At 58.0% G+C, this 115,343-nt stretch carries 102 protein-coding genes and 3 pseudogenes (1 of these 105 running past the window's edge); 51 read left to right on the top strand and 54 right to left on the bottom strand.

The window, feature by feature from the left end:
* A protein-coding gene (locus tag Q1A91_RS19580; RefSeq protein ID WP_299881695.1) for a sugar phosphorylase crosses the window boundary here: on the top strand, positions 1-1,593 show its 3' portion. It extends 159 nt beyond the left edge of the window; 1,593 of the gene's 1,752 nt are visible here — the last part of the coding sequence; its start codon lies beyond the left edge, outside the window; the stop codon is at positions 1,591-1,593.
* On the opposite strand, the gene Q1A91_RS19575 is transcribed toward Q1A91_RS19580, so the two are convergent.
* The 6 genes from Q1A91_RS19575 to Q1A91_RS19550 all read right to left on the bottom strand — a co-directional run bounded on the left by Q1A91_RS19575 (position 1,590) and on the right by Q1A91_RS19550 (position 7,770).
* On the bottom strand, positions 1,590-2,810 hold the full coding sequence (locus Q1A91_RS19575; RefSeq protein WP_299881692.1) for a glycosyl transferase: 1,221 nt from the start codon (positions 2,808-2,810) through the stop codon (positions 1,590-1,592). The genes Q1A91_RS19580 and Q1A91_RS19575 overlap by 4 nt on opposite strands.
* Positions 2,803-3,600: a mannosyl-3-phosphoglycerate phosphatase gene (locus Q1A91_RS19570; protein ID WP_299881689.1), complete on the bottom strand. Its 798-nt coding sequence runs from the start codon at positions 3,598-3,600 to the stop codon at positions 2,803-2,805. The genes Q1A91_RS19575 and Q1A91_RS19570 overlap by 8 nt, the downstream gene beginning before the upstream one ends.
* Before the next feature lie 73 nt (positions 3,601-3,673).
* Positions 3,674-4,117, bottom strand: coding sequence for an RbsD/FucU domain-containing protein (locus tag Q1A91_RS19565; protein WP_299881687.1), 444 nt, complete (start codon positions 4,115-4,117; stop codon positions 3,674-3,676).
* A 62-nt stretch (positions 4,118-4,179) separates the two neighbouring features.
* Positions 4,180-5,220, bottom strand: a complete 1,041-nt coding sequence (locus Q1A91_RS19560; protein WP_299881685.1) for a substrate-binding domain-containing protein — start codon at positions 5,218-5,220, stop codon at positions 4,180-4,182.
* Between the two features lie 25 nt (positions 5,221-5,245).
* Positions 5,246-6,256, bottom strand: coding sequence for an ABC transporter permease (locus Q1A91_RS19555; protein WP_299881682.1), 1,011 nt, complete (start codon positions 6,254-6,256; stop codon positions 5,246-5,248).
* Positions 6,253-7,770, bottom strand: a complete 1,518-nt coding sequence (locus tag Q1A91_RS19550; protein ID WP_299881679.1) for a sugar ABC transporter ATP-binding protein — start codon at positions 7,768-7,770, stop codon at positions 6,253-6,255. Before Q1A91_RS19550 ends, Q1A91_RS19555 begins: the two co-directional genes overlap by 4 nt.
* A gap of 128 nt (positions 7,771-7,898) precedes the next feature.
* Here Q1A91_RS19550 and mtnK point away from each other — a divergent pair, with 128 nt between their 5' ends.
* From mtnK to Q1A91_RS19465, 17 genes are all read left to right on the top strand, one after another.
* Positions 7,899-9,158, top strand: coding sequence for an S-methyl-5-thioribose kinase (gene mtnK, locus Q1A91_RS19545; protein WP_299881676.1), 1,260 nt, complete (start codon positions 7,899-7,901; stop codon positions 9,156-9,158).
* Positions 9,155-10,258 (top strand): S-methyl-5-thioribose-1-phosphate isomerase, encoded by a 1,104-nt coding sequence (gene mtnA, locus Q1A91_RS19540; protein WP_299881673.1) that lies wholly within the window; start codon positions 9,155-9,157, stop codon positions 10,256-10,258. Before mtnK ends, mtnA begins: the two co-directional genes overlap by 4 nt.
* A gap of 7 nt (positions 10,259-10,265) precedes the next feature.
* Positions 10,266-11,261: a sugar-binding transcriptional regulator gene (locus tag Q1A91_RS19535; protein ID WP_299881670.1), complete on the top strand. Its 996-nt coding sequence runs from the start codon at positions 10,266-10,268 to the stop codon at positions 11,259-11,261.
* Positions 11,262-11,398: 137 nt separating this feature from the next.
* Complete coding sequence (locus tag Q1A91_RS19530; protein WP_299881667.1) at positions 11,399-12,013, top strand: helix-turn-helix domain-containing protein; 615 nt, start codon at positions 11,399-11,401, stop codon at positions 12,011-12,013.
* A gap of 74 nt (positions 12,014-12,087) precedes the next feature.
* A complete protein-coding gene (locus tag Q1A91_RS19525; protein WP_299881945.1) occupies positions 12,088-13,116 on the top strand; it encodes a cupin in 1,029 nt (342 codons plus the stop codon).
* A 168-nt stretch (positions 13,117-13,284) separates the two neighbouring features.
* On the top strand, positions 13,285-14,607 hold the full coding sequence (locus tag Q1A91_RS19520) for a mechanosensitive ion channel domain-containing protein (RefSeq protein ID WP_299881662.1): 1,323 nt from the start codon (positions 13,285-13,287) through the stop codon (positions 14,605-14,607).
* Positions 14,604-15,320: a hypothetical protein gene (locus tag Q1A91_RS19515; protein ID WP_299881659.1), complete on the top strand. Its 717-nt coding sequence runs from the start codon at positions 14,604-14,606 to the stop codon at positions 15,318-15,320. Before Q1A91_RS19520 ends, Q1A91_RS19515 begins: the two co-directional genes overlap by 4 nt.
* 189 nt (positions 15,321-15,509) lie before the next feature.
* The gene (gene rsfS, locus Q1A91_RS19510; RefSeq protein WP_299881943.1) at positions 15,510-15,878 is read left to right on the top strand and encodes a ribosome silencing factor; all 369 of its coding nucleotides are present in this window, start codon (positions 15,510-15,512) and stop codon (positions 15,876-15,878) included.
* Positions 15,879-15,899: 21 nt separating this feature from the next.
* Positions 15,900-16,370, top strand: coding sequence for a 23S rRNA (pseudouridine(1915)-N(3))-methyltransferase RlmH (gene rlmH / locus Q1A91_RS19505; RefSeq protein WP_299881656.1), 471 nt, complete (start codon positions 15,900-15,902; stop codon positions 16,368-16,370).
* 312 nt (positions 16,371-16,682) lie between these two features.
* Complete coding sequence (locus Q1A91_RS19500) at positions 16,683-18,110, top strand: hypothetical protein (RefSeq protein ID WP_299881653.1); 1,428 nt, start codon at positions 16,683-16,685, stop codon at positions 18,108-18,110.
* Positions 18,111-18,155: 45 nt separating this feature from the next.
* Positions 18,156-18,395, top strand: coding sequence for a hypothetical protein (locus Q1A91_RS19495; RefSeq protein WP_299881650.1), 240 nt, complete (start codon positions 18,156-18,158; stop codon positions 18,393-18,395).
* Positions 18,396-18,451: 56 nt separating this feature from the next.
* Complete coding sequence (locus Q1A91_RS19490; RefSeq protein WP_299881647.1) at positions 18,452-19,405, top strand: hypothetical protein; 954 nt, start codon at positions 18,452-18,454, stop codon at positions 19,403-19,405.
* A gap of 29 nt (positions 19,406-19,434) precedes the next feature.
* A complete protein-coding gene (locus Q1A91_RS19485) occupies positions 19,435-25,896 on the top strand; it encodes an ATP-binding protein (RefSeq protein ID WP_299881644.1) in 6,462 nt (2,153 codons plus the stop codon).
* 222 nt (positions 25,897-26,118) lie between these two features.
* Positions 26,119-27,492, top strand: a complete 1,374-nt coding sequence (locus Q1A91_RS19480) for an aspartate aminotransferase family protein (RefSeq protein ID WP_299881641.1) — start codon at positions 26,119-26,121, stop codon at positions 27,490-27,492.
* The gene (locus Q1A91_RS19475; RefSeq protein WP_299881637.1) at positions 27,489-28,670 is read left to right on the top strand and encodes a M24 family metallopeptidase; all 1,182 of its coding nucleotides are present in this window, start codon (positions 27,489-27,491) and stop codon (positions 28,668-28,670) included. Before Q1A91_RS19480 ends, Q1A91_RS19475 begins: the two co-directional genes overlap by 4 nt.
* Positions 28,671-28,674: 4 nt before the next feature.
* Positions 28,675-29,823 (top strand): acetylornithine deacetylase, encoded by a 1,149-nt coding sequence (argE, locus tag Q1A91_RS19470; protein ID WP_299881634.1) that lies wholly within the window; start codon positions 28,675-28,677, stop codon positions 29,821-29,823.
* 198 nt (positions 29,824-30,021) lie between these two features.
* Positions 30,022-30,402: a carboxymuconolactone decarboxylase family protein gene (locus Q1A91_RS19465; RefSeq protein WP_299881631.1), complete on the top strand. Its 381-nt coding sequence runs from the start codon at positions 30,022-30,024 to the stop codon at positions 30,400-30,402.
* A gap of 81 nt (positions 30,403-30,483) precedes the next feature.
* Here the strand turns inward: Q1A91_RS19465 and Q1A91_RS19460 are convergent, their stop codons facing one another.
* Genes Q1A91_RS19460 through Q1A91_RS19430 form a run of 7 tightly spaced genes read right to left on the bottom strand, consistent with a single transcriptional unit; the run spans position 30,484 to position 36,519 of the window.
* Complete coding sequence (locus Q1A91_RS19460) at positions 30,484-31,509, bottom strand: branched-chain amino acid ABC transporter permease (protein ID WP_299881628.1); 1,026 nt, start codon at positions 31,507-31,509, stop codon at positions 30,484-30,486.
* The gene (locus Q1A91_RS19455) at positions 31,506-32,402 is read right to left on the bottom strand and encodes a branched-chain amino acid ABC transporter permease (RefSeq protein WP_299881625.1); all 897 of its coding nucleotides are present in this window, start codon (positions 32,400-32,402) and stop codon (positions 31,506-31,508) included. The genes Q1A91_RS19460 and Q1A91_RS19455 overlap by 4 nt, the downstream gene beginning before the upstream one ends.
* Position 32,403: 1 nt before the next feature.
* Positions 32,404-33,108 carry an ABC transporter ATP-binding protein gene (locus Q1A91_RS19450; RefSeq protein ID WP_299881622.1) on the bottom strand — a complete coding sequence of 235 codons (705 nt, stop codon included), beginning with the start codon at positions 33,106-33,108 and terminating at the stop codon, positions 32,404-32,406.
* 42 nt (positions 33,109-33,150) lie between these two features.
* Positions 33,151-34,302, bottom strand: coding sequence for an ABC transporter substrate-binding protein (locus Q1A91_RS19445; protein WP_299881619.1), 1,152 nt, complete (start codon positions 34,300-34,302; stop codon positions 33,151-33,153).
* A 30-nt stretch (positions 34,303-34,332) separates the two neighbouring features.
* Entirely contained in the window at positions 34,333-35,043 is a 711-nt protein-coding gene (locus Q1A91_RS19440) for an ABC transporter ATP-binding protein (protein ID WP_299881616.1), read from the bottom strand.
* A gap of 34 nt (positions 35,044-35,077) precedes the next feature.
* Positions 35,078-35,719, bottom strand: coding sequence for an isochorismatase family cysteine hydrolase (locus tag Q1A91_RS19435; RefSeq protein WP_299881613.1), 642 nt, complete (start codon positions 35,717-35,719; stop codon positions 35,078-35,080).
* On the bottom strand, positions 35,716-36,519 hold the full coding sequence (locus tag Q1A91_RS19430) for an N-formylglutamate amidohydrolase (protein ID WP_299881610.1): 804 nt from the start codon (positions 36,517-36,519) through the stop codon (positions 35,716-35,718). Before Q1A91_RS19430 ends, Q1A91_RS19435 begins: the two co-directional genes overlap by 4 nt.
* Before the next feature lie 123 nt (positions 36,520-36,642).
* Between Q1A91_RS19430 and Q1A91_RS19425 the strand changes: the two genes are divergently transcribed.
* From Q1A91_RS19425 to Q1A91_RS19405, 5 genes are read left to right on the top strand one after another with little or no spacing between them, the layout of a single operon-like run.
* Positions 36,643-37,491: a MurR/RpiR family transcriptional regulator gene (locus tag Q1A91_RS19425; protein ID WP_299881607.1), complete on the top strand. Its 849-nt coding sequence runs from the start codon at positions 36,643-36,645 to the stop codon at positions 37,489-37,491.
* The gene (locus tag Q1A91_RS19420) at positions 37,488-38,795 is read left to right on the top strand and encodes a glutamine synthetase family protein (RefSeq protein WP_299881604.1); all 1,308 of its coding nucleotides are present in this window, start codon (positions 37,488-37,490) and stop codon (positions 38,793-38,795) included. Before Q1A91_RS19425 ends, Q1A91_RS19420 begins: the two co-directional genes overlap by 4 nt.
* Before the next feature lie 9 nt (positions 38,796-38,804).
* A complete protein-coding gene (locus tag Q1A91_RS19415) occupies positions 38,805-39,590 on the top strand; it encodes a carbon-nitrogen hydrolase family protein (protein WP_299881603.1) in 786 nt (261 codons plus the stop codon).
* On the top strand, positions 39,587-41,236 hold the full coding sequence (locus tag Q1A91_RS19410) for an NAD(P)/FAD-dependent oxidoreductase (protein WP_299881600.1): 1,650 nt from the start codon (positions 39,587-39,589) through the stop codon (positions 41,234-41,236). The genes Q1A91_RS19415 and Q1A91_RS19410 overlap by 4 nt, the downstream gene beginning before the upstream one ends.
* 45 nt (positions 41,237-41,281) lie before the next feature.
* Complete coding sequence (locus tag Q1A91_RS19405) at positions 41,282-42,220, top strand: acetamidase/formamidase family protein (RefSeq protein ID WP_299881597.1); 939 nt, start codon at positions 41,282-41,284, stop codon at positions 42,218-42,220.
* A 58-nt stretch (positions 42,221-42,278) separates the two neighbouring features.
* Here Q1A91_RS19405 and Q1A91_RS19400 read toward each other — a convergent pair whose 3' ends face one another.
* From Q1A91_RS19400 to Q1A91_RS19385, 4 genes are all read right to left on the bottom strand, one after another.
* Positions 42,279-43,607, bottom strand: coding sequence for a TRAP transporter large permease (locus Q1A91_RS19400; RefSeq protein WP_299881594.1), 1,329 nt, complete (start codon positions 43,605-43,607; stop codon positions 42,279-42,281).
* 11 nt (positions 43,608-43,618) lie between these two features.
* Positions 43,619-44,131 carry a TRAP transporter small permease gene (locus Q1A91_RS19395; RefSeq protein WP_299881591.1) on the bottom strand — a complete coding sequence of 171 codons (513 nt, stop codon included), beginning with the start codon at positions 44,129-44,131 and terminating at the stop codon, positions 43,619-43,621.
* Between the two features lie 108 nt (positions 44,132-44,239).
* Positions 44,240-45,388 carry a TRAP transporter substrate-binding protein gene (locus tag Q1A91_RS19390; RefSeq protein ID WP_299881588.1) on the bottom strand — a complete coding sequence of 383 codons (1,149 nt, stop codon included), beginning with the start codon at positions 45,386-45,388 and terminating at the stop codon, positions 44,240-44,242.
* 22 nt (positions 45,389-45,410) lie between these two features.
* A complete protein-coding gene (locus tag Q1A91_RS19385) occupies positions 45,411-45,596 on the bottom strand; it encodes a hypothetical protein (RefSeq protein ID WP_299881585.1) in 186 nt (61 codons plus the stop codon).
* A 181-nt stretch (positions 45,597-45,777) separates the two neighbouring features.
* On the opposite strand from Q1A91_RS19385, the gene Q1A91_RS19380 reads away from it, so the two are divergent.
* From Q1A91_RS19380 to Q1A91_RS19370, 3 genes are all read left to right on the top strand, one after another.
* Positions 45,778-46,803: a LacI family DNA-binding transcriptional regulator gene (locus Q1A91_RS19380; RefSeq protein ID WP_299881582.1), complete on the top strand. Its 1,026-nt coding sequence runs from the start codon at positions 45,778-45,780 to the stop codon at positions 46,801-46,803.
* Between the two features lie 219 nt (positions 46,804-47,022).
* Entirely contained in the window at positions 47,023-48,135 is a 1,113-nt protein-coding gene (locus Q1A91_RS19375) for a 2Fe-2S iron-sulfur cluster-binding protein (protein WP_299881579.1), read from the top strand.
* On the top strand, positions 48,132-50,381 hold the full coding sequence (locus tag Q1A91_RS19370; protein ID WP_299881577.1) for a mechanosensitive ion channel family protein: 2,250 nt from the start codon (positions 48,132-48,134) through the stop codon (positions 50,379-50,381). Before Q1A91_RS19375 ends, Q1A91_RS19370 begins: the two co-directional genes overlap by 4 nt.
* A 67-nt stretch (positions 50,382-50,448) precedes the next feature.
* Here Q1A91_RS19370 and Q1A91_RS19365 read toward each other — a convergent pair whose 3' ends face one another.
* The 5 genes from Q1A91_RS19365 to Q1A91_RS19345 all read right to left on the bottom strand — a co-directional run bounded on the left by Q1A91_RS19365 (position 50,449) and on the right by Q1A91_RS19345 (position 54,222).
* Positions 50,449-50,970 (bottom strand): GNAT family N-acetyltransferase, encoded by a 522-nt coding sequence (locus Q1A91_RS19365; RefSeq protein WP_299881574.1) that lies wholly within the window; start codon positions 50,968-50,970, stop codon positions 50,449-50,451.
* A 17-nt stretch (positions 50,971-50,987) separates the two neighbouring features.
* Entirely contained in the window at positions 50,988-51,596 is a 609-nt protein-coding gene (locus Q1A91_RS19360) for an EamA family transporter (RefSeq protein WP_299881572.1), read from the bottom strand.
* A gap of 5 nt (positions 51,597-51,601) precedes the next feature.
* Positions 51,602-51,844, bottom strand: coding sequence for a hypothetical protein (locus tag Q1A91_RS19355; protein WP_299881569.1), 243 nt, complete (start codon positions 51,842-51,844; stop codon positions 51,602-51,604).
* Positions 51,845-52,130: 286 nt separating this feature from the next.
* Positions 52,131-53,312 carry a HAMP domain-containing sensor histidine kinase gene (locus Q1A91_RS19350; RefSeq protein ID WP_299881566.1) on the bottom strand — a complete coding sequence of 394 codons (1,182 nt, stop codon included), beginning with the start codon at positions 53,310-53,312 and terminating at the stop codon, positions 52,131-52,133.
* A gap of 1 nt (position 53,313) precedes the next feature.
* Positions 53,314-54,222: a response regulator transcription factor gene (locus tag Q1A91_RS19345; protein WP_299881563.1), complete on the bottom strand. Its 909-nt coding sequence runs from the start codon at positions 54,220-54,222 to the stop codon at positions 53,314-53,316.
* A gap of 406 nt (positions 54,223-54,628) precedes the next feature.
* On the opposite strand from Q1A91_RS19345, the gene Q1A91_RS19340 reads away from it, so the two are divergent.
* Positions 54,629-55,393 (top strand): ATP-binding protein, encoded by a 765-nt coding sequence (locus tag Q1A91_RS19340; RefSeq protein ID WP_299881560.1) that lies wholly within the window; start codon positions 54,629-54,631, stop codon positions 55,391-55,393.
* A gap of 34 nt (positions 55,394-55,427) precedes the next feature.
* On the opposite strand, the gene Q1A91_RS19335 is transcribed toward Q1A91_RS19340, so the two are convergent.
* From Q1A91_RS19335 to Q1A91_RS19320, 4 genes are all read right to left on the bottom strand, one after another.
* Entirely contained in the window at positions 55,428-57,056 is a 1,629-nt protein-coding gene (locus Q1A91_RS19335) for a Na/Pi symporter (protein WP_299881558.1), read from the bottom strand.
* 48 nt (positions 57,057-57,104) lie between these two features.
* A complete protein-coding gene (locus Q1A91_RS19330) occupies positions 57,105-58,724 on the bottom strand; it encodes a SpoIIE family protein phosphatase (protein ID WP_299881555.1) in 1,620 nt (539 codons plus the stop codon).
* 283 nt (positions 58,725-59,007) lie between these two features.
* Positions 59,008-59,985 (bottom strand): transporter substrate-binding domain-containing protein, encoded by a 978-nt coding sequence (locus tag Q1A91_RS19325; RefSeq protein ID WP_299881552.1) that lies wholly within the window; start codon positions 59,983-59,985, stop codon positions 59,008-59,010.
* On the bottom strand, positions 59,922-60,815 hold the full coding sequence (locus Q1A91_RS19320; RefSeq protein ID WP_299881549.1) for an ABC transporter substrate-binding protein: 894 nt from the start codon (positions 60,813-60,815) through the stop codon (positions 59,922-59,924). The genes Q1A91_RS19325 and Q1A91_RS19320 overlap by 64 nt, the downstream gene beginning before the upstream one ends.
* Positions 60,816-61,159: 344 nt before the next feature.
* Between Q1A91_RS19320 and Q1A91_RS19315 the strand changes: the two genes are divergently transcribed.
* The gene (locus Q1A91_RS19315) at positions 61,160-61,444 is read left to right on the top strand and encodes a hypothetical protein (protein WP_299881546.1); all 285 of its coding nucleotides are present in this window, start codon (positions 61,160-61,162) and stop codon (positions 61,442-61,444) included.
* On the opposite strand, the gene Q1A91_RS19310 is transcribed toward Q1A91_RS19315, so the two are convergent.
* The 5 genes and pseudogenes from Q1A91_RS19310 to Q1A91_RS19290 all read right to left on the bottom strand — a co-directional run bounded on the left by Q1A91_RS19310 (position 61,441) and on the right by Q1A91_RS19290 (position 65,205).
* Complete coding sequence (locus Q1A91_RS19310; protein ID WP_299881543.1) at positions 61,441-61,854, bottom strand: cytochrome c; 414 nt, start codon at positions 61,852-61,854, stop codon at positions 61,441-61,443. The genes Q1A91_RS19315 and Q1A91_RS19310 overlap by 4 nt on opposite strands.
* A gap of 8 nt (positions 61,855-61,862) precedes the next feature.
* A complete protein-coding gene (locus Q1A91_RS19305; RefSeq protein WP_299881540.1) occupies positions 61,863-63,254 on the bottom strand; it encodes a multicopper oxidase family protein in 1,392 nt (463 codons plus the stop codon).
* A 14-nt stretch (positions 63,255-63,268) separates the two neighbouring features.
* Positions 63,269-63,434, bottom strand: a pseudogene (locus Q1A91_RS19300) (IS30 family transposase); the annotation flags it as partial.
* Positions 63,435-63,533: 99 nt separating this feature from the next.
* The gene (locus Q1A91_RS19295) at positions 63,534-63,716 is read right to left on the bottom strand and encodes a hypothetical protein (protein WP_299881538.1); all 183 of its coding nucleotides are present in this window, start codon (positions 63,714-63,716) and stop codon (positions 63,534-63,536) included.
* A 16-nt stretch (positions 63,717-63,732) separates the two neighbouring features.
* Positions 63,733-65,205, bottom strand: coding sequence for a pyridoxal-5'-phosphate-dependent protein subunit beta (locus tag Q1A91_RS19290; protein ID WP_299881536.1), 1,473 nt, complete (start codon positions 65,203-65,205; stop codon positions 63,733-63,735).
* A 366-nt stretch (positions 65,206-65,571) separates the two neighbouring features.
* Between Q1A91_RS19290 and Q1A91_RS19285 the strand changes: the two genes are divergently transcribed.
* The 3 genes from Q1A91_RS19285 to Q1A91_RS19275 are packed head-to-tail and all read left to right on the top strand — an operon-like array spanning position 65,572 to position 68,327.
* Entirely contained in the window at positions 65,572-66,720 is a 1,149-nt protein-coding gene (locus Q1A91_RS19285; RefSeq protein WP_299881534.1) for an amidohydrolase, read from the top strand.
* Complete coding sequence (locus Q1A91_RS19280) at positions 66,720-67,913, top strand: diaminopropionate ammonia-lyase (protein ID WP_299881532.1); 1,194 nt, start codon at positions 66,720-66,722, stop codon at positions 67,911-67,913. Before Q1A91_RS19285 ends, Q1A91_RS19280 begins: the two co-directional genes overlap by 1 nt.
* 42 nt (positions 67,914-67,955) lie before the next feature.
* Positions 67,956-68,327 (top strand): cupin domain-containing protein, encoded by a 372-nt coding sequence (locus Q1A91_RS19275; protein WP_299881529.1) that lies wholly within the window; start codon positions 67,956-67,958, stop codon positions 68,325-68,327.
* Here Q1A91_RS19275 and Q1A91_RS19270 read toward each other — a convergent pair.
* From Q1A91_RS19270 to Q1A91_RS19250, 5 genes are all read right to left on the bottom strand, one after another.
* Positions 68,324-69,112, bottom strand: coding sequence for an arylmalonate decarboxylase (locus tag Q1A91_RS19270; RefSeq protein WP_299881526.1), 789 nt, complete (start codon positions 69,110-69,112; stop codon positions 68,324-68,326). The two genes, Q1A91_RS19275 and Q1A91_RS19270, sit on opposite strands and share 4 nt — an antisense overlap.
* A gap of 31 nt (positions 69,113-69,143) precedes the next feature.
* The gene (gene ehuA / locus Q1A91_RS19265; RefSeq protein ID WP_299881523.1) at positions 69,144-69,959 is read right to left on the bottom strand and encodes an ectoine/hydroxyectoine ABC transporter ATP-binding protein EhuA; all 816 of its coding nucleotides are present in this window, start codon (positions 69,957-69,959) and stop codon (positions 69,144-69,146) included.
* A gap of 3 nt (positions 69,960-69,962) precedes the next feature.
* Positions 69,963-70,664, bottom strand: coding sequence for an ectoine/hydroxyectoine ABC transporter permease subunit EhuD (ehuD, locus tag Q1A91_RS19260; protein ID WP_299881521.1), 702 nt, complete (start codon positions 70,662-70,664; stop codon positions 69,963-69,965).
* Positions 70,665-70,666: 2 nt separating this feature from the next.
* The gene (ehuC, locus tag Q1A91_RS19255) at positions 70,667-71,332 is read right to left on the bottom strand and encodes an ectoine/hydroxyectoine ABC transporter permease subunit EhuC (RefSeq protein WP_299881518.1); all 666 of its coding nucleotides are present in this window, start codon (positions 71,330-71,332) and stop codon (positions 70,667-70,669) included.
* An 83-nt stretch (positions 71,333-71,415) separates the two neighbouring features.
* Entirely contained in the window at positions 71,416-72,252 is an 837-nt protein-coding gene (locus Q1A91_RS19250) for a transporter substrate-binding domain-containing protein (protein ID WP_299881515.1), read from the bottom strand.
* Positions 72,253-72,509: 257 nt separating this feature from the next.
* On the opposite strand from Q1A91_RS19250, the gene Q1A91_RS19245 reads away from it, so the two are divergent.
* Positions 72,510-72,959 (top strand): Lrp/AsnC family transcriptional regulator, encoded by a 450-nt coding sequence (locus tag Q1A91_RS19245; protein WP_299881512.1) that lies wholly within the window; start codon positions 72,510-72,512, stop codon positions 72,957-72,959.
* Positions 72,960-72,963: 4 nt separating this feature from the next.
* On the opposite strand, the gene Q1A91_RS19240 is transcribed toward Q1A91_RS19245, so the two are convergent.
* Together Q1A91_RS19240 and Q1A91_RS19235 are read right to left on the bottom strand one after the other, a co-directional pair.
* Positions 72,964-74,136, bottom strand: a complete 1,173-nt coding sequence (locus tag Q1A91_RS19240; RefSeq protein WP_299881941.1) for a Xaa-Pro peptidase family protein — start codon at positions 74,134-74,136, stop codon at positions 72,964-72,966.
* A 19-nt stretch (positions 74,137-74,155) separates the two neighbouring features.
* A complete protein-coding gene (locus Q1A91_RS19235) occupies positions 74,156-74,926 on the bottom strand; it encodes a GntR family transcriptional regulator (protein ID WP_299881509.1) in 771 nt (256 codons plus the stop codon).
* A 157-nt stretch (positions 74,927-75,083) separates the two neighbouring features.
* On the opposite strand from Q1A91_RS19235, the gene Q1A91_RS19230 reads away from it, so the two are divergent.
* From Q1A91_RS19230 to Q1A91_RS19190, 9 genes are all read left to right on the top strand, one after another.
* On the top strand, positions 75,084-75,953 hold the full coding sequence (locus Q1A91_RS19230; RefSeq protein WP_299881506.1) for a phytanoyl-CoA dioxygenase family protein: 870 nt from the start codon (positions 75,084-75,086) through the stop codon (positions 75,951-75,953).
* Complete coding sequence (locus Q1A91_RS19225) at positions 75,950-76,720, top strand: Asp/Glu racemase (protein WP_299881503.1); 771 nt, start codon at positions 75,950-75,952, stop codon at positions 76,718-76,720. Before Q1A91_RS19230 ends, Q1A91_RS19225 begins: the two co-directional genes overlap by 4 nt.
* A gap of 12 nt (positions 76,721-76,732) precedes the next feature.
* Positions 76,733-79,165, top strand: coding sequence for an FAD-dependent oxidoreductase (locus Q1A91_RS19220; protein ID WP_299881500.1), 2,433 nt, complete (start codon positions 76,733-76,735; stop codon positions 79,163-79,165).
* Between the two features lie 404 nt (positions 79,166-79,569).
* Complete coding sequence (locus tag Q1A91_RS19215) at positions 79,570-80,430, top strand: fumarylacetoacetate hydrolase family protein (protein WP_299881497.1); 861 nt, start codon at positions 79,570-79,572, stop codon at positions 80,428-80,430.
* A 59-nt stretch (positions 80,431-80,489) separates the two neighbouring features.
* Positions 80,490-81,542, top strand: coding sequence for an AraC family transcriptional regulator (locus Q1A91_RS19210; RefSeq protein WP_299881494.1), 1,053 nt, complete (start codon positions 80,490-80,492; stop codon positions 81,540-81,542).
* 58 nt (positions 81,543-81,600) lie between these two features.
* A complete protein-coding gene (locus Q1A91_RS19205) occupies positions 81,601-82,485 on the top strand; it encodes a hypothetical protein (RefSeq protein ID WP_299881491.1) in 885 nt (294 codons plus the stop codon).
* Positions 82,482-83,534, top strand: a complete 1,053-nt coding sequence (locus Q1A91_RS19200) for an SMP-30/gluconolactonase/LRE family protein (protein WP_299881488.1) — start codon at positions 82,482-82,484, stop codon at positions 83,532-83,534. Before Q1A91_RS19205 ends, Q1A91_RS19200 begins: the two co-directional genes overlap by 4 nt.
* The gene (locus Q1A91_RS19195; RefSeq protein WP_299881485.1) at positions 83,531-84,091 is read left to right on the top strand and encodes a cytochrome b/b6 domain-containing protein; all 561 of its coding nucleotides are present in this window, start codon (positions 83,531-83,533) and stop codon (positions 84,089-84,091) included. Before Q1A91_RS19200 ends, Q1A91_RS19195 begins: the two co-directional genes overlap by 4 nt.
* 79 nt (positions 84,092-84,170) lie before the next feature.
* Entirely contained in the window at positions 84,171-85,037 is an 867-nt protein-coding gene (locus tag Q1A91_RS19190; protein WP_299881483.1) for a bile acid:sodium symporter family protein, read from the top strand.
* Positions 85,038-85,356: 319 nt separating this feature from the next.
* On the opposite strand, the gene Q1A91_RS19185 is transcribed toward Q1A91_RS19190, so the two are convergent.
* Together Q1A91_RS19185 and Q1A91_RS19180 are read right to left on the bottom strand one after the other, a co-directional pair.
* Positions 85,357-85,617 carry a hypothetical protein gene (locus Q1A91_RS19185; RefSeq protein WP_299881479.1) on the bottom strand — a complete coding sequence of 87 codons (261 nt, stop codon included), beginning with the start codon at positions 85,615-85,617 and terminating at the stop codon, positions 85,357-85,359.
* 45 nt (positions 85,618-85,662) lie between these two features.
* Positions 85,663-87,822, bottom strand: coding sequence for a cytochrome P450/oxidoreductase (locus Q1A91_RS19180; protein ID WP_299881476.1), 2,160 nt, complete (start codon positions 87,820-87,822; stop codon positions 85,663-85,665).
* A gap of 89 nt (positions 87,823-87,911) precedes the next feature.
* Between Q1A91_RS19180 and Q1A91_RS19175 the strand changes: the two genes are divergently transcribed.
* The 3 genes from Q1A91_RS19175 to Q1A91_RS19165 all read left to right on the top strand — a co-directional run bounded on the left by Q1A91_RS19175 (position 87,912) and on the right by Q1A91_RS19165 (position 90,772).
* Positions 87,912-88,919, top strand: a complete 1,008-nt coding sequence (locus Q1A91_RS19175; protein ID WP_299881473.1) for a TRAP transporter substrate-binding protein — start codon at positions 87,912-87,914, stop codon at positions 88,917-88,919.
* A gap of 67 nt (positions 88,920-88,986) precedes the next feature.
* Positions 88,987-89,469, top strand: coding sequence for a TRAP transporter small permease (locus tag Q1A91_RS19170; RefSeq protein WP_299881470.1), 483 nt, complete (start codon positions 88,987-88,989; stop codon positions 89,467-89,469).
* On the top strand, positions 89,462-90,772 hold the full coding sequence (locus tag Q1A91_RS19165; protein WP_299881467.1) for a TRAP transporter large permease: 1,311 nt from the start codon (positions 89,462-89,464) through the stop codon (positions 90,770-90,772). Before Q1A91_RS19170 ends, Q1A91_RS19165 begins: the two co-directional genes overlap by 8 nt.
* Here the strand turns inward: Q1A91_RS19165 and Q1A91_RS19160 are convergent.
* Positions 90,769-91,542 (bottom strand): IclR family transcriptional regulator, encoded by a 774-nt coding sequence (locus Q1A91_RS19160; RefSeq protein WP_299881464.1) that lies wholly within the window; start codon positions 91,540-91,542, stop codon positions 90,769-90,771. The two genes, Q1A91_RS19165 and Q1A91_RS19160, sit on opposite strands and share 4 nt — an antisense overlap.
* A gap of 331 nt (positions 91,543-91,873) precedes the next feature.
* Between Q1A91_RS19160 and Q1A91_RS19155 the strand changes: the two genes are divergently transcribed.
* Both Q1A91_RS19155 and Q1A91_RS19150 read left to right on the top strand, forming a co-directional pair.
* On the top strand, positions 91,874-93,055 hold the full coding sequence (locus Q1A91_RS19155; protein WP_299881459.1) for a monodechloroaminopyrrolnitrin synthase PrnB family protein: 1,182 nt from the start codon (positions 91,874-91,876) through the stop codon (positions 93,053-93,055).
* 145 nt (positions 93,056-93,200) lie between these two features.
* A pseudogene (locus Q1A91_RS19150) lies at positions 93,201-93,442 on the top strand (IS110 family transposase); the annotation flags it as partial.
* 205 nt (positions 93,443-93,647) lie between these two features.
* On the opposite strand, the gene Q1A91_RS19145 reads toward Q1A91_RS19150, so the two are convergent.
* The 7 genes from Q1A91_RS19145 to Q1A91_RS19115 are packed head-to-tail and all read right to left on the bottom strand — an operon-like array spanning position 93,648 to position 101,873.
* On the bottom strand, positions 93,648-95,081 hold the full coding sequence (locus tag Q1A91_RS19145; protein WP_299881456.1) for an amidase: 1,434 nt from the start codon (positions 95,079-95,081) through the stop codon (positions 93,648-93,650).
* 14 nt (positions 95,082-95,095) lie between these two features.
* Positions 95,096-96,322, bottom strand: coding sequence for a serine hydrolase (locus tag Q1A91_RS19140; RefSeq protein ID WP_299881453.1), 1,227 nt, complete (start codon positions 96,320-96,322; stop codon positions 95,096-95,098).
* A gap of 25 nt (positions 96,323-96,347) precedes the next feature.
* The gene (locus Q1A91_RS19135; protein WP_299881452.1) at positions 96,348-97,997 is read right to left on the bottom strand and encodes an amidohydrolase; all 1,650 of its coding nucleotides are present in this window, start codon (positions 97,995-97,997) and stop codon (positions 96,348-96,350) included.
* 60 nt (positions 97,998-98,057) lie between these two features.
* Positions 98,058-99,083 (bottom strand): extracellular solute-binding protein, encoded by a 1,026-nt coding sequence (locus tag Q1A91_RS19130; RefSeq protein ID WP_299881449.1) that lies wholly within the window; start codon positions 99,081-99,083, stop codon positions 98,058-98,060.
* 16 nt (positions 99,084-99,099) lie between these two features.
* Positions 99,100-99,909, bottom strand: coding sequence for an ABC transporter permease (locus Q1A91_RS19125; protein WP_299881446.1), 810 nt, complete (start codon positions 99,907-99,909; stop codon positions 99,100-99,102).
* Complete coding sequence (locus Q1A91_RS19120; protein WP_299881443.1) at positions 99,902-100,798, bottom strand: ABC transporter permease; 897 nt, start codon at positions 100,796-100,798, stop codon at positions 99,902-99,904. The genes Q1A91_RS19125 and Q1A91_RS19120 overlap by 8 nt, the downstream gene beginning before the upstream one ends.
* A gap of 4 nt (positions 100,799-100,802) precedes the next feature.
* The gene (locus tag Q1A91_RS19115; RefSeq protein WP_299881939.1) at positions 100,803-101,873 is read right to left on the bottom strand and encodes an ABC transporter ATP-binding protein; all 1,071 of its coding nucleotides are present in this window, start codon (positions 101,871-101,873) and stop codon (positions 100,803-100,805) included.
* 132 nt (positions 101,874-102,005) lie between these two features.
* On the opposite strand from Q1A91_RS19115, the gene Q1A91_RS19110 reads away from it, so the two are divergent.
* Complete coding sequence (locus Q1A91_RS19110) at positions 102,006-102,659, top strand: TetR/AcrR family transcriptional regulator (RefSeq protein ID WP_299881440.1); 654 nt, start codon at positions 102,006-102,008, stop codon at positions 102,657-102,659.
* Between the two features lie 505 nt (positions 102,660-103,164).
* Entirely contained in the window at positions 103,165-104,277 is a 1,113-nt protein-coding gene (locus tag Q1A91_RS19105) for a zinc-binding dehydrogenase (protein ID WP_299881437.1), read from the top strand.
* Between the two features lie 468 nt (positions 104,278-104,745).
* Here the strand turns inward: Q1A91_RS19105 and Q1A91_RS19100 are convergent, their stop codons facing one another.
* The 6 genes from Q1A91_RS19100 to Q1A91_RS19075 all read right to left on the bottom strand — a co-directional run bounded on the left by Q1A91_RS19100 (position 104,746) and on the right by Q1A91_RS19075 (position 112,768).
* Positions 104,746-106,176 (bottom strand): amidase, encoded by a 1,431-nt coding sequence (locus Q1A91_RS19100; protein WP_299881434.1) that lies wholly within the window; start codon positions 106,174-106,176, stop codon positions 104,746-104,748.
* A gap of 18 nt (positions 106,177-106,194) precedes the next feature.
* Complete coding sequence (locus Q1A91_RS19095; RefSeq protein ID WP_299881432.1) at positions 106,195-107,595, bottom strand: amidase; 1,401 nt, start codon at positions 107,593-107,595, stop codon at positions 106,195-106,197.
* A gap of 25 nt (positions 107,596-107,620) precedes the next feature.
* Positions 107,621-109,306: an ABC transporter ATP-binding protein gene (locus Q1A91_RS19090; RefSeq protein WP_299881429.1), complete on the bottom strand. Its 1,686-nt coding sequence runs from the start codon at positions 109,304-109,306 to the stop codon at positions 107,621-107,623.
* Between the two features lie 5 nt (positions 109,307-109,311).
* Positions 109,312-110,190, bottom strand: a complete 879-nt coding sequence (locus Q1A91_RS19085; RefSeq protein WP_299881426.1) for an ABC transporter permease — start codon at positions 110,188-110,190, stop codon at positions 109,312-109,314.
* The gene (locus tag Q1A91_RS19080) at positions 110,187-111,134 is read right to left on the bottom strand and encodes an ABC transporter permease (RefSeq protein ID WP_299881424.1); all 948 of its coding nucleotides are present in this window, start codon (positions 111,132-111,134) and stop codon (positions 110,187-110,189) included. The genes Q1A91_RS19085 and Q1A91_RS19080 overlap by 4 nt, the downstream gene beginning before the upstream one ends.
* 89 nt (positions 111,135-111,223) lie before the next feature.
* Positions 111,224-112,768: an ABC transporter substrate-binding protein gene (locus tag Q1A91_RS19075; protein WP_299881422.1), complete on the bottom strand. Its 1,545-nt coding sequence runs from the start codon at positions 112,766-112,768 to the stop codon at positions 111,224-111,226.
* 135 nt (positions 112,769-112,903) lie between these two features.
* Here Q1A91_RS19075 and Q1A91_RS19070 point away from each other — a divergent pair, with 135 nt between their 5' ends.
* From Q1A91_RS19070 to Q1A91_RS19060, 3 genes and pseudogenes are all read left to right on the top strand, one after another.
* Positions 112,904-113,725 (top strand): helix-turn-helix transcriptional regulator, encoded by an 822-nt coding sequence (locus Q1A91_RS19070; RefSeq protein WP_299881419.1) that lies wholly within the window; start codon positions 112,904-112,906, stop codon positions 113,723-113,725.
* 235 nt (positions 113,726-113,960) lie between these two features.
* Positions 113,961-114,275, top strand: a pseudogene (locus Q1A91_RS19065) (transposase); the annotation flags it as partial.
* A gap of 108 nt (positions 114,276-114,383) precedes the next feature.
* Positions 114,384-114,842 (top strand): hypothetical protein, encoded by a 459-nt coding sequence (locus Q1A91_RS19060; protein ID WP_299881416.1) that lies wholly within the window; start codon positions 114,384-114,386, stop codon positions 114,840-114,842.
* The last annotated feature ends 501 nt before the right edge of the window (positions 114,843-115,343 follow it).

Here is a 115,343-nt window from a genome sequence, read left to right as displayed (position 1 = left end):
GGCAATGCGCTGTGGTCGCAGGACGACGCGCTGCTGATCACCTATGGCAATTCGATCATCGATGGGGTGCACAAGCCCCTCGATCTGCTGAATGACTTTCTGCATCGCTACATGGAAGGGGTGGTCAACGGCGTTCATATCCTGCCGTTCTTCCCCTTCACCTCTGACGATGGATTTGCGGTTGCGGACTTTCGGGTGGTGAACCCGCAGTTGGGCGATTGGCCCGACATCAACCGCATTGCGGGCGAGTTCAAGCTGATGTCTGATCTGGTGCTCAATCACGTCTCAAGCCAGGGCCAGTGGTTCAACGATTACCGTCAGGGAAAAGCGCCCTATGACGGCTACTTTTTCGAAGCCTCTCCTGAGGATGACCTTGATATGGTCGTGCGCCCGCGCACAACGCCGCTCCTGCAACCGGTGGAAACATTGAAAGGCCTGCGCCATGTCTGGTGCACCTTCAGCCATGACCAGATCGACCTTGATTTCAGAAACCCGCAGGTGCTGTTGGAGTTTCTCCGCATCATCCGGCTGCATATGGACAACGGCATTCAGATCATCCGGCTGGATGCCGTGGCCTTTGTCTGGAAGGAGATTGGCACACCCTCGATCCATCTGCCCCAGACCCATGCCATTGTGAAACTGCTGCGCCTGCTGTGTGATTTCGCGGTGGAACCTGTGGTGCTGGTTACCGAAACCAACGTGCCCAAGGCCGAGAACCTCAGCTATTTCGGTCAGCGCGACGAGGCGCATGTGATCTACAACTTCCCCCTGCCGCCCCTCGTGTTGCACGCCATGCTGTCGGGCACGGCCCGGCATTTGGTGAAATGGCAGCGCGCGATGCCGCCGGCACCTTTGGGATGTGCCTACCTGAATTTCACCGCCAGCCATGACGGCATTGGCATGCGTCCCGCAGAGGGGTTGCTGTCAGATCAGGACCAGCAAGACGTCATCGATACGCTCAAGCGGATCGGCGGTCTGGTGTCCATGCGCGCCCTGCCCAATGGAGGGGAGGCGCCTTATGAGCTGAACACGACCTTCTTTGACGCGCTCAGCGAAACACTGGCTGGCCCGGATGATTTACATCTTGAACGCTTCCTGTGTTCGCAAACCATCGTGATGTCGTTGGAGGGCATTCCGGCGTTCTATATCCACTCCATGCTGGCCACATCAAATGACCACGAAAGTGTCGAAAAACGCGGTATGCACCGGGCGATCAACCGTCACCGCTGGAATTACAACGACCTGCGCGATCAGCTTGCACGCCCGGATTCCATCCACGCCCGCGTTTTGGCAGGCCTGCGCAGCCGTCTGGAGACACGCAAAGGGCAGGCAGCGTTCCACCCGAATGCGACCCAATTCACGCTCCATGTCGGGGATGACCGCATCTTTGGCCTGTGGCGGCAAAGCCTTGACCGCCGCCAATCCATCTTTGCCCTTCATAACGTAAGCGCGGAGGAGATCGCGTTGTCCTCAACCGTCCTGAACCTGATCGCTGATGAAGACTGGACGGACCTGCTGACCGGTGAACAGATCGGGGAGGATGATATCCTGCTGGCCCCGTATCAGTGCCGGTGGATCAGCAACGGCGCCTAACCGAATTCCCTCGTATCCGCTGCCGCAGCCTCCTGCATGTCGCGCAGAAAGTCAGGATCCGCGGCATGTACGCGGTTCCACGTTGGAATGAACGGCGTCTCATGCGGGTTTTCCAGAAACGTCTGCCCTGCGCGCATGATGTTCTCTGCAAAGAGCTCGATCGAGGCTTCCTCACTATGCCGGTCCAGCACCAGCCCGTTCATCTGGGCATCGGAATGATACGCCTCCAGCAGATCAAGCGCACAGCGATAGTACGTTGCTTTCAGTGTTCGGAAAACGTTGTTGGTAAAGACCGTGCCGTCCGCAGCCAGCTTGCGGAAGATCGCCTTGCAGATGTCGGTGGACATGCGGTTCAGACCCGTCTCGGCATCTTGCGGGCTGAGCGACTGGTGTTTGTGGTCATAGGCGTCCGCGATTTCAACCTGACACACCGCCTTGGGCGCCAGATTGCGCCAGGCTTCTGACAATACACCAATCTCAAGCCCCCAGTCCGAGGGGATGCGCAGGTCTGGCAGGATGTTGGTGCGCATGGCGAATTCACCCGAAAGCGGATAGCGAAAGCTGCGCAGGTAATCGAGGTAATCCCTGTCCCCGACCACGCGTTTCAGCGCGATCAGCAAAGGGCTGACCAGCAGGCGGGTCACCCGGCCGTTCAGCTTGTTGGTCCCAATGCGCGCGTAGTAGCCCTTGGCGACCTGATAGGGAAACGTGGGGTTGGCCACCGGGTAGATCAGCCGCGCCAGCAATTCGTTTGTGTAGGTCAGGATATCGCAATCATGGATCGCCATGACATCGCTGTCCTGACAACTGAGCATATATCCGATGGAGGTCCAGACGTTCTTGCCTTTTCCCTGTTCCGATGGAGCCAGCCCCATGGCCTGAAGACGCGCTTCCAGCGTCTGCATGCGCGGGCTGTCGTTCCAGATCACCACATGGTTTTGGTTCAGCCCTTCGAAGAACTGGCAGGCATGACGAAACTGATCCGCATCGGCACGATCCAGCCCGACAATGATGCGGTGCAGATAGGTGACTTTGGACAGTTCTGCCAAAATTCGTGGCATCGCCTCGGTTTCCAACTCCGAATAGAGACACGGCAGGATGAGCGAAGCCTTGCGATTGGCCGTAAAGGTCTCCAGCTCTGCCGTGATGTCCGCAAGCGACCGTGTGCGGAGGTTGTGCAGGGTCGCGATGCTGCCGTTTTGGTGAAAATCAACCATCTTCCTGTGACCCCATGATTTGTTCAATAAGTGCGAGCACCGCTGTGTTCCAACCCGCAGGCCCCGGCGCATCTGTACGCCGAATGCGCCCCGCGTCCTCACCCGCAAGGCGCGGCAGGGGCGGACGGTGCGGGTTCTTTACGATGACACCAAAATCCGCCGCTTCCAGCATCTCTGTGTCGTTTGGTGCATCACCCAATGCGATGGTGCATGCCGGTTTGTAGTGCGCAATGATCCGGGCCATGCCATCCGCTTTGGTCCGCCCGGAGGACAGGGTGAGAAACCTGCCGCCCTCACTGGCGGCAATGCCCTGTTCTGCCAACAGATGCAGAAAGCGTGCGCGCATTTCGTCATCCCCTGACCAAAGTCCGGGTTCCGAGAAAGCGCGTCGTTTGGCTGAAACTGCGGCATCCTGCGAAAGCCCTGTCGCGGCGCTGACGTCATCCCTCTGCATGTCGCCAAATCCGGAAAAATGCGCGCGCAGGTCGCGGGGCATGTCATCCAGCGCGCGCCTGATGTCTGCATACGTCAGCGCCTTTTCGTCTTGTCCGGTGTTCAAGCCAATCACCCCTCCGCCGTTCTCGACAATGGCGGGCACCCCCTCCAGCCCCATGTCGCGCAGCAAGGGGACCATTTCAGCAGCCGTTTTGCTGCTTGCCAGGATCAAGGGTACGCCCGCCTGCTTCAGCTTCGAGATCGCGGGACGCGCAGGTTCCCAGCCATAGGTTTCGTGATCAAGAAGGGTGCCGTCCAGATCGCTGAACACCAATAGAGAGGCTGTCGATTGCATAGGGTTGAGTGTGATACGCCGCAGGCCTTGCTGCAAGGTGATTGCGTATCTCAACCGGCACACTGCCTTGTTTTCAGGCAATAACGCCTTTGCGCAGGATGAAACATCCGTAAGGCCGTGCTTCATTGCACTGGACCACCGCAAAACTGTGTCCTGCACGTTTGTAGAACGCCTGTCGCTCAAGGCTTGCCAGAATGCCCCCCTCGGGCAGGCGCGGTGTGAGCAGGTCCCAGACTTCCTGATGTGGTTCGCCCATCTCATCAGGGGCGTTGTCGATCTCCATCCGCAGGACGGAATGGGTGTGAAAGGTATCCAGCGGCATCAAGGTGGTGATGATGTCCGCGACCTGAGTTGCCGTGTGGCTGGGGTACTGGATCAGATCGGACACCACACAAGTCGAGGCTGACCACGTCGCAGGATAATTGGCATCCGCGATCACGATCTCATCCCCGTGGCCCATGCGGGCAAGGACAGACAACAGCTCTGGCGTGGTGCGGGGGTCTATTCCGATCAGCATACGGAGGCTCCTTTCCGGCCTTGAAGGCGCGCGCCCAACACAAGGGCGCGCGCCGGTACGTGTCAACGGGGTGGCAAGGTGATCCAGTCCGCCATGGCAACGTCCGCGTGCTGGAACTGCGGCATCTTCGCGCCGAGGTCTTCCATGTTGCGGATGTCCTCATCGTTGAGGAAAGATTGCGTGATCAACGTAGGCGGTACGATCACGGAGGCGCCGGGGTTCTCCCCTGCCAGCATCAAGGCCAGCGCCCGGACGGAGACTTCACCCACCACGGCCGGGTTGGTTGCCACAGTTGCTTTCCACGCGCTTCCAGCCTCGCGCATCAGCGCGATGTCTGCGGTGGAGACGTCAGCCGAGTAGATGCTCAAGTCGCCGCTCATGCCCAGCTCATCCGCAGCGATCTTCACGCCTTTGGCAAACTCGTTGTAGGGGGCAAAGAAGACCGAGATGGTGGGATTGGCCTGCAAAGCCGCACGGGCCTGATTGGCGTTGGAATTCGCGATAGGATTATCCAGCGTGCCGATCCGCGCCGCTTCCGTGATGCCCGCGTTGGCTTCTTTCACTTCTTCCCATGCCACGTGCCGCCGGTCCAGCGGTGCGATACCGGGTACATAGACGTACCCTGCTTCAAAGCTGTCACCGTTGTCCGCAACCGCCTGTTCCAGCGCGAGTTTGCCCAGCAGGTAGTCAGATTGCTCAATCTGCGGGATCGCTTCGTTCTCGACGTTCACGTCGAAGGCCACGACCTTGATGCCCGCGTCCACCGCACGCTGGGCCGCGTCGCGCATGGATTCCGTCAGCCCGTGCTGGATGATGATGCCGTCAACACCCAGCGCAATCGCCTGATCCACCATATCCGCCTGCAAAGCGGCGTCCTGTCGGCTGTCGAGCACCCGCAGGTTCACGCCAAGAGCGGCGGCCTGCGTTTCAACCCCGGACAGGTAAGCCTGAAAGAAGTCACCCGTGGACAGATACCGCACAAGCGCGATGGTCACGTCACCGGGGTTGTCAAACGGGGCAGGGGCGTCCTGTGCGGTGGCTGCACCTGCACCAAGGGCGATGCCCGCCGCACCTGCCAGGGTTAAAAAGTATCGTCTCAGCATGTCGATTCCTCCCAATCGCTGATGGTCAATGCCCCGCGCCCGTGCGGCGTGAGGATAGATAGAATGTGAAAACAAGCGCGGCGACCAGCACCGCGCCTTTGACAAAATCCTGTGTGTAATAGGGGGCGTTCATCATGGTCATGCCTTGCAGCAGGATGCCCACAAAAAGTGCGCCAATGGCGGTGCCAAAGGCGTTGGGCCGTGCCGCACCCAGCACCGCAAAGCCAATCAGGGCTGCCGCCACGCTGTCCAAAAGCAGGTTGTTGCCGCTGGCAATGTCGCCGCGCCCAAGGCGGGCTGCCAGCAGGATGCCCCCGATCGAGGCGGTCACGCCGGAGATCATGTAGGCCGCGATCTTGTAGCGGTTGACCGGTGTCCCGACGAGGCTGGCGGCCCGCGCATTGGACCCGATGGCGTACATCAACCGTCCGTGCCGCGTGAACCCCAGAAACAGCCAGATCACCACGGCAATTACAACGAAGATCACCACCGGCATGGGCAGCAGCCGTTCAATCACAACGTCAAACCGGTGCCGCCCCAGCCACAGGAATGCAGCGGAAAACGTCCCTTCAGCCACCGTGCCGCCGGGCAGGGTCATGCCTGTGGCAATCGAATTGCCCTGCGTCGGGATGCGCTGCACACCAATGAGCAGGAACATCATCCCCAAGGTTGCCAGCAAATCCGGCACCCGGAACTTCACGATCAGTAACCCGTTGATCAGCCCCACAAGCGCGCCCATGCCAAGGCACAGCATCACCGCGACTATCGCGGAATGCTCAAGGATCACCATCGAATAGGCCGACAGCATCAGGGCGGAGGTCGCAACCGCGCCAATCGACAGGTCAAACCCATCCACAACCAGCGTGCAGGTTACGCCCAACGCCAGAATGCCGGTGATTGCCACCGATTGCAGCACGAAAGCAGCCGACAGCGGGCCAAAGAAACCGGGAGCCGCAAGGCTGAAATAGACAACCAAGCCCACAAGCAGGATCAGGAAACCATACCGGACAGAGAAGTTGAGGATCTTGTCGTTCATAGGGATTGCCCTGTGCCTTGCGCGCTGGGGCCGGTGATGTCGGCGACAAGGGCGGTCAGGTCGATGTTGTCATTGATGTGCTCTGCGGCAAGGGCGCCTTCGTTCATCACAATGATGCGGTCCGCGATCTCAAGCGCTTCGTCGATCTCTGCCAGAAACACCAATGTTGCGCGGCCTTCAGCTGTGGCGCGGATGTGCCGCCCGATGTCGCGCCGCGCGCCGATGTCGACACCCTGAAATGGCTCATCCAGCAGCAGGACCTGCGCAGGTTCCAGCAGCCAGCGGGCGATCATCACCTTTTGCTGATTGCCTCCCGACAGGGTGCCGATGCCGTCAGACACGGACTGGCAGACGATCCCAACCTGATCCACCATCGCGTCCGCCCGCCTGCGCTGCTGTCGTTTGCTGAGGAAGGAGCCAAGGCTGAAGCCGCCCAAGAAAGGCAGTGTCATGTTATCCGCAATGTCAAAGGCCGGAACGACAGCATTGGTGCCGCGATCCTTGGGAGACATGAACACGCCCTGCGCCACCGCATCCTCGACAGAGCGGGGCGTATAGCCGTTGCCATTGATACGCATGCTCCCGCCAAGCGGGCGGGCGATGCCAAAGAGGATATCTGCCAGTGCGCTTTTGCCACTGCCCAGCAGTCCCACCAGCGCGACCACTTCGCCGTCACGTGCGGTGAGGGTGATGGGAGCGGCGTTTTCCCGGATGTGCAGGTCGGTGAGTTCCAGCACCGGCGTGGTGCCTTGCTGTTGCTGGATGTCGACCTCGTTCATGCGGTGACCCAGCATCGCTGTAACGGCGGCCTCGAAATCCAGAGGCTCTTCGTCGAACACACCCGAAATCGCACCATCCCGCATCACCACGATACGGTCTGCAATGCGGCGGATGTCGGACATCCGGTGCGAGATATAGAGGATTGCAACGCCCTGCGCCCGTAGCCGGTCTATCAGATCAAAGAGACGGTCCGCCTCGGTTGCGGAAAGGGAGGACGTCGGCTCATCAAGGATCAAAACCTTGGGCGCGCGGGCCATGGCACGGGCAATGGCGATCATCTGGCGATCCGCCACCGACAGATCCGTCACACGGGCGCGCATGTTGACCGTGATGCCCATTTCGGCAGCCACTTTGCTGGCTTCCGCGCGCAGGTGGCGTTCGCGAACAAAGAGGCCATGCCCGCGTTCGACCAGCCGGTCCAGCATCAGGTTGTTCGCCACATCCAGTGCCGGGATCACGCCGTCATCAATGGATTGGTGTACGGTCACAACGCCGTGGCTGATCGCGTCCGCCGCATCTGCGGGATCAAAGGGCTTGCCCGCCAGCGTCATCTGCCCCGCATCAGCCGCATGGTGCCCGCAAATGACCTTCACCAGCGTCGATTTCCCCGCCCCGTTTGCCCCCATCAGCACCGTCACGCTGCCCGGTGCCAGCGTCACATCAATGCCGCGCAGCACGTGGTTCTTTCCGAACGATTTCTGCAAACCGCTGACCTGTAGTGCAGCCTCTGACACCCGATACCTCCCCTTCAGTCTGCCGACGGTAGGCGCGCTTAAATACTTTTGTCAAACAGTTTGACATATGTATATTTTGGCGGTTACCCAAAGAGGGAAGATATCAACCAAAGACCGGAGCGGTGCGGATGAGCGCAGCATTGGAATACGAGGCACTGACAGTAGAGAGCCTGCCAAAACGGCTGTCTGACGTGGCAGCTTTGACATCATCGGTGGGGCCGGACAGCACATTTTGGCAGGTGCAGGAGGTTGGCGATGGCAACCTCAACCTTGTGTTCGTTGTCAGCGGTCCAGAGGGCACTGTCATCGTCAAACAGGCACTGCCCTACGTCCGCCTTGTCGGTGACAGCTGGCCCTTGCCGCTTTACCGTGCGTTTTATGAATACCATGCCCTGACCCGTCAGGCCGCCCGTGCGCCGGGTGCCGTGCCAGAAGTACTCCATTTTGATGAATCCCAAGCGCTGATCGTGATGGAGTTCCTGGCCCCGCATGTGATCCTGCGCCGCAAGCTCATTGCTGGCGAACAGGTCGCGGGTTTGGCTGATTTTCTGGGAAAATTCTGCGCGCAGACCGCTTTTCGTGGATCTGAACTGTCGATGAAAAGCGCGGACAAGAAGGCCGATGTCGCGCTTTTTGCCGGTAACGTCGAAATTCCGGCCATAACCGAGGGGCTGGTGTTCACCGATCCTTACTTTGATGCCGAGATGAACAACCACACCGAAGGCCTTGACCCGGTGGTTGCACAATTGCGCGGGGATGTCGGCCTGAAGGTCCGGGTGCAGCAGGCGCTGCAACGCTTCGCCTCCAACACGCAAACGATGCTGCATGGTGATCTGCATTCCGGCTCCATCATGTCCACACAGGCAGACAGCCGCGTCATTGATCCCGAGTTCGTACAATACGGCCCGATTGGCTTTGACATCGGGATGCTATGCGCGAATTTTCTGATGGCCTATTTCAGCCAGCCTGCCCATCGGGGGGATGATCTGGAGGCCTACCAGGCGTGGATCTTGAGTGTGATTACAGATACCTGCGCGGGTTTTGACGCGGCGTTCCGCGCCCTGTGGAAGAACGAACGCACTGGCATCCTCTATCCTGCGTCGCTGTTTGAGTATCAGGGCCATGACAGCGCCCCGGCCTGCGATGCGATGCTTGCGGAAATCTGGCGCGATGCCTGGACCTTCTGTGGTATCGAGATGCACCGCCGCTGTCTGTCGCTCGCCCATAACGCAGACTTTGAAGAGATCGAAGACATCCCCACACGGGCGCGGCTGGAAGCACGCAATCTGATGATGGGAGCCGCGCTGGTGCATCAGGCTGAAACGCTGTCAGACGTGAGCATGGTCTGTGCGATGGCGCAGGATTTCAATCGAAAGGACATCTTATGAAGATCAACGGCACGCCCTATCGCTCTTTGTGGTGGAACGCTGAACAAGACGTCTTGGAGATCATTGACCAACGCTGGCTGCCCCATGATTTTCGCGTGATCCCGGTGCAGTCCATGCAGGACTTTGCCGATGCGATCTATGAAATGCGGGTGCGTGGCGCGCCTTTGATCGGGGCCACAGCGGCCTACGGCATGGCGCGGGCGATGGCCGAAGATCCCTCAGACGCCAATATGGATGCGGCCTGGACCTTCCTTGAGAAGACCCGCCCAACGGCCATCAACCTGCGCTGGGCGCTTGACCGCTGTCGGACCGCGCTGCGCCCGCTGGCCGAAGCAGACCGCGCCGGAGCGGCACTGACGCTGGCGCATGAGATTGCGGATGAGGACGTGGAGATCAATCGGCAGATCGGCCTGAACGGTCTTGCCTTGATCAAGGAGATTGCCGCCAAAAAACCTGCGGGTGAACCGGTGCGCCTGCTGACCCATTGCAACGCCGGGTGGCTGGCGACTGTCGATTGGGGCACGGCGACCAGCCCGATGTATCACGCCCATGATGCAGGCATTCCGCTGCATGTCTGGGTCGATGAAACCCGGCCGCGCAATCAGGGCGCCCTGACGTCGTGGGAATTGGGCAGCCACGGTGTGGATCACACCTATATCACCGACAACGCAGGTGGGCACCTGATGCAGCACGGCATGGTTGATATGGTCATCACCGGCACCGACCGCACGACGCGGCGCGGCGATGTCTGCAACAAGATCGGCACCTATCTCAAGGCGCTCGCCGCGCACGACAACGGCGTGCCGTTCTATGTCGCCTTGCCGTCTCCAACTGTGGATTGGTCTGTCAGTGACGGCGTGGCCGAGATCCCGATTGAGGAAAGGGACGCGCGCGAAGTTACTCATATTCAAGGGGTTACGGATGCCGGCGGCATCGGCCTTGTGCAGGTCACACCTGACGGAACACCGGGCGGCAATCCCGCGTTTGATGTCACACCCAACCGCTTGGTGACCGGGTTGATCACCGAACGTGGCGTTTGCGACGCGTCCGAGGAAGGGCTTGCCGGGCTGTTCCCGGAGCTTGCGCGCGCGGCAGGATAGGCCGGTCATGCCCGCCAGCCCTCTTGGTAAGGCCCGGTCTGGTCCGGCCGATGTCTCCCGCTTGCCGCCACGGGATGACGCACCCTATGTAGAGGCGGCCTGGCTCTATTATCATGACCGGCTGAACCAGAATGAAATCGCGGAGCGGATGCAGATCAGCCGCGCCTCGGTGGTGAACTACCTCAATGAGGCACGCAGCCGGGGGTGGGTGCGCGTGCATCTGGACAGCGATGTGTTCCGGGGCCATCGTCTTGCGTCGGAGCTTTGTGCTGCATACGGGTTGGCGGATGCGATCGTGGTGCCGGATGATCCGACCGACATGCGCAGCGACACCCGCGTGACCAGCGCTGCGGCTGATTGGCTGCCGAAGCTGTTGGAACCCGGCGACACGCTTGGGGTGTCCTGGGGCGCGACCGTGTACCAGATGGCGCAGCAGGCACCGAATTTCCCAATTGATGACCTGACCGTGATCCAGCTGCTGGGCTCCCGGCCCGCGGCCCTCGGCTTTGCGGCGGAGGCTTGCACCGGCATGCTCGCACAGCGGTTGGGAGGGCAGATCATCAACCTGCATGTGCCCCTGCTGTTGTCAAACAAGGCCCTGCGTGACGCGCTGTGTGCAGAACCCGTGGTGGCCGCGCAGCTTGAGGCGCTGGCAACCTGTAACAAGACCGTTTTCGCTTGCGGGACCTGCGACGCGGACGCCCACATCGTACGGACAGGGATCCTTGATGCGGACAGCATCGCCACCTACCGTGACGCGGGGGCCGCTGGCGTGATCTGCGCGCGCCTGATTGATGGCGCAGGTGCGCCTGTTGTCGCGGCGATTGAAGATCGAATGATCGGCGTGACCCTGGATCAGATGCGGGGCAAGGACATGGCCCTGCTGGTTGCTGCGGGACCGGGGCGGGCCGTCTCTGCCCATGCGGCGATCCGGGGCGGTTTTGTGACCCATCTTGCCACCAGCACCAAGGTGGCAGAGGATTTGCTGAAGATGGCTCAATAGCGCATCCGGTCGTGCGGTGACCGCCTGCTCCCGGCAGTCCTTCGGCACAGTCCATCAGGAAATTCTATTGCATAAACGTAATGCGCTGCGTAAACGTATGAAGCGCCCATCCACTTTGGGCGGCGAGGGGACGCAACATGCGCAGCAACAACGCTCAAACAGATCGGGACGCGCCCGATATTGGACAGAGGTTAAAAACCCTCCGCACGGAACGCGGCCTCTCACTGGCGCGACTGGCAGAGATGACGGGGATCTCCGACGCGACGCTCTCGCGGGTGGAGACGGGAAAATCCCTGACTTCCGCCCATAACCTTTACACGCTGAGCAAGGCGCTCAACGTTGATATCACCGCCTTCTTTGACGAAGACGCCCACCCATTGCGCAGCGGCATACGTTCCATTTCCCGAAAAAGCGCTGAGCAGCCCATCCCGACCGAACATTTCCTGACGCAGGTTTTCGCGGGCGATCTTGCCCACAAACGCATGCACCCTTCGTTGAATACCGTGACAAAGCAGCGCCTTGAGGACGTCGGTGGCTTGTCTGCCCATGCGGGTGAGGAGTTTCTGTTTGTCGTCAGCGGCAGTCTTGTCCTGCACAGCGCGCATTACGCGCCAGTGCTGCTGGAAGCAGGCGATACGATCTATTTTGATGGCTCAATGCCGCATGCCTATCTGGCGCAGGGGGACACCCCGGCCGAGATTTTGGTGATTAACACAATGAACACGCAGACCCAGATGGGGGAAGACCAGTGAACGACCTGACAACCAATCCTGATGCCATCGTGGCAACCGAACTCTATCTGCCAGTGCAGGATCTCAAGACGGAGATGCCGTTCTTTCTCAACCAGCTTGGCTTCCGTCTGGAAGAGATATTCCCAGCCGACGATCCGGCAGTGGCCCTGATCTCCGGCCATGGTGTGCGCATCCGTCTGGATCGGGACGCGGATCTGGAACCCGGCAAACTTCGGCTGCGCTGCGATGGCGCGTCCGGCTTTGCGGGGGGGCAGGATGTGTTGACCTCGCCCAGCGGCAACATCATTGAAATCGTGGAGGCCAACCCGCCCCTTGATATGCCCAAGACGCAGCATTCTTTCATGGTGCGGCACCTGCGCGACAGCGACGCCTGGGTGATCGGACGGGCCGGCATGCGCTATCGCGATCTGATCCCGGATCGGTTGGGCGGGTCAATCATCGCCAGCCATATCCGCATCCCCGATGGCGGCCCTGTCCCGGATATGGTGCATTATCACACCGTCGGATTTCAGTTGATCTTTTGCTACCGGGGCTGGGTCCGGCTGGTCTACGAAGATCAGGGGGCGCCGTTCATTCTCGAAGAAGGCTGCTGTGTGATCCAGCCGCCCCAGATCCGGCACCGCGTTCTGGAAGCCTCTGATAATGTTGAGGTGTTGGAGATCGGCGTGCCAGCTGAACACATCACCACCATCGACCACGAAATGGAGTTGCCCAACGGGACCATGAACCCGGATCGTGACTGGCAAGGGACGAAATTCATCCATCACAAGGTGTCCGAAGCCATCTGGGCACCCTGGCGCATTCCCGGCTGGGAGAGCCGCAACACCGGGATTGCAAAGGCGACCCAGAATGTAGCCGGTGTTCAGGTCGCACGCCCCGCTGAGGTGCGCGATGCCTGGACAAGCCACAACACGGACATCCTGTTCACATTCGTGAAAGAGGGGGAGATGACGCTCGAAGTGACGGGGGAGGAACCATATCGTCTGGTGGCGGGCGATGCCTTCGTTTTGCCGCCGTTCCTGAAAACCCGCTACGTGGACCCCAGCGCTGATTGCGAGTTGATTGAGGTGACGCTACAGGCAGATTTCGAGACGGAGATCTGAGGCATCGCAAGTCGGATGGAGGCCGTTGTCTCAACTGAGAAGGTCGCTTGCTCTCGATAATGCTGGAAACAATTGGTCTATTGTTTCCAAAATCGCAACAAATGCTTCTCACGTGTTTCGGTTGCGCCTTGCGGCTGCTTGAGGCAGTTTTCAACGTAAGGAGTGCTCATGGACGAACCCACGGACCCTTTTGCGGATTTTCTAGTCACTCTTGAGGGGTTGTGGGTCAACGTGATGGGGTTCCTGTCCGGTGTCATCGCGCCGGGCTGGCGTCAAAACCAGCTTTTGATCGTGCTTGGGTTGGCCTTTGTCGCTTGGTGCCTGCACCGCTACTCCGATAACGCTATTCAGAATTACGTGCGTGCCCGCGAAGGCTGGGCCAAATGGCAGCTGCGCCTGATCGTGGTCGCGCGACGCCGGATCGGGTTGATCTGGTTCGCGGTGCTGGCCTGGATCGTCTATGCGGTCATGCAGAACATCACCTGGCCATCACGGTCCTATCTGGTGGGGCTGGGGGCCACGCTTGCCACGGTCTGGGTGGGCGTCGCCTTTGCCGTTCAGATGGTGCACAACCGGCCCTTGCGGCGGATCGTGGCCTGGGGGCTGTGGATCTATGCAACACTTTATTACCTGAACGTTTCCGACGATGTGGCGGCCTTCCTCGATGGGCTGGCGATTGAGCTGGGAGAGTTCCGTCTGTCGGTGCTGACGTTAATCTCAGCGCTGGTGGTGATCGGGGTTCTGGTCACCGTCGCCCGTGCGGCCAGCAAAGCCACCGCCAGCACGATCCGCGCCAATGATGAGATCAGCCCCTCCATGCAGGTGCTGGCGGTGAAGGCTGTGCAACTCGCGCTATATGGATTTGCGTTCTACATGGGCGTGAAAGCCGTCGGCATTGACCTGACCGGGCTTGCGGTTCTGTCCGGTGCGATTGGCGTGGGGCTGGGTTTTGGCTTGCAAAAAGTCGTCTCGAACCTCGTGTCGGGCGTGATCATCCTGCTGGATAAATCGATCAAACCGGGCGATGTGATCTCCCTGGGGGAGACATTCGGCTGGATCCAGACACTGGGTGCGCGTTATGCGTCCGTTGTGACGCGGGACGGCAAAGAATACCTGATCCCGAACGAAGACCTGATCACCGGGCAGGTGGTCAACTGGTCCCATTCAAACGATTTTGTGCGGCTCGATATCTACTTTGGCACCTCATACGGCTGCGATCCGCATGCCGTGCGCAAACTGGCGATTGAGGCCGCCAAAAGCGTGGACCGCGTGCTGAGTTACCGCGCACCGGTGTGTCATATCGTGGGGTTCGGTGACAGCAGCGTTGACTACATCCTGCGGTTCTGGATCAAAGACCCAACCGGCGGACTGACCAACATCCGCGGCAATGTCTATTTGGCACTTTGGGACACCTTTCAGGAAAACAACATCTCCATCCCGTTCCCGCAGCGCGAGGTGCGCATGCTGGGTGATGAGGCGCTTCCGGAGTGAGCACAGGGGGCGTGGTGTTGATCCTGGGCAGCGGACCCAATGCCGTGCAGGCCGCGGCGTGGCCCAAGGCATGGTTCGACCGCATTGTCGTTATCAACAACGCCTGGCGGGTGCGCCCGGATTGGGATGATCTGGTCTTCCCGGAGGATTTTCCGCCTGACAGGCGGCCTGCTGAGAGTGCGCCAAACCAGCGCTTGATCGAAGCGGATGCCTTTGTGCCCGCGCAGAACAGGTTCGGCGGGTTCGTTTTTGCCGGTGCGACGATGGCCTACACAGCATCCTATTGGGCGCTTGATGCTTTGCGGCCCTCGGTTTTGGCATTCTTCGGGTGTGACATGGTGTACCCCAAGTCGGGTGCGACGCATTTCTATGGCACCGGTACCGCAGACCCCTTGCGCCCGGATGTGAGCCTTCGGGATCTTGGGGCCAAATCTGCACGACTTGCGGTAATGGCCGCCCAACAGGGCTGCGTTTGTGTGAACCTCTCGGGCGATCCGTCCTCGTTGCTGTTTGAGCGGGCCGCGCCCTCTGCATTGCGCGCGATTGCCCTGCCGCACGCCCCTTCTGATGCCGTCTTGCGCGCCCGTGAAGAGGCATTGGGATACGCCACGCCAGACGGCCACCATACCAGTTTTGCCGACCGGATCGATGTTGACGCCCTTGATGCGTTGGATCGGTCCTGGCGACAGCTTTTCCGACAAGTCGCAGGCTGACTGCACGTCATTGAGGCAAATCACCTGCGACATAGGGATCAAACCCTTCCATGTCATTGAATTGTCGCCTTTGCGTTGTTAGAGTTAGAGCATTCAAGCGCTGGAGACCCCGGCGCGCAGTCTTAGGAGGACAATGTCCTGTCCATGCACATTGACGCAGCCAGTGCTGCGGACCCACGGGCGACCATGATGCCGGTTGCCAGTGACACTGCCACAAGCGACGCATTGCTTGCGACCGTTCTGCAATCCCTCACCTCTGACAAAGCCGAAGACATCGTGCAGATTGATCTGCGCGGTAAGACGGAGATTGGCGACTATATGGTGATCTGCTCGGGCCGTTCGACCCGTCAGGTTGCTGCGATCTCTGAAAAGCTGGCGCAGACGGTGAAAGATGACTACGGCCTCACCCCCAAAATGGAGGGGAAGGACACCGGTGATTGGGTTCTGATCGACACGGGCGATGTGATTGTCCATGTCTTCCGGCCCGAGGTGCGTGAGTTCTACCAGCTGGAGAAGATGTGGCTGGATGGCGGTGACACCGCTGCGCCGCAGAACTGAACTGCATAGGGCTCAGGCCTGATGCGGGTTCATATCTGCGCGGTCGGGCGCCTGCGCGCAGGGCCCGAGAAAGACCTTATTGATGACTACCTGACCCGGTTTGACCGGACAGGCCGGGGCCTTGGGCTTGGGCCTGCATCCGTGGTTGAGGTCGAAGACCGCAAAGGCGGCGGGATGTCCGCGGAAGCGGATCTGTTGCGCCGTGCGCTGCCCAAAGGCGCAATCATCTGCGCACTGGACGAACGGGGCAAGGTTGAGACATCACCGCAGTTCGCGCAGCGTTTGGCCGATTGGCGCGACGCAGGGCGGGGTGATCTGGCCTTTGTCATTGGCGGCGCGGATGGGATCGACCCTGCGCTGCGCGGGCAGGTGGATCATGCGCTGTCCTTTGGCAAGATGGTCTGGCCTCATATGCTGGTGCGGGTGATGCTGGCCGAACAGCTCTACCGCGCTGCTGCCATCCTGGCCGGGACACCCTACCACCGCGTTTGAATGGCCGACACCTGCGTGCCCAAACGGCTGTGCCGGGCAGGGTGGGACCGCCTCAACCACTCGGGCCCCTTGCGTGCACGGCATGTCACCATGCGCGAGCCGGACCACGCTTCGGCGGTTTCCGAAAGCCAAGATCTGGCACTTCCCTGAGTTGCGGCAAAGGGGGCAAAGCAAAATACTCGACAAATTCCACTAGTTCGCTACTGTGATCGCGCTGGGGTTAAGTCTTTGTTAATTTTATTCCATATCAACCGTTTCTTGGGGGCAAAAAACGTGATTCCATCGCTATCGGTTCGGTTTGCATTCGCTTTTGTGGCATCTTCTTTCGCGGGTGCTGCATATGCCCAGACGGACAGTTGTCCCTGGGAGGATCAGCTTGTGTGTGCCTGTGACAACGCAGGTATCTCGATCTCCGATCCAAAATGGCGCGCCTGTTTCCTTGGGGATGTGAACTACACCAACAGGACACAGATCGACCCGCTTTCTGCCCGGTCCTTTTCTGCGCTGAACTGGCCGGTCAAGATTGGTGAAGATGGCAAGCCGGTTGTTGGTGTGCCGGACCTTGATGCAAAACGGCAAGAGGACTGGACACCGGTCTGGGCGACGTGGAAGAGCACCCGACAGGTTTTCCGGGGCGGTCAACAACCGATTGCCTGGGACGACACCGACGGAGTGGTGCCGCAGGCCTGTCAGGACCTCGACCTTGACGCGGAAAAGGCGAATGTGACCTTCGCCGCCAGCATCCCGTCGGATGTGCCACCGCGTCTGCTGAATGAATACCTGAACCCGGAAGGTTTCGCGCTGATCGACGCGGATGGGGTGCCGGTGCGCTATGATGTGATCTTCAACCGGCAGGCCTATGACTATGTCTCGCAAAATACGTTGTGGGACGCGCGGGCGCTGGAGCAATACATCGAAAAACACGGCAAGCTGAACATGCCCGTGGGTACCTGGAACAAGGGAAAGGAAAACCCGGCGCGTCGGGGTGCGATTGTCCTCAAGACGTCATGGAAGACCCTGTCGGAGACGGATGATCCCACGCTGTTTCACAAACAATGGGCCTATGTCACACCGGTGATCGAAAATGGCCGCCGCACCCATGACTGCCAGCTCAAACCTGTTGGCCTGATTGGCATGCACATCGCCTACAAGACAGCGCAGATGCCCGACTGGGTCTGGGGCACGTTTGAACATATCGATGTCGCGCCGACCTGGACTGAAGTCGGCGCCACGATCTCAAGGAAGTTCCCGTCCGGCAAACCCACACCTGACTGGCTGCTCTATGCCTTGGATTCCGCAGGCGCGCCCGGTGTGAACGTGCCGCCGAAATCGGCGCTCACAGGGACAGCGTCACGGATCGTCAAGTCCTACCCACCGGGCTACTATTTTGGCACCATTGGGGCAGATGGAAGGACAAAAACTCCCTGCGAGGATGGAAATCAGGAGTTCTATTGCATCAACGAACTGATGCAGAAATTCTTCACCGGGTCTGTGTTCAAGAACTATCAACTCATCGGATCACAATGGCGGCAACCAGCGGCAAACTATGGCGGATTGCTTGTGCCGGAGATCCTGGGCAACGCGACGATGGAGACCTATTCACAAGCCACATCCAGTTGCATCAATTGCCACTCACACGCGGGACCTTCCGACCAGCGCGGAAAGCTACGTGTGTACGATTTCATCTTTACCTTCCAACGCGACGTATCGGACGTCTCTGTCCCGACACAGGGGAACTGAACGCACGTTGGGCCCACGCATTCAAAAGCAAGAAAGGAATTTGAATTGCCTGCTGAGAAAAACACCCCCGAGTATTACACAACTATGGCTGTTGCGAAGTTGTTTGAAGATGACGGCATGCGCCAGGATTTCATGAAGGTCTACGGCCAGAGTCAGCCGCAGGCCCAGAAGTTCCTTGAGGACAATCTGGGTATTCCCACTGAAATGGCGTATGAGATCACGATCAAGCCGACCGCTGAAATCAACGCGTTTGTTGGAAAGAACGTTTGTACCTACCTCTGGTAAGCTGCTGACGACGGGCAGGTTGCGCAACGATGATCTGCCCGCAATCCTATCTCACGATGGCCCTTGAGAGGGCTGATCCCGCTTTGGTGTCCAAGGGCACGCAAGAGGCGATGAGCCGCTTTGCGGCAACGCTGCCGGATGCCGCATCGGGTCACATCATTGAGTGCCGTCTGGCAGAGCCCGGTGGTGCTTGTGATTACTCCATGGTGCTCAGCCGGGGCGACGGTGGTTTCGAGGTCTTCCAGCATGGCATCGGTGGTGATCCGTTCTGGATCCAGGCCGAAGCCCTTCTGACAGCAACACAATCCACGCTGGGCGATGCTGGTCTGGTCTGGCTGGAGTTTGACTTTGCTGATGATCGTCCCGCTGCCCCGTGCTTCTTTGTCTCCCACGGCCCTCAATCAGATGCAGATCAGCGTGGATTCGCATTGGGGGCGGCCTTGGCTGAGGTCTTTGTGCTTCCGATCGGGGAGACCCTGCGCCAACTGGCGCTTCAGGTGCCGGTGTCGGTCCGGTTAAAGCAAGCCGGGATCATGGCGGGGCGGGGCGCACGCAGCCTGCGGCTGGTCTTGGATGGCGTAAAGAGCGACACCATCACCACGTTTCTTCAAACGCTCGACTGGCCCGGTGACATGAGTCTTGCAGCCGATCTGCAAAGGATCGCGCACCAGATCGCTCCGCAGGGCACGTGCCGCATCGATCTGGACGTTGGTGAGGGCCTCGCCCCGACATTGGGCATCGAACTTCTGTATTCTGATCTGGCAAAGCCGGATCTGGTTGCCGGTGCGTTGCTCCGCGAAGGGCTGGGCGTTCCCGAAACTGCTGCTGCACTGGTGAAGATGATGCCGCGCCGCACGTTGTTCACCTCGGCTGAGCAGGGCATGCCGCACCGTCTGGACTTCGGGTTGAACCACCTCAAACTCTCGGCGCAGCCAGCGACACAGGTTCTTGAAGCCAAGGCCTATTTCAGTCTGCTTAACTTGCCTGACTTCCAGCAGATTTCTGTCTAGACTGCGTTCAAAGACCCGGGGTGTGATACTTGATCCGTGAAAACAAGAACGCTGCAGCCAAACACGGCCTGTTGACTGTCGAAGGTGGCAATGCAGGAGAGGTGTCGCTGATATGGAGCGCGGCACCGCTTTCCAAGCAGCAGGCAAACCTCAGCACAGCCCGTCTGGCCACGCTGCAAGAGCTTGCGGGTCAGGGTCTGCCCCACGTGCTGGATTTTGTGAACGACGGCGCGGCTGCAAAGGTGGTGATGAAGCGTCCACCCGGCGATGACCTTTCCCGCGCGATTTCAAGGGGTGGTCTGCGGCTTGGGCATTTCCTTGATATCGCGACGCAATTGGCCAAGGCGGTGAAGGCACTGCACAACCGGCGTATTCCGCATGGCCACATCAAGCCTGCATCGGTTTTCTTGGAACCGCGCACCGGCGCGCTGACGTTGGCGCTGCATGCCGATAGTTTCAGTTGCCCGGCAGGACGCCCATCCGACATCACCGGACGGAGCCTTGAGGATATTGCCTATGCCGCGCCTGAGCAAAGCGGGCGGATCGAAACCAAGGCGGACCTGCGTGCGGATCTCTATGCGCTGGGCCTGGTGTATTATGAACTGTTGACCGGAGCGGCCCCCTTCAGCGCGTTCGATGAGATGGAATTGGTGCACCAACACCTCGCCATTCCACCGCGCCCCTTGACCGATAGTCGCGCTGATGTGCCGGAACAGCTTGCAGATCTTGTTCACAAGCTCTTGGAAAAGTCGCCCGACCGCCGCTACCAGACTGCCTTTGGTCTGCTGTCTGATCTCAAAAGATGTGCGGCAGCGTTTGAGGTTGATGGCGAAATTCGACCGTTTGCGCTGGGCTCGCAAGATGCACTTGCGGCGTTCCGGGTGCCGAACCGTCTGTTTGGCCGCGACCGCGAGGTAACGCGTCTGATGAATGCGGCAGAACGTACCTTTGCGGGCGGGGTGGAGAGCATTCTGTTGGCCGGTCGCAGTGGCACGGGCAAGTCGGCCCTCTCCGCGAAGCTGCGGGATGTTCAGAATCGCACGGTGAAGCCGCTGATCATTTCGGGCAAGTATGAAGAGGTTCAAAGCCTTCCCTATCTGGCCATTCTGGAGGCGCTGCGCGAGTTCGTGATGCTGAAAGTCTCCCAAGGGGGCGATGAGCTTGAGCGCTACCGCGAAAGGCTGGTCGAAAACCTTGGCGACAACCTGCACGTCATTGCAGAGTTCCTGCCGGAATTGCGCTTGGTTACCGGCGATCTTGCAGAGAGCGCGCAAGGCGATCCAATGGAGCGCAACCAGCGTTTCCGCATCGCCATTCAGGCCTTCTTTGAAACCATGTCGGATGCCGCCAACCCGGTGATCCTGTTTCTTGATGACCTGCAATGGGCCGAGAGCGCGTCAATTACATTGCTGGAGGATGTTTTCAGGACGGCGCAGCTGTCTCATCTGCTGTTGGTGGGGGCCTATCGCGACAACGCCCATGGGGCGAAGGAAAAGGTCGACCGGTTGGTGCAGGCCTTTGAAGACACCGGATTGAACGCAGAAACGATCCAGATCAGGCCGTTGAAGAGCGCTGACACACTGGAGCTTGTTGCGGCTGCGATGAACCTTGAAGACGCGTCTGACGTGGCTGATCTTGCGCAGGTCCTGCATGGCAAAGCGCAGGGCAATGCGTTCCACCTGCGCAGGCTCCTTCAGGCTTTGTACCAGGAAGGTGCGATCCATTTTGATCAGGATACCGGACGCTGGACCTGGTATATGGACGCGGCAACCCGACAGGTTGTGGACGCTGACATCGCCCTTCTGATGACGGAGCGTATTGAGCTGTTGTCCCCCACAGCGCTTGAGACCATTCGCTATGCAGCCTGTTTCGGCACGACCATCACCCCCGGCACGCTGAAAATCCTGAGCGATCACAGTGAGGCCGAGATCGAAGCGCTGTTGAACGAGGCGCGGGACGAAGGCTTTCTGGAACACGACGGCACCGCCAAGGAGATCTACCGCTTCAGCCACGACATGGTGCGCGATGCGGCCTATCGGCTGACCCCGGAAGCAGAGCGGAAAGAAATCCACTACACCATCGGTTCGTTTCTGCTCAACGACATGGAGGATCTGCACACCGACGAGCGGCTGTTTGCGGCACTCGATCAATTTGATCTGGGGGCTGAGTGTTTACGGGCTCCGCAACTTGGCCGTTTGGTCATTCAGGCCGTGCTGGCTGCTGTCACCCGCGCCAAGTCGCTGGCGGCATATGACGTTGCACATCGCTACCTCACCACCGCCACGGCCATCACTGCGGAGTTTGGAGGTGTCGATTGGGACAGTGAGCCCGAGACCACGACAAAGCTGCGCCGTGAAATGCTGGAAGTCACTTTCTTCGTTTCCGGCTTTGAGACGGCCCGTCCGATATTCGAGGATCTGCTGGAAAATCTCTCCTCCCCTCGCCAAAAGGCGCAGATCTATCAGCTTCTGGTCACGCTCCATACCTACCGATCCGAATACGAAAAAGCGCTGGCATTCGGGACCGAAGGCCTGAAACTACTTGGGGTCAACCTGTCACCGCCATTGCAGCCGAAAATCGGACAGCAACTGGCTCTGACACATGTCGAACTGCGCCGCCACGACGTCTTTGATTTCTCGTCCTTGCCCGAAATGGACAATGAAGCGTCAGAGCAGTTGATGGAAATGTTGATGATCGTATCGACACCGGCCTTCCTGACCAACAAGGATCTCTTTGTTCTGATCTCGCTCAGGATGTTCCGGATCACGTTGCGCGATGGGTTGACCAGCGCCGGGATATTCTCAATCCAGAACTATGCAGTTGTGATGTATATCGCCTTCAAGGCGGTTGACCGCGCCTATCGCATCGGGACCAATCTGTTCCCCTTGCTGGAAAGCCGCGACATCAGCCCTCAGGTCCGGGGGCGGCTGTTCTATACCTACTGTGTCGTAGTGGCATGGCATTTCCGCGACTACGACGCATTGCACGATTTGTTGTCCGAAGGGATCACGCACAGCTGGAAGGCTGTTGATCTGGAGTATGTCGGGTACTTCTACTATGGGCTCTTGAAGTACACGTGGGTCGGCTGCAAACCGCTGTCCGCGCTGACGGCTGAACTGAACGATTTTGACCGCTATCAGAAACGTCTCAAGCACGAAGTCCTCAATGACATCACCGCCGTCTATCGGCGTGCGATAGAGCGGCTGACGGGAGGGGCGGATGACACGCTTTGGTCCCGGCCGGATCGGGTTCTGGAAGAACAGATGGCGGGTGAAGCCGCCGTGGGCAGTTTCCTGACCACCGAAATGCTGCTGACCCACATCTACGGCGACTGGAAGGTGGTGCGTGACCTCTATGGCAAGCTGCTGGCTGAAGAAGGGTTCACCACACTGGGTCCGGAATTTGTCGATTACCATCTGTTGTCTGGGCTTTGCATCACACGGCCATCCAAAGATGCGCTGAACCTGTCGGACCGCCAGCGCAACGCCCGGCTCCGCAAGCACCTCAAAGCCCTGCTGCGCCTGAAGAAGAAATTCCCAACCAATCACAGCTTCCAGTACCAGCTCCTCTTGGGAGAGGAGTTGCGGATGAAGGGAGAGTTGGAAGCCGCGCTCGTCCAGTTCAGCGACGCAGTGCAGAATGCCGAGGATCACGGCATCTGGTCTTATGCCGGGATCGGGAGCGAATGCGCGGCACGCACCGCTGAGGCCATGGCCGATAAGGACCTCCAGATCAACTGGCTTCGGCGCGCCCGGCGCGCATATGACACATGGGGTGCGACATCCAAGTCTGACCTGCTGGTCCGTGAACACCCCGAAGTGCAAGAAGCCGGGGTGCAGGCCGGAGTGGTTGATAAACCAGCCGAGATGGATCTGTCGACCATTGTCAAAACCAGTCAGGCAATCCTTGAGATCACCGACATTGATACGCTTCTCAAACGTCTTCTGGCCATCGCGATAGAAAACGCCGGGGCGAACACCGGACAGTTATTCCTGCGGCGGGACGATGAATATGTGCTGGCAGCGACTGCCGACACCAGCCGGGGGGATGTCAGGGTCAGCCTGGTCAAACCCAACCAGCCCCTGCGTGACCTGTCAGACAGCAACTACCCCAAGGACATCGTCTCAAAGGTGGTGGCGCTCAAGTCGTCCCTCATCCTCAGCGATGCGATCGCAGCACCGGGGCTGGACCGTGACCGCTATGTGGCGCGCACATCTCCGAAGTCGATCTTCACAATGCCAATCATGGGCACAGGTGAAGTGCAGGGTGTCCTGCATCTGGAAAACACCCTGGCCGAGGGGGTGTTCACACCTGCCCGTCAGGAAATTCTGACGACGATCATGACCCTTGCCGCGATCTCCATCGACAACGCGTTGCTCTATGAGCGCCAGAAAGAGGCGTTGGAGCTTGAGAAACGTGCCTCCAGTGAATTGGCACGGGTGAACCAGCTTAAGGATGAATTCCTCGCCAACACCAGCCATGAACTGCGCACCCCTCTGAATGGCATCATCGGCTTGGCAGATGGCATGATCGGTGGCGCGAACGGTCCGCTCTCGGCTGAGGCGCAGGGCACGCTTGATCTGATCGTGTCGTCCGGGCGCCGACTGACCAACCTTGTGAACGACATTCTGGATTTCTCCCAACTGAAAGACGGCCAGATCGAGATTTCTGCCGTGCCACTGGATCTGCGCACAACGATTGATGTGGTCTTTACCCTGATGCAGGCCCATGCGCGTCAGGCAGGCGTGAAGATGGAAAACAACGTGTCGCGGGACGCGCCAAACGTTCTGGCGGATGAGGATCGTCTACAGCAGATCCTGATCAACCTCGTCGACAACGCCGTCAAGTTCGCTCCGGGTGGCCGCATCAATATCGACTGCGAAGCGGGCGAGGGCAGGGTGCGCATTATCGTCTCTGATGATGGGCCCGGCATTTCAGCAGACAACAAGGAACTCATTTTCCGCGGGTTCGAGCAGATCGACGCATCGACACGCCGCGATCAGGGTGGGCTTGGCCTGGGGCTTACAATCTCTCGGCGTCTGGTGGAACTGCATGGCGGAACCCTTGTGGAGACCGGCACACCCGGCAAGGGCGCGCGGTTCACCTTTGACCTGGAGGCCACCAGCCAGAAGCCATCTGAGGCAAGCATGGCTGTCTCTGTCGTTTCGGCAGCGCCGGAGGGGGCGAGCGTCACACCAATTGCCCGTGACGTCGTGCTGCAACCTGTACAGAGCGAAGCGGGCACGCGCGGCGGCAAGGCCCTGTTGGTGGATGACGATCCCGTCAATCTACAGGTCCTGGAAAACTTCATGAGTTTGGAAGGGTTTACGACCCAATCTGCCAGCGATGGCGAAGCCGCGCTCAAAGCGGTGGCGGACGGTTTTGAACCTGATATCGTGCTGCTGGACGTCATGATGCCGCGCATGTCCGGATATGATGTCAGCGTGCGGCTGCGCGAAACCCATTCTGCATCTCGTTTGCCAATCATCATGCTGACGGCCAAGAACCGGCTTGAAGACCTGCGCGCCGGGTTTGCGGCAGGGGCGACGGATTACCTTGCGAAACCGTTCTCTCGTGATGAGCTTTCAGCGCGGATGCACGCGCATCTGTCGCTGACGCGGGTATCAAATGCCTACAAGCGATTTGTCCCTGTGGAGTTCCTCGATTTCCTTAATCGGGAGAGCATTCTGGACATAGATCTGGGGGACAACATCTCGCGGCAGATGACGGTGATGTTCGCGGACATTCGTGGCTTTACCACCATTGCCGAACAGTTGACCCCGCAGGAAACCTTTGAATTCCTGAACGAATACTTCCGCCGGATCGGCCCGATCGTACAGGAAAACAACGGCGTCGTGGCGCAGTTCCTGGGCGACGGCATGATGGCACTTTTCCCAGGCCACCCCAGCGACGCCGCCAAAACCGCCGTGGAAATGCAGCGCGAATTGCGACGGATGAATGTGGATCGCGCGGCGGTTAACCTGCCCCCTATCGGCACCGGCGTGGGGCTGCACACCGGTGATCTGATCATGGGCATTCTGGGCGACAAATACCGGCTGAACGGCAATGTGGTTTCTGACACGGTCAATGCTGCGGCACGGCTGGAATCCCTTACCGCGCAATGTGGCGTATCCATCGCGGCATCAGAGGCAGTGATTGATCAACTCCCCGAAAGTCTCAGAAATGAATGCCGCAGGCTGACGCGGGTGCGCATGGCCGGTAAATCAAACGCGGTGGATGTCTATGAGATTTTTGCCGGTGATATCGTTTCCGACATCCGCATGAAACAGGACACCCGCAAGCAGTTTGAAGGTGCCGGTGATCTGTTCCTCAATGCGAACTTTGCCGAAGCCGCAAAGGTCTTTGACCAACTGTCAGAAGCGCACCCGCGCGATCTGGCTGCGGAATGGATGGGCGCGCGGGCTGGACAGTTGGAATTGAGCGGCGCCAGCCTGACCTGGACAGGATCAGACACGCTGACGCGAAAGTAGGGGTGTTTCGGTCCAGCGGCGTCGGTGGGCAGGTTTTTCCACCTTCTCAAGATTGCAAACATCTCCTAGGCTCAAGTCACCTTGGCAATAAAGGCATTGTGCGCAGCTGCTTGGGTGAGCGGAGCTTCCCGCCCTGAACCTGGTCGAGATAGGCCTTGTTTGCGCGCATATGGCTCCTTTCATGAAACGCTGGTCCGATGGGAGCAGAGCAGGAGGCAGCCAATGCGGCACAATGACAAACTTGAGGAATGGGATCGGGAGAATTTCTTTCACCCCTCCACACATCTGGCCGAATTTGCCCGTGGAAACGTGACGCAGCGCGTCATTACGGGCGGGTCAGGCTGCCACATTCAGGACCGCGACGGCAACAGGATGCTGGATGCCTTTGCCGGGCTTTATTGCGTCAACGTGGGCTATGGCCGGACGGAGATTGCTGACGCCATCGCAGATCAGGCGCGTGAGCTGGCGTATTATCATTCCTACGTGGGGCACGGTACCGAAGCCTCCATCACGCTGGCAAAGATGGTGCTGGACCGCGCGCCTGAGCATATGTCGAAGGTGTACTTCGGCCTGTCCGGGTCAGACGCGAATGAAACCAACATCAAATTGCTTTGGTACTACAACAACATCCTTGGGCGGCCAGAGAAGAAAAAGATCATCTCGCGGCGGCGGGGGTATCACGGGTCCGGCTTGATGACAGGTTCCCTTACGGGGCTTGAGCTGTTTCACCGCAAATTTGATTTGCCGCTGGCGCAGGTTCATCACACGGTTGCGCCCGACTACTTCCGCCGCGCCGATCTGGACCAATCCGAGGCTGAATTCACCGCCCATTGTGTGGCGGAGCTGGAGGCGATGATCGCGCGGGAGGGTGCAGATACGATTGCGGCCTTCATTGGCGAGCCTGTGCTGGGCACCGGCGGGATCGTGCCGCCACCCGACGGCTATTGGCCTGCCATTCAGGCCGTTCTGGACAAATATGACATCCTGTTGATTGCCGATGAAGTGGTGACCGGGTTTGGCCGTCTTGGGTCGATGTTCGGATCAGACCACTACGGTATGACGCCCGACCTGATCACCATCGCCAAAGGGCTGACATCTGCCTATGCGCCGCTGTCCGGGTCTATCGTATCCAAGAAGATGTGGCAGGTGCTGGAACAAGGCACCGATGAAAATGGGCCCATTGGGCACGGGTGGACCTACTCCGCCCATCCGATTGGCGCAGCGGCGGGGGTGGCCAACCTCAACCTGATCGACACGCTTGGTCTGGTCGATAACGCTGGCACCGTTGGCGCGGGGCTTAACGCGAAGATGCGTGCCGCCCTCGCTGATCATCCGCATGTGGGGGATGTACGGGGCGCAGGGATGCTCTGTGCGGTTGAGTTCGTTCAGGACAAATCCGATCGGGTCTTTTACGACCCTGCCGCCAAGATCGGGCCTCAGATAGCGGCGACACTGCTGGAACAGGATCAGATCATCGCGCGGGCGATGCCGCAGGGGGACATCCTGGGGTTTGCACCGCCGTTCTGCCTGTCAGGTCAGGAGGCAGATCTGATCGTCGCAGCCGTGACGCGGGCGGTAAAGGCGGTGCTGGGATGACTGCAAACGTCCCCTTCAGCAGACCGGAATATGACCGCCGCCTCGCCCTTACCCGTGCGGCGATGGCGCGCGCGGGGCTGGACGCGATCCTTGTCACCGATCCATCCAATCAAGCGTGGCTTACGGGCTATGACGGCTGGTCATTCTACGTACATCAAGGCGTGATCGTGACCCTTGAGGGGGAGCCCCTGTGGTGGGGCCGCCATATGGACATGCTTGGTGGGCGGCGGACCTGCTGGATGGATCATGCCAACATCCTTGGCTACGGCGATCACTATGTCCAATCGACTGAAATCCACCCCATGCAGGACCTTGCAAGTGTTCTCAGGACGCGCGGGTTAGAACGGGCCAGAATTGGCGTTGAAATGGAGAACTACTATTACTCGGCCAAAGCTCACGAGGTTTTGCAGACTGACCTGCCACTGGCGCAGTTGAGCGATGCGACGGGTCTGGTGAACTGGCAGCGCCTGATCAAATCGGAGGAGGAGATCGCCTTTATCCGCAAGGCCGCGCGTATCTCGGAGAGCGTGATGCAGGTCGCGCTTGACCGGGCGGCGCCGGGGGTGCGCAAGAACGATCTGGTGGCGGACATCATGCACGCAGGGATCACAGGGGTTGGGGAGGACTGGGGCGATTACCCTGCCATCGTGCCCCTGACGCCCTCCGGCCTTGATGCCACGGCCGCGCATCTGACATGGAATGGCGACAAGATGCGCGCGGAGGAGGCGACGTTCTTTGAACTTTCGGGCTGCTATCGCCGCTACCACGCGCCGCTGTGCCGGACGATCTATCTGGGCACCCCACCGGATGAGATGAAGCGCGCCGAAGCCGCGCAGTTGGAGGGGATCGCCGCCGGGTTGGAGGCCGCGCGGTCAGGCAATCGGACCTGTGATATCGCCAATGCCTTCATGCAGGTGATGGCAAAACACGGCATCGAAAGGAAGGGGCGCATGGGCTACCCCATCGGCCTCAGCTACCCGCCCGACTGGGGCGAACGAACAGCCTCGATCCGCACGGAGGACACAACTGTCCTGCAAGCGGGCATGGTGTTCCATTTCATGCCCGCCCTCTGGATGGACAGCTGGGGGTTGGAAACGACCGAGACGATCCTCATTCAGGCGGATGGCGCGGCCCAGCCCTTGTGCGATCTTCCGCGCAAACTGTTCGTGAAAGGCTGATCCCGTGCTGGGCACCACAAAGGCCATTCTTGCAGATCTGATTGCCTTCCCAACGGTATCCGCCGACAGCAACCTTGAGATGATCGCCTATATCGGCACGCTGTTGAAGCAGTCAGGCGCTCAGGTGCAGCTGTTCAGGGATCCAAGCGGGAAAAAAGCGAACCTCTTTGCCACGCTTGGTCCCCCCTGCGACGGCGGCATAGTCTTTTCGGGGCACAGCGACGTTGTTCCCGTGACCGATCAGGAGTGGACGACCGACCCTTTCTGCATGACGGAACGTGACGGGCGGCTCTATGGACGCGGGTCCTGTGACATGAAGGGGTTCATCGCAGCGACACTGGCCATGGCGCCAAGGTTTGCGGAAGTTGTGCGCGACAGGCCGCTGCATTTTGCATTCACCTATGACGAAGAGGTCGGCTGCATCGGTGCAAGGCAATTGGCGCACTCCTTGGGAGAGATAGGCATCCGTCCCAGCGTCGCCATTGTTGGTGAGCCGACGAATATGCGCATCATCGAAGGGCACAAGGGCTGCTATGAATACACGACCTCGTTTCAGGGTTTGGAGGGGCATGGCTCCAATCCCGATCTCGGCGTAAATGCCGTCGAATATGCAGCGCGCTATGTCACCTATCTGCTTGATCTGAAGGAGCGGTTGCGCGGTATGGCCCCTGCAACCAGCCGGTTTGAACCACCCTGGACCACCATAAACGTTGGGGCCTTGCATGGCGGCACGGTCCACAACGTGATCGCACCCAAGGCACAGGTGGATTGGGAAATGCGCCCGGTGCAGAAGTCAGATGCTGATTTTGTCAAAAGCCATCTTCAGAAGTATTGCTCCGATGTGTTGTTGCCGAAGATGCAGGCAGTCTGCCCCGATGCGCTGATCGAAACGCATGTTGTCGGGGAGGTCGACGGGTTGGTCCCGGTTCTTGAAAACGAAGCACGGCAGATCGTTGCCCGGTTGATTGGCACAAATGACGCGGGCCTTGTGCCCTTTGGGACCGAAGCGGGCATCTTTCAAGACCTCGGGATGGATGTCGTCATTTGCGGCCCCGGCGCGATCGAGCAAGCCCACAAGGCAGATGAATTCGTCGAGATGGATCAGCTCAATCAGTGTCTTGCGATGCTGGGGCGGCTTGCTGACACGCTATAGGCACCTTTAACCGGACGCGCGGGCGATGCACATGCAACGCTGGATGCGTAAGGGAAGTCTCGTTTGACGTGCGACATGGATGGGGCAGGTCGCCGCGGCAAGTGGGCCGCGCATCAATCGCGGGCGGATTACCGTTTGGCGTCTTGGATCAATCGGGATAGGCCCGTTCCGATAGACATGACACTGAAAGGGTAAACCATGAGCACATTCGACGAAGATCTGTTTCTGAAAGGTCTCGAACAGCGCAAGGCCACGCTTGGCGCCGCGTATGTCGAGAAGAACCTTGCAGCCGCTGATGATTTCACCCGACCTTTCCAGGAAGCAATGACAGCATGGTGCTGGGGCTTCGGGTGGGGTGACGATGTGATCGATGCCAAGACCCGCTCGATGATGAACCTGTCGATGATCGGGGCGCTTGGGAAGATGAATGAATGGGAAATCCATTGCCGTGGCGCGATCAAGAACGGGGTCTCGCAAGACGAAATTCGCGCCGTTATCCACGTCATCGGGATTTATTGCGGCGTGCCGCAGGCGCTGGAATGCTTCCGGGTTGCGCGCAAGGTGCTTGAGGAAAGTTAGCGATGCATTGGCTGAGCGATGGTGTCTGACCGGTCAACGGGCGGACCGGTTTCACGCCGCCGCCCGGTAGACCCAAACGCTTCACCTGTTGCGGTAGAACAGCTCTTCGATCTCCCGGTCGCCCATGACGCCAACCGGGCGCAGCGCCATGGTGAGCACGATCACCAGCCCCAGCATCACACCCGACAGGCCCAGCACTTCGGGCAGGTCGATGCCGATCACCGTCGGACCGGTCTCCAGCCAGCGGACGACCTCCAGCCCGAAGGAGATTGCAAAAGTGCCCAGAACAGCGCCGGTCACGGTGCGCATACCGCCGAAAATCAACATCGCAAGGGTGAGGAAGACGTGGTTGAAATAGAACGGCCGCGCCGAAATCGTGCCGAGGAAATAGGCGTAGGCGATGCCTGCCGCCGCAAGGATCAGGCCCGACAGCACCCATGCGATCAGGCGCAGGCGCATCACATGCACGCCCATGGCCGCCGCCCCGGTTTCGTCATCTGCTGATGCGCGCAGCATCACGCCCCAATGGCTTTCGCGAAAGCCGCGCACGATGAACACGACCACCACGGCAAGAACCACGATTGAGGTCAGGGAGAAGACCTGCGGGATGCCAAAGAACGCCTGATTGCCTTTGAAGATGTCCGTCCGGTAGAGGAAGATCGAATGCACGATCACCAGAATGGCCAGTGTCGCAATCGTGGCCCCGGTGCCCGTCATGCGCACGATGAAGATGCCCACCACAAAGGCGATGACTCCGGTGATGGCCAGCGCAACCACTGCTGATGTAACAGGATCCAGTGCAAAGGCGTTCAGCCCCCATGGCGCGTCGGGCAAGGCGATCTGTTTCATCGCCACCGGGGTCACGCAGATCGCAGCGGCATAGGCGCCGATGCCCATGAACGCGCTGTGGCTGAGGTTGGTCAGCCGCGAATTGCCCATGAACACCTGCAAGCCCAGCACGACGATCAGGTTCACAAAGGCGCTGTAGACCAAACGCAGCTGGTAGTTGGAGGCAAAGAAAGTTGCCAGCACACCAATCGCGATGAGGATGGCGGCCAGCATACAGGCTCCGACAACGCCGCGTTTCTGGCTTCGGGTCAGGGTCACAGCTTGTCCCCCTTTTCCTTGGCCGGGCTGAGGATGCCATCGGGCCGCCAGACCAGCACCAGTGCGATGATGCCGAAGACAAAGGCATCCTTCAGCCCGCCGTATTCCTGCGGCAACAGCACCAGCATCGCCACTTCAACCGCGCCCAGAAGGAACCCGCCCAGCACCGCGCCCGGCAGGCTGCCGAAGCCGCCAACCACGCAGGCGACAAAGGCTTTCAGCACCGGGTTGAAGCCGAAGTGCGGGTCAACCGATCCACGCCGCGCCATGATGAAGATGCACGCGAGCCCCGCGAGCAGGCCGGAAATCAGGAAGGCCAGCGCAAAAACCCGGTTGGCGCGGATGCCCGTCAGGCGCACCATCTCGAAATCGAGCGAGGCCGCGCGCATGGCTAGGCCCAGCGTGGTGCGTTGCAGAAACAGGACAAGGCCGATGATCACCACCACGGTTGTGACGGATTCGAAGATCTGCAGGGATGAGATCTGCACCCCGAACACCATGACCGGCGCGTCGAGGAAATAGAGCGATGTCACCGCAATCGGGCGCGGTGAGATGAACAACAGAAACAGGTTTTGCAGCACGATCGAGACGCCAAAGGCGGTGAGCAGCCCGGTTGTGGGGTCGGCGTAACGCACGGGCCTGAACGCCACACGCTCCAGCGCGACCGAGGTCAGGGCGGTGGCAGCGACGGCACCCACGATGATGATCAGCGGATTGGCCGTGACCAGCGCCGCAAAGGCCACCATGGTGTAGCCGCCAACGGCGATGACTTCTCCGTGGGCGAAGTTGACCAGCCCCATGACGGAAAAGACAATCGCCAGCCCCAGCGCCAATAGCGCATACTCCGCGCCGAAAGACAGGGCGTTGATGATCTGTTGTGCGGCATAGTCCATGTCAGCCCAGCCCCGTCAGTTTTGCCATCATGTCTTTGCTTCCGCCCAGCTCTTCCGCTGTGCCTTCTGCCTGAATGCGGCCGTTGTTCAGCAGGTACCCATAGTCCGATATCTGCAGCGCCTGTCGGGCGTTCTGTTCGACCAGAAGGATCGTCATGCCTTCGGCGCGCAACGTCGAGATCATCTGGAAGACCTGCGCCACAATGCGGGGGGCCAGCCCGAGGCTGGGTTCATCCAGCAGCAGGATTTTTGGCTTCGACATCAACGCGCGGGCAATCGCGAGCATCTGTTGCTCCCCGCCCGACAGGGTGCCGCCCGGTTGCGCGCGCCGCTCTCCCAGGATGGGGAAGGTATCAAACCACCGCTCGATGTCGGCTCGTACATTTTCCCGGTCCGCCCGGATACCGCCGCCAATGCGCAGGTTCGCTTCAACGCTGAGATTGCTGAATATCCGCCGCCCCTCCGGAGAGACAGCAATGCCGCGCCCGATGCGGTCCTCGACGGTAACCTTGGCCAGATCCGCGCCCTCAAGTGCGATGGTGCCACTTGCCTGTGCAATCCCGCAGATTGCTGAGATTGTTGAAGTTTTACCGGCCCCGTTGGGTCCAAGCAGCGCCACGCATTGCCCTGTGCCGACGCTAAGGGAAATGCCATGGACCGCCTCGATGGGGCCGTGAAAGACACGTAGGTTCTGGATATCAAGCATGGGGCTAACGGGGCGCGGACCAAAGGACGCGCCCCACGTCGTTTACCAGTCAGACGGCACGTTGTCGGGCACCACGTTGGAGACAAGAACCCGCTTGCCGTCCTTGTACCCAATCACCGGAATTGTGCGCTGTGCGTAGGTCTTGGTGTCCTTGAACGAGATGCTGTCGACCGTCAGCACGGGAATGCTGTCCGCTTCGCGGATGGTTTTCGCGATTGTAGCAGGATCGGTGCTGCCTGATTGCTCAACCGCCCATGCAACGGCCTTGACCGTATCGGCACCAGTCGCCGGGAAGAGGCCGGGCACGTCCACACCAAGGGCCTTGCACTCTGCCATGAAGTTCACCACGGCACTGTCTGCCTGGCTGGGGGCCAAAGTGGCGAAGAACACCTTGTCAAGAATGGACGGATCGTCCGTGCCGATGGCATCCAGTGACGGATCGTCAAACCCGTCCGAGCCAACAACCCAGGCGTCAATGCCTGCACTGCGCAATTGGCGGACCAGCACACCTACGTCCGGCATGATGGAGGAGATATAGACCGCGTCGATCTCTTCGCCCAAGGCGCGCATCTCCGCAATCTGGGGAGACCAATCAGAAGTGCCAAAGCTGAAGTTCAACGTGCTCAGCACCTTGCCACCGCCTGCTTCCATCACTTCACCGAACCAAAGCGGCGTTTTGGCAGACCAGCTGCCGCCTTCATCGGAGGTCAGCAGAACGACATTCCTGGCGCCATTCTCCAAGGCGTAATTCGCCGCTGCGGTTGCGGTAAACGGGTCGGGAGAGACACCGGTAAAGAAGTTATCGACAATGCCTGCGTGCATTTCCACTTGCGTGGACTGCGGCTGGAAAATCGACACGCCATAGCTTTGAGCGATCTGCGCCACCGGGATCATCGTGTCGGAGAACGGTATCGTGCCCAGCATCACCGCACCTTCGTCCAAGAACTTCTGCGCCAGCGAAATCGCGGTCTGTGTGTCTGCACCGGCGTCCTGCACCAGAACCTCGATCATCTTGCCGTTCACGCCGCCGTCGGCATTGATCATCTCTGCCATGCAGCGCGCGCCCTGCCATTCAGCGTAGGGGGCATAGTCACCCGTCATCGGGACGCCAAGGCCAATCTTGATTGTGTCTTCTGCAAAGGCCGGTGTCACCAATGCGGTGCAGGCCAGTGCGGCGAGGATATACTTTTTCATGTTCATCTCCTTGTTGGTGGTCTTATGAATTTACGCTTCGGCGCCTACCTCCTCTCCAAGGTAAGCGCTTATGACTTTCGGGTTTTTGGTGATGTCCTGCGGGCTGCCTTCCGCAATGATGGCCCCCATATCAAGAACGGTGATCCGGTCGCAGAGGGTCATGATGAATTTCAGATCGTGATCAATGACGAACAACGCGCAATCCGCCGCGCGCTGAACCCACTTCAGCGCCCGCCCCAGCGCGTCTGTCTCTTCTTCGTTCATGCCGGCGGCAGGTTCATCCAGCATCAGAACCTTGGGTTTCAACGCCAGCCCCCGCACGATCTCCAACCGCCGCTGATCGCCGTAGGACAAAGCGTTTGCGGGCAGGGTGAGTTTGTCGCGCAGACCAAACTCCTCAATCGCTGCCTCCGGCAGGGCCGTGCCGCTGCCTGCGTAGCGGGCGACATCAATGTTCTGTTCCACGCTCAGGCTGGGAAAGACACGCAGGTTCTGGAATGTCCGTGCGATGCCAAGCCGCGCACGCTGATGGGCGCTTTTGCCGGTCAGGGAGGTGCCGTTCAGCGTCATGGACCCTGACGTGGGCACCAAAAGACCCGAAATCAGGTTAACGAGCGTGGATTTTCCAGCGCCGTTTGGGCCGATCAAACCGCGCACTTCTCCGGCGTCCAACACGAAGGACACGTCGCGGACCGCATGAACGCCGCCAAAGGATTTGCTGACGCCGCTCAGTTCCAGCATGCGCGCCCCTCACGGTTCTGACCGCCCGCGCCCCTCACGTGCTTGCCAGTTCCGCGACAAGCTCTGCGGTGGTGACTTGCCGACAGTATCCCTTGATGGTCTGGATCGAGTGGCTGTGCCGCTCTGGTGTGTAGGTGAGGCAGGCGTCTGTTACCTGTGTCACCAGATACCCCAGGTCGCAGGCGTCCCGAATGGCGCTTTCCACGCATTGATCCGTGATCAGCCCCGATATCACCAGCTGTTTGACACCCAGATTGCGCAGTACGTAATCGATATGGGTCGAGATAAAGACAGAGGAGGAGGATTTGGGCAGCAGGATCTCATCGCCCTCGGGCGCGATCTGGTCGATCACTTTGCCATCCCATGATCCCTTGGGCACGTTGAACCCGGTGATCTTGTAATCCAGCGACCGGTCGCGCCCGTCCAGTGTGAGGCTTTCGATGGTGGTATACATCACCTCCACCTGTGCCGCGCGGCATGCCGTCTGGATGGCTTGCATGTTGCCGATGACGCGGGCGTCCAGCTCATCAAAGAACCAGCCGTATTTGCTGGCAAATTCAGCTTCGGGCATGCCCTTGAATTCCCCCCCGTCGCGGTGCGCGGCGAAATTCTGGACGTCCACGAAAAGCAAGGCAGCCTCGGCCGGGGCCAGAGGCAGATTGCGGGTCAAAGTCATTGCGTGTTCTCCAGTACAGACCGGATCGCCCCGGCCAACAGATCCGCCCACTGCGCAACGCCTGCTTCATGCGTCAGATGGTCGTTGCGCACTTCAATCAGCGTATGCTGAACGCCACGGGTTTCCGCGTGGCGCGGGATGAACCAGTCGCTGGCGTCGTCGATCTGATAGGGCTGGTTCAGCGCCAGCTTCATATCGGGCGCAGCGGCAGAAATTGCATCCATCAGCTGCTGAGCCGTTTGCGGATCGCGCCGGGCCAGAAAACCTGCATCCCACGGGCGCTCCTGCCCCTGAAGGTGCCGTGTGTAGGAATGGATCGCAAACACAGCCTGACGCGGATGGCTGTCGAAGGCCGCGTTGATTGCGTTGTTCATCGGATCAAAAATCGCGTGGCGGCGCAGGTCATGACCCTCAGCGCTTAACCCGATGTTCCCCGGCACGCGGATGCCGTCGCTGACCTCCGGCACGGAGCCTTCTGATCCGGGTGGACGGTTACAATCCATCACTAGGCGGCTGTAACGCTGGAGGATCAGCGGGCATTGCAGATTGTCAGAAACTGCGCGGGCCAGATCCTCTGCCCCAATGTCCCAGCCGATATGTTGGTCAATGGCCCCTTCGGGCAAACCAAGCCCGTTCAAGGCATGCGGCACCGCCTGGCCTGCATGTTCGCAGAGCAGCAGCACAGGCGAAGCGGACGACCCGTGACACATCTCAACCGGTGCCGGATCGGCCGCACCCAGCAGGCTTCCCTGTCCAGTATGCCCGTTTGCAGACGCATCAATGACGTTTGATCGATTCACAGCCACTCCCCAGCTATGATTGAAGTAGACGAACGAAAAATTCCAAAGTCAAGCATTTCAAGTTGACTGAAAGAAAATTTTCATAAACGCTGGAGCGGTAACCGGAGCAAACGCGGGGCACCCGTGCAGATCAAACAGAAGATTGAACAGGCCTCCGATGCCTTCACCGCAGGTGAGCGCAAGCTGGCGGCGGCGATCCTGTCGGACTATCCCTACGCGGGGCTGTCCTCCATTCAGGACCTCGCCACGCGGTCTGAGGTGTCAGCCCCGTCGATCTCCCGATTCATGACAAAGATCGGGTTGGCCGGGTATCAGGAATTCCAGCGCTCCCTGATCGCAGAGCTGAAGGACGGCGACCGCAGCCCCGTGGAAGTGCATGAGCGTGGGCGACACATCGAGGGGGATTACCTGTCAGATTTTCTGGCCAAGGCCAGTGCGCAGATGGCCATTGCAGGGGACGCCATCACCGAGGAGCAATTCAACCGCGTCTGCACCTTGCTCGCCAATCCCAAACACAGCGTGTACGTGATTGGCGGGCGGATCAGTGACACGATTGCGGCGCATCTGTCATTCCACCTGCGCCAAGCGCGGCGGGGGGTGTTTCATTTGCCGTCCGATCCGGAAACCTGGCCGGAGTATCTGTTGCAAATGAAAGCCGGAGACATCTTTTTCGTTGTGGATTTTCGCCGCTATCAAACCTCGCTTGCGTCTTTGGCGCAGTTGGCGCGTGACAAACGCGGTGCCAGCGTCATCGTGATGACGGACAAATGGATCTCACCTGTCGCGCGCCATGCCTCTGACGTGCTGCCTGTGCCAATCGAATCCGGTACGTTGTGGGACACTTACTCCTCCGCCCTCGCCATTACCGAAGCCATTGTGACCCGTATCGCCGAAGACAGCTGGGAACAGACCAGAGACCGGATCGAAAGCTGGGACGCGCTGCGCGTCACGACAAAGGATAGACCAGAATGACCCCGATGCCCCTGATCTTCGCCGCCACCTGCGACATCGCCGGGAAGGTGCGTGGCAAGGCTTTTCCCGCCGACCAGCTTGAAAAACGCCTCAGCCGTGGGGTGGGATGGGTGCCGACCAACGTGCAGATCACCTGCTTTGACAGTATCGCAGAGAGCCCCTTTGGATCATTGGGTGATCTGTTGTTGGTGCCGGACCCTGCCTGCGAGGTGAAAGTGGCGTTTGGCGATGGTGCAGCGGAACATTTCATGCTGGGCGATATCATCACGCTTGACGGTGAGCCCTGGGCATTCTGCACCCGGCAAATCCTGCGCGACGCCCTCGACCGTCTGCACGGGTTGAGCGGGGCGCGTCTGTTTTCTGCCTTTGAGCATGAGTTCCAATTGAAAGGCACAGGGCTGCCGAACGAAGGATTTGGGCGGAACGCCTTTGAAAATCAGCGGGCGTTGATGGAAACCTTGATGGGGGCGCTAAAGGCAGGCGGCCTGACGCCCGACAGCATCATGAAAGAATACGGGCCCCACCAGTTCGAGGTTGTGGTCGCGCCGGAGATTGGCGTGGCATCCGCAGATGCTGCTGTCATCCTGCGTGAGCTGACCCGCTCTGCCGCCCGGTCGGCTGGAGAGGAGGCAACTTTTGCCCCGATCCTTGATACCGCGTCTGTCGGCAACGGGGTGCATATCCACCTGAGCTTTCAGGATGACGCAGGCACACCGCTGACCCATGACGAAAACGGTCCTTGCGGCATGTCGGACCTGACGGATGCCTTTGCAGCAGGTGTGCTCAGATACCTCCCGAACATCCTCGCACTCACCGCGCCATCGGTTGTCTCCTACGAACGGCTGACACCACATCGCTGGTCAGCGGCGTACAATAATCTGGGGTTTCGCGACCGCGAAGCCTCGCTCAGGGTATGCCCTGTGACCGCTCGGGACCCCGCCGCGATCGCCCGGCAATTCAACATCGAATACCGCGCGGCAGATGCTGCGGCTTGCCCGCATCTGGCGCTGGCGGCCGTGGTGCATGCCGGTTGTCAGGGGATCGAGGATGGGCTGCGCGCACCCGCCGCGACAGAGGATGATCTGTCACTGCTATCGCCCGATGAACTGGCCGCGCGCGGTTTCACCCGGCTGCCTGAAACCCTCGAAGCGGCGCTTGATGCCTTTGCCGGGAATGACACGGTCACAGGCTGGTTCCCGGCGACGTTCGCAGAGGTTTACCGCGCCCACAAAGACGCTGAGATCGCCCATCTGGCGGAGATGGATACCGATGCAAAATGCGCCGCCTATGCCGAAACCTACTAGGGGGATCTGATGAAACTGGCACTTTGGCAGACCCATCCACAACCCGACATCGCCACCGCTTTGGCAGGGCTCGAGAATGCGGCTGAGACCGCAGCAGGGCAGGGCGCTGACCTGCTGGTTACGCCCGAGATGTTTCTGGGTGGGTATGACATCGGTCCGCAGGCCGTTGCCGCCCATGCGGCGCAATCTGTTCCGGCCCTTGAGGGCCTGCAAAAGGTTGCGATGGCCCATGGCATCGCGCTTGTTGCAGGCCTCCCTCTGCCGGGGGTGCCGCACCCGTTCAACGCCTGCGTGGCCATCGACAAGTCCGGGGCGGAGATTGCGCGCTATCACAAGACGCACCTCTTCGGTGATGTCGACCGGGCGCAGTTCACCGCAGGCAGCGCGTTGTCGCCCGTGGTCGACCTGAACGGCTGGAAGATCGCGCTGGCGATCTGCTACGACGTGGAGTTCCCCGAACTGACCCGCGCGCTGGCCTTGCAGGGGGCAGAGATCATCGTGACACCCACCGCCAACATGACCCCCTTTGACAGCATCGCCACCCGCCTTGTCCCCGCACGGGCAGAGGAGAACGGGATCTATCTGGCCTATTGTAACTACGTCGGGAAAGAGGGGCAGTTCACCTACAACGGCCTGTCCTGCGTCGCCGGGCCGGATGGTACTGACATTGCGCGCGGCGCTGATCGGGACCTGATCCTCTATGCCACACTGGAGCGCGCTACCCTGACCGAGGCACGGCGCGCGCAAACCCACCTCGCTGATCGTCGTCCGGACCTTTACGGAGACCTCACATGAAGCCAGTTACAGTTTTTGGTCCTGATTTTCCCTTTGCCTACGACGACTGGATCAAACATCCCAGCGGTCTTGGCAAATTGCCGCAAGCGGCGCACGGCAGGCAAGTGGCCATTATCGGTGCCGGTGCTGCCGGGGTGATTGCGGGCTATGAGCTGATGAAGCTGGGCCTGCGCCCGATCCTGTTCGAGGCCGGGCAGTTTGGCGGACGCTTGCGCTCGCAACCGTTTGAGGGGGCGGACGGGGTGATCGCCGAATTGGGCGGCATGCGCTTTCCGGTTTCAAGCACCGGCTTCTATCACTACGTGGATCTGTTGGGGATAGAGAGCAAACCGTTCCCCAACCCGCTTACCCCTGCCGCCGGGTCCACCGTGATCGACCTGCTGGGCAAGACCTACTACGCGCGCACCTTGAAGGATCTGCCGCCGCTTTTTCAGGAGGTCGCGCAGGCCTATGATGAAGCGCTTGAGCAGGGCGCCAATTTCACGGCCCTCAAACAGGCCATCCGGGACCGGGACATCCCCCGCATCAAGGACATCTGGAACCCGCTTGTCGCGGCATGGGATGAACGCACTTTCTATGACTTTGTTGTGTCGTCAGAGGCGTTTCAGAAACTGTCGTTCCATCACCGGGAGGTTTTTGGTCAGGTCGGCTTTGGCACCGGCGGCTGGGACAGTGATTTTCCAAACTCCATGCTGGAAATCCTGAGGGTGAACGTCACGGAATGCGACGAACACCAGCGGTACATGGTGGGCGGGGTCGAACAGGTGCCACGCCAGCTTTGGCAAAGGGCGCCGGACAAGATCGCCCATTGGCCAAGGGGCACGACCCTGCGGGGGCTGAACGACGGCGCAACACGCGCAGTGGCGAAACGCATCCGGCGCATATCCGAAAATCAGATTGAAGTGACGGATAGCTGGGGCCGTGCGGAGGCTTTTGACGTGGTTCTGGTCACCTGTCAGACCCATCTTCTGACCACCCAGATTGAAACAGAGGAAACCCTGTTTTCCCAAGACCTTTGGATGGCACTGGACCGCACGCGCTATATGCAATCAGCCAAGACCTTTGTCATGGTCGACAGGCCCTTCTGGAAAGATGCGGACCCTGTGACGGGTCGCGATACCATGTCGATGACCCTCACGGACCGGATGACGCGGGGAACGTATCTGTTTGACAACGGACCGGATAAACCGTCTGTCATGTGCCTCAGCTATGCGTGGATGACGGACGCGTTGAAAGTGCTGCCTTTGCCTGTGGAAAAACGGGTTGAACTGGCATTGTCCGCGCTTGGCAAGATCTACCCTGACGTCGACATTCGCAGCCATATCCTTGGCGATCCGATCACCGTCAGCTGGGAGGCGGATCAGAATTTCCTTGGCGCGTTCAAGGGCGCGCTGCCGGGGCATTACCGCTACAACCACCGTATGTTCGGTCATTTCATGCAAGAGGACATGCCGCCAGCCGAACGCGGGATCTTTATTGCGGGTGACGGGGTGAGCTGGACACCGGCATGGGTCGAAGGTGCGGTGCAAACCTCATTGAATGCGGTTGCGGGGATCATTGCGCACTTCGGAGGGCAGGCCCCACCGGACAATCCATCCCCAATCGAGGCTTATCTTGCACATGGACCCGTGCGGTTAAGCGCGTAAGGTGGGGCCGCAAATGGAATGACGCCACGCAAACGGAGGCCACCGATGAGCTGCAATCACACAATCCACAAACACAATCATCACCTTGGATGGGACAACACCATAGACCCTGTCCTCAGCGTCACGCCGGGGCAGACCATCGCGGTTGAGACGATTGATGCCTCCGGCGGGCAGCTGCACGCCAAAGCCACGCTTGATGATCTCAAGGCGCTCGATTTCGACAAGGTAAACCCGGTCACCGGGCCGATTTATGTTGAGGGGGCCGAACCCGGTGATGCGGTTGCGGTCACCTTCAACGCATTCCACGCCTCCGGCTGGGGCTGGACGGCGAATATCCCCGGCTTCGGTCTGCTGGCGGATGAATTTCCGGACGCGGCCCTGCATGTCTGGAACTACGACACGGGCCTTGCAAAACCCGCCGTCTTCTCACCCTTCGGTCAGGTGGCGCTGAAACCCTTTGTCGGCACAATCGGGCTGGCAATGGCAGAGCCGGGCCAGCACAGCGTTGTCCCGCCGCGCCGCGTGGGCGGAAACCTTGATATTCGCGACAATTGCCAGGGCACGACGCTCTATCTGCCGGTTGAAGTGGCGGGAGGGCTCTTGTCGCTGGGCGATACCCACGCAGCACAGGGGGATGGTGAAATCTGCGGCACGGCAATCGAAAGCCCGATGGATGTGGAGATCAAGGTCGACCTGATCAAGAACGCCCTGTTCGACTTCCCGCGCCTTGAAACAAGCGGCCCGGTCACAAACCACATTGATCAAAAAGGCTACCGCGTCACCACCGGGATCGGGCCTGACCTGATGCAATCTTCGCGCGACGCCGTCCGGCAGATGATCGACTGGATCTGTGCGACAGCCAAGGTTTCTCCGGTTGAAGCCTATATGCTGTGCAGCGTTTCAGGTGATCTGCGCATTTCCGAGATTGTGGATATGCCCAATTGGGTCGTCAGCTTTTACTTTCCAAAGTCGGTGTTGGGATAACGACCGGTGCGGAGGGCCTGCTGTGTGAGCCACAGCATGCGCCCTCCAGACCGATAGCTCATTTGTAGATATCAGGCAGCAGCGTTGTCGAAATCGCAGGCACATAGGCGATCAACAGCACCACCACGAACATGCACAAGACAAAGGGCACGGCGCGGACAGCGATCTTGAGGATCGATTCCCCGGTGATGCCTGACACAACAAAAAGGTTCAGTCCCAGCGGCGGAGTGATGAACCCCACACCCAGCGCGGTGATCATCATGATACAGAACTGAATCTCGTTCATGCCGATGTTGTCCGCCAAAGGCTTCAGGATCGGAGCGAGGATCACGATGTTCGGCGTCGTTTCCATCACGCAGCCCGCAGCAATCAGGATGCCGATCATCAACAGGATCAGCAGCCAGGGCTCATCCGTCAGGCCCGTGACCGTGGTGACAAACCCTTGCGGGACACCCATGATCGCCAGCGCTTCGGCCAGCGGGACAGAGAAGGCGATGATCGGCAGGATCACCCCGTTGACCTTGGCCGAACTGACCAGCATGGCGGGGAAGTCTGCAAAGCTGAGCGTGCGCAACAGGAACCCCATCAGGATTGTCACGACCACAGCCGTTGCGCCTGCCTCGGTTGGCGTCAGGCGGCCTGAGAAGATACCGTAGAAGATGATCCCCGGCACGATGAAGGCGTACCACCCTGATTTGAGCGCGGCACCAAGTTTTGAGAGCCACTCACCAAAAGTCATCATCCCGCCGCCTTCGTAGTCGTGAATGCGGTTCATGATCAGGTTCGTGATCAGAATGGCCAACAGGATAGCGAGGCCCGGTATCAAGGCTGCAAGAAACAGGGTTGAGGCTGATATGCCCAGCACAAGACCGATGATGATGTAGGCGATGGAGGGCGGGATCAGAATGCCCGTACAAGCACCCGCAGCAACCAGTGCACAAGCATAGGGGCGGGGATATCCGCTCTCCACCAGCCGCGCGATGGTCATGCGGCCCACGGCTGCGGCCCCTGCCGCATCAGAGCCTGAGATCGCGGCAAACATGCCGCAAACCAGCACCGTGGCCGACCCAAAGCCGCCTTTGGTGAAACAGGTCAGCGCTTCGGCAACGTCCAGAAATTTTCGACTGAGCCCGGTTCGCACGAGGACATCCCCGGTCAGGATGAACAAGGGCACGGCGGTCAGCGCAAAGGCATCAATGCCCGAAAACAACCGCTCGCCCACAAGGCTCAGCGGCAGGTCGCCCGACATCAGCAGCATCAGGATCGCGGAGCTGCCGATCGCGGCCCAAACCGGGACAGCCAACGCAATGAGAGCAACAAAGAGGATGACGGGGACGTAAAAATCCCAGCCCAATTCAACTGTTTGGTTCAGCGTGTTCCAAAGCATATCGGTCGCCCCTAATCAAACAGCGTGTCACCTTCGTAAACGGGGGTGCCGTCACGAAGGGATTTGAAATCACGGGCAAAAGACTGCGCCAGCCGCCAGATCATGAGGCCAAAGCCAAGCGGCACCGAAAAGAGGAACCAGACCTTTGAGACGCGCAAACCGTCTGTCACCGACCCGAACTTGTAGGAGACATGCAGCGCCTCCCAGGACCAGTAAAGCGCGATGACCGCGACGATCAGCATGACCAGATCACCGAAGATATAGAGCAATGCGCGGGGCCGGTTGGGCAGATAGTGCATCACCACATCAATGCGGATATGCGCCCGTTCCTTTACCGCGGCAGCGGCTCCGACCCACGCAAGGTAGATAAAGGAGAAACGCACAATTTCTTCGCCCCAAATGCTTGAATAGGCGAATATCTCACGCCTCAGCACTTCGATGGCCATTGTGATGACAAGCATGACGTAAAACACCAGCAGCAGCCACCGCTCTGCGTTTTGGTCAAGTTTCCTGAGAGTTTCCATGGTGCGCCCCACTGAAGTTATGCTGTCGCTCCGCCAGAAGGCGCGGCGTCATATCCGGCATCAGCTTTCGAACGAGCGCGGCCAGAAAGCCGCGCTCGTTCAAACTGCTTAGGCGTCGTGGACGTAGTATTTGCCCTGCGTGCCTGCGGCTTCTTCCATCTTGGCGAAGTTGTCCATGGAACCGGCAAGCTCGACTTTGAACTCATCCCATTCGGAACGCTGGAAGCCGCCTGCCTCTTTCCACTCGCCCAGCTGATCATCGCTGAGGCCGTGGAATTCGACGCCGGATTTGGCCAGTTCAGACATCGCATAGGCGCGTGCGGATGGCACTTTGGACAGGTTCTGGTGTGCTGTCATCTCAGAACCCCAGACGATGCCATCCTGGATGTCGGCTGGCATGGAGTTGAACCACTCAAGGTTACAGGAATAGACCTGCGAATCCGGAACCGCCTGAGTGAAGGTCACATGGGACAGGATGTCTTTGAAACCAAACACATAAAGCGCGCCCACGGAGGGGTCGAGCGCATCAGCAACACCCTGTTTGATCGCAGAGGGTGTTTCGCCCCATGCAACGGGTGTCGGGTTTGCGCCAACCATGCGGTAGTACTGCTGCAACATTTTGGAGCCGGGAACGCGGAACTTCACACCATCCAGGTCCGATGGGGAAAGAACAGCACCTGCGCCACCCTTGCGCACAGCGACAACCCGTGGATCGATGTTGACGTAGAAGAGCGCCTTGAAGCCGTTCTCTTCGACCTTCGGTTCAACCGAGGATTTCCAGAAATCGGACGTGACAAGGTTGGTGAACCGCTGATTGGAACCACACAGGTAAGGCATGTTGATCAGGTCAACAGTGGAGGCGAAAGGCGCGAAGTTGGACAGCGAGTGTTGTGCAGCCTGAATCGTGCCACCCTGCACGGCTTGGACAAGTGCGCCGCCCGCACCCAGCTGACCACCCGGCGCCAGCTTTACATAAACCTTGCCGTTCGTTGCGTTCTGGATGTTCTCTTTGAGGTCCAGCTGCATGATAGGATAGCTGCGCGACGCGCCCAGCACATATGCCGTGGCAAGGGTCATCACATGCTCTGCAGCTTTCTCGCGATCACGCTCTTCGTTGGCCGATTGCGCGGCGGCTTCACTGGACCAAAGCGTCCCGGCGGCACCTGCGACCAGCGCTGCTGTAAAGCTTCCCGCTGCGGACAGCTTGAGAAAGTTCCGACGCTCGGCAGACGCCAGCATCTTTTTTTCGTCGTTCATTGTGTTTCCTCCCGGTGGTACGTTAGCTGCCGTTTCGTTGGTTTCGGTCAGCCTCTTTTTTCAAAATCGCGATGACGAAAAGAATCGACGCCGCGAAAAGAACCAACATCTCACCCACATCTCCAAAAACCACGCGATCCCAGAAGGCTCCGGCCGCTACATTTGCAAAGTAGACAAGGAAGACGATCAGGGACGCGTAGAGGAACATATGAGGCTCACAGTAGTTGGCTGCACGTGCATGAAAGCGCTTTCAGTGAGTCGATGCAAGCGCTTTCAGTGAATTCATTGTGCGCATCTTCCGGGACAGTGACCTGAACGCGGGTGTTCTGCGTGTTCTCAGCCATCTTTTGATCTATAGTGCCGATCATGTTCCTGAAGGGTTTTGTGAAATGAGGTCACGGCATCGCGTTCCGACTTTGGTCGATGTGGCAAAGGATGCAGGGATTTCGCCCGCGACCGTCTCCCGTTCGTTGAACAATCCAGATATTGTTTCGAAAGAAACACTTGAGCGGGTGCAGACAGCAGTGAACCGCTTGGGCTACACGCCGCATTTCGGCGCGCGGTACATGGCGGCCAAACGGTCATGGACCATCGGCGCGATCATCCCGACGATGGAGAACGCCATCTTTGCGAAGGGTATTCAGGCCTTTCAGGAACAGCTTCACGAACATGGCTACACTTTGTTGGTGTCCAGCAGCTCCTATGACCCCGAGATTGAAGCCGAACAGGTACGCGCCCTCATCAGCCGCGGTGCTGACGGGATTCTGCTGATCGGATATTGGCGTGATGAGGCGGTGTATGATTTCCTTAGGCGCCGCAACGTCCCCTTTCTTCTGGCTTGGGCGTTCACAGCGGGAAATGCACTTCCCGCCATTGGTTTCGATAACCGGGCATCGATGTATCAGCTGTGTGATCAGGTTCTGGCGTTGGGCCACAGGAAATTTGCCGTCATTTCGGGAAAGGTCGATGGCAACGACCGCGCGGCCAACCGGCTCAAGGGTATTACTGACAGACTGAAGGATGCGGGCATCGACCCCAAAACCGTTCCGATCATCGAAACAGCCTATGATATCGACAACGGCGCGAATGCCTTTGAAGAGCTCATGCAAGCCGAGGATCGACCGACTGTTGTCATGTGCGGGAACGATGTGCTGGCCGTTGGCGCAATCTCGCGCGCTCAGGAGATGGGACTGGATGTGCCGCGTGATGTCTCCATCACCGGTTTCGACGGGATTGAACTTGCGCGCATTGTGACCCCCAAGCTCGCTACGGTACGGGTGCCCCATGCTGAAATGGGCCGCCGGGCAGCGGACGAACTTGTGCGCATGGTCGAAAGCGGAGAGGCGGGTCAGTCCCAGGAGCTTCGAATTGAGGTGTCCATGGACCTTTCGATTGGCTCGGTCAGCACGACCTAGCATCCAGGCGACCGGTTCAACTCGAACGCTCTGAAAACACGCGGGATACCGTCGCCTCTTGGATCAGGTCGCCAGAAAACAGAAACAACCTTGTAGCTTGCCAGCACGGATCAGAATACGCCAAGGTATGCGCAAACAGGGACTAATAATGCCGAACCACTTTATCAGCGGCCACCTCCGCCCTTGTACGCCAGACTTGCCCACACAAGGAGCCGCGCAATGACAAGTAGACTCACGCCAGCGATTATCTTGCGCGCCGTTCGCATCTGGTCAGGTCTGTTCCTGCTGGCTTTCGTGACAAGCCATCTGACGAACCTCAGCTTTGGTTTGATCTCTATCGACGCAATGGATGCCGCACGCCCTTATCTGTCGGGGGTCTGGACAGGGCAAATCACAGGGACATTGCTGTTCGTCTCCCTCCTAAGCCACTTCTTTCTGGGCCTTTGGGCGATTTATGTGCGGCCCACGTTGCGTACGAACACGCAAGACATCGTTCAATTGCTGACCGGGGTGCTTGTGGTGCCACTTTTGGCAACCCACGCCATTGGCATTTCGATGGCAGCGAATGCGGGACTGAACCTGGGCTATGCGGACACGGTCCGCCTCTTCTGGCTCGGTGCGCCAACGATTGGCTTGCTGCAAGTTGTCATGCTGTCTGTGGTCTGGGTGCATGGGTGCGCAGGCCTCTTCACGTGGCTGCGGTCGAAGGAAAATGCCGGGCGGCTGCTCTATTGGCTCTACCTGCTTGCGGTGATTGTCCCGGTTGTGGCGCTCTTGGGCTATGCTGAAGCGGGGCGGGAAATGCTGATCGCGGGGCAGAACGGCGGAGAGCTCGCTCAAAACCCTGCGATGCCAGAAAATGTCACCGTGCCGTTTGCTCAGATCAGACAGATTACGAACATCGTCATCATTGGTTCCATTGTCTTGGCGGCTTTGACGTTGGCGGCACGTCTTGTTCGGCTCACCTTGCAAAAGACGCAAGAGGTGGTTCTTGTGCGCGATGGCGGCCCCCAGATGGTCTCAACCTCTGCGCTCAGCATGCTGGATGGGTTCCAGCGCAATGATCAGCCGCATGCCAATCTGTGCGCCGGGCGGGGCAGGTGCGGGACATGCGCGGTACGTATCGTCAAATCTGATTTTCCGCTCCCGTCTCCTTCGGAAATGGAACTGCGCACATTGTACAGGGTCGGCGCGCCAGAGGGTGCAAGGCTCGCGTGCCAACTCAAGCCCGCCGGTGGGAGGGTCGAAGTCCTGGCGATTTACCCCGCGGATTACACGTTTGAGGATGCCAGACCCTCAGACGCGCCCTCCGCAACCGGGGCCCCGGCATGATCGCCCTGCGCCGCGCAACGGCTGCGCTGATCTCTATGCTTGTCATCATGTTGTCAGGACCAGTGTCAGCCCAGACCGACACCCCGATCCTAGCCCCTTCAACGAATGATATTCACGAATTCACGCGCTTGCTGGCCGATGAACGTGTGCAGGAATGGCTGCGCCAACAAGCAGACGAGGCCGAGACGGCCACCACAGCAGAAGCACTGGGGGTGCGGGATCAATTGGACGCTTTGATCTTGCGCACCCAAGACCGCATTTCCGCACTGGTCCGCACATGGGAAGGGCTAGGTCAAGCTCCTGAACTGGTGCAGGGCAGATGGAGGGAGCAAGTCACAGACGATCGCCGGGTGCAAAGCCTGACCTTCGTGCTGATTTTCCTGTTTCTCGGCGCGGGCCTCGAATGGCTTTTCAGGCAATACTCCAATCCCATACGCCGCCGCCTTGAAATCACGCAGTTCCAGACACCCGCAAAGCGCATCACAGCAGCAATCACACGGGCGGGGCTTGCCTTGGCCGGACTGTTGGCTTTCGCTGTGGGCAGCATCGGCGCGTTCTCTGCATTTGAATGGCCGCCCATCCTCTTTGTGCTGATCCTCAACCTCTTGATGGCCATCGTCGTCATCCGTGTGGTCGGCACGATGTTGCTATTGTTCTTTGCCCCCTTCGTGCCCCGTCTGCGGCTGGTTCCTGTTAGCACGGGCATGGCACGCCTGATTTCCCGCACGGCGCTGGCATTCGCCGCTGTCTTGGTTGTCGCCGTCGCCTTCAGGGATGTCTTTGCCCAAGTCATTGAGGTCTTCAAGCCGCAGGGTGGCGAAAACGCGCTTCTCGCAGTCTCTGTCATGCTCGCTGGAGTGGTCAGCCTGACAGCGCTCCTGTGTCTGCATGCAGGGTTTTTTATCGCCGCGCGCCTAAACCCTGGGGCGGGGTCCAAGTCAGCCCGCAAATGGCGTGGTTTTCTTAGCCTGCTTATCGTTTTATCGCTGGCATTCTGGATATTGGATCTGCGTCCGATCATGTGGAGTATTCTGTGCATTGGTATCCTGATCGTATCACTGAAATTGCTGCGCGCCTGGGTTGATCACGCCTTTGACACCGCGATTGCCGACTATATGGCCAAGCTCCCGCCGCCGCCCGTCATCGAGGCGTCCGACGACATCGTTGCGGACGCAGAAGTGGAAGAAGTAGCGGAGGTTGTCGATCCGTACGAGACCTACCGCCCGATTGCACAGCGTGTGGTGCGGTTCGCGGCCATCATATCGGTTGGCTTTGTTCTGGCGTTGATATGGAACTTGGGCATCTTTGAAAGCGCTGAAAACCCAACTGTCATGCAGCGACTTTTCTCGGTGCTGCTGGACAGCGCCGCAGCGCTGCTGATTGCCGATCTGCTCTGGACCTGGGCCCGCACCGCAATTGATCGCAGGCTCAATGCCTATCGCCCGCCGACAGACGGTTCAGCGCCGGGTCCTGAGGCGCGGATGGCAACGCTTTTGCCCCTCTTGCGCGTCGTATTGATGGTCACGCTGCTCTTGATGGTTGCCATGTCGATCCTGTCGTCCATGGGCGTGAACATTGCGCCGATCCTCGCCGGTGCAAGCGTCTTGGGCATCGCGATTGGTTTTGGTGCGCAGTCTTTGGTCAAGGATGTCGTGTCCGGCATATTCTTCCTGATCGACGATGCCTTTCGGGTTGGTGAATATGTTGAGATCGATCAGCTGCGCGGCACGGTCGAGAAGATCTCGATCCGGTCCTTGCAGATCCGCCATCACCGGGGCGCGGTGCACACGCTGCCATTTGGTGAGCTGAAATCCATGACCAACTACTCCCGCGATTGGGTGATCATGAAGCTGGAATTCCGCGTCCCCTTCGACACAGACCTGAAACTGGTGAAAAAGCTGATCAAACAGGTCGGGGCACAGCTAAAGGAGAACCCGGATTACGGCGACAGCATCATCGAGACGCTAAAGTCACAGGGGGTGCGTCGGATGGAGGAATTCAACATGGTGGTCGGGGTCAAATTCATGACCCGACCCGGCGAACAATGGCTGGTACGGCGTGATGCCTATCAGGGTGTGCGCGATATCTTCGAAGCCAACGGCATCCGGATGGCAGAACGCAACGTGAAGGTCGAAATCGCAGGTGAGGAGGCTTTGACAGATGAGCAGCGCAAGGCCGCAAGTGCAGCGGCCCATGAGGCAACCACGAACAAGTTGCCCCCCGGACCCATTCCGGACGAGCCATAAGGATTGCGCTTCTTGGGTGGCAAGACGCGGCTGATGCCGCTTCGTGACATCTTGAGAAATACAGTTCCTAAGCCAGTGCCTGATGGACATCCGATGGGCCAATTGGCATCGACAGCCGATGCTCTTTCCCAATCCGTCCCGAATAGACGGGCCCGCTGTCCGCCATGCCGAAACTCCGGTAAACGGCAAGGGCAGTGCTGTTGTCTGCATCGACCGCCAAGACCAATTGCTGTGCATCGGGCCATTTCTGCGCGGCTGCCCCCACGGCGAGCCGGAAGGTGGTCTTTCCAAGGCCTTTGCCTTGCCATCCGACATCGATCTTGAACCCATGCAGGGACACTGCGTTCTGTGGAACCCAGTCTGCGGTGGCGGGCGCGCGTTTCAGGGCAACGATCCCAATCGGCGCATCCTCGTTCAGGAAACAATATGCCTGAACCACCCCACTGCGATCCGACAGGCCAGCGTCCAGCGTTTCCCCAAAGGTTCCACCGAATTCGGCCTGATCCTTGGACACACTCAACCTGCGCAGGTTTTCCAATTGGGCCGCGCTCAGGTCCTTGCAATTGATGATATCAATGCTTGCCTTCATACCATCGTGCCTCCGCTTCACTGCGCTGTTGGTTTTCTGAGAAGAACCAGTCCAGAGATAATGATCAGCGCAGCACCCGCAATCGTTGATAGAGTGGGTATCTCGGAAAAAATGACAAAGCCGATAGCGGCACTGCCGACCAGTTCCAGATAGACAAGGGGCGACAGGGTTGAGGCATCTGCCAGTCGGAAAGCCAGAATGGTCATCAGATGTGCAATGGCCGAGATGATGCCAAGACCGGCAAATAGCCACAGTACATCCAGTTGCGGCAGCTCAAAGGTGAATGCGGCCTGCGGGCTGAGTAACACCGTGCCCAGCATACATTGGAACGCCAGTGTTTTGATCGGGTCGCTGTTCTGCGAGGCCTGCCGCGTCGCAATCAGATAAAGCGCAAAGAACAGACCTGCACCAAAGGCCATGATAAGGCCGATCTCGATGTCACCTGAGGGCTGTAACACGATGAGGGAACCCACAAACCCCAACACAAGGCTGAGCAGTTTCCACCGCGTGAAGGTCTCTTTCAGAAACAGAACAGACAAGGCGACCGCAACAATCGGACCGACGAAATAGGCGCTGACGGCGAGGGAAATGGGGATGCGGGCAATGGCCAGAAAATAGAGTGTCATGGCCGTCACCAGAAACGCGGTGCGCACCAGATGCGCGAACCGCTGCTCCTCCGGAACATGCGCATCCCGTGGTATCGGTAGGCCAGAGGTATCACGATCAGGCTGGCAACCGCATAGCGCGCCCATCCGATGAACAGGGGCGAGTAATCGGCGCTCAGATACTTCGCAATGCCATCCACCATCGGCACACCAAGCATTGCGACTGCCATCAGGATGATCCCGCGAAGGTCTGACGAGTTGGATGTCACTGCGCGCTCCTCAGCTCAGGATGGGCCGCGACTGGAGGCCCTGCGTCCCACGCTACAAACTGCGTCTGTGATCTTCTTGCAAGGTCATTTGTCGCGATCATAATCCTTGATGGGCGGATGCACATAGGTCGCGAAACCGTCCAAAAGGTCATTGATCGTCGCTGTAAACTCTCAGTAGCTTCGTCATCCGGTTCGAAGTTGGGTTGCAATCGCCAAACTCCAGCCGAAGACTCCGAGGGGTGAACAAGCCTCATCGCAATGCCGCACCACAGTCTATGGTCGGGTGCTATGCTTCAGGAGATGCTGTAGGAAGAATTATGCGGAACGTGGTTCCAGCATGGTTCGGTGGTATGTATCTGAGAAGACCACCAAGACGCCTTGCACGGCGTGAGGCAAGATAGAGACCCAGCCCAGTGCGTCCGTTGACGGCCTTGCTGTTCTTGGGGGCAGAGAACAGGTTCTCCTTTTTTATCTCCGGGACACCGGGGCCATTGTCACAGATATCAATGATGACCTTGTTTTCGGGTGCATCATGTCGCGCAATAATTGCGATCTTCCCATCATCGGGTGTGTATTTGATGGCATTGTCCAACAGCACATCGAGGATGTCTTTGATGTCTTCATCATTGCGCAGGTGGATTTGGGACGCCGTGTCTGCCTGGACCGAAATCTCGCGGGTTTTCAATTCGATTTTATGAGCCGCAATTGTGCCTTCGAGGATTCTGGCGAGCGGGGTTGTATCCGTCGCCCCACCAAGGTGGTCGCGGCTGTCACTAAGCAGCGATCCAATGCGGTCGGACAAATCCGCGTTGGTCGATATTGCAACCTCAAGCGCTTGCCGCATGCTTGCCTTGTCCGGGGTTTCGTCATCCAGCATGTGCAGCAGGGTCTTTTGCATCCCTGCGATCGCCTGGATCGGGCTTTGCAAATCGTGAACCGCCAGTGTGGTCACTTCGTCACGTTCGCGAAGCAGGTATCTGATGCGCTGTGTCCGCAAGGCAATCAGGTCTTCCAGATCAAGCTGTGCATTTCGAGACTGCTCAAGCCAGTGGGTTTGCAGACAAAGCATCGCGCCGCCCAAACCAACACCGATGACCAGCAATACGGGATACGTAACCCAAACGGATCCTGCCGCCATCGCAAACGCCAGTCCTGCAATGGCGGCCAATATTCTGCTGGGGCGGGTTACAAAGCTGCACAGGAATCCGGTCGATGTTGCGACTAAGAGGTAAATCGCAATGATCTCCAGGCCCAAAAACAGCCATAGAACCAGCCCGGAGATTGCAGTGGTGCCAAGGATGCAAATCCCGTCATGAAGGTCGGGATGTTGGCGCCGCCCCAGCAGATACGCGCAGTAAGGTCCGGTAAGGAAACACAATGCGATGGGATGGATGAAAAGGGTTCCGAAAACGGCGAACGCAGCAAAGCCCAACGCGATAGCCACCGGCTTGGACAGAGCCGCTTTCATGTCACGAACCCAATCGGCCTGACAGGTTTCGCGCGAGTAACGCAATGAGTTCGTTGCTTGTGCGGCAATGCAGTTTCTTTCGCAGGTTGTCGCGATGGATCGCCGCAGTCTTCTTGGAAATCTTCAGACGCGCCGCAATATCTGCCGTCGACTGGCCCCGCGCCAAGGAAAGACCGACCTCGCTTTCCCGCGGTGTCAGAGGAACACCGTCCACGATCAGCTCCTTGGAGGCTGGATCACCAGCGCTTGGGGCTTCGGGGGCTGGGGCTTTTTCCATGATCTGGGTAAGGGCTGCGACCAGTTCGTGGGGTGACGTTGCCTTGGATACGAAACCATCTGCCCCAGCTGCGCTGCATTTCTCGGCATAAGCGTCAGGAGGGAGCGAGGAAAAAGCGACAAGATGTGCTTTGGGCAAAAGGGTGCGGTATTGTGTCAGATAGGTAAGATCGAGTTCGCCAGCGATCACGAGGTCCGATAGGATGACGTCTGGATTCAGGTCCTCGACCCGGTTCAGCGCCTGATCGTGGGTCCGCTCTGATCCAATGAGGGAAAAGGCGTTCGACAGACCAAATCCAAGCTTGAGGCCCGCTTCCACAATCGGGTGGTCGTCGATCAAAAACACACGCGCCGGTGTCTGCCGCATAACTGCATCCTTTGAGCCAATGTCCGCTTTTCCATTGTTCATCTCAAGATCGTACAGTCTTTTTCCGGGCGCGATAGGCATTTGACCTATGGGGAAACAACACACCCTCAGATTTAGTGAGGTTTCTATTTCGCGCTTGAAAGAGGCGACGATGCACAACTCACATATCCACACCGCAGGAATGTTGCGGTACATATCTGTTCGCGGGGCTTTGCAGATGGCTGCAGGCGTGACGTTGTGCCGTCGCGACAGAACGTTGTTTGCCATAAATGCAGAGTGTTCAAGTCGGCCTGCGGGCGGCCTTTCACCCAACCAGACAGCGGATTCTTTATGTTCACAGATGGCTGATTGTAGGAAACCTGGACCATGTGAACCTCTGAGGTTGATCTGCCATGTGTTTTCCCTCTTGCCCAATCGACCTGCGCGCCCGCATGAAATCGACACCGGTGGCGGTATCACAGCCCTCTTTTTCGCGATATTCAGAGACCTTCTGGTCGCGGCGATGCCCGCCCGGTGCTTAAGGTTTTGAATTTCCCACATGATGCGCACAGATCCCTTGGATTGAGACATACGCAATGGTTCATACCAGACAACTGAAGGATATCAGTGGCCACCACTGGCGGCGGTGCCACAGGCAAAACATCGGCTTCGTCGCCGACGGGGATGTTGTACGATGACGTCGGCGTTTTATTCTGTTTCCGTCACTCTTCTCGCGCGGATTGAGCAGATGCAGATCGTCAGAGATGCGCTGGACAGCCTGGCGGTGGCGAACGCGATACCGAATGCGTCCACTGCGCGTCTTCAGATCGTGCTGGATGAACTGATCAGCAATGCCATCAAGCACGGAGCAAGCGAGATGCGTCCGACCGGCGGGGAGGCGAAAATCGAAGTCGCTATGCTGGTCGAGGATTCGGTTTTTACGCTGTGTCTGACAGACGACGGGCCAGGGTTTGATCCCACACAACTGGTTTATCAGACTGACACCAGTCGCCCACGTATCGGCGGACGCGGCCTTGATATGGTGCGCGCCTTGACAGACAGCATGAGCTACTTGCGCGTAAATGGCAAAAACCAGACCATTGTGACCAAGGCCATAGAACAAAGACACGAAGGGAGAGCACCCATGATTTCGGGATTGCAAATTGAAGAAACGCGCGAAGCCGACACAGCGACCGTGGCCTTGGCCGGCCGGATTGATAGCGGGAATGCCAGCCAGGTGACAGAGCATCTGTCGGGGCTTGTAGCGGCCGGACATCATCAGGTAACCCTCGATATGGCGAAACTTGACTATCTGACAAGTGCAGGTTTTCGAACGCTCTTATTGGTCAGCGATGCCGCGGAAGAGGCGGGCGGCGGTTTGACCCTGAGGTCTTTGACCGAAGAGGTGCGCGAGCTTTTTGATCTCAGCGGATTGTCCCGCGCTTTCGTGATCATATAGCCCGCGTTGCACCAAACGCGCTTTGCAGACGCCTTTATGCCAATTGCACGCTTCTGAATTCAAGTTCCGGTACCTTGCCAGTCGATTGAAATGTCTTGCGCAACATATCCAGCCCCCAAAAGATACGCTCTGCCGTGACAGTCATCTGGACCAGACGCATCCGTTCCTGCCGGTTTTCGACCACATGCTTGGTCAGATAGGCATAGCGCAACTTGCTCAGTACATCGCTGCGGTCACCGACCATATTCGCCAGGCGTTCAAGGTCGCGGCTGTGTGTCCCGATATATGCGCTTTCAGCAGTCAGCAGCGTCGTTTCAAGGCTGGTGCGCAGTAATTTGACAAATCTCGCCATGCCCGCCGACCCCGGCTCTATGCTCAAAAGGCGCGTGCAATCGGCAACAGTTGTTGCAAGGGATCGCAGAACCCGTTGGCGATAGACGATCTTGTTCAGCTGATCGAATTGCCTTGGTGACAACGCCTCGTGCCCGAGGTCATCCAGATAGTAATCGATTTCCGTGCTCAAAGTGGTGAAGGATTCGGAAACTGAGGCATTGCTGATCCCTTCCTGTGGCACTTCAAGAAGGTCAAAGTACTTCCCCAGATAAGTCATCAGCCGGTTTTGGTCATGCTGTGCGGCCTGCAATGCGGCATCTACGTCAGACACAGGCGCATGGATGATGAAGTTCGGCTGGGCATCTTTCTCCGTTTGCGTCGGCGGCGATATGCGCGCAAGGGTGCGCTCCAGCCAAGTGAGGCAGAACAATGAGCCGAGAATGGGCAAGCAGAGATACAGGTAGAGAAATGCCATCTGGCCTTCAAAGGTGCCCGACAAGACAGTCAAAGACGCTTTGACGAGCGGAACTGCAAACATCACTTCGATAATCCAAAGCACCACGAGAACGGCAGTGACAAGCACATTGGTCGACACAATCTGGAACAATGCGATCTGGCGGATCGATCCGCGAAGGTTGACGCTGAGCATGAACGTGACGACTCCGGAGCCGAGGTTGGCACCGTAAATGGCCAGAATTGTCATGTCAGTGTTCAAGACACCTGCCTGACCTAACGAAATCGCCAGAATCGTAACTGCCCCCACGGATTGGGCGATCACACACAGCAAGGTGCCCAAAAAGAAGATGGTCACATAAGATCCACCTGATCCGCCAAAAAAGCCTTCAATCCATGGCTGCTGGATTAAGGGCGCTGCGTTTGTCTGAATAAATCCAATGCCCAGAAACAGGAGACCCAGGCCAAACAACCCGTGCATGATTGGGCGCAGCCATTCACGGTCTATCAACGTCATGATTATTCCACTGATGCCAAGAACCAGGAGCACAGTAAGATCAAGATTTATGGTGGACAGAAAGACCAGCATCGAAGACCCGATGTTTGCCCCTGCCAGTATAGGGATGGCGACACGCATGCTCAGGAGGCCTGCTGAGATCATTCCAACAAGTATGAAAACCACAGCCGACAAGCTCTGTGCCATTGCTCCGACAACCGTGCCCCAGAAAAGACCCTGAAGAGGGTGGCGCGTGTATGTCAAAACGGCCTGCCTGAGACGTCTGCCTGACATTCGCTTGAGGTTGTCGGTCAGCGTCCAAACGCCCACGAAAAAGAGGCCAAATCCAGCCAGCATTCCAGCAAATGTAGTGGTCAACACGGTACTCTCCTGCCATCAACAGGTACGAGAATGAACGCGTAGCGGGGCCTAGCCCATAGGCTCCCAACCTATGATCAGCAATGTAATGTCATCAAATTGCTCCGCATCGCCAACAAAAACGCTCAGCTGTTGGCGGACTGATTTGAGCATCGTTGGCATATCCGTGGAACGCGCTGATGACAGGACCTCCATCAGGCGATCCACACCAAAGAACGTGCGACCCTCGTCCTCTGCCTCGGTCACGCCATCGGTATACAGCACCAATCTATCCCCTGCCTGCAACTGCGTTGTATGGGTGTCGTATGATGCGCCCGCCTGAACGCCCAGCGGCAGGTCAGGGATATCCTGCGATGTCTGCCGAACACCGTGATCGGTGCAGACGATCGGGCTGATATGCCCTGCATTGCAATAGGATACGGCGCCGGTGTTCGTATTCAGAATCCCAAGGTAGAGTGTCACGAACATGCGGGTGGAATTACTTTTGCACAATTCCGCATTCACCTGCGCCAGGACATCCGAAGGCTGTGGCACACATTTCCTCAATTCAACAAATTGCTGTGCTGCAAAACGCACAAGGCTCACCGTTCGCGACATCAAGAGCGCTGATGCGGTGCCTTTGTCGGAAACGTCACCGATGAAGAAAACGACTGTGTCGACATCCAGCAAAAAGCTGTCATAGAAATCCCCACCGACCTCACGCGCGGGCTCCATTAAACCAACGGCATGTACCGATGGGGTCAGTTTGCGCAACACGCGGTCCGGTGCGACCATGCTGAGTTGCAAGCGCCTTGCGGCATCCATTTCTAACTCAAGCCGGTCAAGGTTGGTGCGCAGCGATCTGCGTGTTTCATCAAGATCCGCGTTACGGGTTTCAAGAAGACTGTTGGCCTCCGTCAGTTCTTCGGTTGTCCGATCCAACAGATCAAACACCGCTGCCAACTCGCTCACTTCGTCCTGATGTGGCAGGTCCTCTCGCAGCTTGCTCAACAACTTACCGCCAAATCGCAGGTCTGTTATGGCGCGTGCATCGTCTGTCAGTTTACGTATCGGTGCAGTCACCCGCCCGGTGAAGTAAAGCGTCCCGCCAAGCCCGGTGAGGATTGCAGCAAGGCCCAGCAGGACTGAGAAATAGATCAGTCTATTGACGGGCGCTTCGATATCTGACCGGGCAGCGACGCCCATGACGTAGATCGGGCTGTCTGAGACGACATGGCGTTCGATCAGGTAATCATCGTTTGAAACAACATCCATCGCTGCCTTCGGTTCGGGCAACTCTCCGAGTGCAACGGGCAGTTCGACCAGTGGTTGACCACGATCCGACAGCAGCGCGACAAACCCTGACGAGCTGGGGCTGGTGTCTGACAAAAGCTCGGCCTGAATGACCTTGGGATCAAGCAGCAGGATCACAAAGACGCCGTCCAGCAGTTGCCCCCGATCTGATGCCTGACGGCGGATAGCCAGATGCGCGTGCTCCTGACCAACAACCCGAACAAGCCTCTGCGCTTTGGAGGCCGTGTCTGTCAAAGTGAACAGGGCCTTCGGGTCAGCAATGACATTCTCGCGACCTGACAGGGAAAAGATCGGCAACCGGTTCTCTACAAGCAGAATATCGGCAATCCATGGCTCGCGTTCCGCGTAGCTGCTCAGATACCCTGAAAGTCCGGGCAAGAAGACGGCGCGCAAACCCGGGTCACGTGCGACCGACAACATCAGAGAATCGACTGCCCATAAATCCACTGTGCGTTCGCGCGCTTCGATAAAATCAGACACCGCGCGGGCGCTTTGTGCTGTCAATTGTGTCAATTGCGCAGCCGTTTGTGTTTCCAGTAAGCGCGATGCATTTCGGGCGATCAGTGTTGTCAGACCGACCACCACCACCGCAAGGATCACACATGTCCAAATGATCAATTTGACCCTGAGCGACCTGCTGAATGCCGCGAGGCCATTGCCCTTAGTCGCCATTCGTACCCGATCCATCCGCAGCCTGTGTGCCGGGCAACGCGTTGACCAGGGCCTCAAACTCGGGAATCGTCACGCCCAGATGCTGTTGCCACGCGCGGTTCAGCGCGGATCTTGGATCAGGTTTTTGATCGGCAAAAAACATCTCTATGGCGGCGCGCAATTCCTTATCTGCGGGATCGACCCCCCATCCCAATTCCTGAACCGGTCCGACGGCAAAAGCAGGCACCAGATCCGCGCCGTAAGCGGGAATTGAGAGCACGGCGATATCGGCATCAGTCAACGTGAAATCAACCTTGTCTTGAAACACGAGATCAAGCGCAACACGTCCGTCGAGCGGCACAACCTCGACCGGATTCCCTGTAAATTCCTCCATGTTCCGCTCAAGCAACCATGTGTGGAAAGACGACTCGAGCGACACCACTGCTGATTTTCCCGCAAAACTGTCCAACGTCGTAAACTCGGACTGTCGATCCGCTCTGACAATGGCAATCATGCGACTTTCAAAAAGCGGCACAATATCCATCTTACGCAGGCGCCACGGCAAACGCGCAAGATTTGAAACCAGTAGATCACATGCCCCAGATGCCAGCAGTTCCGGCAAATAGCTTTCTTCACGCTGGACTTGTCCGGTTTCATCCGAGAATTGATCGCTCCACGACACTGACTTGGGCACAACCGAAATGCCATTCAGCGTGTCGGCGAAAAGCGCGACCTGATCCACCAGCAAACCTGCATACTGACAGTTGACGGTGCATCCTTCGGGCTCAACCCGCACCAACGCAGGTTCGATTGCAGAAAAACAAACGCGCAGTTCCCCGCGCGCCTCGATTTCAGCGAGTGTTCTTGCTTCGGCCGGGGTGGTCAATACAAGCCCGAGCCATAGAACCATGAGGGTGCGCGACATCATTGGATCGAACTTACCAATCGGACGAAGCTGCTGAACGAGATGCCATAATACCGCTCCCATACAGCGTTCAATTCCGATTTCGGGTCTACGGTTTGCTTGTCAAAGAACGCCTCGATCAGCGCACCCATTTCCGTATCGCCCTTGCGATACCCCCAGCAGCCCTCGTTGATGGGACCAACGGCAAAGGCTGCTGCACTGTCTTCAGAGAAATGCCGCGTCTGATACAGCGCATCCAGAACCGAAACGACCGTGAAATCCACATCGCCCGCATCAACAGCGGGAATGGACTGATCATAGGGGCGGAACTGAATCTCGATTGGGTTGTCTTGGAAGGGCCCTGCGTTTTGGTCTTCTATCCATGTATGCAAATACATGTTCTGTTCAACCGAAACAGTCCGCCCGGCCAAGTCTTCGGCAGACTTGAATTCATGCTGGCGGTCCTTGCGCGACACGACCATCATCCGACTTGGCAGGAAGCAGTCCATGTCAATCTTTTGGAGACGCCAATCCAGCGCGACCATCACAGCCCCGACCATATCGCATTGCTGCTTTTCAAGTGCGATGGGGGTGTAGCTGGCTTCTTTGTGGGTCACACCATCCGCGTTGTGGAAGAGCTCATCCCAGCTTTGCACGAAATACTCAGGCGTAAGATCAAGGCTTTCCGCAAAGGTCTGCACCAGATCGCCAATGATGCCTTCGTATTGGCAATACCCTTTGCATCCTTCGGGAATGACTTCCCCATCCGGCGGGTTGGCCGTCGGCACGCAGGCGCGCAAGACCCCGGAATTCAGGATTTCCTCGACCGATCGCGCAGAGCCATGCTGTGACCCCGCTGCGACAATAAGTGAAGCAATGCTGACTATCTTGGTTAAATTTGTGTAGAAAAACATATGCGACCTGAACAATCTCTTTTTCTAGCGCTTTGTTAGAAAACGCAAAATTCTGACAGTGCGGTGAAAATAGTGGGGAGACCTACATAGAGTCACTAGGTTTGCTACCTAGGCCGCTGCACCTTGCCCGCTCACTCATTGATCTACATTGATAAGTATCACCACACATCAATGACGTGTTTCAAGACGTACATGACAGCTTTGGTTCGGGGGAGGGGTGATGACGAAGGCAACTGCGGATCGGCTCAGGCTGCTCCACTGACGGATCAGCGCCGCTTGAGCGAATGTTGGTGCAGGATCGGCCTGAGTTCCATTGAGATGACGGTTTCCGGGGCCGATGGGTAGTGGCCCAGAGCACTGCGGGGTCGTTTGCTTTTGCAGCGTTTCCTCAATTGTCCGATCAGGATTTGAGCCTCCCGCAGGACGAAAAAGATGTCTCCATGCAGTTTGCCCATCATCTGGCAACCCAAGTTCAGCGCTATCGCGCACATGCTGAGATCCCGGCGGTGCGCTCCGCCAAAGAGCGCGCCCTCGCGGCGCTGCATGAAGGGCATCACCAAGATACGGTGACCGAACGTGCAGGGCAGATCAACCTGACCCACGAATCCTGCTACCGAGCAATCACTTAGTGCTTGGGATTGCGACTGGCATGTATCTCTTGCACGCGCTCTGGCCAGGTTGAGCGGATGTAGGCCAGGATATCCCAGACCTCATCATCGGTTACGACGCCATCGAAAGCTGGCATTGCGCTGTTGAAATCGCTGACCCCTCGCGCTGCCAACGCCCCGCGGCCACCAAGCTTTGTATACTCAAAGAGAAGTTGGTTGTCGTGATGCCAGGTATGCCCCGTCTCGTCGTGAGGCGGTGCTGGCAGTGTTCCGTCATCATTCGGTACCCGCCAGTCTGGCTGCCCTTCAAGGTTGGCCCCATGACAGGCTGCGCAGTGATCCTGGTAAAGGGTTTGACCTGCGACGAGGTCGCGATCAAAAAGTTCATGGCCTGCGAATGCAGGTGTCCCGGACAGAAGAAGAACTGTCACCAACCGTTTCACACGACATCGACCCATGTTCGCATTCCCCCAACAGCATGGCTGAGCATATGACAATGCAGCATCCATTTCCCCGGATTATCAAAGGTGCAGAGAATATCGCGGCTCTGGTTTGGAAACACGAGCGTCGTGTCTCTCAGATCACCGGTGTTACCCTCTTCGTCCAGTTCATAGAAATGGTGGCCATGCAGATGGATGCCATGCGGGAAGGATGTGTCGTTGACCAGCGTGATCTTTGCCGTCTCACCTGTCTTAAATGAACTGAATGGCGCAGCCTGAAGATCAGATACATCATTGAAGGCCCAGATGTTGTCTCCACCGTGACGCCCTCCCATGGCACCGCCCATCATGCGCAATGTCAGATGTTGGCCCGGATCAGCGGCCGCCGCAATTGCATGTGCTGGCAAAGCAGCGATGGGTGCAGGTTGGCGCGTGTCATTTGTTCCAGCAGTTCCCAAAGCGCCAAGTTCATAGGGGCCTTGCCTGCTCATCATGTCCAGCTTGATCGGTCCGGACACGTCGAGGATCAGATCAACCCGTTGCGCAGGGGCCATCATGAGTTGATCAATCGGGCGGGGTTGGGACAAGGCAATCCCGTCCAAAGCAACAATGCGACCCGCCGCACCGCTAAGGGCCAGTGGAAAGATCCGGTTCGTGGCCGCATTTATGAGCCGCAGTCTGATCCGATCCCCAACACTGACTTCGCTGCGCGAAAAGAACGCCCGTGCAAATGTGCCAAGGTACCCTGCATGGGCGACGCTGTGACGGTCTGCATATTCCTCAATCAACGTACCATCCCGTTCCATCCGCCAGTCAGAGAGCAGAGCCGTGATGTCATGATCCACATCAATGGGTTCATCTTCTTCAACGATTAACGGCCCCATCATGCCGCGTGCGACCTGTTCGTGCGAAATATGATGAGAGTGATACCAGAATGTGCCCGCGTCAGGCGGCACAAAGCTGTAGGTTTTGGTATCACCGGGATCGATAACTTTTTGGGTCAGAACCGGCACGCCGTCCATGCTGTTTTCTAGCCGGATGCCGTGCCAATGAACCGCTGTACCTTCCTTCAGCCTGTTTTCAACATCGATGGCCACGCGCTCGCCCCGTCGTATACGAAGTTCGGGGCCCGGCATCGTGCCGTTAAAGCCCAACATGCGCGTCGTTCCGTCGCCCGCAGGCAGAACCTGGCTGGTCACTTCTTCAGCCCGCAAGCGATACATGGATGTTTGTGCAATCAATTGCCGAGGGAGCGATCCCAGGACAGCAGCGCTGGCAAGAAATTGGCGGCGGTTCATGGCGATCCTCATGAGTGTAGCTTCGAAGCGAATGCCAGAATTGGGGTTGCTAGAAGGATACTCGACATTTGCCGCAGCACAGAAGAATTGCAAGCTGGTCGGTGGTTTCAGCGGTTGGACGCAACACATGCGTCAAAACGTTTTGCCGGCGCGACCGCACTCAGCTTTGCCTGACGATGTATCGATACACCCGTTCCTTTTGGAAAGTACTTTCTCAGCAAACGTTTTTTCGTTCGAACCCCGTTGCCATGGCGAGTGAGGCTCGCAGAAAAAACGTCCAGGTCGGTCGCTCGCGGACAAAAGACCGCAACGTTGAACCTGCTCAATAGGCTTCAGGTTGCTCTGTTTGACCCAGGAACTTCTCGATACAAATCAAGCAGCTGTGTGCGGTGGGCCCCTTTGCGCATTAATCCGCAAGTCGTCATCCAACACGCCAATATAGCCATTCGCGATTGGAGAGCGGTTGGGATCTCGCTCAAACGGATGGAGAGCGCAGAGCTTGCCATCTTTGATCTCTGTCCGGTAGACGCCCCAATGCGCGGCCGTCAGGGGCATGTCTTCGACCGAAGTTTTACGCGGCGTTGAACCGGTCAATCATACCGTCCCAAACCGGCACCAGATCCATCAACCCATCCCAGAACGAGGCATCGCGGCGGCGGTCGAATGCCTCCAGCGACGTGCCTTGCTGTTCGACCCAGGTGTAGTAGGCAAGGTTGAAGATGCGCTCGCGGTCGAACCGGCCCAGTTCCTGCGTATGGTCAATGCCGGTGCCCAGCATGTGCTGGCCAAAGGCCTCGGCTGCCTGCACCTCGCCAAAGCGACCGTCAAAGCGCCGATCCTCGGCAATGGTCAGTTCGGTGTGATACATGTCCGCGCCATCTGTCGCGACAGTCAGCACCACATCGTCCGCGCCAAGATCATTGAACTTGGCATATTTAATCGCCCCGATGATGTTGGCAATGGACGACAGGCCAAGATCACCCAGCTGCGCAATCTGTTCCTGGGCCAGGCCCCGATGCTGCGATAGAAAGGCGCGGCCTGCTGAGGTATTGAAGACAAGGTTCAGCCCGTCGCAACTGGCATCAGACACGCCGATGACAAAATCAGTCCCCATCACATTGTGGATCAGGGGCACATGTTTGTCTCCGATGCCCTGGATGTTGTGCTCCCCATATCCGTTATACAGCAACGTTGGGCATTCCAGCGCCTCGATCACACCCGTTTGAGTGCCGAGCGCCTGTTTCAGATGATCCCCTGCCGCCAGTGTTCCGGCAGAGCCCGTTGCAGCAACAAAGGCACGCGCGGTTTTCGTACCATCCGCATTCACGTGACTGAAAACGCGCTGCAAGGCCGGTCCCGTCACGGCGCGGTGAATGACATAATTCCCGTATTCGCCAAATTGGTTGAGGATCAGGTTCTCGGGATCTTTTTCCAGCGTGTGACAGGCGTCGTAAATCTCTTTGACATTACTTTCGGTGCCGGGTGTGCGGTAAATGTCATTTGGGTCGGCCAGCCAGCGGTTCAGCCAGTCAAACCGCTCCTGGCTCATCCCTTCGGGCAGAACAGCGACTGACCGGCAGCCCAGCACCGTCGCAATGGCGACACCACCGCGGCAGTAGTTGCCTGTCGAAGGCCAGACAGCCCGGTGCCGGGTGGCGTCAAAAGCACCCGACATCAGACGCGGGATCAGGCAGCCATAGGCCGCGAGAACCTTATGCGTGTTGATCATCGGAAACCGATTACCCAAGGCAACAACAATCTTTGCTTTCACACCTGTCAGAGCGTCGGGGAGGACGATATGCTCTGGCACCGGCACCAGGCTGCGGCGGTCAGCCCCATTATGCCAGTGCACACGGAAGAGGTTGCGTGCATCTGGTGAATCGGGAGCCGCATCAGCGATTTCAACCATTTTCCCAGCAAGTTTTTCAGCGGGATCCGCCAGGTCGGATATCCGTGGCAGCACAACCCCAAGGCTGTGCAAGCTCTCCACGTTGCGATCATAGCTTTCCTGGTGCGTGATCGTGGTTTCCAGCCCTGGAATCATCTCGTTTCCCCTGTTTCGTTGGCATAACCCTCGTCAGGGTACCTGCGATTCAAGAGGAAAAAGCGCAATCTGCTGACGGGGCGCGACGAAATTGATTGCGATCGGGCGGAAATCGGGGGTTTCGCGCATCGTAGGATCTAGTGATCCAAGGCGGCAGTATCCCTTGAGTTTTTCCTCTCCGGCACCGCATATTCACCGCCTCAGATCAACGCAGAGAGCGGAAATGGACAGAACGGCATTGCAACTTATGGAAAGCGTCGAGAAGATGAAGAAACGCGAAGGATTTCATCGCCGATCCGCGATCTTTTGATGATAAATCCTGCTCATTCGGCCTAATGTCATACGGAAATCATACAAGAGACTAAGATGGATTCTTTTCAGAGCGGTTTGACCGACCTGCGCCGGTCCTTTCACCGTGATCCGGAGGTTGGATTTGACGAAGTACGCACCAAAGCCAAGGTGGCGCACCACCTGCGCGCGCTTGGCGTGGAAGTGCATGAAGGCGTCGGCGTTGTCGGCGTTCTGCGGTCCGGCGGTGGCAATCGCACCATCGGCCTGCGCGCCGATATGGATGCGCTGCCCCTTCAGGAGATCAGCACCCACGATTATGTTTCGCAGAACGCCGGCGTGATGCATGCCTGTGGCCACGACGGACATATGACGATGCTCTTGGGGGCGGCGGAACTCCTGACCAATGATCCTGACTTTGACGGCAAGGTCGTCTTTGTCTTCCAGCCCAACGAAGAACATGGGCTGGGCGCGCAGGCGATGATCAACGACGGCCTTCTGGAACAGTTTCCACTGGACGAAGTCTATGCCATCCACAACCTGCCCGGTGCGCCAGTGGGCGAAGTGTCTACCCGCGCAGGTCAAATCTGCGCGAGTGAGAGCCTGTTCGAGATCGAGATCACAGGGCAGGGCGGCCATGCCTCCATGCCGCAGGTCGGTGTTGATGCGATCACGGTCGGCGCGGAAGTGGTGCTGGCGTTGCAGACCATCGTCTCGCGGAAGCTGGCCCCCGGTGCCGGGGCGGTTGTGTCCGTGACGGAGTTTCTGACAGATGGGCAGCGGAACGTCCTGCCGGGCACAGCGATCCTGAAAGGCGACGTTCGGGCACGGCTGCCACAGGACAGGGCGGACGTCGAAGGCTTCATGCGTCAAATCGTCGATGGCATTGCGGCCGCGCACGGTGTACGCGCCAGGACGACGTTCAAGACGGAGTTTATCGAAACCATCAATGCCCCCGGACCGACCGACGCCGTGGTTCAGGCCGCAAGAAGCGCGGGCCTCGCGGCGACCGGCAACCGTCCCCCGATGAGCTTCTCCGAAGACTTCGCCCATTTCTGCGCGGCGGTTCCGGGGTGTTTCCTGCTTCTTGGAAATGGCACCGAACCCCCGTTCAGCCAACCGCTGCATGCCGCTGACTATGATTTCAACGACGCGCTTCTTCCCCTTGGTGCCGCCTTTTGGGCGCAGCTTGTGAAAGACCGCCTGCCAAAACGAAAGACCACATGATGAACACTCTCCTCCCCAACGCGCACATCCGGCACGTCGCTGCAAAACGAACTGAGGGAGATGCCGCGCATCGTGTCCTGACAGCCGAGAGTTTTGCGACCGCACAGCAGGAAATCACGGCATGGGACGGCTATGCGCCGACGCCGCTTGTCTCCCTTTCTGCAATCGCCAGCCAGATCGGCGTAGGTGAGATCCTCTATAAGGACGAAGGCCCACGGTTTGGGCTTGGCAGCTTCAAGGCATTGGGTGGATCCTATGCCGCCCTTCGGGTGCTGCAGCGCGAGATTTCCAAACGCCTGGGCAAGGATGTGTCCCTTGCCGACATCCGTAACGGGGTCTACGCCGATGCCTGCGCGGCGATCACGCTTGTGTCCGCAACCGATGGCAATCACGGACGGTCGCTTGCCTGGGGGTGCAAACGTTTTGGCGTGCCCTGCCGCATCTATATCCATGCCGAAGTCAGCGAAGGCCGTGCCAAGGCCATGCGTGATCTGGGCGCCGAAGTTGTGCGGATTGACGGGGATTACGACGAATCCGTCGTGGTCTCCAAGACAGAAGCTGAGAAAAACGGCTGGTTCGTGGTTTCTGATACCTCCTGGCCCGGTTATTCACTGCCGCCCTGCGATGTGATGAGCGGCTACGGCGTCATGGTTCAGGAAATCTCCGACGCACTTGATCAGGCGCCGACACATGTGTTCCTGCAAGGCGGCGTCGGCGGGTTGGCCGCCGGGGTGATTGCAGCGCTGCGGCAGTATTGGGGCGATGCCTCCCCCCGCGCGATCATTGTCGAGCCTGAACTTGCCGCATGCCTGTTCGAAAGCTCAAAGACCGGTGCGGCAACAAAGGTCGACATTGCCGAAGAAACCCTGATGGCTGGATTGTCCTGCGGCGAACCCTCGGGCCTTGCTTGGGAAATCCTTGCTGAGGAAGCCACCGACTACCTGACGATCCCGGAAGCATTGGTTGCCCCGACCGTCCGGTTGCTGGCCAACCCAATTGGCAGTGATACGGCAATCGAAGCGGGGGAGAGCGCTGTTGCGGGTCTCGCTGCCTTGATCACGGCGATGGGGGATACGTCCCTTGCTGACAAGCTTGGTCTTACTTCCACGTCGCGGGTTCTGTTGATCGGGTCCGAAGGTGTGACGGATCAGGCCATATTCGACATGATCATGCAGGGTAACGAGGCCGCCTGATGGTGTGAGGACAGACCTGCACGAAGATGCGGAGGCACAGACATGTCAAAGTACAAACCCGGAGACGATGTCGGGCCGCTGGACTTCTGGTCCTTTGACGCGCCGGAAAGCGATTACGTAATCGCGAAAGGCACGCCAAAGACCTATGGCCGCATTGATGCAGGCGGTCCGGGGCACACGACGCGCTATGGCATTTGGCATTGCACAAAGGGCGCGCTCACCTGCACCGAACAGGGCGACGAACTGTTTACTGTCCTGTCTGGAAAGTGCCGACTGATCCAGCATGACACCGGGGACGCCATCGACCTTGGACCGGGCGACACTCTGTTTGTTCGGGATGGCCAAAGGGTGACCTGGGACGTCAGCGAAGACATCACCAAGGTTTTCTTCGGCCACAAGGCAGAAGGGTACTAAGGTAATAGATCTGTGCCGGGCTGATCAAACAACTGGCCAAAGCCTGTGAGCTTGTCGGCAATGCCCGCCCGCCGCAGGCAGCTCCAGAATTGTGCCTGATTGGAGGTGATCACGGGCTTACCGATGATCTGTTCAATCTCATCCGCCACTTCCAGCGCGCGGATGCCACCGCAGGACAAAAAGACCGCGTCGGCATCGGGCTGATCGATCTGGATGGCAAACTCTTTCCAAAAGGCAGGGGTAACTTGCCCGAACTCAATCCCCGTTTCCAGATTGAGGCCCTGAATATCGAGGATCTCGAAACCCTTCTGAACAAGGAATTCTGCCTCGGCTGTGTTGATCTCATCGAGATAGGGCGTGCCCACCACCAGCCTTTGCGCACCCACGGCCCGCAAGGCATCAACCACGCCTGTCACAATGCACATCGGCCTTGCCCATGGCGCGCCCTCTTGGATGGCTTCAAACACAGCCTCTTCGCCGTTGACGATGGACCCGCTTGTACAGCCATAGCTGACCACTTCGGGTTTCATGTCCGGCTGCAACCGCGATGCGGCGTCGGCCATGTGTTCAATGTGCCGGGCAAGCGTTTCACGGGTGGTGTAGTCTTCGGTCTTGAGCCGGGTGATGTGAATACCAACCCCCGGCGGGGCCATGTCAAAGAAGTCCTGCTCGCTCGCCAAATCGGTCGACATCAGGATGAACCCAAGCTGCGCGCGATCATGGCGCCCGTTGTCCAGAACAGGGTTCCAGACCTTGGACGTGACTTCGTCACCGGCTTTGAACATTCGAACGCCCTCCGAAAGTGGGGATGAAAGATCAGATGGCTTCTTTGACCGCGCTCAGGAATTGCTGCGTGCGCTCGCGTTTCGGGTTCCCGAACAACTCGGCGGGTGGCCCTTGCTCTTCGATCTTGCCACCGTAGAAAAAGCAAACCCGATCCGAAATATCGCGGGCGAAACCCATCTGGTGTGTCACCATCAACATGGTCAGGTTGTGTTCCGATACCAGTTTGCGAATAACATTGGTCACCTCCCCAATCACTTCCGGGTCAAGCGCCGAGGTTACCTCGTCAAACAACATCACTTTGGGGCGCATCGCCAAAGCGCGGGCAATCGCGACACGCTGCTGCTGACCGCCGGACAGCCGCGAGGGGTGTTGGTCCTTTTTATCGACCATGCCCACCAGTTCGAGCAGTTCCTCACCCCGGTCGCGCGCCTCGGCCTTGGACAGGCCAAGAACCTGCACCGGCCCTTCCATGCAATTCTGGATCGCCGTCATATGCGGGAACAGGTTGAAATGCTGGAAACACATGCCGATGTCGCTGCGCCGGGCCCGTAAATGCTTGTCAGTTGCGGGCACCAACTTGCCGCCCTTCTCCATGTGCGTGAGCGGTTTGCCATCGACATAGATGACCCCGCCGTTGATCTGTTCCAACGTCATCAACATCCGCAAAACGGTTGTTTTGCCCGACCCGGACGGGCCGATCACCGATACCATTTCACCGGCGGCAACATCCAGATCAAGGTCATCCAGAACCACCAGTGATCCATAGGCCTTGCGCACTTTCCTGAAGCTGACCATTGGACTGTTCTCCCCATCAATCCTGAGGGGGAAACCTGACAAATCTTCCATTTCTTACATTCCCAGTTTGCGGCGCACGAAACCTTCAAATGCGCGAATAAGGCCTGCGGCAGGCAGCGACAGCGCCAGAAAGATCACACCAACGATGGTGTATGCCTCCAGATAGCGCCATGTTTCTGAACCGATGGCATTTGCCGTATGGATCAACTCGGCAACGCCGATGACTGACAGCATGGGCGTGTCCTTGAAGATCCCGACAAGATAGTTGCCCAGTCCCGGAATGGCGGGCGGGATCGCTTGCGGGATGATCAGGCGTTTGTAGGTCTGCGCGGTGGTCATGTTCAAAGCAGTTGCCGCTTCCCATTGACCCTTTGGCACAGAATCCAGCCCGCCGCGGTAAACCTCGGACAGATAGCACGAATAGTGCAGACCGATGGCGATCATCCCCGAGACCCACGGGCTCAGCGTGATGCCGAACTGTGGTCCCACGTAGAAGATGAAGAAGATTTGCAGCAAAAGCGGGGTGGAGCGGACAAATTCAACGAATTCGCGCACCACAAAGGTCAGAACCCGGCTCTGGCTTCGCTGGGCGAGGGCAAAGACCAGACCGAGCACAAGGGCAATGAGATAGCCCGCAGCGGCCGCGATCAGCGTGTTGCCTGTTGCCTCGATCAGGCGCGGCAGGATTTCCCAGGTGTAATCCCAGCGCCAGTCAAACTTCGGGAACCATTCGTCCATGAACAACCAGTCAAACATGGTTATGTCCTTCCCAGTTTGCGGGCCATGAAACCTTCAAGCCAGCGCATGAAAGGGGTCAGCAGAAAGCGCGCCAGAATATAGTAGATGACTAGGGCAGTGCCGAAGATCTGCGCTGACAGATATGTGCTGGCGTTGATCTGTTTGGCCTGAAACATCAGGTCGGTGACAGAAATCAATGAAACCAGAGCTGTCCCTTTGAGGATTTCGACCATCAGATTGCCCCATGCCGGGAGCATGTTCACCAAGGCTTGTGGCAGGATGATACGCCACATGCGGCGGGCCGGGCTCATGTTGATGGCCGTGGCCGCTTCCCACTGGCCTTTCGGCACGGACATGATGCCGCCCCGCACAAGCTCTGCGCCATAGGCACCTGCATTCAGGCCGATGGCCACCCACCCGGCGGTGAATTTCTCAAGCGTTATACCAAAGAGCGGCAGGACGAAGAAAATCCAGTAAAGCTGTACCAGAAGCGAGGTGCCGCGAAATATCTCGATGTAGACAACTGCGGATCCCTTGATCGCCCTGTTCGGGGACATTTTCATCAAGCCAAACACAAGCGCCAGACCCACGGTCAGAATGGCGCCAAGCAGGAATTGAGCGGCAGTTACTCCCGTGCCTGACATCAGGCGCGGCCAGTAAAGGCTCAGAAATTCAAAGAAGCTCATGAGGAATGCCCAGAAATGATGGTGTTACGCAATGCGGCAGGCCCCCGGTGGGGCCTGCCATTTGGTCCGTTGGCGGACAGAACTCAGCGGTTGGCGCAGGCCCATTCCGCCGTCACGTCACCAGGCAAGTGAACGCTTGTGTACTCATGCTCACCGACGACCGCCATCATTTCGTCCGTGCCGATGTAGGCACCGAGTGCTGTGTTGAATTCAGCAAGGAAGTCTTTGTCTTCATGTCGAAAACCGATCCCGGCAAAGTTCTTGCTCCATTCTTCCATCTGCGATGAATCCGCCAGTTCGATTTCCGCGTGATCCGCTGCTAGATGCTGCGCTTCAAAGTCGGTCAGGACCGCAGCATCTGCGCGGCCTGCCTTCATCGCCGCGACCATTTCTGTCGGGCCGGGAACCTGCATGATGTTGCTGTCCGCGATCCCTAGGTTCTGGGCTGCTTCAACGGTGTTGTATCCCGCGCCCGTCACCATGATATGGCCACCATCAAGAATGTCGGTGTAATTGTTGATGCCTTTTGGGTTGCCTGCGGCAACCAAGATACCATCGCCAGATGCGGCAACCGGTTCGGAGAAGGACACGTTCTCACAGCGGGAGCCGAGGATGTACATGCCGCCCGTAATCATATCGAAACGCTCTGCTTTCAGGCCCGGGATCAGACCACCCCAGTCGGTGACGACGGCTTCGACGTTTGTGAGCCCCATTTTGGCAAGCGTCTGGATCGCGATGTCATTTGTAAATCCATCTGCATTGCCTTCCTCATTCGGATATCCCCAAAGCGGAATGTTTGCGAAGCCGATGCGGATTGTCTCGCCGGCGTCGATGCGATCCTGCAAGGGGCCTGCCAAGGCTGCCGTTGCCGTTGCGATGACAGCGATGCCGCCTGCGATAAGGGTATTCTTGAGTTTCATGGACTTTGTTCCTCCGTGCCATTGTTGTGTGTGACGTCCGCCAAACCGGCGACGTTCGTTTTTGATCTTGTGTACGCGCGCGCTGTAGTGGGGGGGGGGCTTCTGCCGCAGTGTTCGGTGCTACACAGGTTTTCAGAGTTCCTCCCCCCGACGAATAAGTTCCACTTTAGAAGCCATCAGGGATGAAATTCGTCAAAATATCCGACATCGCGACTAAATGTGTTGCGTGGCGCTTATATGATGACGTAAATCAGCGCATGGATGACAAAGACCTTGAGATACTGAAACTGGTTCAAAGCGATGCCCGACTGACAGCGGAAGCGATTGGTTTTGAGATCGGGCTATCGCCACCGGCCGTGCAGAAACGCCTGAAAAAGCTGCGTGAAACCGGCGTGATCGAGCGGGAGATCGCAGTTCTTTCGGCCGAAAAACTGGGTCGGGGCATGACGGTGATCGTTCAGGTCATGCTCGAACGCGAGAGCCGCAGGCATCTTGACGAATTCAAACGCCGGATGCGCACCGCCCCGGCGGTTCAGCAGTGCTACTATTCGACCGGAGAGGCCGATTTCATTTTGGTCGTGATCGTTCAGGACATTGCCGAATACGAGGAATTTACCCAGGAATACTTCTTCGATGAGTCAAACGTCAGCAAGTTCACCTCCTCCATCGTCATGGACCGCGTGAAGGTGTCACTGGATATCATCTAGGGGCCTACTTTAAGACCAAAAGCTCCGGCGCCGCGCGGGTGGAAAGCAACTGTGCCGCACCCTTGCTCACAACGATGTTTTCCTCGTGCACCATCATCTGCCCGTTACCATAGCTCAGCGATGGTTCGATGGTCAGCACCATGTTTTCTTTCAGCTCTGTCTTATCAAAAGCGGCATGGGAGGGCTGTTCGGTCAATTGCATGCCCAGCCCATGTCCCAGGCGCCCGATATCGCCGCCGGAGCTGTCCATTTCAGCGATAACCGCTGACATCGCCATGAACAGATCACGGCAGCTATTGCCGGGCTTTGCCGCGTCAATCCCGGCCTGCGTGGCGCGCCACAGCACGTCATAGGCGCGTTTGGCGTCATCGCCGACATGTCCGATGGCCCAGTTGCGATCAAAATCGCAGAAGTATCCGTCCCAGGTGCAGCCTGTGTCCAGCATCAGCACATCGCCGATTTGCAGCGGCCTCCGCGACGGGGGAGAGATCACGTCGGCATAGCCGCCCTGATCAGCGGCACCGACAAGATAGGGCACGTCGTCCGCACCATTCCCGATCGCGGTCAGGCGGAATTGGCGGAACACGTCTTCCAACGGCATCCCTGCGTGAATGACCTCCGGCACTTTGGCAAACGCCGCTGAACCGATGGCGCAGATATGCGCAAGTTTTTCGATCTCGGCGGCGGATTTGACCATGCGCAGCCCTTGGACAAGGCCGGTCACATCGGCAATCTCAAGTCCCGGCAGCCCGGCCATCAACCGTTCCCAATCTCCCAGCGGCATCTGCAACTTGGTCTCGTGCCCCTTCATCACGCCGATTTTGGCCCCCGTTTTGGACAAGGGACCCAGAAGGTCTGTGAGCAGGCTGATCCCATCGTCCTGCGGGGCAGGGGCGCTCCATGTGCGAATGTCATCTATCCAGCTGCGGCGCATCAGTTCGGCCCCGATTTCGGGGATCACAGCAACCGGTTTGCCCTGCGCAGGCACAAAAACGAACCAGGGGCGGGTCGGGCTTTGCCAGAACAACGTCTGAAACCCGGTGAAATAGCGCACGTCCTGCTCGCTCATCAGCAACATGCCGGCGAGGCCCGACGCCGCCATTGCCACCTGTGCCTTGGCCGTGCGGGCGCTGAATTCGGCGTGATTGAATCCCCGCTCAGGGGCGCGCGCGTTCATGTTCATTTCGCTCTGTCCTTCAAACCTTGCCGACACTGCGCCCGGCAACAATCGCATGGGCCGAAAATTCGGCCATCTCTCCGCGCCAGACCTGATGGCCAAAGCAGAACGGCACGCCCGCTTCGTCGCGGATCACCTGTTCCAGCTCGATCACGGTGTGGGTGTTGGAAATGCTCAAGAGCTGCGCTTCGTCGGTCTTTACGCCGCGCATTCGGATGACGATATCGCCGGTGCTGGCGGTCGTGGCAAAGCTGCTCTCAAGGATCTGCGTGGTCGACTGGCGCAGATCGTAGTGCAGGAAACCGGGAAACCGGTCGGCAACCAGATACTCTGTTTCGATAAAGATCGGATGGCCGCCTGAATGAAAAAGGCGGGTGTAGGCGATGATTGGGCTGCCCACGGGCTGTTCGAAAAGGGCGGCCAACTTGCCGTCTGCGACTGTTTCGACCGTCTCGACAACTTCGATCTTGAGGTCAACATCATCGGCCTGTGCCGTGCTGACGAAGCTGACCATGTTGCTGACATTGTATTTGAGCCGCTGCGGCGACACAAAACGCCCGCGTCGGTCGGCGCTGTAGACCAGCCCTTCGGTTTCCAAGGCTTCCAGCGCCCGGCGTCCCGTCATCCGGCTGACGTCATATTGCTCAGACAGGCTGCGCTCAGACGGGAGGATATCGTGTTCCTTCAAGGCACCCGTTGCGATCTGGCCCCGGATTTCATCGGCAATCTGCACAAAGCGGGGACGGGACGATGGATCGCCCCGGCCGTCCTTGCTTCGCTGCTTGTCCAACAAACTGCGCTCCCTCGAATCGTCGGTCAGCGAAATGCTATTTGGTATATACCAGAGTGATCAAGCGTTTTGTTTTGTGTTGACAGATCTCGATCCTTTCCTGTTAACTTCATCAAACACATCTGGTATATACCAGTTTATACAGAAGGAATTCGACATGGACTTTTTGACGCAAGAACAGAAAGACACCTTCTGGCGCGATGGTGTGATTGTCTTGGAAGACGCCGTCAGCGCAGGCGAACTGGATGACCTGCGCGCCGAATTTGCACGTTGGGTCGATGAAAGCCGCGCCTATGACGACGACTACGGAGAGACCCTTGATGGGCGCCCTCGTTTTGATTTGCAGCCCGGACATACCGCGGCCACGCCCGGTCTGCGCCGCGTGCAATCGCCCGAAGAGGTTTCAACCGTCTTTGCAAACATCATGCGCAACGCCGCCACAGTCGATTTCTGCGCCGCACTCATCGGACCGGCCATCCGGTTTCACCACGGCAAAGTGAATTCAAAACTGCCGGGTACAGCGACGCAGGTGAAGTGGCATCAGGACTTTCCGTTTGAGCCGATGACAAATGACGACATGATCACAGCATTGCTGTTCATCGATGATGTCACGTTGGAAAACGGACCGCTGGAGGTGCTGCCCGGCACCCACAAGGGACCAATCCATTCCCATTGGCATGACGGTGTGTTCACCGGTGCCGTGGATGAAGCGATCATTGATGTTCAGCGGGACAAGATCGTCAAATGCACGGGCAAGGCTGGTTCCGTTTGCCTGATGCACGCCAATCTGCTGCACGGTTCTGCGCCGAACCTGTCTGAGAAATCCCGCACCCTCTACATCACGACCTACTATGCCGAGGACGCGATTGAACTCAGCCCGAACCATCTGCCCAGCAGATTCACGCACGAACTCGTTCGCGGTGAGGAAAGTGGCCGTGTGCGATGCACGCCATACGAAATGGCTTTGCCTGCCGTGCCGAAGGGAACATCTTTCTTTGCACAACAGGAAGGGGCGGATGCGGGATGACTGGCGCGGTCGAGACGCTCCAATTCCGCACCGATGAGGGCCTCGGCGCGCGGGCGCGTCTGGGGCTGATCGTGTTGCAAACGGACCAAACCATCGAACACGAATTCGCGCAGATGCTGGGGCCGGAGAAGGACGTGGCCCTTTACGCCGCGCGCATTCCGAATGCGATGGAAGTGTCCCCCGGTACCCTGCGCCAAATGGCGATTGATCTGCCGAACACCGCAGCACTTTTGCCTGAACCGTTCGGATTTGACGTGGTGGGCTATGCCTGTACCTCGGGTGCGACCATGATCGGTGAGGAACGGGTCGACAGCCTGATCCGCGGGGTTCATCCACAAGCAAAGACGACCAATCCAATCAGCGCCACCAAAGCGGCAATGGCTGCACTTGGGCTGAAACGCATCGCACTGGTCACGCCCTATCCAGTGGATGTCACGCTTGAGATGCAGACCAACCTGCAAAACGCCGGGTATGAAACCACTGCGGTTGCGACCTTTGGCCAATCCGATGATTTCACCGTCGCGCGCATCACTGGCGACAGCATCTTGCAGGCGGTCCGGCAGATCGGAGCGCGGGATGATTGCGAAGGGGTCTTTGTGTCGTGCACCAGCTTGCGCGCCTTGCAGATCATTCCCCAAGCCGAGGCTGCCATCGGCAAACCCGTCATCTCCAGCAATCAGGCGCTGGCCTGGCATATGATGCGCCTTTCTGGCCTTGAGGCTGGCCCCCAAAACGCAGGGCGCCTTTTTGCGGCCCCGCTCACCTAGACAGGAATCTGCATGAACAAATCTCTCCCCAGCCACGCACAGGTGGTGATCATTGGCGGCGGCATTCACGGCTGTTCGGTGGCCTACCATCTGGCAAAAGCGGGCTGGAAGGACGTCATCCTGCTGGAGCGCAAGGTTCTGACCAGCGGCACAACTTGGCATGCCGCCGGGCTTGTCGGGCAATTGCAGGGCAGCCATGCCACCACGGCCTTCGCCAGCTATGGCGTGGAGCTGATGCAGGAAATCGAAGCCGAAACAGGCCAGAACCCCGGCTTTCGGCAATCCGGTTCCATCTCAATCGCGGTCAACGAAGAACGGCTGGCAGAGTTGAAACGCAAGGCCGATTTTGCCTCCCTGTTCGGGATCGAAGCGCATTACCTTGAGACGGCCGAGATCGCGGAGCGCTGGCCGCTGATGAATGCCGACGGTGTCTTGGGCGGTATCCACATGCCGTCCGACGGGTCCGCCAACCCCATTGATCTGACACAGGCCCTTGCCAAGGGCGCGCGAATGTATGGCGCGACGATCCGGGAAGGCATCAAGGTCGAAGAAGTTCTGACGGAGGGCGGCAAAGTCACCGGCGTGCGCACGGATGAAGGCACGATCACCGCAGATGTCGTCGTCAATTGCGGTGGCATGTGGGCACGTGAGCTGGGCCGCAAGAACGGTGTCGCTGTACCGCTTCATGCCTGCGAACACTACTACCTTGTGACCGAACCGATCCCCGATCTGCCCAGCGATCTGCCGGTGCTGCGCTCCTATTGTGACGGCACCTACTGGAAAGAAGACGCAGGCAAACTGCTGTTCGGCTTCGCGCATTTCCATGCCAAAGCCTGGGCAAAGGACGGCATCCCGGAGAGCTTCGAATTCGACAGCCTGCCCTTTGTCGAAGACGACGTGATGGAAGTGCTGGAACTCAGTATGAACCGCGTGCCCATTCTCCAGGAAACGGGCATCCGGACGTTCTTCAACGGGCCGGAAAGCTATTCCCACGACGGTCGTTTCACCCTGGGTGTGGCGCCGGACCTCAAGGGATACTATGTTCTGGCTGGCGTGAATTCGACCGGCATTCAATCCGGCCCCGGTGCGGGCAAGGCGCTGGCTGACTGGATCATGGCAGGCCATCCACCGATGGATCTGGCCGAGATGGACCCGGCCCGGATCGAAGACTGGCAGTCCCGCGATCCCTATTTGCGGGAACGTTGCCCGGAAACGCTGGTGCTGACCTACGCGATGCATTGGCCGGGGCGCCAACGGACCAGCGCCCGTGGCCTGCGCCGCACGCCGTTCTATCATGCCATGAAAGCAAAAGGCGCCGTCTATGCCGAGGCGCAGGGATGGGAACGCCCGGGCTGGTTCGCGCCTGAGGGCGTCACGCCCGAGTACGATTACTCCTTTTTCCGGCCCGGTTGGTTCGATCACGCCCAAGCCGAACAAAAGGCCGCCCGCGAAGGCGTGGCGATGATCGACTACTCCATGCTGGGCAAGCTGATCGTCGAAGGACCGGATGCACTGAACTTCCTGCAACGCATCTGCACCAATGACATCGACGTGCCTGTCGGCAGGGTGGTCTATTCATTGATGCTGAACGAACGCGGCGGCATTGAAAGCGACGTCACCGTGGCCCGCCATGGAGCGGACAGCTTCATGGTCATGTCCTCAATCTCGCACACCCGCCGCGACCGCGATCACCTGCAAAGACACGTTCTGGGCGCCGAAGACCTCCGCTTGCGCGATGCCACATCCGGATATGCCGTTTTGTCGGTCGCTGGCCCCAAGTCGCGCGATCTCTTGGCTGCGGTCAGCGACCTTGACCTGTCGGATGCGGATTTCCCGTTCAACAGCCTGCAACATTTCCACATTGGTCACGCGCCTGTTTTTGCACAGCGCCTGTCCTACACTGGCGAGGTGGGATGGGAGATATTCATCACGCCCGACTTTGCAGAGCATGTGTTTGAGACACTCTGGTTGGCGGGCGAGCCCCTTGGCCTGCAACTGGTTGGCGGTGAAGCCCTGAATGCGCTGCGGATCGAGAAAGGCTTCCTGCATTGGGGGCATGACATGTCCTATACCGAAGCACCTCATCAGGTCGGATTGGGCTTTGTTTGCAAGCCCAACAAGGCGATCCCCTTCATCGGGCGGGATGCCTTTGTCAGCCGCAAGGCAAATGGAAAAGGCCCCTTCTTGTGTCATGTCAAACTGCAAGATGCAGGCCCCCTGCTGCACCACAATGAACCTGTACTGAAAGACGGAGAAGTCGCCGGCTACGTCGCAAGCGGTGCCTATGCCTATGCACAGGGTTCTGCGATCGGGACCTGCTTTATCAACACAGATGACCGGGCTGCGATCCCGGACGGGACATATGCCGTCATGGTCGAAGGTCAGGCCATTCCCGCGACCGTCAGTTTGCGCCCATTCTCCAAGACCCAACTGTCAAACTCATGACACAGCGCCTCAAAAGGCGCCCGCGGATCTGAGATGAGCGATACCCTCGGTGCCCGCCCGTTCTGAAGGTTGAGTGCAACTTGTTGGCTTTGCTGCGAGAAACCTCCTCCAGCTGAACAGAGCTAACTAAAATGGCGGTTTCACAGGGGAGCAGGTCAGATTTACTGCGCTTCAAAGGAACAACTGAAGGTATCGCTGTAGCGTCCATTCTCCTTTTGGACAACTTGACTGGCATGGCGCGTCAAATGCTCAAGGACCACGCTGTGGTCGGCCTTATTTGAGCACAAGGCAATGCGCTGAAATGACCATGGTTTCGACCGTTTCGAAACTGCTTTTGCAGCTGTCAGTCGCATAGCTTTCACTCAAAAGACCCTGCAAGCAGCACAGAACGAAAGCGAGTCTCAATGACACCTGCCTCCGAAAACGGAAAATATGAAGAATTTCAACCGTCTTCAGATTTTGCCTATGCGTTTGGATTGGCCTATTCTGACCACATCCGCGAGACGGCGGAACCCATACCCTCCAAACCGGTCATCTTTCTGAAACAGGGCAAAGCCTGCGTTGAACAGAGAACCGTAAAAACGCCAACGAAGGACGAACTCATCGCCGCCGTGAAATCAGCGGATTCGACACTGGCGACGCAAATTGAAGAGCTAAGAGACGCGATCGGTCCGATGCTCGATTACGAAATCGAGCTTGGTGTTCAAATTCTGGAAGACTGCACGTTTGACGATTTGCGCGCAGGAGCGACATTGCCGCGCATCGGCTATTTTTTGGCCAATGATGTGACCTCCCGAACAGTGCAGTTGATGGGGCAGTTGAGCGAAGACCGGCTACATTGCTGGTCAGCCTGCAAGAGCTTCGATGGGTTTTTCCCCTGTGCAGATAAACTCTGGGTGCCAAATGAAGCGTATCGTGAAGAATTACCTGAAGTGACACTGGAACTGCGGGTAAACGGCGAGGTTCGGCAACACGAACCAACCAGCAGCCTTATCTATTCTCCACGAGAACTGCTGATGCACACGATGGCTTTTTCGAAGGATCGACGGTTGAATGCAGGCGACTTGATTGTGACGGGCACACCAGCCGGTGTCACATTTCAGGTGAACCGTACAAAACGGATGCTGGCCAAATTGTTGCCCGCTTCGTTCTTGGTGAAACGCATTCTGGCGGCCGGACGTTCGAACCCGCGGTACCTGCAGCCCGGAGATGTGGTAGAGGCGAATGCGGGTTGGCTAGGCCAGCATCGGTTTGAGATTGCTTAGTAATCTACATCCGATCATGTCATTGAAAACTGCGTGTGCCATGGTTATTTTGGCTCACAATGAAACAGGTCGATACAGTGGGATTGGGCAACTTTGCACTGCCCTTTGAGTATGTGGAGTTGGTGCTTACATTTGGGGCGGACCTTGGGGTCCCTCTGGATGCCTTGCTGCGCGACAGTGGCGTTGCCGTTCGGGATTTGACGGCGCAGCCCAGAGTTGTTGGCAGCGACAGCTATAGCCGGATTGTGAGCAATCTGTTCAATGCAAACCCAGACCCCATGCTGCCCTGGTGCTATGGTCAGCGGCTAAGTCAGCAACCGCACGGATTGTTTGGCTTGGTGCTGCGCAGTGCCAGCCGATTGCGCGATGCCTATGATCAGCTTCCACAGAATTTCGCGACCAGATCCGGTGGGAGCCAGGTGCTGGAGTTGCGCAAAGCACCAAAACAATTTGATATTGTGCTGCGGTCCGGCAACCCACACACACCAGATCCCACTGTTAGATTTCATACCATCACCAGCCTCTCACTTATGGTTTGGCTTGGTCGATCCTTGACTGGCTCACAAGACAAAGCTCTCGGCGAAAAGCTGTTTGTCGCATGGCCCGCCACAAAAGCCGAGAACCCACTCAAAGTTCTCCCCTCAGGTGTCGAGGTTATCTTTGATCATCCCGAGAGCTTTCTACGTCTTCGGCCAGACCATTTGGAAATGCCGGTAAAGTCGTCTGATGGACAATTGAATTCCGCAGCACGCTCGCGGCTCCAGCGAGATTTGTCGTCTCCTCCGGACGGGTTGGACACGATTGGCAAAGTCAAATGGGCAGTCCGAAAACTGGGGTTGAAGGCAAGCTCTATCGCGTCTGTTTCTGAGTTGCTCGGGATGTCCGCAGCGACTCTGAAACGACATCTGAAAGCGCAGAACCGCTCCTTCCTCGCTGTCAAAAACGAAGAACGCTTTGGGGAGATCATAGCGCTTCTTGATGGAACGGATTTGCCGTTGGAGGAAATTGCGTATCGGGTCGGCTACGACAACCCCAGCAATCTGTCCAAGGCGTTTCAGCAAAGATATGGGAAAACGCCGGGGTCCTTCCGGCAGGACAAAAGGCTCAACTGAGCCGAATTCACCATTCACCTGACTTCTTTCCACATTTCAGCATTCGCAATGGATTGCGATGTTGAGTTGGTCGCAATTGGCGACCGGCAGTTTTGAGGATGAGAAGTTGACGGGTCTGAAACAAGTCTTTGGTGTTGCGACATCGGTCCTGATTGGGTGCGCGATTGTCTTGGCCTGGCAAGATTTGGCTGCGCCCGGCGGCGCCAAACCAATAGGAGTCAGCCCAGTGCTTGTCTTTGTATGTTTGGCGGTTCTTTGCATCATCGCCGTTCTCTGGTCCGTACGGGATTATCGCGCATGGAAGGCACTGGGCGAGGGCGGATTGCCCACTAACATCTGGGGCTGGGTCGCGGTTACCGGAATGCGCCCCTTTGCCGGGGACCCCCTGGATCAATCGGTGTTTTCCGAGCTTCTGAATGGTCCCAGCGACGTGGCCTATCTGAAGGGAATTCCACCTCGCGATATGCCGCGCCCCATCGTGGCACCGCATGCTGTGCCACATCGTCAAGTCAGCCAGATCCCCGGCCCGGAGGTGATGCAACGGCTTTCTGACGCCTTTGACGACATCATGAACAACAACAGGGAGGTTCTTGAGTACAAGCTGAGCCGCTTTGAAAAGCACAACCCTGCGATCTGGCTGCGAGATGTTGAGAGTGGAAACCCCGCAACAGGTCTTTGCGGAGAAATCGGGCATTTTCATCCTTCGGATGGTTCCATGCACACGATCCTCAGCCCAAGCGACGCAAGAACGGTCATCGAAAGAGGGTGGGGGGAGCTGCACTCCATGGCGCGGTTCAAGCGTATCTTCCCGACCGAGACGTTCGTCATGCTGTATGCGCCGGGGCGTGCCGGACATGTCCCCGTCATCAAACGAATAATAGAGGCGGCGACACGCTATGCGCTGCCTGTTGAGCAAAACCATATCAAAGGATCGTCGCTATGAAACGTTGGTTGTATGTGAGCGCTGCTGTGCTGGCTCTTTCTGCGGGTGGTGGTTATGCCACGATGTCGACCATGGGCGCATTTAACGCTGTGTCGTCGGACGCGGCCCTGGCCTGTCGGTCCATCGGCGACATGGTCGGGGCAGAGGATATTGCCGTCGATTATGCCGCTGGCGTGGCCTACATTTCTTCCTTTGATCGTCGAAGCGGTATGGCAGGCGAGACGGTAAAGGGGGCTTTGCATCGGCTGGCGTTGGATGGCAGTGATGCCTTGACTGAATTGCCAATCGAAGGGCTTGACCCTGATCTGCCATTCCTGCCGCACGGGGTTGATCTGAAGACCTTTGACGGTGTGCAGTACCTCTTTGTGCTGAACCATCGCCACCCGGCTGATCCGCTTGCCGGACATGATGCCTATGTTTTTGAGGTGCAGGATAACGCATTAAAACTGGTGCGACATCACCAGCATGACGGGCTCAGGTCGCCCAACGACATCGCTGCAATTGATCTGGACACCTTCTATTTCACCAATGATCGCGGCGCTTTTGGTGCGGTTGGCAATATGGTCGAGATGATCCTGGCCCGAAAAATCAGTGACCTGTCAGTCTATGCCGGTGGAACTGTTGAAAAAGTGGCCCCAATGGCCTTTGCAAACGGCGTGGCGACAACGGACGACGGCCAGACAGTCTATGCAACGGCCCTGCGAGAAGGCGTGCTCAAGGTCTTTGACCGCGACGCGGTGACAAACACGCTTGGTCTGCGGCAGGAGATTCCTGTCGGCGCGGCGCCTGACAATATCAGCATATCCGATACCGGAGAGCTTTGGGTGGCAAGCCATCTGAACCTGATGGCCTTTGATGCGCACATCAAGGACAGCGAAGAGCTGTCACCTTTCGAAGTCTACCGCGTTGACCCCGCAACGAGCAGGAGCACGCGCGTGGTTCAAAATGACGGGTCGGTGCAATCATCAGTCAGCGTTGCAGTCCCTTATGGCGATACATTACTTTTGGGATCCGCCTTTCAACCGACAGTCAAGGTCTGCGCGCAATGATGTCCGAAGGTGCCGCTTCGACAGCGCGACCGCTGCGCTACAGTGCCGTGGACAAGTGGCTTCATTGGCTGGTGGCGATCAATCTCGGAGCCTTGTTGATCTTTGGCAATGGACTTGCCGATCTCCCAGATGTCGAAAAGGCAGTTGAATACGGCCACCATGGCTGGTCAGCCACCACCTTGCTGATCCTGGTGGTGATCCGGCTCGTGTGGCGGCTGATCCATCCCGCTCCCGAACTCTCTGCCGAACTGAGCGCTTGGCAAAGAACCGGGGCGCGGGTGATACATCGCAGCCTCTATGTTCTGATCTTTGCACAGATCGGGTTGGGCATAGCGCTTGCCTCAACCGTAGAACAACCTTTTGTCGCCAGTCTTTACCAGATCGACTATGGCGCGTTGAATCTGATTGCGGATCATTGGCACCGCGTCCTGGGCGTTGCGCATGCGACGGTCTATTGGCTGATTGTTACGTGTCTTGCCGCGCATGTTCTGGCGGCTGTGAAACACGCGGCAGTGGATCGCGACAGCACGTTGCGGCGTATGTTGCCCGGCGGCTAGAGGCCCCCCTTCCTTTTCTTAAACGCGTCAGCCCTGCTGCATGGCAGTGCCTGACCAACGCACAATCCGGAGTTTACAGATGGATATCGCAGCGATCATCACGACTATTGCAATCATCGGGCTGATGGGCGTCATGCTTGCAATGGGCACGACGTTACGCATGCCGGATTTTCTGCGCGTCATCCAGCAACCCCGTGCCCTGCTTTTGGGCCTGACAGGACAGATGGTGCTGCTGCCCAGCGTCGCGTTTGGGTTAGGTCTGGCGCTGAATTTGTCGGCACCTGTTGCTGTTGGCCTCATCGTCATTGCCTCTTGCGCGGGAGGGGCACCGTCTAACGCTGTCTGCGCCATCGCCAAAGGTGATGTTGCCTTGTCCGTTACCATGACTGCGATATCCAGCATGGTGGCATTTCTAACCGTTCCGGTCTTTGTCTCCTTTGGCGTGGTCCATTACTACGGCGAGGGCTCAAGTCTCCAATTGCCATTCTGGGAAACTGCGGCACGTATCTTTCTGACCACTTTTTTGCCAGTGGCTGGCGGGATGGCATTGGGCCGCTTCGCGCCACGTATCGCCGAAGCGATCCGCAGGCCACTGTTTCTAGGGGGCTTTGGAGTTGTGTTGATCACGTCTTGCTTTTTCCTGATCAGCCGGGTCGAGATGTTGACCTCTATGGAAGCATTGAGCGCGGTTGTGGTCTTCAATCTGATGATGATGGTGCTTGCCTATAGTTTGGGTCGCGCAATGCGCTTGAATGAAGCTGAGGTTCGGTCGGTTACAGTGGAAATTGGTATGCCCAATATCTCCATGTCGATTGTGGTCATCATGGGGATCCTAGACGCTCCCGAGCTCATTGGCCCGACGTTCTTCTTCCTGCCACTGGCTTATGTCACGGGCCTGGGCTTTGCCTTTCTTGTGCGCAGGTTCCGGGCACCCTTGCTGGCCTAAGAGAAGATTTCTGACCGTACAGACTGGCGTTTCCGCTGCGATGCGTTCTCTCACGGCGGGCGTTTGCATGACCCAGTTGTGCCAAAGATCAAACGCCGACTTCTGGTAGGGATCCAGACGCACATATCCGCAGTCCGACCCCCCGCCGGAAAGCCGCATGACATGGTCCAGGGAAGGCAAAGCAATCGCGGACACATCAACGCTTTCCGGGCTTTCCACCGGGGCCAGATAATGGCGTATGATCGCCTCAAGATCATGAAATGCACCGCTATGGCAGGACGCGCAGTTTGCTCTTCCGTAGAACAAAGGTCAGCCCGGCCTAAGCTTCCGCTGACAGGATCGACAGGTCGCCAGTGCGCAGGACCGCATCGAATTGATTTTCGTCAGACCGGAAAGCCCCTGTCTGGAATGCGGCGAGGGCTTCGGCCAAGTGGGTATAGGTCCCGTCGTCTGCGCTTTTGATGTCGGGATGGGCTGCGCCCAGCATATTCAGCTGCCCCGCCATTTCAATGGCGGAGGTGACCGGGGAAGAACGCCTGTGCGACCAGAACGCCAGATACGTCGTCCGGGAGATCGCCATCTGCTGGGGTGCGGATGCCCGTGCCGTCTTGCAGCCATTCCAGCCTTAAAGGTCCAATACCAGCTTTTTGGTTTTGGAGCGCGAACAACATACGGCAATGTGGTTGTTTGATGCTTTTTCACCATCCGTCAGAACAAGGTCGCGGTGGTCTGGTGTGCCGCTCACGACGGGTGTCAAACAACTGCCGCAAACGCCGTTTTCGCATGATGTCGGGACTGCGATACCAGCACGGTTCAGGGCGTGCAGGATCGTTTCCCTTGGCCCAACTTCAAGTGTCACGCCAGACTTCTGTGCGACCACTTCAAACGGATCCCCGTCGACGTCGATTTCCGCGCCGAAGTGTTCAACATGAATGTGTTGCGCATCCAGTCCTGCCTCCAAAGCGCTGGATTGGACGAAGGCCATATACCCTTTGGGACCGCAGATGTAGACATGCGTGCCTTGTGACGCTGCCTCAAGGCTGCTTGGAATGTCGGGTTGATGTATCGGAGCATCGTCAAGGTGCACATGGATGTGATCTGCGAATGGCAGGCTTTTGAGGTGCTCTGCATAAGCCAGATGAGCGCCAGACCGCGCCGAGGCGTGCCATTCAAACGGGCGCTTGGCCGCGTGCAGTTCCCAGGCCATCGCAAGGATCGGGGTCAGGCCGATACCACCACTGAACAGCAGACTGGGACCCGCACCGGCTCTAATCGGAAAGTTGTTGCGTGGGGGGCTGATCTTTATCTGCGCGCCCCGTTGATAGATGTCGTGCATGGCAACCGATCCACCGCGCGACTGTGGCTCCCTTTGAATTGCGATTTCATAGGTCGATGACATCTGGCCGGTCAACGAATACTGCCGCACCAATCCGTCGCGGATGTGTACGTCGACATGGGCACCCGCCCGCGCCACTGGCAATGGGGTTTCATCAGAGGATTGCAAGGTCAGCGATACGATGTCTTTGGTGATGCGCTTTCGCTCGATAACTTGCGCATTCAACAAGCTGGGCTGCGTCGCAGCTGCTGGTGCACGCACTGCCGCGCGCGTGTCTGCCTGGAAGGTCGTGGGCAACGTCGCGAAGGCGGCGATTGTGTTATTCAGGGCAATCTCGGGCGTGCCCACCTTTATCCGACCAACGCGCGAGATCATCGCCTTGAGCAAAGAGATCATCTCAAGCTGGGCAAGATGCATCCCAATACACATATGAATGCCACTGCCAAAACCGAGGTGATCCCTGGGGTCGCGGGTCACGTCAAACTGGTCTGGGTTATCAAAGACCTGAGCGTCGCGGTTGGCAGAGGCAAACAGCATCATCACGCGGGTCCCTTGAGGCAGGGTAACGCCTGCCACCTCAAACTCTTGGGTCGTGTGGCGCGAAAAGCTGCGGATGGGGCTGCCAAGGCGCACCGCCTCGTTCACGGCATTCCGGCACAGATCAGGAGTGTCGCGCAGTTTGTCCCACTGATCGGGATTTTGCGAAAGTTGCCATATCAACTGCCCCGTCGCTGAAATCGTCGTGTCCAGACTTGGATTGATATAGTCACGGATCGCAAACGGGGCCAGTTCAGGGCTCAGCGCGCCTTGGTCCACCAGATCAAGAATGCGGTAGGTCCAACTGCCCTCTTTCAGCGTCTCGCGGGTGACCTGGCCCTTGATAAACGCACGCATCTCGGCGATGGCAACCAATGCCTGTTGGCCGCGCTCATTCTGTTTGCCCAGCACGTCAAAAGCCGCAGCGGCCCATTTGAGCATATTGTCCTGGCCAAAGTCCGGCAGGCCGACCATCTCTGTCACGATCTTTAGCGGCAAGTGACGGGCAAGGTCACTGACGGCATCAAAGCTGCCCCGTTCAACCAGCCCTTCAATCAACGTATCGGCAACGCGTTCAACCTCGGGGCGGATGGTCTCCAGTGCGCCGGGCAGCAATGGCGGGGCCATGGCGCGGCGCAGTTTGGTGTGTTTGGGGGGATCAGAGGCGACAGTGTTGCCTTGCAAGAAGTCTGACCCGAATTTGTCGCCTGCAACGCCCTTTGCGCTGGTAAACCGCGCATGATCGCGCAGCGCGTTTTGCACAGCGACGTGCTGTGTCAACGCGAAATTCCCAAGCGACGGGATATAGACGACAGGCCCAAGCGCGCGCATGGCGGCATAATGCGGATGCGGGTCGCGGATAAAATCGTCCGCGTAGAAATCCACATCATAGACCGGTGCCTTCGTCGTCACGTCAAATTTTCCTTGCAAATCGGGCTGGCGTACTCAAAAGTACAAAAAATAAATATGTTTACCAATAGTAAATCTGGGAGAATCTGACGATGACGCTGAAATCAATCTTGCGGGCAACCGCAGTGGCGAGCCTTACGGCAGGGTCAGCGCAGGCCGGGGATATCACGTTGACGATGTCTCACTATCTACCGCCGGTTCTGGGCCTACATGTTGACTTCCTGGAGCCTTTCGCCCGCCAGATCGAAGAAGCGACGGGTGGTCAGGTGACTGTTGATATCCAAACCGCTGGCTCTGCTTTGGGCACGATCACCAAGCAGTGGGATCAGGTTGCAGATGGCATCGCTGATATATCGTTTGGTTTGCACGGCATCCCGCGCGGCCGTTTCGCCTGTACGCAAGTCATCGAACTGCCGTTCCTGACCGATAGCGTTGAAGAAGCGAACGAGGTGTTGTGGAGCGTGTACCCAGAATACCTCGCCGATGAACATGCGGATGTGAAGGTTCTGGCGCTTATGGCGCATGACCCAGGCGTGTTGGCAACAGCAGGTGGCAAGCGGGTTGAGAACCCCGAAGATCTTGCAGGTCTGCGCATCCGCGTCCCGTCCCCCTATGTTGCGGCAATGATCGAAGATCTTGGCGGTGTTCCTGTCGGTATGCCTCCGGGGCAGGTGTATGAGAACATGCAAACGGGTGCGCTGGACGGCGTTGTGCTGCCTTGGGCGGGGCTAAAGGAATTCCGCATCACAGAAGTGACAACAAACGCGATTGAGATCGGGGCCTATACCACACCGTTCTACTTCATCATGAACCAAGACAAGTTCGACAGTCTGCCTGCGGACGTTCAAGAAGCAATCGACAGTATTTCAGGCGACGCGCTTGTGGCGCAGTTTCCTGATTGGTGGACGGCTTGGGGCGCTGCTGGCCCGGCACAGATCACAGATGCAGGCGGCGAGGTGATTTCACCGGACGCGGCACTGCGTCAGGCTTGGATCGACGCGACGGCTGCGACGGTCACCCGTCTTGAGGCTGACTTGGCGGACGAATGTACAAACGGTGCGGCGTTGATCGCCGAGGCCCGTGCGCTCTCTGCCAACTGATCTGATGTCGCTATGACCTTGCGGACCCGTACGCCCGTGCGGGTCCATCTCTATGTTAGGACCCGTGGTGCATAGATTCCTGGACCTGATAACCCGCGTTCCGATCTGGATCGGTGGTGCGCTGATGATCGGTGTCATCCTGATCACTGTGGCAGATGTCTTTGCCCGGAAGTTTTTCAGCACGGGGTATTTTGGTCTTGTCGACGTGACCCAATTTGCAGTCATCAGTTTTGCCTATCTGGCCATGCCCCGCGCCTTTCTGACAGGGGCTCACGTGGCGGTAGAGCTTTATGATCACCGTCTGTCACCCGGTGCTGATCTGGCACTCAGGTGCTTTGCGCTGATCCTAAGTATTGGCGTGCTGAGCCTGTTGCTGTGGTACGGTTGGACCCAGGCGTCGCGGGTTCTGCGGTACGGGGATGTGTCACAGAACGTTGAAATTCCGATGATCTGGTACTGGGGCATGTTGATGTGCGGTGCAGCACTCAGTTGGCTGGTTTGTGCCGCACAGCTATGCCTCAACCTTTTCGCGAGACCGGTTCGTGTTTGAGGCTATCGCAACAGAAGTGTGGGGCGTGGTCGGGTTCATTTCCCTTCTTGTGCTTGTGTTTCTACGGGTGCCCATTGCGATCGCCATGGCCACAGTGGGCCTTGTCGGAGGGGTGTTGCTTACGGGGCTAAAGGCCACCGGCCTGACCTTTGCCGCCTCCGCCTTTGAAAGCGTGTTTCCCTACAGCCTTTCGGTCATTCCGCTGTTCATTCTGATGGGTGTTTTCGTCACCCACGCGGACCTCTCCAGGAAGCTGTACGACGGTATGTTTGCGGTGATGGGCCATTGGCGTGGCGGGTTGGCGCAAGCAACCATCGGGGCCTGTGCGATGTTTGGCGCGATTTGCGGGTCGTCGCTTGCCACTGCCGCGACAATGACGCGGGTGGCGATGCCACAGATGCGGGCGCGTGGCTATGACGATGGCTTGGCAACCGGTGCAATTGCGGCCGGCGGCACACTTGGCATCTTGATCCCGCCGTCCATCATCTTGTTGATCTATGGCATCCTCACAGGCACTTCGATTGGCAAACTGTTCATCGCAGGCCTTATCCCCGGCTTGATCGCGACGGCATTCTACCTTGGTGCAGTGCGCTATTCCGTCTGGCGCAACCCAAGCGCGGCCCCCTTGGCGCAGAAAGCACCGATGGCCACACGCCTGCGCCAGCTTGGTGCGGTCTGGCAGGTAGCGCTTCTGTTCGGCTTGGTTCTGGGCGGTATCTATACCGGCTGGTTCTCCACGATTGAGGCCGCAGCCGTTGGCGCTTTCGGTGGCCTGCTCGCGGCTGTAGTCCGCCACCGCTCGTTCGGCTTTCTGCCTGCCGCGCTTGAAGATGCGGCCAAAACGACGGCAATGATCTTCCTGATCATTGTCGGCACTGCTGCGTTCAATGCCTTTATTGAGCGCACACATCTGCCCACCATGATTGTCGGCTTTGTCGCTGACACCGGCCTGTCGCCGATGGGGGTGCTGATGGCGTTGATGCTGATCTACCTCGCACTGGGCTGCGTGATGGATGGACTTTCGGTCATCTTCGTGACGATTCCGATTGTGTTCCCACTGATCCAATCGCTTGGGATTGATCCGGTGTGGTTCGGGATCTTGCTGGTCTGCGCGACCGAGATAGGCCTGATCACGCCGCCCGTGGGCATGAACCTTTTCATCATCAAAGGGCTGACCAAAGACATCAACATCAAGACGATATGGAAAGGGGTCACCCCCTTTATCCTTGCAGACCTCTTGCGGTTGGCGATCTTGCTCGCCTTCCCGATGCTGACGCTCTACCTGACGTTAGAGGTGCGTTAAGGGGCATACCCAAGCGCGGTTGACAGATCGCTGCTTGCCGCGCGAAGACGGTGCGCCAGCGTCCCATCCAGGCTGTCATCAAACGCATCAATCCAGCCCAATGTGGTCATGGAAAACGCAAGCCGCCCGTCACGGTCAAAGACAGGCGCGCTCAGCGCAGAGATGCGTGGCAGAAGGTCACCGTGAACATGGCCCAAGCCCGCGGCTTTCGTGGCGCATTTAATCGCCTCCGCGTCTGCGCCGGTATCGTTGGATACAAACTCCGCCGTTGCCTGTTCATTAAGCCACGTCAAAAAAACATGCCCCGTGGCCGACCCAATCAGGGGCATCGTCAACCCTGCGCGTATCTCGACAGTGACGGGCCGAAAACCCTCAAAGTACCGAATGATCGTCGCCCCATGGCTGCCCCACAAGGCAATAAACGTCGCTTCACCCGTTTCATCGCGAAGGGCACGGGCGGCTTGAACCGCACGTTCGACCGGCTCCAAACGTCTTAGCGCAGCAAGGCCCAGTTGCAGCGTTAAAACACCCAGTTCATACCGCCCATCAGGACGTTGGGCGATTGCGCCAGACCGGGTGAGCGAAACCAGATAGTGATGCACCTGCGACGGGGTCATCCCTGTCGCCTCGGAAATGTCCTTCACCCCAAGCGGCTGCTCGGAATGCTCAAACACGCCCAGCATGTCAAAGGCCCTGTCCACGGATTGAACACCTTTGCGCGCATCCACTTTCGGCGCGTCCTGCACTTGCGATGTAGTCAGCTTTTTCATGAACAATGTCACTTTCGTTGAAGCCCGACAGTCTAAAGCAAGCTTTACGACTGGACGATTGGTAACAGCGCGCGCATACCTTGAAAAGGGAGACGGTTTGCTGGGCGTGTGTCAACAATCCAGATGGTTGCTTGGGATGTACCTCGGACATTCGTACAATTCGCAGCCTCGGTCAGTAACGGGATGTACCGGCTGCTTCACCCAACAGGATATGGCGTGCCCCCATCGGGAGGGGGGCGGATGAATAGTTAGTGCATCGTTTTCCTATGGTCTTAAAATGGCCGTTGGATTCACTGCGTCTGAACAAATCGGGCGAAAGGAAAGTCGCTAAATGTCACATTCGACGGATGGTTTGTTAGAAGCCTTTGACGCATGGATCCGGGGACCCTTTGTTGATCTGAACTGCACATTGGAAGACCTGTACTGGGTTCAAGACGACAGAACCAATGTCGAAGGTATCGGTGATGCCCTCAAAGAGCGTCTACTGACCGAGGGTCGCAATTTGATTGCGCCGATCCTTGAGCGTTGGAACGGATGTTCAACGCCGCAAGAGGCATATTATCTGTTGGGGAATGTGGGCTACTACATGGGAGCATGCAGGCGTCACGAAATCACATTGGAGTCGCGCGAAACAGAGTCTCCTCTGGTGGAAGCTTCCGCTTTGGCCACAAAACTGGGTCTGATGTTAGGTGTTGCGCCTCGGCTCGTCACCAGCCAGATGCAATATCTGAACCTTGCCAAAAACGGTGATGATCGCAGCTTTACGCGGCGCAAGGACGAGGTGTTCTTTGTGGAGCGCAACAGTATGGGGCAACTCAACTACTTGCAGGCGGCGGATTCACTGGCGCGCATTGAGCCTCTCGGGTTGTCCCACCCACTGTCACTTGAGTTATTGTCGCAGGCAGAGGCTGCTCTTTCCCGGATCGTCACATCCAATGTTGATTTGTTCAAGAATCTCGATGTGGACAGATTTTTCTACTGCGTGCGGCCATACGTAAAATCCTACCGGGTAGGGCGTCAGGTCTGGCGGGGGGCGAATGCGGGCGATTTGTCAGCCGTTGCCGAAGTGGACTTGCGCCTTGGCCTGTGCAGCGCATCTGATCCCTTCTACTTGGGCGTTCTTGCCGAAAAAGCGCCTTACATGATTGCAAGCGATCAACCACGTTTAGCGTCGGCCCTACAGTGTTTTTCACTGCTGGATCAGCTGATGGCAGGTGCGGGGGCCAAGGAAAAGTGGGTTGGAAGAGCCGCCAGAGCAATGCTGCCCGTCTATGACCACGTCGCTACAATTGCGACCCAACATCACGATATGCTGGTGTCGCGCTTCATTCAAAAGCCGACGATGACGTTGCTGGACAAACACATGCAAACCCTTACCGCGAGCGGCATGGAGTTCACGGCCCTGATCGCAGATCTGCAACGGATTTGTGATCTGCGCACAGGAAAGCAAAGTGACGCGATTGGGTCGCGGCACAGTGATCTAGGTCGCTTGCGAGAATTGGCTGCGGGCTGACATCAGCTCAGCGCTGACTCCTAACGAGAGTGACAGATGCTGCGGGGGACAGTCATTCTGGGTGTGGGTGGATGGTTCCTGCTCCACCGGCGTCGTAATGCGCCATGGTGCTTTTGTCTTTCGCCGCTGGGAAAGGAGACACCCAATGCAGGTAACAACAGTCGGCCTAGAACTGGCCAAGGACGTATTTCAAGTGCACGACATTTCGGAGAATGGCTGCATTACCTTCAACAAGGCGATCAGATGCGCGAAGCTGCTGTCGACGCAGAAGCGATTTGCGAGGCGGTCCGCCGTCCGACAATGCGCTTCGTAGATATCAAGACTGAAGAGCAGCATCCCATTTTGTCCATCCACAGAACGTGTGACCTGGCCGTCCGGCAACGCACCCAGTTGGCCAAGCCAACATCATTGCACAGCTTCCCAGCGCCACCAGCAAACGGCCGTTCATCTTCTGACTGCATTGCTGCGCACGGTCCGCAAGAGGCGTCACTTGCTGATCTGCAAATAGTTGGTTCTGATCTAATTCACAGACCGCGCCCTGACCGCGAATCCTGAAGACACAGTTTTTCGAAGGTCGGCGAAACACGTGTCATCAAACACAGATCTTTGGAACCTCGCCGGAACCAGCAAATCCTTCTCCTCGAACCGCTTCATAGGCCAGAGCGGCCCTGCACACGTCCTGATCCCGATAGGTGTGGCCTACGATCTGGAGGCCTGTCGGTACACCGGTTGCACCAATGCCGGATGGTGCCGAGACGACGGGGCAACGGCATAGCATGTTGAAAGGCACTGTCATGATCCAGCCGTGCAAAGGATGGACCTGCTTGCCATTGATGTAGATTGGCGTCGTAACACCATCGCTGTCGGCAGGTACCGAAGGTAGGGCAGTTGTGGGGCAGACCAGCAGGCGGTACTTGGCAAAAATCCTGCTCAATTCGCTATACATGCGGTTGGCGATTTCGCCCGCTTCCAGGAACTTGACTGCGTTCGAATCCCGCGCACCGTCAACGATTGCCCTTGTGTACGGCATGAAGATATCCGGGTTCTCGTCGACCATTGCCATCAGGGAACCGCCAAACAGATGCTCAAGGTGCTGCATCGCGCCATCCAGCACATCCGATGTCCAACGCAGATCCACCTCTTCCACGATGGCGCCAGCCGAGCGGAAGGCGTCCAGAGCCGCTTCGGTGTTTTCACGCACATCCTCAGAGACTTCATAAAATCCGAGGTTCGGGGAGTAGGCGATTTTCCAGCCCTTGATTGACTGCACATCCATTGGGATATTCAGCTTCGGACGCAGTGAAACCATGTCGTCACGATGTGGGCCACACATTGTATTCTGCAACAGAATCATGTCTTTGGCGGTGCGTGCCAGTGGGCCATCAACTGCATAGTGATCCAAATTGAAGGGAGTATCCGCCGGGTTGCGCCCAAATGTGGGTTTGAGACCGTAGAGCCCACAGGTTGAAGAGGGAATGCGGATCGAGCCACCGATATCCGACCCCGAACACAACGCCGAAGTCCCCGCAGCAAGCGATGCAGCAGACCCACCCGAAGATCCACCGGGACTAAGCTCAAGGTTCCACGGGTTCCGGGTTATCCCCCAGAGTTTGCTGTGTGTTGTCACAGTACATGAAAACTCCGGCGTTGCCGTGCGTGCATGGACAATCCCTCCGGCGCGCAACATACGCTCGTTCACAGGTGATGTTCGGTCAGCAACATAGTCCTTCATTGCCAGAGATCCATTTGACGTCGGCAGTCCTTTGATCTCGCTCTCGTCCTTGACGCCAATTGCCAAACCTTCAAGTTTGCGAACGGGTTTGCCCCCCGCATATTTCGCCTCGGCCTTTTTGGCTTTGTCCATCGCCTCATCGAAATACGTGTAGGTGAAGGCGTTGATATGTGGCTCTACTTTGCCTGCCCGGTCCAGAACGGCTTGCATATGCTCAACCGGCGAAAGGGTTTTTGCCCTGAACATCTCAAGGGTCTTGTAGGCGGGCAGATATGCCAGATCCGTGGTGGTCACTGCGGTGTCCCCTTTTAACCCGTATGCCCGAACGCACGCGAAATCGCATGGAACCCGGCCATTGTTTCCTTCAAAAAGTCCGAGTTCTGGAAATCCGGCCAAGTCGAAAGCTTGACGGCGACCATGCCGCGTTCAGGCGAGACATAAATGGTCTGCCCAAACACACCGAGGCACAGATGCCCCGTTTTGTCTTGGTCTTCGATCCAGAACTGGTTGCGATAGGCCCCGTTGGGGAAATAGTTGCGTCCGTTTTCATTAAAGAGGCCGTGAGCACCATTGCGCGTGGAGTCAATCCAGCGTTGCGGGATCACCTGGCGGCCATCCACCTGACCATCATTCAGCATCGCGAGACCAAAGCGCGCAAAGTCGCGCAGACACGCGCTGATCCCGCCACAGGCAAGTCCATAGCCCGAAGGGTCCACCGTGATGTTCGCATCCTCTTCTGCCCCCATCGGCGCCCAGAGGTTCTCCGAGATGATCTGCGGCAGACGCATTTGCGTCACCCGCTCCATTGCGTGCGCCAGAACATCGGTTTCTATTGACCGATAAAGAAACCGGCTGCCGTGCGTGTCTTCCAGCGTTTTCAGCGTCTGGATCTGTTCCCAGACGCAAGTCGGCCAATCCGTGACATCCACGCCCGGCGGGGCGGGTTTCCAGCCAGAGGCAAAATCAGTCTTGCCGATGTCGCTGTCGCGTATGTCGTAGCTTTCCTCATAGCGCACGCCCGTGGTCATATCCAGAACCTGTTGAACGGTGGCGCCCTTCCATGCGGTCTGCTCAAGTTCAGGCAGGTAGTCTGTGATCGGTGCTTGCGGGTCAATCAGGCCCTGATCCATCAAAACAGCCCCGGCCGTTGCGGTGATCGACTTCGACACGGATTGTGCCAAATGCACCGTGCGTTGATCCATGCCGTTGTAATAGCTCTCGTGGATCACCTTGCCGCCGATCATGACCAGCAGGCCATCGGTGTAGGTGTCATCGACCAACTGGTCGATGGTTTTGGGCCCGCTTTCCGTCTCACAGGTTATCCCGCCAATGCCCTGTACATCCATGGGCAAAGACGAGGTTTTTTCGCCCTTACGGATCGGCGCGGTGGGCAGGAACTCCTGTACTCTTTGAAAGGCCCAGCGGTTCCATGGCGGGCGATCCCAGTCAATCCTGGGCAGGCGTTGCTCCGGCGGTGGCGGCGCGCCCTTCATGATCGGAGGCGCGACTTCGGAGTTCTTGTAACTGCTGGACATGTTGCCTCCTGATATCTGCTTGGTGTCAGGCTTCGTAGGTGATCCGGCCACCGCAGATCGTCACGGCAGCTTTTGCGGTGCCCAGCTGATCAATAGGCATGCCTTCGAGATCGGCGTTCAGGACGACCACATCTGCCATCATGCCTGCGCTCAGGCGGCCCTTGCGATGCTCGTTAAACTCGACCCAGGCGTTGTCGCGGGTATAGCAAGCGAGTGCATTGCGTAACCCGATGCGCTGATCTGGCCAGATATCCGGCAGGTCGGCACCGGCAACAGCCCCCTGGATCGTCGGCATCACGTCCACCGGCACCACCGGCCAATCGGTCGAAAAGATCAGTTTGGCACCCGATTGCTGAATGTCTTTCCAGGGAAAGGCCGTTTTGATCTGGTGGGCATGCAGAATGTCACCGGCCTCATATGGGGGCAGGAAGAACCCACCGAGCGGCGCATGCAGCGGCTGCATGGAGGCCACGACACCCAGCTGTTTCAGGCGGGGAATGTCGTCGGGATGGATGGTTTCGATATGTTCGATGCGATGGCGGCTGTCTCGAACGCCGTTGGCGTTTTGCGCGGCCTCATACCCATCCAGTGTCTGGTGCACCGCCGCGTCGCCAATCGCGTGCACGGCAATCTGCAGGCCCATGGCGTCCGCACGAATACAGGCCTGCTTGAATTGTGCGTCCGTAAACAACGGTTCGCTGCGGGTATCGGTGCCGGGATATGGTTCGAGCATAAAGGCGGTCTTGCTGTCCAGAACGCCATCCATGAACATCTTGACCCGGTTGGACCAAACCATATCGCTGTTATACTGGGCACGCATCTCAGCAGCCTCGTCGACCCGTTCAACCGGGTCGGTATGTTTGAGGTGCATCGGTATTTCAGTGCGGCACAAAAGCGTGCCTTCTTGCTCCATCTCGGAGAGCAGCCCGAGCTGATAGAAGTTGCCATCCATATTGTGCAGGCCGGTGATGCCCATTGACGCGCAATGTGTGTAGCCTTTTGCAATTGCAGCCTTGTCGATGGCGCGGGTTTGCGCATCTGGCATCGGCACCGGATCGGCGCCGGTGACCATGCCCAGCATTTCGCGTCCTCCAAAGTTGGTCATCGCCATAATCGGTTCAAACGCAGCCGCTTCCAGCAATTCACCGGTGGCCAAGCCATCCTTGCCCATGACCACTTCAGAGCCCAAGCCGCATTCCTTTCCATGCAGCAAACCGGCCACTTCGAGCGCCTTGGTGTTGGCATAGACCGTATGGTGATCCGCCGTGACCGCTGCAAAGGGTCGGTTCGGCATGACAGCATCCAGATCGTGGCGCGTGATGCCGCGATCCCCCATCATGGCGTAGTCGATCGAACACGCAAACAACAGCTTGTCGTCAGGACGCGAAGCCGCGTAGGGGCGCACGGCTTCAGCCAAAGCGTCAGCACCACGAACACCGTGCAGGTTCAGAAAGTCCAGCTCCGCCGACCCACCGAAGAGGTGAACGTGGCTATCAATAAAGCCCGGCAGGACGGTTCCCCCCTGCGCATCGACCACACGGGCACTGCCTGCCATGTCGCGAATTTCGGCGTTCGAGCCAACGGCGGTGATGACACCGCCTTCGATGGCCAAGGCTTCGGCGTCCGGTCCATCAAATGTGATGACCCGCCCGTTGAGGATGACGATATCGGGCATTGCATTCTCCAGTGGTCGGGGTGCCCTGAACCGGGCACCCCGCCTGTCATCGAGACATCTTTACTTTTGCAGCTCGGTCCAGATCTTGGTGTAGATCTTGGTGACTTCCGGTGGGCAAACCTCTGCCACATAGGCCGCGGCTTTGAGGTCATCCGGAATGACAACTTCCGGAGCCGTGGCCATTTCCTCGGGCATAAAGGCCTCGGACCCGAGGATCCCGTTGGCGTACCGCGCAAAGGACGAGATCAGAGCGGCGTTCTCCGGTGCCATGACGAAGTTCTGGAAAATCTTGGCGTTGTCGGGGTTCTTTGCATCTGACAGAACCACAACGTTGTCCATCCAGACCGGATACCCTTCTTGCGGGTAACCATAGACGATGTCTGGGTTTTGAGCGCGTGCGCGGAACGAAGCTCCGTTCCAGTTCACACCCGCCGCCAGGTCGCCTTTGACGAACTTTTCAATGGTGCCATAGTCAATCGAAAGCCAGTGCTGTTTTGCCTCGACCAGCGTGTCCCGTACTTTTTTCAAGACGGCCTTGTCAGCGGTACACTGCGTCCCGCCGTGATAGTAAATGGCCAGCGACATCACATCATTCATTTCAGGAACAACGTTGATCTTGCCTTTCAGTTCATCTGGCGGATCGAGGAACATTGCAGCAGTGTGCGGATTGCCCCCATAAACGGCTGTGTTCACGGTTACACCCACCGTGCCCCACTGCCAGGGAACCGAGTATTTGCGGCCTGGGTCAAAGGCGACATCGACCCATTGCGGGTCCATATGCTTGAAGTTCTCCATTTCGCTGGGGTTTGTTTCCATCAGCAGGCCTTCGCCCACCCAGATCGGAATATAGGTGCCCGAGGGAACGACGATGTCAAAACCGTGACCACCGGCTTTGACCTTGGCTAGCGCGGTGTCATTGCTGTCGAAATCGGTGATCGTAACCTTGATGCCGGTCTCGGCCTCAAACTTTTCGATCAGCTCGGGGTTGGTGTAGTTGCCCCAGTTGTAGATGTTCAGTTCACCATCGGCCAGTGCGGGGAACGCGAGGGTCGCCGCAAGGCCCAAGGATGTTGCCAGTGTTCGCATGAAGTTTCTCCCTGAGTTATTGTTTTTTGCTCTGTGAAAGTATGTAGAACGCGACCACCAGAGCAACGGAGATCGCGAGCAAAACGGTTGAGATGGCGTTGATTTCGGGTGTGATGACCCGGCGCAGCTGGCCCAGCATATAGGTCGGCAAGGTGTCCTGACCTGCGGATTTCACAAACTCTGTGATAACCACATCATCCAGCGAGATCACAAAAGCCAGCATGGCTCCGGCGAGCACACCCGGCCACAATTGGGGTAACGTCACCCGGCGGAATACGCGCCACGGGCGGCCATAGAGATCGGCCGCGGCCTGTTCGAGATTCAGGTCCATCCCCTGCAATCGCGCCCGGATCGGCATATAGGCGAAGGGAATACAAAAGGCCGAATGCGCAATGATCAGGTACCACAGACCTGTGTAACCGGTCGCGACCTTGATCATCGCAAAGAAGATCAACAGCGCAACGGCTGTTACGATTTCCGGTATCATCAGCGGCTGGTTGATCATTGCAAATACCAACCCCGACCCCCGGAATTTTGTCGTGCGGGTTGTCGCCAACGCGGCCATCACAGCGGCGGTTGTGGCAACAAGCGATGCACAGGTGGCAATGATCAACGACAGTATGGTCGCGTCCTGAACCTTTTCGTTCTGCCATGCTGAGACATACCACTGCCAGGAAAAGCCCTCCCATACGGCAATGCTGGTGCCGGCATTGAAGGAATAGACCACCAACAGGATGATCGGCAGGTACAAGAGCACGAAACAGCTAAGCGCGATAAACACAAAGCCGGACTGGCGGCGGACATCAAATGCACGGGATTTAGCCATGAGGCGTCTCCTCGGATCCCGCCGAGCGGACGTAAAAAACCAGCGCGACCATGACGACCGCCAAGAGCGTGATCGAAAGCGCGGCACCAAGCGGCCAGTTGCGGCCCTGACCGAACTGCAACTCGATGAGATTGCCCATCATCAAATTCTTGCCGCCCCCCAGCACGCGCGGCGTGACATAGGCCCCGAGCGAGGGAATGAACACAAGGATCGACCCCGCAACCACGCCCGGTTTCACAATTGGCAAAATGACCTTGCGCAGCACCCTCCAGCGCGAGGCATAAAGGTCATAGGCGGCCTCGACCAAAGAAAAGTCCATGCGCTCCATGCTGGCATAGATTGGCAGCACCATCAGCGGCAAGTAGACGTAGAACATGCCAAGCGTCACGGCAAAGTCCGTGAACAGCAACTGGATCGGTTCATCAATCAGCCCCAAGCCGATCAGGACACTGTTGAGCACGCCTTCGTTGCGAATGATCTCCATGACCGCAAAGGTCCGGATCAACAGGTTGGTCCAGAACGGCACCATGATCAGCAACATCCACATGTTGCGCCGGTTTTCACGTCGTGTGGCGATGAAATAGGCCGTCGGGAAGCCAACCAGAAAGGCCACGATGGTTGTCAGCAGCGACAGCCGCACGCTGCGCCAGAAGATCGACAGGTGGGCATCCGAAAAACTGACTGTTTCGTCAAAGAAGTCACGCTCGGCAAAAACATTGAACCAGGCGTCGGCCGAGAACTTCCAGATAACGCCACCGTAGTCTCCGGGTGTCAGGAAAGAGAACACCAGTACGATCAGCAACGGTCCCGCCGCCGCAATCGTCAGGATTGTCAGGGCAGGGGTGAGAAGCAGCCAGCGTCTATGTGGGGATTGGGTCTCGTTCGACATGAGATCAGTCCCTCAGCACCTGTGCGACGCCGGGGTTGAATGAAATACCCACTGGTTCGCCAACCTTGTGGTCCTCGGCGGAATCTGGTTGGTTCTGTTGGCGTATTACAAAGGTGGATCGGGCTTCGGTTTCGATGTGATAATGCGTGTCCGTTCCAAAATAGACGATGTTCTTGAGCGTCCCGTCGAGCAAGGCGCCGGGGGCCGTCAACGTGGCATGCTCAGGCCGCACAGCGATTGTCACCGCCCCCGAAGTTGGCCCGCCTGCGACACTGCGCGCCTCGATCGCCTGCCCGGACGGCAAATGCACTTCGGCGGCATCTCCTTCAACAGACTTCAAATCCGCACTGACAAAGTTGGTATCGCCGATGAAATCCGCAACGAACCGTTCGGCAGGATGGTCATAGATTTCCCGAGGGCCACCAATCTGAAGGATCCGGCCGCCGTTCATGACGGCAATCCTGTCTGACATGGTCAGCGCCTCTTCCTGATCGTGGGTGACGAAAACGAAGGTGATCCCGGTTTCATGTTGCAGGCGTTTCAATTCGATCTGCATTTCCTTGCGCAGTTTGAAATCCAGTGCAGAGAGCGGCTCGTCCAGCAAAAGAACCTTGGGTTTGGGGGCGAGTGCACGCGCCAGGGCCACACGCTGTTGTTGGCCGCCGGAAATCTGGCTTGTCATGCGGTCGGCCATGGGGGCCATCTGCACAAGCTCAAGCATTTCCTTGACCACACTTTGCACTTCGGCTTTGGGCCTGTCCTGCATCTCCAGACCGAATCCGATATTCTCCGCGACCGTCAAATGGGGAAACAAAGCATAGTTTTGAAAGACCGTATTGACCGGTCGGTCATAGGGCGCCTTGGACAGAATATCATCGCCGTTGATTGTCAGGCTGCCCGATGTCGGGTCAACAAACCCGGCGATTGATCGCAACAATGTTGTCTTGCCGCAGCCAGACGGCCCGAGCAGTGTGAAGAATTCGTTTTCTGCAATGGTAACGTTGACATCTTTGAGAGCGGTGAACGCCGAGTCACCTGAGCCAAAGGTCTTTGTCAGCCCCGAAATCTCGATCATGTGGTCAGTACCATCCATGGTTGTCGCTTTGGGCAGGTCAACCGGCCCCCCACGCGGCAATGAAACAGGAGAAAAATATTTGAAGTCAACTACAATATTGCAGTCGAAATGGGAAATTCATATGTATCTGATATGACCGGGCTACGAGAACGACAAAAGAACAAGCGTAAGAACAACATGCTCAAGGCAGCGCTACAGTTGTTTCGTGAGCGTGGGTATGATGCTGTAAAGCTTGAAGAAATCGCAGATCGGGCAGATGTTTCCGTTGGCACCGTCTATACGTATTTCAAAACCAAGAATGCCCTCTTGTTGGCCGTCATCATCGATGATTTCGACGCTGCATTCACTCTCAGCAAACACGTCCTGTCCAACCCGATAGCTGACTGCGAATCTGCGGTAAATGAGCTGACGCGCTGCTACTTCCTTGAGGTGGAAGGGGGCATTACCCGAGAGATGTGGCGTATCGCGATTGCCTTCGTCTTTTACGATCCGACCTCTCATTTCAGCGTTGAATACGAGAAATGCCTCTCCAAGATGCACGGTCAGTACCTGGCCTTGGTGCTCCGCCTTCAGAACGAAGACCTGTTGTCGCGTTCAATCGTTCCTACTGAATTTGCGAGCATTCTCTACAACAACGCCAACATGTGCTTTCTCGACTATCTTCGCGATGAAAACGCCACGATTGATGCTTTGATGGGCAGATTGAAACGGCACAATGCGCGGCTTTTACAGTGGACGGGATCGCTGCAGTTTTCAGACAACGAGGGTAACACGGAAAAAGCCTGAACCCGTTTCATTGCCAAACAGAGCAAAACGACGAATACAGAAGGCAAAGAGGTGCGCGACAGCGCTTTTTGTTCCCGATCGCCAGAAGTTCGAGTGATTTCTGGATAGCCGTTGTTACTAGGCAAGGCTGATACCCGAACTCCCGCCAAGTTCGCCCATGTTTAACGCCGCGAAAGCCTTTGTTTCCGATGGGTTCGCCAACAAACCTACCTATGGGTTTTGTATTCCCGGAGGCCGCTTTCCACAGAACCGGCGGAGAGCGGACCTCGGAAGCGGTGCGGCATCTGAAGATTACCTACTCGCAGTATTCGGGTAGTAGCCGCGATCCCCACATATTGGTTGCGCCTGCGATAGGAGGCGTGTTCAGTACTTGAAGTGGTCGCTTCATGACGCTTCTCATGTTCGATGGAAAGCCCTAGGATCGAGGTGTCATTTAGACGATCTGGCCGGGTCTTCGATCCGAACCCACCTTTTCATCTTAACAACGAGACCTGGAGATATCGACATGAGCACCACCGGCAAGCAGCTATTCACGACTCTGGAAAGCGATGGCACGCTCACTGTCGCGATTGAGGACGTGAACTTTCCTGATCCGACCGGCAATCAGGTTCTTGTGAAAATGGAAGCGGCACCAATCAACCCGTCAGATCTCGCCATTCTTGCTGGTGCGGCCGACCTTGAAAACGCCGAGTACTCACCTGGAAAATACGTCGCCACCATGCCTGAGCCGTTCAATGCGGGCTCCAAGCCCCGTCACGGGCTGAAACTTCCAGCTGGTAATGAAGGCGCAGGCACCGTTGTGAAATCAGGTGACGGCGACATGGCCAAATCGCTGATGGGGCAACGCGTCGCCTGTGTTCCGGGAAATGCCTACAGCCAATATTGCATCGCCGATGCTCAAATGTGCCTGCCACTGGGTGACTATTCGGCCGAGGATGGCGCGAGCGCCTTCGTCAATCCCATGACTGCACTTGGGTTCGTGGAAAACGCAAAAACTGATGGACAGAATGCGATACTGCACACAGTTGGGGCCTCCAACTTGGGTCAAATGTTGACTCGCATCTGCACAGAAGACGGGATCGGGTTGGTCAACATTGTGCGCAAGGAGGATCAGGCCAAATTGCTCAAAGAGCTTGGGTCGACCCATGTCGTCAATTCGTCAAACGACGACTTCACGAACCAACTCCGCTCCGCGATTGATGACACCAACGCCTTCTACGGCTTCGATCCGATCGGCGGCGGGAAATCGGTCGACGCCGTTTTCAAGGCCATGGAGCAGGTCGCGGTTGGCAAGATGACCGAGTATTCGCGCTATGGTTCCAACCAGCAAAAGCGCATGTTCATCTATGGACGTCTGGACGTTGGATCGACGATCCTTTCGCCAAGTTATGGCTTTGGTTGGACCCTGTCAGGATGGCTTTTGTTTCCCTTCCTGCAATCGGCCGGAATGGAAACTGTGGGACGGATGCGTAAGCGGGTGCTCGAAAACCTGACGACGACCTTTGCCAGCCACTACAAGAAACGGGTTGATCTCGAAGAGATGCTGACCAAGGAGGCCATAACCGATTATCGCGCGATGAAAACAGGTGAGAAATACCTCGTCATGCCTTGGAAATAAGGCCTCCCGCCGGACATTGCGAGGTCAACTCGGTGTCAGGTGGGGCGTGGAAAAGGCCCCGAGCCGAGATTCTTCATCCCGTTTGATCTAACACGACACGCGCACTGCCAACATAAACGCAGAAAAAGCTTAGGGGCCCTGCGAAACCTGTTCGATGAAAGGGACGGCCCGAAGGAGACATCCATCCACCTGATCAACGCTGCGGTGCAGCTTCACTAAAGCGGACGTCGGCGGCAGAGTGCAGCATCTTGGGACACTATGGGCGGTTTGGCCGGACAAACCTGCCACCCAAATCATAAGTTTGTATGTCCGATATCGGCGCTTCGTGGTCAAAGCAAACAGTGCCTCAAGGCGAAACAGAGTTGGCTTCGTGCGTTCGATATTGAGTTGAACTTCAACATTTGCAGTGTCTCTTCCCTGCCATAGCATGTTTGGTAAACCATCAATGCTGGCTTAGGTTAACTGCGTCTAAATCGCCGGACGATTGCCCACATGTGTCAGCCAAGGGGCAGCTTGCTCCAGCGCCTGCCCGACATGGAAAACGCGAGCGTCATCCAGATGGCGTGCGACGATCTGGATACCGGTGGGCAGCCCGTTGCCGCCAATTCCCGACGGCACCGACAAGACCGGGCAGCGGCCCAGCATATTGAACGGGTGACACATGCACCAACCATACATCGGATCGACCACCTTGCCGTTGATCTTCACTTCGTCCCACGGGTTCTGATCCGCCGGGATTTCGTGATGTCCCAATGTCGGACAGATAAACGCATAGCAATCTTCCAGAATCGGCCCGAAAGAGCGCGCCATCTCGGCTTGCATTTCGTAGGCGGCGTAAAACTCTTCGCTGGTTGTGCCCTGATTGGCCTCGACGCAGTATCTCGCCCAGTTCGACGCCAGCGACGGATCGGTTGCCACGACTGAGGCCATGTAACCGCCAAAGAGGTGATCGAGATAGACCGCCACCAGCCTGTCGGCCTCCGCCGACCAGCCGGGATTTACCTCAACCAGCTCGGCACCCAGATCCTGAAGCACCTTCAGGGTTTGCATGGTGTTCTTACGCACATGCTCATCCACTTCGAAATAGCCCAGATCCATCGACCAGGCGATTTTCTTGCCCTTCAGGCTGCCATGGGTCATCGGCAACTCGTATTTCGGGCGGATCGAGGCATTGTCCAGCGGGTGTGGCCCGCACAGGACGTTCTGCATCAACGCCACATCGCCCACCGTGCGGCCCATTGGCCCGACCACGGCATACATGTCATAAGCGAAGGCCGTGTTGTCCGGGTTGCGGCCATAGGGCGGCTTGTATCCTACCACGCCGCAGCAGGCCGCCGGAATGCGGATCGACCCGCCAATGTCCGATCCAGTCGCCAGCGGGCTGCTGCCCGCGGCCAGTGAGGCGCCCGATCCACCAGACGAGCCGCCACAGGTGTAGTCCAACCCCCAGGGTGTGCGGGTGGTGCCGTGAATGCGGCTGTCGGTGACACCGGCGCTGCAAAACTCGGGCGTGGTCGTTTGAGCATGATAATAGGCTCCGGCATCAAAGAGCCGCTGAATGGCGAAATGTGTTTCGGTTGCGACCTCGTCTTTATAGTAAAGTGAACCCTGGGTGACGACCTCGCCAATCAGATCAACCTCGTCCTTGACCGCAATCGGCAGCCCCTCCAACACGGCCAGATCATCGGCCTTGGCAGCATAGCGCGCCTCGGCCCGTTTGGCGTGGTCCATGGCCTTGTCAAAATGCGTGGCGGTGAAGGCGTTGATCTTAGGCTCGGTCTGTTCGGCCCGGACAATCAGCGTGGTCAGATACTCGACCGGCGACAGGGTACCATCGCGAAACCGTGCCAGAATGTCAATGGCGGGCGCATAGCAGAGATCAAGGTCAGGGGTGGTCATTGACGTATCCATTTGTTGTCAAAGGGTGGGCCGACGTTTGGCGCAATCGAAAAGCGGCAAGGACTGTTCCAGCGCGGCGGCGACGCGGAACACACGCGGATCGTCATAAGAACGCGCCACGATCTGCACACCCATCGGCAAACCACTGGCGGCAATGCCCGAAGGCACGGCAAGGGTGGGCAGGCGGCCCAGCATGTTGAACTGAGGCAGCAGGTGAAACTCGTAATCGCTGTCGATTTCGCGACCTTCGATCACCTGCGTGTCCCACAACTTCTGATCAGCACGGATTTCATGGGTGATGAAGACCGGGCAGATCAGCGCATGGGCGTCTTCCAACACGGGGCCGATGGTGTCATACATCTGTGCCGCCATCTCGTAGGACGCCATCACCTTCTCGGCTGTGCTGGTTTTAGAGCGTTCCGCAAGGAAGGCCGTGTAGTCGCAAACCAGATCAGGATGCGCCTCAACTTCCTGCAACAGGGCCTGCCCCAGCAGGAAATCAAGATAATCACGCGCGGCATAGGTTGTTTGACGGGTCCAGCCGAGATCGACCTCTTCGATGATCGCCCCTTGCTCGGCCAGCCGCTCCATGGCCGCCAGCGTGTGGGCACGCACATCCGGGGCCAACACCTCGTTGCCGACATCCAGCGTATAGGCGATCTTCAGCCCCTGCACACTCTCATGATCCAGCGGGATCGTCATCTTGTCGCGCAGGGTGGCGATATCGGCCGGGCAATGGCCCGAGATGACATTCTGCATCAGCGCGCAATCGGCAACGGTGCGGGCCAGCGGGCCAACCGACAGATAGGGATCAAGGCCGAAGGCACCGGGATCAGGAACGCGCCCGTATGGCGGCTTGTAGCCCACAACACCGCAGGCTGCGGCAGGGCCACGGATCGATCCGGCAATGTCCGACCCGGTCGCAAGGCTTGACGTGCCCGCCGCCAGCGAGGCCCCCGACCCGCCGGACGAGGACGAACAGGTAAACTCCTGCCCCCACGGGTTACGGGTGGTGCCGTGCAGGCGGCTGTCGGTCACCCAGGCACAACAGAATTCCGGCACCGTGGTGCGGGCATGAAAAATCGCCCCGGCTTCGCGCAGACGCGCGGCAACGGGGTGATCCTCGATGGCAATAGTGTCTTTGTAGATCAGCGAGCCTTGGGTGTTGGGCTGCCCCGCCACATCCATTTCATCCTTGATGCCAACGGTCAGCCCTTCCAGTGGCCGGGCCTGATCGGGGTTTGAGGCATAGAGTGCCTCGGCCTGTTTGGCCTGTTCCCGCGCCGCGTCGAAATAGGTGAAGGCAAAGGCGTTGATTTGCGGTTCAACCACCTCGGCGCGGGCAATCTGCGCCTCCAGCACCTCGACCGGGGACAGCGTCCCGGCGCGGAACATCTCAAGCTGGCGGCGCGCCGGCATGTAGCAAAGATCAAGATCGACCACTCTACGCTTCCACTTCGGACATTTCAGGCAGTTTGTGTTGCGAGGCGGCGATCAGGGCGCGGGTGTAGTCACGCGCCGGCGCCTCAAAGACCTGCGCGCAGGCGCCGGTTTCCACGATCTCGCCTTTCAGCAGAACCACCACACGATCCGCAGAATGGCGCACGACGCTCATGTTGTGGGTGATGATCAGGATCGACACGCCGGTGCGTTCCTGAATTTCGTTGAGCAGGTTCAGCACCTCGCCCTGCACCGATACATCCAGCCCCGCCGTGGGTTCGTCGGCGATGATCAGTTTCGGGCTGAGCGCGAGGGCACGGGCCACCCCCACCCGGCGCGCTTGCCCGCCGGACAGCTCGTGCGGATATCGGGTTGCGAAACTGGCAGGCAGGCCCACATCGGTCAGCAATCCTGAAACCGTAGCCTCCCGATCAACGCTCGTCTGGCCTTGCACAATCAGTGGCTCAAAGATCTGCTCGCCAATTGTCACGCGCGGGCTGAGCGAGCCAACCGGGTCCTGAAACATCATTGAGGTGCAGGCGCGGATGGTTTTCAACCCGGCACTGTCAGCGCGATCCACCTCCTGTCCGTTCACGGTGATGTCTCCTTCAGCGGTGTCCACAAGACCCAACACCGAGCGGGCGATGGTGGTCTTGCCTGACCCGCTTTCGCCGACAAGCGCCAGTGTTTCCCCATGATGGACGCAAAGGCTGACATCGCGCACCGCGCGGATTTCCTGTGCCCGCCCCCCCAGCCATGTGGGCAGCACACCCGGTTTGTGGAAGGTCACCGACAGGCCCGCCACGTCCAGCACCGGTGCGTCCTGCGATTTCACCCTGTCGGTCGGGCCAGAGAAGATGTCGATGGGGGCCGACAGATCATCTGTCATGGTCGGCAAACGGCGGGTCGCCTGCTCAATCCGCGCCGGATCACAGCGCAGCAGTTTACGGGTGTACGCGTGCTTGGGCTGGCTGAAGACCTCAGAAACGGGCCCGGCCTCGACCACATCACCGTGGTTCATCACCAGCACATCGTCACACAGGCTGGAGACCACGCCGAGGTGGTGGGTCACAAAGATCACCGCGCTTTCGGTTTCTTTCTGCAAGCGGCGCAGCAGGTCGAGGATTTCAATCTCAAGCGTGGCATCCAGTGCGGTGGTCGGCTCATCCGCGATCACCAGATCGGGTTCCAGCATCAGCGCCATGGCGATGGAGACGCGCTGGCGCTGTCCGCCGGACAGCTCGTAAGGGTACATCTTCATCCGCGCCGCCGGGTCCGGCAGGCTGACCCATTCCAGCGCATCCAGAGCACGCGAGTATTTTTCCTTTTCGCTCCACGGTTCGCGGTAAAGGACATCAACCATCTGCTGGCCGATGGTCAGGGCCGGCGTCAGCGCGCTCATCGGATCCTGGGAGATATAGGAAATCCGTGTGCCGCGCAGCGCCTGAAGCTCCTCCTGGGGCATGCGCAAAAGGTCTTTGCCTTCAAACCAGGCCGATCCGCTGGAAACCGTGGCCACCTCGGGCAACAGCCGGGTCAGCGCCCAGATCAGCGTGGACTTGCCTGACCCGCTTTCGCCGACAATGCCCAGCACGCGATTGCGGCTGAGGTTGAAACTGGCGTGGTTGACGGCCAGAACCGCGCCGTATCTGACCGCCAGATCATGAACTTCAAGCAAGGGATCATCCATCGCGCTTACACCCCCTCACGAAGTTTGGGATCAAACGTGTCGCGCAAGGCTTCGCCCAGGAAGGTGAACCCAAGTGTCGCGATGATCAGCGGCGTCGCGCCCGCGATCACAAGCCAATAGGTCTGACGGATGAATTTATAACCATCATCTAGGATCAACCCCCAGCTGGATTGCGGTGGTTTCACACCCACTCCGAGAAAGCTGAGGCCCGCCTCGGCGGCGATATAGACAGGGATGTCCATCGAGGCGAGGATCAGAATGGGGCCGATGATATTGGGCAGGATATGACGCGCGACGATGCGCACGCGGCTCATCCCCATGGCCATCAGCGCCTCGACATAATCCGCCTTTGAGGCCGAGATCACCGAGGTCCGCACGATCCGTCCGTAGTAGGGTATCGAGGTGACCACCAGAATGCCGATCACGGTTTTCAGCCCTGCGCCAAAGATCGGGCCAACAGCCAGCGCCAGAATGATCACCGGATAGGCCCGCACCGTGTCAAAGCTGAGCACGATCAGGTTGTCCAGCCAGCGCGGGCCGAACCCGGCCACCATGCCAAGGACCACCCCAATACCGACGGACAGGGCAGTCGAGACCAGTGCGACGGTCAAGGCAATCTGCCCGCCATAGAGCGCGCGCGACAGCACGTCACGGCCCAGCTGATCCGTGCCCAACCAGTGGGTTGCCGAAGGGGATTGTAGCTTGTTTGGCACGTCAATGGCTGCCGGATCAAACGGGGCCAGCACACCGGCAAAGAGCGCCGAGAGGACCAGCAACGTCACCAGAACCACGCCTACAGCCCCCATCGGATCACGCATCAGGCGCATCAGGCCGCTGAAAAAGGCATTGCTGCGTTTGGGTGGAGAGGTGTCCAGCGCGCTCATTCGCCTGTCTCCATGAACCGGGGATCAATGATCGCGTTCAGAATGTCCGAGACGGTCGTGGCCACGATCAGAATGGTCGACGCCGCCAGCACCGCGCCCAGCGACACCGGGTAGTTGCGCAGGATCACGGCCTCATACATCAGCTTGCCGATGCCGGGCCGGGCAAAGACGATTTCCACAAACACCGCGCTGCCCATCATCACGCCGACGCCAATGCCGATTACGGTGATCGTCGGTGCAATCGCAATCCGAAGGGCATAACGATAGATGATCCGGTTTTTAGACAGGCCAAAGGCACGGGCATTGCGGATGAAATTGGTCGACAGCACCTCAATCATCGAGGCGCGCACCAGCCGCGCCAGATACCCGACCCAGCCGATCCCCACGGCGAATGCAGGCAGGATCAAATGATGCAACTTGCCCAACAGGCCGTCATCTTCGCCCGCGCCGATGGCGGGCACCCAGCCCAGCCCGGCGGCAAAGATCAGCATGCCAAAGATGGCAAGGATCACCGCAGGCACCGCAATGACGCTGACCGACAGAATACCGATCAACCGGTCAAACAGGCTGTTGCGGCGCACGGCGGCGATGCAGCCCAAGGGAATGCCAAGGGCGGCGGCCACAAACAGTGATGCGGCCAGAAGTTCGATGGTGCGCGGCAGATGGATGGCCAGCGTATCAGTCACCGGCTGCTTGCTTTTCAGATCGGTCCCAAGATCACCGCTCAGCACGCTGATCAGATAGTTGAACACCTGCACCGGCATGGGCTTGTCCAGCCCCAGCTTCTCGGTGATCGCGGCTTTCAGGTCAGGCGTCGCGCGTGGGCCCAGCATGGCGCTGGCCGGATCACCGGGTGCGGCCTGAATCAGCACGTAAAGGCTTGAGATCGCCAAAATCAGGACGAGAATTCCAAGCCCGGTGCGTTTGAGAATGTAAACAAGCATCGGAAAGCTCTTTTCAGGGCGGAATGGCGCAAGGGATCAGGATCGGGCGGGCGCAGGGCGTGTTCCCGCCTGATCCTTGGGTTCAGGCGTTACTCCGCTTTTTTGAACGCATGAAACACAGGCCGACCATCGGGCAGAATGCCGGGAATGATCGTGTCACGGTGCAGGATCACGGTTGGTTCCTGCGAGACAAAGACAAAGCTGCCGCTTTCCTCCAGCATCAATTGAAGCGTCTTGTAAATCTCGCCGCGCGCGGCATCGTCCTCGGTTGTACGGGCCTGGGCCAACAGGGCGTTGTACTCATCGTTGGCATAGCCCTCCCAGTTCCAGTAGCCGATCTGATCCTCGACGAAGTACTGCATCGTGTAATAGCCCTCGGGATTGCCCGTCCAGGCCTTCAAATGCAGTTGCAGATCGGCGGCGCGGATTTCATCAAGGCTCCAGAACGTGCCCTCATCCTGGCCGTTCAGCTCAAGCGTGATGCCTGCCTCGGCCAGGTTGGCCTGCATGATCTGTGCGGCAGTGTCACGGGTGGTGTTGTTTACATAGTCCAGACGCACCACCAGCCCTTCGGCCCCCGCTTCGGCCAGCAATGCGCGGGCCTGATCCAGATCGCGGGTCAGGGTGACCTCTGCGCGGTGACCGGGGAAACCAGCCGGCACAAAGCCGGTGGCGGGCAGGCCATGCCCGCCGGTGGTGGCGGCCAGGATCGTTGGGATATCCAGCGCCAACTGGATCGCGCGGCGGACTTTGACATCAGCCAGAAGCTCGGTTGTCTGGGTGATGCCCAGAAACAGCGGGTCCAGCGTCTGGGCCAGCTTCACGACCCCGCCAGCGGGCGGGTTGGCGATCAGCGTCTCGTAATTGGCAGCCGAGGTGCGGGTGTAATCCAACTCGCCCGCGGCAAAGGCCAACTCGGATGCGTTCTCATCACCGATGGGCAGCAGGACGATTTCATCGAAATCGCCGGTCTCGCCGGTCCAGGCGGGATTGCGCTCCAGCACCAGCTTGTTGCCGGGTTCAAACTCTTTGAGCATATAGGCGCTTGCCGTTGCAACGGGTGTGGATTCGAACCAGCCGCCCGCTTCATCCGCAGCGGCCTTCGAGATGATGGCGCCACTGGTGAAGGTCAGCGTGGCACCCCAGAAGGGCGCATAAGGCTCGCTCAGATGAATGATGCCGGTGTATTTGCCGGTGACTTCGACATCTTCCAGATACTGGAACTCTGTCACAATGCCGGATTCCAGATCCGGATCGATGTGGCGCTCATAGGAGTATTCGACATCCTCTGCGGTCAGTTCGCCATAGCCGCCCGTCCACATGATGCCCTGCTTCAGCTCAAAGACGATTTTCAACGGGTCCGACAAATCCACCGATTCCGCGGCGTCCAGTTCGAACTTCCATTCGTCACCGGGCACTGGCTTGGCGAGGCGCGGATACAGATTGTCGATCAGGAACTGATCTACGGTCGAACCCCAATAGGCCGGATCCAGATAGCCAGGGTCCGACGGCACAGCGATGGTCAGGGTTTCAGCCTGGGCCGCAGGGGCGGCCCATAGGAACGCCGCAGCGGCGATCGCGCCCGCCGTCCCGGTGATGGATGTGTCGGTCTGTGTAAATCTGAAGTGCAGCATGAGACTCTCCTGTCAGGATTAATTTGATCATATTTTTCCCAGAGAGTACGGAGTCATTGGAGGTGTGGATATTCTCTACAGGCAGCGGAGCGTATGCTGGTTGACTTGTATCAGCATAAACAAGCATAAAATGCTATGTCGAATTCGCATCTTCAGGAAAACCTTCGCCTGCTCTGCAGCTATGGTAAATCCACATCGGACATTTGCCGACAGGCCGGTTTCAACCGTCAACAGTTCAACAAGTACCTGAACGGTCATGCCCAACCCTCGCTGGCGACGCTGCGCCGGGTGTGTGACTTCTTCGGCGTGGATGATCATGAAATTCTGCTGCCGCATGATGCGTTCAAGGCCATCATCCGCCTGCGCCCGCCAAACCTTGGCGTTAAACCAACACTCTTTGAAAACATCCTCAATAGTATCATTCAACCGTCACGCACGGATACCGGCCTGCTGGAACGCCATGAGGGGTATTATCACGTCTATCTCGCAGCCCCTTCGGCGGGCGGAAACCTGATCAGGTCACTGGTGCGGCTGTACCGTGAAAATGACGCCTGGCTCACCAAAACGGTAGAGCGGTATTCAGAGGATCAAACCTTCATAAGCCCGACCACGGTCAAGTATTCCGGAATCGCACTTGAAGCCGTCCAACGCATCACTGTTCTGGAGCGCGAAGAGGGCAGCGGACGTAGCCTCTGGGCCACGATGCTGTTCTGTTCTGATCAACAACGACCGAGCTATTTGTCAGGCCTTTGCATGATGGCCGAAACCCAGGGCCGCATGGATATCAATTGTGTGCGTACGGTGTGGCATTATCTGGGGAGCGATCCGAACTTGCGACAGGCCCTGCAAATGTGTGGATCTGTCGATCAATCTTCAGAATCAGTCCCGGACATCATTCTGGAGTGCACCGATAACTCCCTCAGGGAGAATGAACCTGTGATGGCGCCTCGCGGTTAGAGTATCGCAAATTTGTACGTATTGAAGCGGACAGAACCTTGCCAGTCCCCATTCCCCGAACCCAATGGCAAATAAGGACGTTTTCGAGCTGTCCATGCTGATCGCAGCATCCGGCGGCAGTGGGACTCTCCGCGGATGTCGAAGGCGGCGCAGCATCAGATCATCGAGCGGATCTGTCGTCGATCTGGACGGTCTAGAACTGCCGTTCGTAACGTTTGGATTCGCTGTAATGCAGCTCGGCGATGCAAAACAGTTCGAGACCGGACGCGACTTGGCCGCGTGGCTGGGTCTGACACCGCTCAATAAATCCAGCGGCGGAAAGGAACGCCTCGGGCGCATCACAAAGAAGGGCGACAGATACATCCGAAAACTCTTGATCATCGGAATGACCTCACGCGCCCTCACGCAAAGCTTCAACACGGCGACCAGCATGGGGCGGCTCACGTTGAACATGCTTCTGTCGTTTGCGCAGTTCGAACGCGAAGTGACGGCAGAAAGCATCCGCGACAAGATCGCAGCATCCAAACGGAAGGGGCTTTTGATGGGGTGAGGTGCCCCTAGTTTACTAGACACCTACCTCGTTCAGTTTGCGGCATTATGGAGCAAACTCACCAAATAAGGTTATTACATAATCTTAAATGGTTAGCCATAAAGAGGCATGGAAAACACTGTAGATTATGAACGTCCCAACACCGTATCAGGCTTGAATGCCAAGCGGAAAGAGTTAACCAAGCTACTCGGCAATATCACGGCAGAGGCAGAGCGGGTGCGAACAAGCATCAAGCACATTGACGCCTGCGTCACGCTGTTTGACCCTACAGCCAAGCCACCAACAACCTACCATGACGGCTTCATACCGCGCCACACGGCACCCAAGGGCCACTTGAAGCGCTTCATTCTGACACAGCTTAGGGAAGCCTCCGATCCGCTCACAGCCCGCCAGATCGCGGACGCATGGGCAATAGATCAGATGATAGAGGGCGATGCGGATACGTTGCGCTTGCTGCGGAAGCGGATTGGCATTTCCATAAACACCATCAAGAAGGATGGGCTGGTCACTGAGGCTGGAATGGATGGCGTGTCCAAGCTTTGGACGTTGAAAGAGGGCGGACTGTGAGCCGCCCTCTGGCGTTGTTACACCGACTTTGGGAAGTCTGGCGGCAATGCCTCCGCTGGCGGCACGTTCGGGAACAAGCGCCCCTTCACAACGTCAGCGATGCGACCAAAGTTAAGGCCGGGATAGTATGCCGAAATCCACGAGTATGGAATTTTCAGCGCTCGTGCCAGTTTGATTACGGACGCCATGGCGGGCGTCACTTTCAAGTCGTGCATCGATAAACCTCATGATGCTATCGACCGAACGTCAGGGTTGACGAAACGACACAAATGAATCATTTGTCAGTTGTTGTTTGGCTGACCTCGGTCTGTTCAAATAGGGAGGACCGAGGCTTTCGCCTCAGCCCTTATTCAAGCCCCACATGCAAGACGCTGGAACGTCTTTCATGTGGGCAACCTTATATCTGACTCATCTTTGTAACCTGTGACCCTCCCCCACTGAATTGGTCCTCCGCTATGTTTAGGAAAACGGAGGAGACACATGGCCAACAAGCGACCAAAG

The sequence above is a fragment of the uncultured Sulfitobacter sp. genome, from assembly GCF_947500075.1.
Taxonomy (GTDB): Bacteria; Pseudomonadota; Alphaproteobacteria; order Rhodobacterales; family Rhodobacteraceae; genus Sulfitobacter.
This window is presented reverse-complemented; position numbering and strand designations above follow the sequence as displayed.

Coding starts and splice junctions, on each gene's coding strand:
- Q1A91_RS19285 (WP_299881534.1), top strand. CDS start 65,572: ATGGATTCTTTTCAGAGCGGTTTGACCGACCTGCGCCGGTCCTTTCAC.
- Q1A91_RS19230 (WP_299881506.1), top strand. CDS start 75,084: ATGGACTTTTTGACGCAAGAACAGAAAGACACCTTCTGGCGCGATGGT.
- Q1A91_RS19140 (WP_299881453.1), bottom strand. CDS start 96,322: ATGTCCAGCAGTTACAAGAACTCCGAAGTCGCGCCTCCGATCATGAAG.
- Q1A91_RS19340 (WP_299881560.1), top strand. CDS start 54,629: ATGACGTCGGCGTTTTATTCTGTTTCCGTCACTCTTCTCGCGCGGATT.
- Q1A91_RS19375 (WP_299881579.1), top strand. CDS start 47,023: ATGACAAGTAGACTCACGCCAGCGATTATCTTGCGCGCCGTTCGCATC.
- Q1A91_RS19195 (WP_299881485.1), top strand. CDS start 83,531: ATGATGTCCGAAGGTGCCGCTTCGACAGCGCGACCGCTGCGCTACAGT.
- Q1A91_RS19365 (WP_299881574.1), bottom strand. CDS start 50,970: ATGAAGGCAAGCATTGATATCATCAATTGCAAGGACCTGAGCGCGGCC.
- Q1A91_RS19070 (WP_299881419.1), top strand. CDS start 112,904: ATGTCGAATTCGCATCTTCAGGAAAACCTTCGCCTGCTCTGCAGCTAT.
- rsfS (WP_299881943.1), top strand. CDS start 15,510: ATGCCGGTTGCCAGTGACACTGCCACAAGCGACGCATTGCTTGCGACC.
- rlmH (WP_299881656.1), top strand. CDS start 15,900: ATGCGGGTTCATATCTGCGCGGTCGGGCGCCTGCGCGCAGGGCCCGAG.
- Q1A91_RS19185 (WP_299881479.1), bottom strand. CDS start 85,617: ATGGCGATCTCCCGGACGACGTATCTGGCGTTCTGGTCGCACAGGCGT.
- Q1A91_RS19190 (WP_299881483.1), top strand. CDS start 84,171: ATGGATATCGCAGCGATCATCACGACTATTGCAATCATCGGGCTGATG.
- Q1A91_RS19555 (WP_299881682.1), bottom strand. CDS start 6,256: ATGAACGACAAGATCCTCAACTTCTCTGTCCGGTATGGTTTCCTGATC.
- Q1A91_RS19130 (WP_299881449.1), bottom strand. CDS start 99,083: ATGCGAACACTGGCAACATCCTTGGGCCTTGCGGCGACCCTCGCGTTC.
- Q1A91_RS19120 (WP_299881443.1), bottom strand. CDS start 100,798: ATGTCGAACGAGACCCAATCCCCACATAGACGCTGGCTGCTTCTCACC.
- Q1A91_RS19135 (WP_299881452.1), bottom strand. CDS start 97,997: ATGCCCGATATCGTCATCCTCAACGGGCGGGTCATCACATTTGATGGA.
- Q1A91_RS19090 (WP_299881429.1), bottom strand. CDS start 109,306: ATGGATGATCCCTTGCTTGAAGTTCATGATCTGGCGGTCAGATACGGC.
- Q1A91_RS19240 (WP_299881941.1), bottom strand. CDS start 74,136: ATGAACGCGCGCGCCCCTGAGCGGGGATTCAATCACGCCGAATTCAGC.
- Q1A91_RS19345 (WP_299881563.1), bottom strand. CDS start 54,222: ATGGCAAACAACGTTCTGTCGCGACGGCACAACGTCACGCCTGCAGCC.
- Q1A91_RS19280 (WP_299881532.1), top strand. CDS start 66,720: ATGAACACTCTCCTCCCCAACGCGCACATCCGGCACGTCGCTGCAAAA.
- Q1A91_RS19100 (WP_299881434.1), bottom strand. CDS start 106,176: ATGACCACCCCTGACCTTGATCTCTGCTATGCGCCCGCCATTGACATT.
- ehuD (WP_299881521.1), bottom strand. CDS start 70,664: ATGTTTGACTGGTTGTTCATGGACGAATGGTTCCCGAAGTTTGACTGG.
- Q1A91_RS19105 (WP_299881437.1), top strand. CDS start 103,165: ATGAGCACCACCGGCAAGCAGCTATTCACGACTCTGGAAAGCGATGGC.
- ehuA (WP_299881523.1), bottom strand. CDS start 69,959: ATGGAAGATTTGTCAGGTTTCCCCCTCAGGATTGATGGGGAGAACAGT.
- Q1A91_RS19225 (WP_299881503.1), top strand. CDS start 75,950: ATGACTGGCGCGGTCGAGACGCTCCAATTCCGCACCGATGAGGGCCTC.
- Q1A91_RS19290 (WP_299881536.1), bottom strand. CDS start 65,205: ATGATTCCAGGGCTGGAAACCACGATCACGCACCAGGAAAGCTATGAT.
- Q1A91_RS19220 (WP_299881500.1), top strand. CDS start 76,733: ATGAACAAATCTCTCCCCAGCCACGCACAGGTGGTGATCATTGGCGGC.
- Q1A91_RS19075 (WP_299881422.1), bottom strand. CDS start 112,768: ATGCTGCACTTCAGATTTACACAGACCGACACATCCATCACCGGGACG.
- Q1A91_RS19565 (WP_299881687.1), bottom strand. CDS start 4,117: ATGCTGATCGGAATAGACCCCCGCACCACGCCAGAGCTGTTGTCTGTC.
- Q1A91_RS19385 (WP_299881585.1), bottom strand. CDS start 45,596: ATGTTCCTCTACGCGTCCCTGATCGTCTTCCTTGTCTACTTTGCAAAT.
- Q1A91_RS19175 (WP_299881473.1), top strand. CDS start 87,912: ATGACGCTGAAATCAATCTTGCGGGCAACCGCAGTGGCGAGCCTTACG.
- Q1A91_RS19490 (WP_299881647.1), top strand. CDS start 18,452: ATGGCCCTTGAGAGGGCTGATCCCGCTTTGGTGTCCAAGGGCACGCAA.
- Q1A91_RS19115 (WP_299881939.1), bottom strand. CDS start 101,873: ATGATCGAGATTTCGGGGCTGACAAAGACCTTTGGCTCAGGTGACTCG.
- Q1A91_RS19360 (WP_299881572.1), bottom strand. CDS start 51,596: ATGACACTCTATTTTCTGGCCATTGCCCGCATCCCCATTTCCCTCGCC.
- Q1A91_RS19210 (WP_299881494.1), top strand. CDS start 80,490: ATGAAACAGGTCGATACAGTGGGATTGGGCAACTTTGCACTGCCCTTT.
- Q1A91_RS19215 (WP_299881497.1), top strand. CDS start 79,570: ATGACACCTGCCTCCGAAAACGGAAAATATGAAGAATTTCAACCGTCT.
- Q1A91_RS19445 (WP_299881619.1), bottom strand. CDS start 34,302: ATGAAAAAGTATATCCTCGCCGCACTGGCCTGCACCGCATTGGTGACA.
- Q1A91_RS19530 (WP_299881667.1), top strand. CDS start 11,399: ATGCGCAGCAACAACGCTCAAACAGATCGGGACGCGCCCGATATTGGA.
- Q1A91_RS19155 (WP_299881459.1), top strand. CDS start 91,874: ATGTCACATTCGACGGATGGTTTGTTAGAAGCCTTTGACGCATGGATC.
- Q1A91_RS19270 (WP_299881526.1), bottom strand. CDS start 69,112: ATGTTCAAAGCCGGTGACGAAGTCACGTCCAAGGTCTGGAACCCTGTT.
- Q1A91_RS19350 (WP_299881566.1), bottom strand. CDS start 53,312: ATGAAAGCGGCTCTGTCCAAGCCGGTGGCTATCGCGTTGGGCTTTGCT.
- ehuC (WP_299881518.1), bottom strand. CDS start 71,332: ATGAGCTTCTTTGAATTTCTGAGCCTTTACTGGCCGCGCCTGATGTCA.
- Q1A91_RS19450 (WP_299881622.1), bottom strand. CDS start 33,108: ATGCTTGATATCCAGAACCTACGTGTCTTTCACGGCCCCATCGAGGCG.
- Q1A91_RS19570 (WP_299881689.1), bottom strand. CDS start 3,600: ATGCAATCGACAGCCTCTCTATTGGTGTTCAGCGATCTGGACGGCACC.
- Q1A91_RS19095 (WP_299881432.1), bottom strand. CDS start 107,595: ATGCCGGCGCGCCGCCAGCTTGAGATGTTCCGCGCCGGGACGCTGTCC.
- Q1A91_RS19110 (WP_299881440.1), top strand. CDS start 102,006: ATGACCGGGCTACGAGAACGACAAAAGAACAAGCGTAAGAACAACATG.
- Q1A91_RS19525 (WP_299881945.1), top strand. CDS start 12,088: ATGCCGTTCTTTCTCAACCAGCTTGGCTTCCGTCTGGAAGAGATATTC.
- Q1A91_RS19245 (WP_299881512.1), top strand. CDS start 72,510: ATGGATGACAAAGACCTTGAGATACTGAAACTGGTTCAAAGCGATGCC.
- Q1A91_RS19205 (WP_299881491.1), top strand. CDS start 81,601: ATGTTGAGTTGGTCGCAATTGGCGACCGGCAGTTTTGAGGATGAGAAG.
- Q1A91_RS19275 (WP_299881529.1), top strand. CDS start 67,956: ATGTCAAAGTACAAACCCGGAGACGATGTCGGGCCGCTGGACTTCTGG.
- Q1A91_RS19320 (WP_299881549.1), bottom strand. CDS start 60,815: ATGTTTTTCTACACAAATTTAACCAAGATAGTCAGCATTGCTTCACTT.
- Q1A91_RS19410 (WP_299881600.1), top strand. CDS start 39,587: ATGAAGCCAGTTACAGTTTTTGGTCCTGATTTTCCCTTTGCCTACGAC.
- Q1A91_RS19475 (WP_299881637.1), top strand. CDS start 27,489: ATGACTGCAAACGTCCCCTTCAGCAGACCGGAATATGACCGCCGCCTC.
- Q1A91_RS19535 (WP_299881670.1), top strand. CDS start 10,266: ATGCCCGCCAGCCCTCTTGGTAAGGCCCGGTCTGGTCCGGCCGATGTC.
- Q1A91_RS19560 (WP_299881685.1), bottom strand. CDS start 5,220: ATGCTGAGACGATACTTTTTAACCCTGGCAGGTGCGGCGGGCATCGCC.
- Q1A91_RS19575 (WP_299881692.1), bottom strand. CDS start 2,810: ATGGTTGATTTTCACCAAAACGGCAGCATCGCGACCCTGCACAACCTC.
- mtnA (WP_299881673.1), top strand. CDS start 9,155: ATGAAGATCAACGGCACGCCCTATCGCTCTTTGTGGTGGAACGCTGAA.
- Q1A91_RS19400 (WP_299881594.1), bottom strand. CDS start 43,607: ATGCTTTGGAACACGCTGAACCAAACAGTTGAATTGGGCTGGGATTTT.
- Q1A91_RS19325 (WP_299881552.1), bottom strand. CDS start 59,985: ATGGGAGCGGTATTATGGCATCTCGTTCAGCAGCTTCGTCCGATTGGT.
- Q1A91_RS19060 (WP_299881416.1), top strand. CDS start 114,384: ATGGAAAACACTGTAGATTATGAACGTCCCAACACCGTATCAGGCTTG.
- Q1A91_RS19250 (WP_299881515.1), bottom strand. CDS start 72,252: ATGAAACTCAAGAATACCCTTATCGCAGGCGGCATCGCTGTCATCGCA.
- Q1A91_RS19390 (WP_299881588.1), bottom strand. CDS start 45,388: ATGAACGACGAAAAAAAGATGCTGGCGTCTGCCGAGCGTCGGAACTTT.
- mtnK (WP_299881676.1), top strand. CDS start 7,899: ATGAGCGCAGCATTGGAATACGAGGCACTGACAGTAGAGAGCCTGCCA.
- Q1A91_RS19440 (WP_299881616.1), bottom strand. CDS start 35,043: ATGCTGGAACTGAGCGGCGTCAGCAAATCCTTTGGCGGCGTTCATGCG.
- Q1A91_RS19420 (WP_299881604.1), top strand. CDS start 37,488: ATGACCCCGATGCCCCTGATCTTCGCCGCCACCTGCGACATCGCCGGG.
- Q1A91_RS19295 (WP_299881538.1), bottom strand. CDS start 63,716: ATGCCCCTGACGGCCGCGCATTGGGGCGTCTACCGGACAGAGATCAAA.
- Q1A91_RS19480 (WP_299881641.1), top strand. CDS start 26,119: ATGCGGCACAATGACAAACTTGAGGAATGGGATCGGGAGAATTTCTTT.
- Q1A91_RS19370 (WP_299881577.1), top strand. CDS start 48,132: ATGATCGCCCTGCGCCGCGCAACGGCTGCGCTGATCTCTATGCTTGTC.
- Q1A91_RS19435 (WP_299881613.1), bottom strand. CDS start 35,719: ATGACTTTGACCCGCAATCTGCCTCTGGCCCCGGCCGAGGCTGCCTTG.
- Q1A91_RS19520 (WP_299881662.1), top strand. CDS start 13,285: ATGGACGAACCCACGGACCCTTTTGCGGATTTTCTAGTCACTCTTGAG.
- Q1A91_RS19465 (WP_299881631.1), top strand. CDS start 30,022: ATGAGCACATTCGACGAAGATCTGTTTCTGAAAGGTCTCGAACAGCGC.
- Q1A91_RS19160 (WP_299881464.1), bottom strand. CDS start 91,542: ATGAAAAAGCTGACTACATCGCAAGTGCAGGACGCGCCGAAAGTGGAT.
- Q1A91_RS19380 (WP_299881582.1), top strand. CDS start 45,778: ATGAGGTCACGGCATCGCGTTCCGACTTTGGTCGATGTGGCAAAGGAT.
- Q1A91_RS19455 (WP_299881625.1), bottom strand. CDS start 32,402: ATGGACTATGCCGCACAACAGATCATCAACGCCCTGTCTTTCGGCGCG.
- Q1A91_RS19395 (WP_299881591.1), bottom strand. CDS start 44,131: ATGGAAACTCTCAGGAAACTTGACCAAAACGCAGAGCGGTGGCTGCTG.
- Q1A91_RS19200 (WP_299881488.1), top strand. CDS start 82,482: ATGAAACGTTGGTTGTATGTGAGCGCTGCTGTGCTGGCTCTTTCTGCG.
- Q1A91_RS19085 (WP_299881426.1), bottom strand. CDS start 110,190: ATGAGCGCGCTGGACACCTCTCCACCCAAACGCAGCAATGCCTTTTTC.
- Q1A91_RS19125 (WP_299881446.1), bottom strand. CDS start 99,909: ATGGCTAAATCCCGTGCATTTGATGTCCGCCGCCAGTCCGGCTTTGTG.
- Q1A91_RS19080 (WP_299881424.1), bottom strand. CDS start 111,134: ATGCTTGTTTACATTCTCAAACGCACCGGGCTTGGAATTCTCGTCCTG.
- Q1A91_RS19415 (WP_299881603.1), top strand. CDS start 38,805: ATGAAACTGGCACTTTGGCAGACCCATCCACAACCCGACATCGCCACC.
- Q1A91_RS19405 (WP_299881597.1), top strand. CDS start 41,282: ATGAGCTGCAATCACACAATCCACAAACACAATCATCACCTTGGATGG.